The 115,343-nt window shown below is 53.2% G+C and carries 104 protein-coding genes, 1 other RNA gene and 4 pseudogenes (2 of these 109 only partly in view); 40 read left to right on the top strand and 69 right to left on the bottom strand.

Annotated elements, in window-relative coordinates:
* The 7 genes from sfsA to panC form a co-directional block, all read left to right on the top strand.
* Positions 1-629, top strand: partial view of a DNA/RNA nuclease SfsA gene (gene sfsA, locus P4S53_RS11575; protein WP_337112801.1) — the 3' portion only. 79 nt of this gene lie to the left of the window's left edge; 629 of the gene's 708 nt are visible here — the last part of the coding sequence; its start codon lies beyond the left edge, outside the window; the stop codon is at positions 627-629.
* A 137-nt stretch (positions 630-766) separates the two neighbouring features.
* Complete coding sequence (gene dksA, locus P4S53_RS11570; RefSeq protein ID WP_027253634.1) at positions 767-1,216, top strand: RNA polymerase-binding protein DksA; 450 nt, start codon at positions 767-769, stop codon at positions 1,214-1,216.
* Between the two features lie 82 nt (positions 1,217-1,298).
* Complete coding sequence (gluQRS, locus tag P4S53_RS11565; RefSeq protein ID WP_337112800.1) at positions 1,299-2,189, top strand: tRNA glutamyl-Q(34) synthetase GluQRS; 891 nt, start codon at positions 1,299-1,301, stop codon at positions 2,187-2,189.
* Between the two features lie 99 nt (positions 2,190-2,288).
* Positions 2,289-3,653, top strand: a complete 1,365-nt coding sequence (gene pcnB, locus P4S53_RS11560; RefSeq protein WP_337112799.1) for a polynucleotide adenylyltransferase PcnB — start codon at positions 2,289-2,291, stop codon at positions 3,651-3,653.
* Positions 3,650-4,135 (top strand): 2-amino-4-hydroxy-6-hydroxymethyldihydropteridine diphosphokinase, encoded by a 486-nt coding sequence (gene folK / locus P4S53_RS11555; RefSeq protein WP_337112798.1) that lies wholly within the window; start codon positions 3,650-3,652, stop codon positions 4,133-4,135. Before pcnB ends, folK begins: the two co-directional genes overlap by 4 nt.
* A 25-nt stretch (positions 4,136-4,160) precedes the next feature.
* The gene (gene panB / locus P4S53_RS11550; RefSeq protein ID WP_337112797.1) at positions 4,161-4,955 is read left to right on the top strand and encodes a 3-methyl-2-oxobutanoate hydroxymethyltransferase; all 795 of its coding nucleotides are present in this window, start codon (positions 4,161-4,163) and stop codon (positions 4,953-4,955) included.
* A 12-nt stretch (positions 4,956-4,967) separates the two neighbouring features.
* Entirely contained in the window at positions 4,968-5,843 is an 876-nt protein-coding gene (gene panC / locus P4S53_RS11545) for a pantoate--beta-alanine ligase (protein WP_337112796.1), read from the top strand.
* A gap of 102 nt (positions 5,844-5,945) precedes the next feature.
* On the opposite strand, the gene P4S53_RS11540 is transcribed toward panC, so the two are convergent.
* Together P4S53_RS11540 and P4S53_RS11535 are read right to left on the bottom strand one after the other, a co-directional pair.
* On the bottom strand, positions 5,946-6,716 hold the full coding sequence (locus tag P4S53_RS11540) for an ABC transporter permease (protein ID WP_337112795.1): 771 nt from the start codon (positions 6,714-6,716) through the stop codon (positions 5,946-5,948).
* Positions 6,713-7,636, bottom strand: a complete 924-nt coding sequence (locus tag P4S53_RS11535) for an ABC transporter ATP-binding protein (protein ID WP_337112794.1) — start codon at positions 7,634-7,636, stop codon at positions 6,713-6,715. The genes P4S53_RS11540 and P4S53_RS11535 overlap by 4 nt, the downstream gene beginning before the upstream one ends.
* 173 nt (positions 7,637-7,809) lie before the next feature.
* On the opposite strand from P4S53_RS11535, the gene can reads away from it, so the two are divergent.
* Positions 7,810-8,460 carry a carbonate dehydratase gene (gene can / locus P4S53_RS11530; RefSeq protein ID WP_337112793.1) on the top strand — a complete coding sequence of 217 codons (651 nt, stop codon included), beginning with the start codon at positions 7,810-7,812 and terminating at the stop codon, positions 8,458-8,460.
* A gap of 66 nt (positions 8,461-8,526) precedes the next feature.
* Here can and hpt read toward each other — a convergent pair whose 3' ends face one another.
* A complete protein-coding gene (gene hpt, locus P4S53_RS11525; RefSeq protein ID WP_027253643.1) occupies positions 8,527-9,060 on the bottom strand; it encodes a hypoxanthine phosphoribosyltransferase in 534 nt (177 codons plus the stop codon).
* 208 nt (positions 9,061-9,268) lie between these two features.
* Between hpt and P4S53_RS11520 the strand changes: the two genes are divergently transcribed.
* Complete coding sequence (locus tag P4S53_RS11520) at positions 9,269-9,877, top strand: TetR/AcrR family transcriptional regulator (protein WP_337112792.1); 609 nt, start codon at positions 9,269-9,271, stop codon at positions 9,875-9,877.
* Positions 9,878-9,886: 9 nt separating this feature from the next.
* On the opposite strand, the gene P4S53_RS11515 is transcribed toward P4S53_RS11520, so the two are convergent.
* From P4S53_RS11515 to P4S53_RS11480, 8 genes are all read right to left on the bottom strand, one after another.
* Positions 9,887-10,924, bottom strand: coding sequence for an ABC transporter ATP-binding protein (locus P4S53_RS11515; RefSeq protein WP_337112791.1), 1,038 nt, complete (start codon positions 10,922-10,924; stop codon positions 9,887-9,889).
* The gene (locus P4S53_RS11510) at positions 10,924-12,552 is read right to left on the bottom strand and encodes an ABC transporter permease (RefSeq protein ID WP_337114468.1); all 1,629 of its coding nucleotides are present in this window, start codon (positions 12,550-12,552) and stop codon (positions 10,924-10,926) included. The genes P4S53_RS11515 and P4S53_RS11510 overlap by 1 nt, the downstream gene beginning before the upstream one ends.
* 152 nt (positions 12,553-12,704) lie before the next feature.
* Complete coding sequence (locus tag P4S53_RS11505) at positions 12,705-13,718, bottom strand: Fe(3+) ABC transporter substrate-binding protein (protein WP_337112790.1); 1,014 nt, start codon at positions 13,716-13,718, stop codon at positions 12,705-12,707.
* 165 nt (positions 13,719-13,883) lie between these two features.
* Entirely contained in the window at positions 13,884-15,113 is a 1,230-nt protein-coding gene (locus P4S53_RS11500) for an ammonium transporter (protein ID WP_337112789.1), read from the bottom strand.
* A gap of 29 nt (positions 15,114-15,142) precedes the next feature.
* Positions 15,143-15,481, bottom strand: a complete 339-nt coding sequence (locus P4S53_RS11495; protein WP_120513354.1) for a P-II family nitrogen regulator — start codon at positions 15,479-15,481, stop codon at positions 15,143-15,145.
* 193 nt (positions 15,482-15,674) lie between these two features.
* The gene (locus P4S53_RS11490; protein WP_161443983.1) at positions 15,675-16,043 is read right to left on the bottom strand and encodes a YacL family protein; all 369 of its coding nucleotides are present in this window, start codon (positions 16,041-16,043) and stop codon (positions 15,675-15,677) included.
* Between the two features lie 344 nt (positions 16,044-16,387).
* Entirely contained in the window at positions 16,388-18,985 is a 2,598-nt protein-coding gene (gene acnB / locus P4S53_RS11485) for a bifunctional aconitate hydratase 2/2-methylisocitrate dehydratase (RefSeq protein WP_337114467.1), read from the bottom strand.
* Positions 18,986-19,200: 215 nt separating this feature from the next.
* A complete protein-coding gene (locus tag P4S53_RS11480; RefSeq protein WP_337112788.1) occupies positions 19,201-21,459 on the bottom strand; it encodes a patatin-like phospholipase family protein in 2,259 nt (752 codons plus the stop codon).
* A 115-nt stretch (positions 21,460-21,574) separates the two neighbouring features.
* Between P4S53_RS11480 and P4S53_RS11475 the strand changes: the two genes are divergently transcribed.
* Positions 21,575-23,488: a methyl-accepting chemotaxis protein gene (locus tag P4S53_RS11475; RefSeq protein ID WP_337112787.1), complete on the top strand. Its 1,914-nt coding sequence runs from the start codon at positions 21,575-21,577 to the stop codon at positions 23,486-23,488.
* 216 nt (positions 23,489-23,704) lie between these two features.
* Here P4S53_RS11475 and lpdA read toward each other — a convergent pair whose 3' ends face one another.
* From lpdA to ampD, 5 genes are all read right to left on the bottom strand, one after another.
* Complete coding sequence (gene lpdA, locus P4S53_RS11470; protein ID WP_337112786.1) at positions 23,705-25,129, bottom strand: dihydrolipoyl dehydrogenase; 1,425 nt, start codon at positions 25,127-25,129, stop codon at positions 23,705-23,707.
* Positions 25,130-25,316: 187 nt separating this feature from the next.
* Positions 25,317-27,212, bottom strand: coding sequence for a pyruvate dehydrogenase complex dihydrolipoyllysine-residue acetyltransferase (gene aceF / locus P4S53_RS11465; protein WP_337112785.1), 1,896 nt, complete (start codon positions 27,210-27,212; stop codon positions 25,317-25,319).
* 13 nt (positions 27,213-27,225) lie between these two features.
* Positions 27,226-29,889, bottom strand: coding sequence for a pyruvate dehydrogenase (acetyl-transferring), homodimeric type (aceE, locus tag P4S53_RS11460; RefSeq protein ID WP_337112784.1), 2,664 nt, complete (start codon positions 29,887-29,889; stop codon positions 27,226-27,228).
* A 101-nt stretch (positions 29,890-29,990) separates the two neighbouring features.
* The gene (pdhR, locus tag P4S53_RS11455; protein ID WP_027253657.1) at positions 29,991-30,764 is read right to left on the bottom strand and encodes a pyruvate dehydrogenase complex transcriptional repressor PdhR; all 774 of its coding nucleotides are present in this window, start codon (positions 30,762-30,764) and stop codon (positions 29,991-29,993) included.
* Between the two features lie 320 nt (positions 30,765-31,084).
* Positions 31,085-31,639 (bottom strand): 1,6-anhydro-N-acetylmuramyl-L-alanine amidase AmpD, encoded by a 555-nt coding sequence (ampD, locus tag P4S53_RS11450; protein ID WP_337112783.1) that lies wholly within the window; start codon positions 31,637-31,639, stop codon positions 31,085-31,087.
* Between the two features lie 148 nt (positions 31,640-31,787).
* Here ampD and nadC point away from each other — a divergent pair, with 148 nt between their 5' ends.
* On the top strand, positions 31,788-32,684 hold the full coding sequence (nadC, locus tag P4S53_RS11445) for a carboxylating nicotinate-nucleotide diphosphorylase (protein WP_337112782.1): 897 nt from the start codon (positions 31,788-31,790) through the stop codon (positions 32,682-32,684).
* 71 nt (positions 32,685-32,755) lie between these two features.
* Here the strand turns inward: nadC and glpQ are convergent, their stop codons facing one another.
* Both glpQ and glpT read right to left on the bottom strand, forming a co-directional pair.
* Positions 32,756-33,814, bottom strand: coding sequence for a glycerophosphodiester phosphodiesterase (gene glpQ / locus P4S53_RS11440; protein WP_337112781.1), 1,059 nt, complete (start codon positions 33,812-33,814; stop codon positions 32,756-32,758).
* Between the two features lie 94 nt (positions 33,815-33,908).
* Positions 33,909-35,269: pseudogene (gene glpT, locus P4S53_RS11435) on the bottom strand (glycerol-3-phosphate transporter).
* Between the two features lie 420 nt (positions 35,270-35,689).
* Here glpT and P4S53_RS11430 point away from each other — a divergent pair.
* The 7 genes from P4S53_RS11430 (at position 35,690) to yacG (ending at position 41,714) form a co-directional block, all read left to right on the top strand.
* Positions 35,690-36,181, top strand: coding sequence for a pilin (locus P4S53_RS11430; RefSeq protein ID WP_337112780.1), 492 nt, complete (start codon positions 35,690-35,692; stop codon positions 36,179-36,181).
* A gap of 1 nt (position 36,182) precedes the next feature.
* The gene (locus tag P4S53_RS11425) at positions 36,183-37,883 is read left to right on the top strand and encodes a GspE/PulE family protein (RefSeq protein ID WP_337112779.1); all 1,701 of its coding nucleotides are present in this window, start codon (positions 36,183-36,185) and stop codon (positions 37,881-37,883) included.
* 2 nt (positions 37,884-37,885) lie between these two features.
* Positions 37,886-39,118: a type II secretion system F family protein gene (locus tag P4S53_RS11420; protein WP_337112778.1), complete on the top strand. Its 1,233-nt coding sequence runs from the start codon at positions 37,886-37,888 to the stop codon at positions 39,116-39,118.
* An 86-nt stretch (positions 39,119-39,204) separates the two neighbouring features.
* Complete coding sequence (locus P4S53_RS11415; protein WP_337112777.1) at positions 39,205-40,092, top strand: prepilin peptidase; 888 nt, start codon at positions 39,205-39,207, stop codon at positions 40,090-40,092.
* Positions 40,089-40,700, top strand: coding sequence for a dephospho-CoA kinase (gene coaE / locus P4S53_RS11410; protein ID WP_337112776.1), 612 nt, complete (start codon positions 40,089-40,091; stop codon positions 40,698-40,700). The genes P4S53_RS11415 and coaE overlap by 4 nt, the downstream gene beginning before the upstream one ends.
* Positions 40,701-40,738: 38 nt before the next feature.
* Positions 40,739-41,503, top strand: a complete 765-nt coding sequence (gene zapD, locus P4S53_RS11405) for a cell division protein ZapD (protein ID WP_337112775.1) — start codon at positions 40,739-40,741, stop codon at positions 41,501-41,503.
* A 7-nt stretch (positions 41,504-41,510) separates the two neighbouring features.
* Positions 41,511-41,714: a DNA gyrase inhibitor YacG gene (gene yacG / locus P4S53_RS11400; RefSeq protein ID WP_081669330.1), complete on the top strand. Its 204-nt coding sequence runs from the start codon at positions 41,511-41,513 to the stop codon at positions 41,712-41,714.
* Between the two features lie 37 nt (positions 41,715-41,751).
* On the opposite strand, the gene mutT is transcribed toward yacG, so the two are convergent.
* Together mutT and secA are read right to left on the bottom strand one after the other, a co-directional pair.
* Positions 41,752-42,150 carry an 8-oxo-dGTP diphosphatase MutT gene (gene mutT / locus P4S53_RS11395; protein WP_337112774.1) on the bottom strand — a complete coding sequence of 133 codons (399 nt, stop codon included), beginning with the start codon at positions 42,148-42,150 and terminating at the stop codon, positions 41,752-41,754.
* Positions 42,151-42,268: 118 nt separating this feature from the next.
* Entirely contained in the window at positions 42,269-44,986 is a 2,718-nt protein-coding gene (gene secA / locus P4S53_RS11390) for a preprotein translocase subunit SecA (RefSeq protein ID WP_337112773.1), read from the bottom strand.
* Positions 44,987-45,388: 402 nt separating this feature from the next.
* On the opposite strand from secA, the gene P4S53_RS11385 reads away from it, so the two are divergent.
* Positions 45,389-45,847 carry a DUF721 domain-containing protein gene (locus P4S53_RS11385; RefSeq protein WP_337112772.1) on the top strand — a complete coding sequence of 153 codons (459 nt, stop codon included), beginning with the start codon at positions 45,389-45,391 and terminating at the stop codon, positions 45,845-45,847.
* A 70-nt stretch (positions 45,848-45,917) separates the two neighbouring features.
* On the opposite strand, the gene lpxC is transcribed toward P4S53_RS11385, so the two are convergent.
* The 16 genes from lpxC to rsmI all read right to left on the bottom strand — a co-directional run bounded on the left by lpxC (position 45,918) and on the right by rsmI (position 64,365).
* Positions 45,918-46,835, bottom strand: coding sequence for a UDP-3-O-acyl-N-acetylglucosamine deacetylase (gene lpxC, locus P4S53_RS11380; protein WP_046220559.1), 918 nt, complete (start codon positions 46,833-46,835; stop codon positions 45,918-45,920).
* 115 nt (positions 46,836-46,950) lie between these two features.
* The gene (gene ftsZ / locus P4S53_RS11375) at positions 46,951-48,135 is read right to left on the bottom strand and encodes a cell division protein FtsZ (RefSeq protein WP_337112771.1); all 1,185 of its coding nucleotides are present in this window, start codon (positions 48,133-48,135) and stop codon (positions 46,951-46,953) included.
* Positions 48,136-48,168: 33 nt separating this feature from the next.
* The gene (gene ftsA, locus P4S53_RS11370; RefSeq protein WP_027253673.1) at positions 48,169-49,425 is read right to left on the bottom strand and encodes a cell division protein FtsA; all 1,257 of its coding nucleotides are present in this window, start codon (positions 49,423-49,425) and stop codon (positions 48,169-48,171) included.
* A 26-nt stretch (positions 49,426-49,451) separates the two neighbouring features.
* Complete coding sequence (locus P4S53_RS11365) at positions 49,452-50,204, bottom strand: cell division protein FtsQ/DivIB (protein WP_337112770.1); 753 nt, start codon at positions 50,202-50,204, stop codon at positions 49,452-49,454.
* Positions 50,205-50,503: 299 nt separating this feature from the next.
* Positions 50,504-51,961, bottom strand: a complete 1,458-nt coding sequence (murC, locus tag P4S53_RS11360; protein ID WP_337112769.1) for a UDP-N-acetylmuramate--L-alanine ligase — start codon at positions 51,959-51,961, stop codon at positions 50,504-50,506.
* Between the two features lie 16 nt (positions 51,962-51,977).
* Positions 51,978-53,039 carry an undecaprenyldiphospho-muramoylpentapeptide beta-N-acetylglucosaminyltransferase gene (murG, locus tag P4S53_RS11355; protein WP_337112768.1) on the bottom strand — a complete coding sequence of 354 codons (1,062 nt, stop codon included), beginning with the start codon at positions 53,037-53,039 and terminating at the stop codon, positions 51,978-51,980.
* The gene (gene ftsW / locus P4S53_RS11350; protein WP_337112767.1) at positions 53,026-54,234 is read right to left on the bottom strand and encodes a cell division protein FtsW; all 1,209 of its coding nucleotides are present in this window, start codon (positions 54,232-54,234) and stop codon (positions 53,026-53,028) included. Before ftsW ends, murG begins: the two co-directional genes overlap by 14 nt.
* Positions 54,228-55,574: a UDP-N-acetylmuramoyl-L-alanine--D-glutamate ligase gene (murD, locus tag P4S53_RS11345; protein ID WP_337112766.1), complete on the bottom strand. Its 1,347-nt coding sequence runs from the start codon at positions 55,572-55,574 to the stop codon at positions 54,228-54,230. Before murD ends, ftsW begins: the two co-directional genes overlap by 7 nt.
* Complete coding sequence (gene mraY / locus P4S53_RS11340; protein ID WP_337112765.1) at positions 55,575-56,657, bottom strand: phospho-N-acetylmuramoyl-pentapeptide-transferase; 1,083 nt, start codon at positions 56,655-56,657, stop codon at positions 55,575-55,577.
* A gap of 2 nt (positions 56,658-56,659) precedes the next feature.
* Positions 56,660-58,090, bottom strand: a complete 1,431-nt coding sequence (gene murF, locus P4S53_RS11335) for a UDP-N-acetylmuramoyl-tripeptide--D-alanyl-D-alanine ligase (protein WP_337112764.1) — start codon at positions 58,088-58,090, stop codon at positions 56,660-56,662.
* Entirely contained in the window at positions 58,091-59,605 is a 1,515-nt protein-coding gene (murE, locus tag P4S53_RS11330; RefSeq protein WP_337112763.1) for a UDP-N-acetylmuramoyl-L-alanyl-D-glutamate--2,6-diaminopimelate ligase, read from the bottom strand. It abuts the gene before it with no gap.
* Positions 59,592-61,364, bottom strand: coding sequence for a penicillin-binding transpeptidase domain-containing protein (locus P4S53_RS11325; RefSeq protein WP_337112762.1), 1,773 nt, complete (start codon positions 61,362-61,364; stop codon positions 59,592-59,594). Before P4S53_RS11325 ends, murE begins: the two co-directional genes overlap by 14 nt.
* Complete coding sequence (gene ftsL / locus P4S53_RS11320; protein ID WP_337112761.1) at positions 61,364-61,684, bottom strand: cell division protein FtsL; 321 nt, start codon at positions 61,682-61,684, stop codon at positions 61,364-61,366. The genes P4S53_RS11325 and ftsL overlap by 1 nt, the downstream gene beginning before the upstream one ends.
* Positions 61,681-62,628 carry a 16S rRNA (cytosine(1402)-N(4))-methyltransferase RsmH gene (gene rsmH / locus P4S53_RS11315; RefSeq protein WP_337112760.1) on the bottom strand — a complete coding sequence of 316 codons (948 nt, stop codon included), beginning with the start codon at positions 62,626-62,628 and terminating at the stop codon, positions 61,681-61,683. The genes ftsL and rsmH overlap by 4 nt, the downstream gene beginning before the upstream one ends.
* Positions 62,629-63,023: 395 nt before the next feature.
* Positions 63,024-63,405: RNase P RNA component class A (gene rnpB, locus P4S53_RS11310), an RNA gene on the bottom strand.
* Positions 63,406-63,504: 99 nt separating this feature from the next.
* Entirely contained in the window at positions 63,505-64,365 is an 861-nt protein-coding gene (rsmI, locus tag P4S53_RS11305) for a 16S rRNA (cytidine(1402)-2'-O)-methyltransferase (RefSeq protein ID WP_337112759.1), read from the bottom strand.
* 61 nt (positions 64,366-64,426) lie between these two features.
* On the opposite strand from rsmI, the gene P4S53_RS11300 reads away from it, so the two are divergent.
* Genes P4S53_RS11300 through P4S53_RS11280 form a run of 5 tightly spaced genes read left to right on the top strand, consistent with a single transcriptional unit; the run spans position 64,427 to position 67,740 of the window.
* Positions 64,427-66,259 carry a penicillin-binding protein activator gene (locus P4S53_RS11300; RefSeq protein ID WP_337112758.1) on the top strand — a complete coding sequence of 611 codons (1,833 nt, stop codon included), beginning with the start codon at positions 64,427-64,429 and terminating at the stop codon, positions 66,257-66,259.
* Positions 66,237-66,374, top strand: a complete 138-nt coding sequence (locus tag P4S53_RS11295) for a hypothetical protein (protein WP_337112757.1) — start codon at positions 66,237-66,239, stop codon at positions 66,372-66,374. The genes P4S53_RS11300 and P4S53_RS11295 overlap by 23 nt, the downstream gene beginning before the upstream one ends.
* Positions 66,371-66,610 (top strand): YraN family protein, encoded by a 240-nt coding sequence (locus P4S53_RS11290; protein WP_337112755.1) that lies wholly within the window; start codon positions 66,371-66,373, stop codon positions 66,608-66,610. Before P4S53_RS11295 ends, P4S53_RS11290 begins: the two co-directional genes overlap by 4 nt.
* Positions 66,611-66,613: 3 nt before the next feature.
* Complete coding sequence (locus P4S53_RS11285; RefSeq protein ID WP_027253687.1) at positions 66,614-67,204, top strand: phosphoheptose isomerase; 591 nt, start codon at positions 66,614-66,616, stop codon at positions 67,202-67,204.
* 2 nt (positions 67,205-67,206) lie between these two features.
* Positions 67,207-67,740, top strand: coding sequence for a BON domain-containing protein (locus P4S53_RS11280; RefSeq protein ID WP_337112754.1), 534 nt, complete (start codon positions 67,207-67,209; stop codon positions 67,738-67,740).
* Positions 67,741-67,830: 90 nt separating this feature from the next.
* On the opposite strand, the gene sspB is transcribed toward P4S53_RS11280, so the two are convergent.
* The 8 genes and pseudogenes from sspB to zapE form a co-directional block, all read right to left on the bottom strand.
* Complete coding sequence (gene sspB, locus P4S53_RS11275; RefSeq protein WP_337114466.1) at positions 67,831-68,325, bottom strand: ClpXP protease specificity-enhancing factor; 495 nt, start codon at positions 68,323-68,325, stop codon at positions 67,831-67,833.
* A complete protein-coding gene (gene sspA / locus P4S53_RS11270) occupies positions 68,325-68,963 on the bottom strand; it encodes a stringent starvation protein SspA (RefSeq protein WP_027253690.1) in 639 nt (212 codons plus the stop codon). Before sspA ends, sspB begins: the two co-directional genes overlap by 1 nt.
* 86 nt (positions 68,964-69,049) lie before the next feature.
* Positions 69,050-69,787, bottom strand: a complete 738-nt coding sequence (locus P4S53_RS11265) for a cytochrome c1 (RefSeq protein WP_337112753.1) — start codon at positions 69,785-69,787, stop codon at positions 69,050-69,052.
* Positions 69,784-71,049 carry a cytochrome b gene (locus tag P4S53_RS11260; RefSeq protein WP_027253692.1) on the bottom strand — a complete coding sequence of 422 codons (1,266 nt, stop codon included), beginning with the start codon at positions 71,047-71,049 and terminating at the stop codon, positions 69,784-69,786. The genes P4S53_RS11265 and P4S53_RS11260 overlap by 4 nt, the downstream gene beginning before the upstream one ends.
* Positions 71,049-71,639: a ubiquinol-cytochrome c reductase iron-sulfur subunit gene (petA, locus tag P4S53_RS11255; RefSeq protein WP_120513397.1), complete on the bottom strand. Its 591-nt coding sequence runs from the start codon at positions 71,637-71,639 to the stop codon at positions 71,049-71,051. Before petA ends, P4S53_RS11260 begins: the two co-directional genes overlap by 1 nt.
* A 489-nt stretch (positions 71,640-72,128) precedes the next feature.
* Positions 72,129-72,521, bottom strand: coding sequence for a 30S ribosomal protein S9 (rpsI, locus tag P4S53_RS11250; protein ID WP_027253694.1), 393 nt, complete (start codon positions 72,519-72,521; stop codon positions 72,129-72,131).
* A gap of 15 nt (positions 72,522-72,536) precedes the next feature.
* A complete protein-coding gene (gene rplM, locus P4S53_RS11245; RefSeq protein WP_027253695.1) occupies positions 72,537-72,965 on the bottom strand; it encodes a 50S ribosomal protein L13 in 429 nt (142 codons plus the stop codon).
* A gap of 218 nt (positions 72,966-73,183) precedes the next feature.
* A pseudogene (zapE, locus tag P4S53_RS11240) lies at positions 73,184-74,286 on the bottom strand (cell division protein ZapE).
* Between the two features lie 209 nt (positions 74,287-74,495).
* On the opposite strand from zapE, the gene zapG reads away from it, so the two are divergent.
* The 3 genes from zapG (at position 74,496) to degS (ending at position 77,613) form a co-directional block, all read left to right on the top strand.
* Positions 74,496-74,933, top strand: a complete 438-nt coding sequence (gene zapG / locus P4S53_RS11235) for a Z-ring associated protein ZapG (protein ID WP_234203931.1) — start codon at positions 74,496-74,498, stop codon at positions 74,931-74,933.
* A gap of 83 nt (positions 74,934-75,016) precedes the next feature.
* A complete protein-coding gene (locus tag P4S53_RS11230; RefSeq protein WP_337112751.1) occupies positions 75,017-76,387 on the top strand; it encodes a Do family serine endopeptidase in 1,371 nt (456 codons plus the stop codon).
* Between the two features lie 161 nt (positions 76,388-76,548).
* A complete protein-coding gene (degS, locus tag P4S53_RS11225) occupies positions 76,549-77,613 on the top strand; it encodes an outer membrane-stress sensor serine endopeptidase DegS (RefSeq protein WP_337112750.1) in 1,065 nt (354 codons plus the stop codon).
* A 120-nt stretch (positions 77,614-77,733) separates the two neighbouring features.
* Here degS and murA read toward each other — a convergent pair whose 3' ends face one another.
* Genes murA through mlaF form a run of 7 tightly spaced genes read right to left on the bottom strand, consistent with a single transcriptional unit; the run spans position 77,734 to position 82,377 of the window.
* The gene (murA, locus tag P4S53_RS11220; protein WP_337112749.1) at positions 77,734-78,990 is read right to left on the bottom strand and encodes a UDP-N-acetylglucosamine 1-carboxyvinyltransferase; all 1,257 of its coding nucleotides are present in this window, start codon (positions 78,988-78,990) and stop codon (positions 77,734-77,736) included.
* Positions 78,991-79,000: 10 nt separating this feature from the next.
* Complete coding sequence (gene ibaG, locus P4S53_RS11215; protein WP_027253701.1) at positions 79,001-79,255, bottom strand: BolA family iron metabolism protein IbaG; 255 nt, start codon at positions 79,253-79,255, stop codon at positions 79,001-79,003.
* A gap of 26 nt (positions 79,256-79,281) precedes the next feature.
* A complete protein-coding gene (locus P4S53_RS11210; protein WP_337112748.1) occupies positions 79,282-79,593 on the bottom strand; it encodes an STAS domain-containing protein in 312 nt (103 codons plus the stop codon).
* Positions 79,594-79,595: 2 nt separating this feature from the next.
* Complete coding sequence (gene mlaC, locus P4S53_RS11205) at positions 79,596-80,231, bottom strand: phospholipid-binding protein MlaC (protein ID WP_337112746.1); 636 nt, start codon at positions 80,229-80,231, stop codon at positions 79,596-79,598.
* 11 nt (positions 80,232-80,242) lie between these two features.
* Positions 80,243-80,722 carry an outer membrane lipid asymmetry maintenance protein MlaD gene (mlaD, locus tag P4S53_RS11200; protein ID WP_337112745.1) on the bottom strand — a complete coding sequence of 160 codons (480 nt, stop codon included), beginning with the start codon at positions 80,720-80,722 and terminating at the stop codon, positions 80,243-80,245.
* Between the two features lie 2 nt (positions 80,723-80,724).
* Positions 80,725-81,507 (bottom strand): lipid asymmetry maintenance ABC transporter permease subunit MlaE, encoded by a 783-nt coding sequence (mlaE, locus tag P4S53_RS11195; RefSeq protein WP_161444786.1) that lies wholly within the window; start codon positions 81,505-81,507, stop codon positions 80,725-80,727.
* A gap of 57 nt (positions 81,508-81,564) precedes the next feature.
* Positions 81,565-82,377, bottom strand: coding sequence for a phospholipid ABC transporter ATP-binding protein MlaF (mlaF, locus tag P4S53_RS11190; RefSeq protein ID WP_337112744.1), 813 nt, complete (start codon positions 82,375-82,377; stop codon positions 81,565-81,567).
* A 419-nt stretch (positions 82,378-82,796) separates the two neighbouring features.
* Between mlaF and P4S53_RS11185 the strand changes: the two genes are divergently transcribed.
* The 12 genes and pseudogenes from P4S53_RS11185 to mgtE all read left to right on the top strand — a co-directional run bounded on the left by P4S53_RS11185 (position 82,797) and on the right by mgtE (position 92,269).
* Positions 82,797-83,765, top strand: coding sequence for a calcium/sodium antiporter (locus P4S53_RS11185; RefSeq protein ID WP_237794617.1), 969 nt, complete (start codon positions 82,797-82,799; stop codon positions 83,763-83,765).
* A 14-nt stretch (positions 83,766-83,779) separates the two neighbouring features.
* A complete protein-coding gene (gene kdsD, locus P4S53_RS11180; RefSeq protein WP_337112742.1) occupies positions 83,780-84,751 on the top strand; it encodes an arabinose-5-phosphate isomerase KdsD in 972 nt (323 codons plus the stop codon).
* On the top strand, positions 84,751-85,311 hold the full coding sequence (gene kdsC / locus P4S53_RS11175; protein ID WP_337112741.1) for a 3-deoxy-manno-octulosonate-8-phosphatase KdsC: 561 nt from the start codon (positions 84,751-84,753) through the stop codon (positions 85,309-85,311). The genes kdsD and kdsC overlap by 1 nt, the downstream gene beginning before the upstream one ends.
* On the top strand, positions 85,308-85,871 hold the full coding sequence (lptC, locus tag P4S53_RS11170) for an LPS export ABC transporter periplasmic protein LptC (protein ID WP_337112740.1): 564 nt from the start codon (positions 85,308-85,310) through the stop codon (positions 85,869-85,871). The genes kdsC and lptC overlap by 4 nt, the downstream gene beginning before the upstream one ends.
* On the top strand, positions 85,852-86,352 hold the full coding sequence (lptA, locus tag P4S53_RS11165) for a lipopolysaccharide transport periplasmic protein LptA (protein ID WP_027253711.1): 501 nt from the start codon (positions 85,852-85,854) through the stop codon (positions 86,350-86,352). The genes lptC and lptA overlap by 20 nt, the downstream gene beginning before the upstream one ends.
* 12 nt (positions 86,353-86,364) lie before the next feature.
* Positions 86,365-87,090 (top strand): LPS export ABC transporter ATP-binding protein, encoded by a 726-nt coding sequence (gene lptB, locus P4S53_RS11160; RefSeq protein ID WP_027253712.1) that lies wholly within the window; start codon positions 86,365-86,367, stop codon positions 87,088-87,090.
* Between the two features lie 121 nt (positions 87,091-87,211).
* Positions 87,212-88,696: an RNA polymerase factor sigma-54 gene (rpoN, locus tag P4S53_RS11155; protein ID WP_161444004.1), complete on the top strand. Its 1,485-nt coding sequence runs from the start codon at positions 87,212-87,214 to the stop codon at positions 88,694-88,696.
* Positions 88,697-88,724: 28 nt separating this feature from the next.
* Positions 88,725-89,012, top strand: a complete 288-nt coding sequence (gene hpf / locus P4S53_RS11150) for a ribosome hibernation promoting factor (protein WP_027253714.1) — start codon at positions 88,725-88,727, stop codon at positions 89,010-89,012.
* A gap of 1 nt (position 89,013) precedes the next feature.
* Positions 89,014-89,466, top strand: coding sequence for a PTS IIA-like nitrogen regulatory protein PtsN (gene ptsN / locus P4S53_RS11145; RefSeq protein ID WP_120513426.1), 453 nt, complete (start codon positions 89,014-89,016; stop codon positions 89,464-89,466).
* Between the two features lie 21 nt (positions 89,467-89,487).
* Positions 89,488-90,351 carry an RNase adapter RapZ gene (gene rapZ, locus P4S53_RS11140; protein WP_337112739.1) on the top strand — a complete coding sequence of 288 codons (864 nt, stop codon included), beginning with the start codon at positions 89,488-89,490 and terminating at the stop codon, positions 90,349-90,351.
* A gap of 2 nt (positions 90,352-90,353) precedes the next feature.
* A pseudogene (locus P4S53_RS11135) lies at positions 90,354-90,628 on the top strand (HPr family phosphocarrier protein).
* A gap of 282 nt (positions 90,629-90,910) precedes the next feature.
* Positions 90,911-92,269, top strand: coding sequence for a magnesium transporter (mgtE, locus tag P4S53_RS11130; RefSeq protein ID WP_337112738.1), 1,359 nt, complete (start codon positions 90,911-90,913; stop codon positions 92,267-92,269).
* Between the two features lie 63 nt (positions 92,270-92,332).
* Here mgtE and pmbA read toward each other — a convergent pair whose 3' ends face one another.
* Positions 92,333-93,676, bottom strand: a complete 1,344-nt coding sequence (pmbA, locus tag P4S53_RS11125) for a metalloprotease PmbA (RefSeq protein WP_337112736.1) — start codon at positions 93,674-93,676, stop codon at positions 92,333-92,335.
* A gap of 116 nt (positions 93,677-93,792) precedes the next feature.
* Here pmbA and yjgA point away from each other — a divergent pair, with 116 nt between their 5' ends.
* A complete protein-coding gene (gene yjgA, locus P4S53_RS11120; RefSeq protein ID WP_337112735.1) occupies positions 93,793-94,317 on the top strand; it encodes a ribosome biogenesis factor YjgA in 525 nt (174 codons plus the stop codon).
* 72 nt (positions 94,318-94,389) lie between these two features.
* On the opposite strand, the gene tldD is transcribed toward yjgA, so the two are convergent.
* The 17 genes and pseudogenes from tldD to P4S53_RS11035 all read right to left on the bottom strand — a co-directional run.
* The gene (gene tldD, locus P4S53_RS11115; RefSeq protein WP_337112734.1) at positions 94,390-95,835 is read right to left on the bottom strand and encodes a metalloprotease TldD; all 1,446 of its coding nucleotides are present in this window, start codon (positions 95,833-95,835) and stop codon (positions 94,390-94,392) included.
* Between the two features lie 4 nt (positions 95,836-95,839).
* The gene (locus P4S53_RS11110) at positions 95,840-96,670 is read right to left on the bottom strand and encodes a carbon-nitrogen hydrolase family protein (RefSeq protein WP_337112733.1); all 831 of its coding nucleotides are present in this window, start codon (positions 96,668-96,670) and stop codon (positions 95,840-95,842) included.
* An 82-nt stretch (positions 96,671-96,752) separates the two neighbouring features.
* Positions 96,753-100,661: a YhdP family protein gene (locus P4S53_RS11105; RefSeq protein ID WP_337112731.1), complete on the bottom strand. Its 3,909-nt coding sequence runs from the start codon at positions 100,659-100,661 to the stop codon at positions 96,753-96,755.
* A gap of 25 nt (positions 100,662-100,686) precedes the next feature.
* Entirely contained in the window at positions 100,687-102,156 is a 1,470-nt protein-coding gene (gene rng / locus P4S53_RS11100; protein ID WP_192015858.1) for a ribonuclease G, read from the bottom strand.
* A 16-nt stretch (positions 102,157-102,172) separates the two neighbouring features.
* On the bottom strand, positions 102,173-102,739 hold the full coding sequence (locus tag P4S53_RS11095; RefSeq protein WP_337112729.1) for a Maf family protein: 567 nt from the start codon (positions 102,737-102,739) through the stop codon (positions 102,173-102,175).
* An 86-nt stretch (positions 102,740-102,825) separates the two neighbouring features.
* Positions 102,826-103,314 carry a rod shape-determining protein MreD gene (gene mreD / locus P4S53_RS11090; protein ID WP_120513441.1) on the bottom strand — a complete coding sequence of 163 codons (489 nt, stop codon included), beginning with the start codon at positions 103,312-103,314 and terminating at the stop codon, positions 102,826-102,828.
* Positions 103,307-104,168: pseudogene (mreC, locus tag P4S53_RS11085) on the bottom strand (rod shape-determining protein MreC). Before mreC ends, mreD begins: the two are co-directional and overlap by 8 nt.
* A 40-nt stretch (positions 104,169-104,208) precedes the next feature.
* Entirely contained in the window at positions 104,209-105,252 is a 1,044-nt protein-coding gene (gene mreB / locus P4S53_RS11080) for a rod shape-determining protein MreB (RefSeq protein WP_027253728.1), read from the bottom strand.
* 488 nt (positions 105,253-105,740) lie between these two features.
* A complete protein-coding gene (locus P4S53_RS11075) occupies positions 105,741-109,685 on the bottom strand; it encodes a DUF6701 domain-containing protein (protein ID WP_337112728.1) in 3,945 nt (1,314 codons plus the stop codon).
* The gene (locus P4S53_RS11070) at positions 109,678-110,055 is read right to left on the bottom strand and encodes an MSHA biogenesis protein MshP (protein ID WP_337112727.1); all 378 of its coding nucleotides are present in this window, start codon (positions 110,053-110,055) and stop codon (positions 109,678-109,680) included. The genes P4S53_RS11075 and P4S53_RS11070 overlap by 8 nt, the downstream gene beginning before the upstream one ends.
* A 66-nt stretch (positions 110,056-110,121) precedes the next feature.
* Positions 110,122-110,880, bottom strand: coding sequence for a PilW family protein (locus P4S53_RS11065; protein ID WP_337112726.1), 759 nt, complete (start codon positions 110,878-110,880; stop codon positions 110,122-110,124).
* On the bottom strand, positions 110,880-111,521 hold the full coding sequence (locus tag P4S53_RS11060; protein WP_337112725.1) for a type IV pilus modification PilV family protein: 642 nt from the start codon (positions 111,519-111,521) through the stop codon (positions 110,880-110,882). Before P4S53_RS11060 ends, P4S53_RS11065 begins: the two co-directional genes overlap by 1 nt.
* Entirely contained in the window at positions 111,508-112,014 is a 507-nt protein-coding gene (locus P4S53_RS11055; protein WP_337112724.1) for a prepilin-type N-terminal cleavage/methylation domain-containing protein, read from the bottom strand. The genes P4S53_RS11060 and P4S53_RS11055 overlap by 14 nt, the downstream gene beginning before the upstream one ends.
* Before the next feature lie 101 nt (positions 112,015-112,115).
* Complete coding sequence (locus P4S53_RS11050; protein ID WP_337112722.1) at positions 112,116-112,595, bottom strand: type II secretion system protein; 480 nt, start codon at positions 112,593-112,595, stop codon at positions 112,116-112,118.
* 9 nt (positions 112,596-112,604) lie between these two features.
* Positions 112,605-113,207 carry a prepilin-type N-terminal cleavage/methylation domain-containing protein gene (locus tag P4S53_RS11045; protein ID WP_337112721.1) on the bottom strand — a complete coding sequence of 201 codons (603 nt, stop codon included), beginning with the start codon at positions 113,205-113,207 and terminating at the stop codon, positions 112,605-112,607.
* A gap of 211 nt (positions 113,208-113,418) precedes the next feature.
* Positions 113,419-114,636 carry a type II secretion system F family protein gene (locus tag P4S53_RS11040; protein WP_337112719.1) on the bottom strand — a complete coding sequence of 406 codons (1,218 nt, stop codon included), beginning with the start codon at positions 114,634-114,636 and terminating at the stop codon, positions 113,419-113,421.
* Positions 114,636-115,343, bottom strand: the 3' portion of a protein-coding gene (locus tag P4S53_RS11035) for a GspE/PulE family protein (protein WP_337112717.1). The gene runs 1,035 nt beyond the window's last position; 708 of the gene's 1,743 nt are visible here — the last part of the coding sequence; its start codon lies beyond the right edge, outside the window — the gene reads right to left on this strand; it ends in the stop codon at positions 114,636-114,638. Before P4S53_RS11035 ends, P4S53_RS11040 begins: the two co-directional genes overlap by 1 nt.

Here is a 115,343-nt window from a genome sequence, read left to right as displayed (position 1 = left end):
ACGGCACCGTCACGACCATTCATTGTGCCAACACGGGTGCCATGACAGGGTGCGCCGAACCCGGCGCCACGATCTGGTATTCCACCTCAGACAATCCGAAGCGGAAATATGCCCACAGCTGGGAATTAACACAAACGCAGGACGGACACTGGATTTGCATCAATACCGCCAGAGCGAATCAAATTGTGGTCGAAGCACTCAAAAATAACCACATTCCGGAATTATCCGGCTATGCTTCATTGCGCACCGAAGTGAAGTATGGTACTGAAAACAGCCGGGTAGATATTGTTCTGGATGATCCCTTACTGCCGTCCTGTTTCATTGAAGTCAAAAGTGTCACTTTGCTCGAAGAGAATGGCCGCGGGTATTTTCCGGATGCTGTGACCACCCGGGGGCAAAAGCATTTAAGGGAGCTGGCAGACGTTGCAGCCACGGGTCAGCGCGCTGTGTTATTTTTCGCCGTCCTGCATTCGGGGATTGAAAATGTCGCCGCGGCGCACCATATAGACCCGGTCTATGATGAGTTACTGGAACAGGCAGAAAAAGCAGGGGTGGAAGTCCTCTGTTATCGTGCAGAAATCAGCCCGACGGCTCTGACTTTGAGCCAGCGGATAGAATTTGCTCAGTAACGCGGAAAAATGATGCTTTCTTCACAATGGTATAAAATTGAAGAGATGCAGTAATTGCCACGTTATATCCTTTCTGCTATAGATACCCGCCAAAATTAACCAGTGACGGTTATTCGGTATATGTTAGGAGATGCTATATGCCAGAGAGCAAGGTTAAAAAATCGTTAGGCATCCTGGCTATTGCTGGGGTTGACCCGTATCAGGAAAAAGCCGGCGAAGAATATATGGGTGAAGCGCAGCTAGAGCACTTCCGCAAAATTCTCGGAGCCTGGCGCAACCAATTGCGTGAAGAAGTTGACCGTACCGTTAACCATATGCAGGACGAAGCGGCTAACTTTCCGGACCCGGTTGACCGTGCAGCACAGGAAGAAGAATTCAGCCTGGAACTGCGAAACCGAGATCGTGAGCGTAAACTGATCAAGAAAATCGAAAAAACGCTGCAACGTATCGAAGATGACGATTTTGGTTTCTGTGATTCATGTGGCGTGGAAATTGGTATTCGCCGCCTGGAAGCCCGTCCGACAGCCGACCTGTGTATCGACTGTAAGACACTGGCAGAGATCAAAGAAAAACAAATGGCTGGCTAAGCTGCCCTTTGTAACCGTAATCTGACAAAAGGGAGCCAAGGCTCCCTTTTTTATTGTGATTGACAGTCTGCTATCCAACACCATGACAAGATTATCTCCGTATACTGGACGATTCGCCCCCTCACCTTCCGGTCCGCTGCACTTCGGGTCTCTGGTGGCGGCATTGGGCAGCTATTTGCAGGCACGATCCCGGCAAGGTCAGTGGCTGGTCAGAATCGAAGATCTGGATCCCCCGCGCGAAATGCCCGGTGCCGCAGACGACATACTGCGCACTTTGGACGCCTTTGGCATGACCTGGGATGGCAGCGTCATTTATCAAAGTCAGCGCCACGCCCTTTATCAGGCACAGATCGAACACTGGCTGGCTCAGGGCGATGCCTATTATTGCCGTTGCAGCCGCAAAGCGATCAAGGAAGCCGGCGGCTTTTATCCCGGTACTTGCCGCAATGCCGGTCTGGATGGCGCTCACAGTGCGGTCAGATTAAAAGTCGACCAGGCCATCACAGGGTTTCATGACCAGTTGCACGGCTGGATCGCCATTCCGGAAGCGCTGGCCTGCGAAGATTTCATCATCCGCCGCCGCGACGGCCTGTATGCCTACAACCTGGCGGTCGTGCTGGATGATATCGCGCAAGGTGTCACTGAGGTGGTCAGGGGCGCCGATCTGATTGAACCGACAGGACGCCAGATAGGCCTCTATCACCGGCTTGGCCAACCCGAGGTGAGCTATTTACATCTGCCGCTTGCCGTCACGGAAAACGGCAATAAACTGTCTAAACAAAATCACGCGCCGGCTATCGACACCCGTCGGCCGGGGCCGCAACTGTGGCAGGCGATGCGGTTTCTGGGAATGAATCCGCCAGCTGAATTGCAGCGCGCCGATCGCGACGACATTCTCCGTTGGGGGATCGCGCATTGGGATGTCGCGAACCTGCCGCCAACAACAGCGATCACGCTGAACCTAGCATCTTGAGGTGACTTGGGTATATGATATGCGGCTGTTCAGTCCGGCCTTATCACAATTACGAGGTGTGTTATCTTTAGTCGAGTCGCCAGCTTTTGCCGTAAAGTATTGACCCGAGAGCAAAAAGCTCTGGGTAACAAGGAGCCAAGCTTGCAAGTTTATCAACGCCAGGAGCACGGTATCTCCCGCAAAGACATCAGTGAAAATGCACTGAAGGTACTCTACCGCCTTAATAAAGCCGGTTTTGATGCCTATTTGGTCGGCGGCGGTGTTCGGGATTTGCTGCTGGACAAAGAACCCAAAGATTTTGATATTGCGACCAATGCAACGCCGGAAGAAATTAAGGCGCTGTTTCGCAATTGCCGCCTGATCGGCCGCCGCTTCCGTCTCGCCCATATTCTCTTTGGCCGTGACGTGATTGAAGTGGCCACTTTCCGCGGCCACCATGATGCAGGCGCCGTTAAGCTGCCAGCCGGCAAGCAAGCCATTGCTTCGCGCAACCATGAAGGCATGCTGCTGCGTGACAATGTCTACGGCACCATTGATGAAGACGCAGAACGCCGTGACTTCTCGATAAATGCCCTGTATTACAGCATCAAAGATTTCACTGTCAGTGATTACGCGAACGGTGTTGTTGATCTGCAAAACCGCCTGGTCCGCCTGATCGGCGATCCTGAGACCCGCTACCGCGAAGATCCGGTGCGGATGCTCCGCGCCGTGCGTTTTGCCGTCAAGCTGGATATGCAGATTGAAGCAAACACAGCAGCCCCGATCCTGGAACTGTCGACTCTGCTGAAAGACATTCCTGCCGCACGTCTGTTTGAAGAAAGCCTCAAACTGCTGCAGGCTGGCAAAGGGCTGGAAACTTACAAAATGCTGCGCGAATACAATCTGTTCCAGCAGCTGTTCCCGATTCTGGCCGAGCATTTTACCGAAGATCACAGCAGCCAGACCGAACAGATGCTTGAGCACATTCTGGCCGCCACTGACGTCCGAATCGCAGAAGGGAAACGCGTCAATCCGGCCTTCATGTTTGCGGCCATGCTCTGGTATCCGATGAATGTCCGGGCGGAAGAAATTGCCAGCACCAGTGGTCTGAGTGACTACGATGCCTTCATGATAGCGGCCAATGACATTTTGGATGAGCAGGTGAAGAACATTGCCATCCCTCGCCGTCTGACCACCACTGTGCGTGATATCTGGCAGCAACAGCACCGCTTCAGCCGCCGTTTCGGTAAGCGTGCCTTTGCCATGCTGGAACACCCTAAATTCCGCGCAGCCTACGATTTTCTGGAAATGCGTGGCCAGTTTGAAGGTCAAGACGTGGCTGAGCTGGCAACCTGGTGGCACAAGTTCCAGTTTGCTGAGCGTGACGAGCGCAATAAAATGGTGCAGGAGCTGGGTGGCGGCAATCAGCGTCGTCGCCGTCGTCCGCAGCGCCGCAAGAAACCGCAGGCGAAATCGGCCTCATGATTCGTGCCTATATTGCCATCGGCAGTAATTTGAATGATCCGGTGAACCAGGCTTACCAGGCACTGACGGCCTTACGTCAGGCCAGTGACGTGAGCGTGGTCGCCGAGTCCTCGCTGTACTGCAGCACCCCGATGGGGCCGCAGGATCAGCCTGATTACATCAATGCTGTGGTTGCCGTTGATACTGAACTGACACCACTGGCGCTGCTCGATCTGACGCAGCAGATTGAACAGCAGCATGGAAGAGTCCGCAAAGCTGAACGCTGGGGGCCGCGCACCCTGGATTTGGATATCCTGCTTTACGGCGATTTACAGCACCACTGTGAACGTTTAACCATTCCGCACTATGGCATGAAAGCCCGTGAGTTTGTGCTTTATCCACTGGCTGAAATTGCCCCTGAACTCGTCCTGCCTGACGGTACAGCGCTGACAGATCTGCTACCCGAGGTGGACCGTAACGGCCTGCGTGTGTGGTCATCCTGACACACCCGGGAGAAGGGAGATAACAATGAAGAAAATCACGATTAACGACCTGATGAAGTGGAAGCAGGAAGGTCGTAAGTTTGCCTCACTCACCTCTTATGATGCGAGTTTTGCCCAGCTGTTTGAGCAACAGGAAGTGCCTGTCCTTCTGGTCGGCGATTCCCTGGGTATGGTCCTGCAAGGCCAAACCGATACCCTGCCTGTAACGATTGATGAAATGGCTTACCACACCCGTTGTGTGCGTGCCGGCAGCCCCAACGCCCTGCTGCTGGCAGACTTGCCGTTCATGACCTACGGCACCCCTGAACAGGCCTGTGACAATGCCGCCAAGCTGATGCGTGCCGGTGCCAATATGGTGAAACTGGAAGGAGGCAGCTGGCTGGCAGAGACCGTCAGAACCTTGACCGAACGTGCCATCCCTGTGTGCGCCCATCTGGGTCTGACCCCGCAATCGGTCAATATCTTTGGTGGCTACAAAGTTCAGGGACGCGATAAAGAACGCGCAGACCAGATGCTGGCCGACGCCATTGCGCTGCAAAAGGCAGGCGCACAGATTGTCGTGCTGGAGTGTGTCCCCGCCTCGCTGGCCAAACGTATCACCGAAGCCTTAGACATTCCTGTTATCGGCATCGGAGCCGGTAACGTAACTGACGGCCAGATTTTAGTCATGCACGACATGTTAGGCATTTCTGCCAACTATATGCCGCGCTTTTCTAAAAACTATCTTGCTCAGACTGGCGATATCCGCAAAGCGGTTTCACAGTATCTGAAAGAAGTGGAAGCGGGAACGTTCCCGGGTCCAGAGCATACCTTTGAGTAAGGAAAACCCACCATGCATACTTTTGCTGACATTTCCCCTGTTCGTGAACAGGTTCGGGCCTGGCGCCGTGAAGGCCGCCGTATCGCCTTTGTTCCGACCATGGGAAATCTGCATCAGGGGCACCTGACTCTGGTTCGCAAAGCACGCGAACAAGCCGATATCATTATTGTCAGTATTTTCGTGAACCCTATGCAGTTCGATAAAGCTGACGATCTGAACAACTATCCTCGTACGCTGGAAGAGGATCTGGCCAAATTAAATGGTGAAGGTGTTGAACTGGTATTCACCCCAACACCGGATATCATTTATCCCAATGGCATGGACCGGCAAACCTTTGTTGAAGTCCCGGGTCTGTCTCACATGCTGGAAGGGGCGTTGCGCCCCAGTCATTTTCGTGGCGTCGCCACTATAGTGACCAAGCTGTTTAATATTGTGCAGCCAGATGTGGCCTGCTTTGGTGAAAAAGACTATCAGCAACTGGCGTTGATCCGTCAAATGGTCAACGATCTTGCGATGCCGATTGAGATCATCGGTGTACCGACAGTGCGTGAAATGGATGGCCTGGCAATGAGCTCTCGTAATGGATACCTCACCGTAGATGAGCGTCAGCGCGCACCGGTACTGGCCAAAACCATGCGCTGGATCAGCAGCCAGATCCGCGGCGGACGCCGTGACTTTGATGAAGTGGTGCTGGATGCCAATGATCAGCTGCGTGCTGCCGGTCTGGAGCCGGATGAAATTTACATCCGTGATGCCCGTACGCTGCAGGTTGTCGGTGAAGAAACCACGCAGGCGGTGATCCTGATGTCTGCTTTCCTTGGGAAAGCACGTCTGATTGATAATCAGGTTATTGAGCTGGCCGCTGTCTCGGCAGACACCACACACTAACCAAGCCTGTCAGACATCTGCGATACCCACCTGACGAAAACGCCCAGTTACCGGCAAAGTAACTGGGCGTTTTTATTGCGCCTTAACACCCGCGCTATCGGCTCAGGAGCGCAAACCTATCCCTTTTGATATCAGATAGTGGGCCAGAGCATACAAAGCCACCACAAAGGCCAGAAGCACGCTGAAGGCGGTACCGATACCGACATCGGAGACCCCAAGGAAGCCATAACGAAAGGCATTGACCATGTAAACAATAGGATTGAGCTTGGACACCCACTGCCAGAACTCAGGCAACAGATTGAGGGAGTAAAACACCCCGCCCAAGTAGGTCAAAGGCGTCAGCACGAACGTGGGAATAATGCTGATGTCATCAAAGGTTTTGGCGAACACCGCGTTGATCAGTCCTCCCAGAGAAAAAACGATCGAGGTCATGATCACAGTGGCAATGATCACGCCCAGATGCGCTATCTGCAAATCGACAAACAGCAGCGACACAACCGTCACTATCACGCCGACACCCAGTCCGCGCAGCACCCCACCGCCAATATAACCGGCGATAATGACAAAGTTCGGCACGGGGGCAACCAGCAACTCTTCAATATTGTGCTGAAACTTGGCACTGAAGAAAGAGGACGCCACATTCGAGTATGAGTTCGTGATCACAGACATCATGATCAAACCGGGCACGATATATTCCATATAGGTAAAACCGCCCATCTCACCAATCCGGCTGCCGATCAGACTGCCGAAAATAATGAAATATAAGGTCATGGTGATGGCTGGCGGCACCAGCGTCTGTACCCAGATGCGGGCAAAACGGTTCACTTCTTTACTGATTAAACTTTGAAAAGCAATCCAATACTGGTATCTCATGCAGACGGCTCTCCTTGACTCTGAGCAACAAGCGTCACGAACAACTCCTCAAGACGGTTGGCTTTATTCCGCATCGACAGGACCTCGATTCCCTGAGCACTCAGCTGGCTGAAGACAGCGTTCAGGCCTGTTCCCTTGTGAATGTCGATTTCCAGCGTGTGATTATCCGGCATTTTCCATGCCACACCATCAAGTTCAGGTTTACTGCCATTGAGAACAACATCAAGAATGAAGGTTTCCACCTCCAGCTTGGCCAGCAGCGATTTCATGCTGGTGTGTTCAATCAGCTCACCATGATTAATGATGCCGATATTACGGCACAGCATTTCGGCTTCTTCCAGGTAATGCGTCGTCAGAATAATCGTGACGCCCTGGCGGTTAATTTCTCGCAGAAAAGTCCACATCGAACGGCGCAGTTCGATATCCACCCCTGCGGTCGGTTCATCGAGAATTAACAGCCTGGGTTCGTGCATCAGGGCACGGGCAATCATCAGGCGCCGCTTCATCCCGCCTGATAAACTACGGGCACGCTCATTGCGCTTATTCCACAAATCCAGCTGTGTCAGGTACTTTTTCGCCCGCTCTTTTGCCAGCGCTTTGGGAACCCCATAAAAACCGGCCTGATTGATCACGATCTGCTCGACAGTCTCGAACTGGTTGAAGTTAAACTCCTGCGGCACCAGACCGAGCTGATTTTTCGCTTCCACCAGTTGCTTGTCGATGTCATAGCCAAACACTTTCACCTGACCGGAGGTTTTATTGACCAGGGAGCTGATCACACCAATCGTGGTCGATTTACCGGCACCATTAGGCCCCAGCAGCGCGAAAAAGTCCCCTTCTTCGACGGTCAGGCTCATATCCTTCAGGGCCTGCACCCCTGGATAGACCTTGTTTAAATCAGTAATTTCTAATGCATTCATACAATACGCTTTTTTATTTGGTATAAAGAGTAAAAAAATCAACAAATCGGATTTGCAAGCCGCCTCGCAAGTGTATAGTAATGACCTGTTTATCTTTGGCTTTGCAAGCGCATCATAGCAGCCGAAGCCTGACCAAAGATAAACAACCCAATGTAGCAAACTAAGGTGTTGTCATGGCAGAAATTAAACAGCTATTTGCAAATAACTTTTCCTGGTCGGAAAAGATTAAAGCAGAAAACCCGGAATTCTTTTCACATCTCGCGAAAGCGCAGCACCCTGAATATCTCTGGATCGGCTGCTCAGACAGCCGGGTTCCGGCAGAACGCCTGACTGGCCTGGACTCTGGCGAGCTTTTCGTGCACCGAAACGTGGCGAATCAGGTCATTCATACGGATCTGAACTGCCTGTCTGTGGTGCAGTATGCTGTCGATGTACTCAAGGTCAAACACATCATTATCTGCGGCCACTATGGCTGCGGCGGTGTGGCAGCCTCCATTGATAATCCGCCCTTAGGGCTCATCAATAACTGGCTGCTTCATATTCGCGATCTGTACCTGAAGCACCGCAGCGATCTGGGCACCCTGCCCCGTGAGGACTGGGCCGATAAGCTCTGTGAAATCAACGTGGCTTCGCAAGTATACAACCTGGGCAACTCGACCATCATGCAACAAGCCTGGGAACGCGGCCAGAAAGTGAAAATTCATGGCTGGGTGTACGGTATTGGTGACGGCAAACTGACGGATCTGGGCGTGACCGCCACAAGCCGTGAGTCGCTGGAAGTGTCCTACCAAAGCGCGATGGCAACGATTTTACCCCAAGAGTAACCCATGAAGTAAAAGCGACCCTCTGGTCGCTTTTACTTTTATCACGCGGCGAAAAACTGAAAACGATCAGTCTTCCAGCGGGATCACTTTTCCGATAAACCGCAGATGACGGTATTTCTGCGCATAATCGATACCGACACCGACCACAAATTCATCAGGAATTTCGAAACCAATCCACTCGGCATCCACGGCGACTTCGCGGCGCTCAGGCTTGTCCAGCAAAGTACAGATGCGGATTGAGTTCGGATTACGCAGAGCCAGAATTTCCCTGACTTTATTCAGGGTGTTGCCGGTATCAATAATATCTTCCACCAGCAGCACGTCTTTGCCTTCGATTTCATCATCCAGATCTTTCAGAATACGGACATCACGGCTGCTTTCCATCGCGTTTCCGTAACTGGAAGCCGTCATAAAATCCACTTCGTGCGGCAGTTCAATCGCACGGGCCAGGTCAGCCATAAAGACAAAGGAACCTCGCAGCAATCCCACCATGACAAGGTTTTCTGAGCCCTGATAATAGGCGGTGATCTGCTCTCCAAGCTCTTTAATCCTTGCCTGAACATCCTGCTCAGAAATCATGACTTCAATGGTATGCTTCATTTATCTCTCCATATGCGCATTTGGCATGCACATGGGTCTCAGTGATTACTAAAAAGCTATTCTACCATCCTTGAACAAGAAAAGTTATTGCTTCAATTATTCGAGCCATATGACACAACGGGTATAAATCAGATTGAACCAAATCCATTGCTGAGGTAGAGTTATTAAGCAAAGTGCATATAAATCGATTGGCTAGGGAATTTGTAGCATGGACACCATAGTTAAAAAAACGAGGACGCGTCTCTCACCTGAGAAACGAAAACAACAACTTCTCAAGTGTGCGCTGGAAGTCTTTGCCCGCCGAGGTATCGGACGCGCAGGACACGCCGACATTGCTGATATGGCCAGTGTCTCAGTGGCAACGGTTTTCAATTATTTTCCGACCCGTGAGGCACTTGTTGAGCAAGTTCTGTCACAGGTGGAAAGAAACTTTAATGAACTGCTGAATCTGTGCCTGGGAGAAGAACACGATACCCTTCATAGTCACCTGAGCTGCATCACCGGCTATATGATTGATGCGGTTATCGAACAGCAGGACTGGTTAAAAGTATGGTTTGAATGGAGCACTTCTGTCAGGACTGAAACCTGGCCGCAGTTTCTTGATGCAAACCGTCCGAACCTGAAACAACTGACCAATATCTTTGAGCAGGGTAAACAGGATGGTCAGCTCAGTACGGAGATCACCTCTTATGATCTGACCTGGCTGCTTCATGGCTTATGTTATGTGCTGTATTTACGCGCCAACATTGAGCCTGACAAAAACAGCATGCAAACACAGGCCGACGCTTACATCAGCCTAATGTTCCCGCAGGCATAACTGCTGCCGTTAACTGGCAGCAGCAAGTATCCTGGGCTGGTATAAATCCAGCTCTACGGATACGCGTTGACCGGTTTGCAGGATCATGGGGGTATTCACGATCAAGTGGTGCCCCTCATAGTCTACCGTGTAGCGGCAACTGTCGCCCATGAACTGCTGTTCCAGAATCCTTCCTTCACCGTCTTCAATCGGTGTCAGCTTCAGGTTTTGCGGCCTGACAAGCCACTCAACATGCTTACCTTCACCAAATGTCACGGCTTTTGCCAGATCAATACGGCCAAAGGGCGTCAGTAATCCATCCTGACCGATAGTAGCCGGCAAATACGACCCCGCCCCCAGAAAATCGGCCACAAAACGACTGCAAGGTTGATAGTAAAGCTCCGCTGCGGTACCAAACTGTTCGATTACGCCATTGTGCATCACGGCCAGCTTGTCCGCGAATGCAAAGGCTTCCTCCCGGCTGTGCGTCACAAAGATAGCCGTGACCCCCTGCGCCTTGAAGATCCGCCGTATTTCCCGAATCAGGCCATGGCGAACCTGGGTGTCAATATTCGAAAACGGTTCATCCAGCAAGATCAGATCAGGCTCGCAAGCCAGAGCCCGCGCAATGGCAACACGCTGCTGCTGGCCACCCGATAACTGGTGCGGGTAACGCTGACCAAGGTTTTCCAGCCTGACCAGCGACAGCATTTCTTCTACTTTGGTCTGCGCACTGTTTTTTTCCCAGTCTCGCAGGCCAAAGGCTATATTTTCCGCCACAGTCAGGTGGGGAAACAGCGCATAATCCTGGAAAATCATCCCTATATTGCGATGCTCCGGCGGCACCCAAGTCACTTTATCCACCACGGTACGGCCATTAATCCGCAACTCTCCCTGCTCTTGCGGCAATAAACCGGCAATGGCTTTCAGCAGAGTCGTTTTTCCGCAGCCGCTGGCCCCTAACAAACAGATGATTTCATTGTCTTCCACCACCAGAGACAGATTTTCCAGTACGGCGTGACCGTTATAACGACAGGTCAGATTATGGACAGATAACGCATGACTCATCAGTGTGATTGCTCCAGTGAACGGTTTACGACAACCAAAGGTACCAAGCCGACCAACACCAGCAGAATGGCTGGCATCGCGGCCAGCTCCAGCTGCTCATCAGAGGCATAGTTAAAAACATAGGTTGCCAGAGTTTCAAAGTTAAATGGACGCAGTAACAGCGCGGCGTTCAGCTCCTTCATCGACTCGATAAAGACCAGCAGACCCGCTATCAGGCAGCCCCGCCGGATGAGCGGCAAATGTACACGCCTGAGCATAGACATGGGCGCACACCCCATCGTCTTGGCGGCCATGTCCAGCGACGGCGGAATTTTGGCCAGGCTGCTTTCAATACTGCCGACGGCAACCGCGCCAAAACGCACCACAAAGGCAAAAATCATGGCAAACACAGAGCCGGAGAAAAACAGCCCGGGCCGTCCCCACCCCATGAACTGAGTGAAGTCATTCAGCCAGTGATCGGCCGTGGTCAGTGGGATCATCACACCAATTGCCAACACAGTACCCGGCACGGCGTAACCCATCACACTTAAACGCATCGGCGCGATGCTGGACCGGCGGCCATCCAGACGATGATAAAAATTGACCAGCAGGGCGACAGCAACGGCCAGTAAAGCGGCACTCACCGCAACCATCAGGCTGTTGATACTGAACTGTCTGAACTCTGAGTTCCAGCTCTGGTCAAAATACTGCCAGGCATAATAGAGCAGCTGCAGCAGCGGCAGGATGAAAGCCAGACCAATCAGCCCCCAACACCAGCTTAGTGCCAGCACTTTTTTCCAGCCGGACAAACGGTAACGGACATCTTCATTCGGCTCACTGTGCTGCTGAAACAGTTTTTGCCGTCGACGACTGAATCGCTCTGCACTGATCAGCAGAAAAATGGCCAGCAGCATCATGGCGGAAATTTTTGCCGCCGCGTTGAGATTGGAATAACCCAGCCAGGTGTCGTATACCGCCGTTGTCAGTGAATGGACGGCAAAGTAACTGACGGTCCCGAAATCGCCTAAGGTTTCCATGGCAATCAAAGACAGGCCGACCGCAATGGAAGGCCGAGCCAGAGGCAAAGAAATGCGCCGGAAGCTTTCCAGCGGCGAACAGCGCAGTAAACGTGCAGATTGCAGTAAACTGGCGCTCTGTTCCATAAAAGCCGTACGGGCCAGCAGGTAGATATACGGATAAAGCACCAAAGCCAGGACCAGACACGCACCACCTAAGGTGCGGATATCGGGAAACCAGTAATCCTGATAACTCTGCCAGCCAAACCAGTCGCGCAGCAGAATTTGTACCGGTCCGGCATAGTCGAACCAGTCAGTGTAGATGTAGCCGATGATGTAGCCCGGCATCGCCAGCGGCAGTACTAAGGCCCATTGCAGCCACTTTTCACCGGGCAGCCGGCACATGGCCATAAACCAGGCGGCGGGCAAGCCAAACAAAGCAGCCAATAACGCGGTGCCGGTGACCAGCACCAGTGTATTGAGGGTATAGGTCCCCATCACTGTGCTCATCAGGTGCGCAAACACCTGATCCGATTCCCCCAGCGCCGTATAGAAAATGGCGAAAATGGGTAAAACCAGTAAAACACCAAACGTCCAGCCGCTGGTTTTCCAAATAGGGTATCTGTCTTTCATTGCCGACAACTTTGTATCCTTGAGCTGACACGAGAGAAGCCTTGCCCAACCAAGGGGCAATACATGCGTCCAAGCGGTTCGCGAAAAAAACGCCCCCAAAGATACCAGACAATAGATAAAAAGGGGCCTACCGACCCCTGTTTTTCTTCTACTTACAGATCAAACTGTACTTCATCCAGCAATTTGGTTGCTGCATTGTGATACTCAGCGATCTTCTCCAGAGGCAGAGTATCAGCCTTAAAATCCCCCCAGGACGCCACCAGCTCAGAACGCTCGACCCCCGCTTTCACCGGGTATTCAAAGTTCACTTCAGCGTACATGTGCTGAGCTTTGTCTGATGTCAGGAATTCCATCAGTTTCTGAGCATTGGCTTTATTCGGCGCATACTTAGCCATCGCCATCCCGCTGATATTGACATGGGTGCCATTGACCTGCTGACCCGGGAAATTGATGTAAACCGCTTCTGCCCACGCTTTCTGATTTTCATCGCTCAGCATATTCCCCAGGTAGTAGCTGTTACCAATGGCCAGATCACACAGGCCTTCTTTGACCGCTTTCACCTGACCACGGTCGTTGCCCTGAGGTTTACGAGCCAGATTCGCTTTCACCCCTTCAAGCCAGGTTTTGGTTTCTGCTTCCCCGTAATGGGCAATCATCGAAGAAACCAGAGAAATATTGTAAGGGTGCTTACCGGAACGGGTACAGATTTTGCCTTTCCACTCAGGTTTTGCCAGATCCAGGTAATCAAAACTGGCTGGCAGACGACCAACACGTTCCCGGGATGAGTACACACTGCGGGTACGTAACGTCAAAGCAAACCACTCATCATCAGAATCGCGGTACTGAGCCGGGACATTCTGGTCAATCACGTCACTGTCAACGGCCTGAACCAGGCCTTTATCGCTCAATTCTGCCAGGCGGCTGATGTCAACGGTCAGAATCACATCGGCCGGGCTGTATTCGCCTTCCTGAGCCAGTTTTTCAGCAATGCCATCTTTGGCAAACTTTACATTGACCTTAATGCCGGTTTCATCCGTAAATTCTTTCAGCATCGGCTCAATCAAAAACGGCTGGCGCAGAGAGTAGACGTTGACTTCTTCGGCTGCCTGAACCATTTGAGGTGCCGACAATCCCAGTAAGACAGCAGAAGCGAACAGTTTTTTCATTGAGCATTCCCTTAATACAAAAATGAATGATAACGTTTATCAGTATCGCTCAATTATACTGTAGCTGCTTCAGCCAACAATGTGTTGAAACAAATGAACACAAAAAAACGCTGCCGGATGGCAGCGTTTTTGATAATTATGTGAATTAGTTCAACTTTAAAGCAATTACTTCACGCTGACAAACTCAGGGTAAGCATCGATACCGCAGTCGTGTAAATCCATTCCTGCCATTTCTTCCTCTTCGCTGACACGGATCCCCATGGTCGCTTTCAGGATGGCCCAGACCGCCAGACTTGCACCAAAGACCCAGGCGAAAATCACAACCGCACCCAGTAACTGAGCACCAAAGCTGGCATCTGTGTTGCTGAACGGTACCACCATCAGGCCGAAGAAACCGCACACCCCGTGTACTGAAATCGCACCGACAGGATCATCGATTTTCAGCTTGTCCAAACCAATGATACTGAAGACAACCAGCGCACCGGCAATCACACCGATAATGACAGAGGACATCGGTGATGGAGACAGCGGATCTGCAGTGATAGCCACCAGGCCCGCCAGTGCACCATTGAGAATCATGGTCAGATCGGCTTTACCCCAGGTGGTTTTACACACAGCCAGTGCAGCGATGGCACCTGCAGCAGCAGCGGCATTGGTGTTGAGGAAAATTTTACCTACGGCCGTTGCGTTCTCGAAATCGGAAATCATCAGCTGCGAACCGCCGTTGAAGCCGAACCAGCCAAACCACAGGATAAAAGTACCCAGAGTTGCCAATGGCATGTTTGAACCAGGGATGGGCAGGATTTCGCCATTTTTACCGTATTTGCCTTTACGGGCGCCCAGAAGCAGTACCCCAGCCAGTGCCGCAGACGCCCCCGCCATATGCACAATCCCTGAGCCGGCAAAGTCGCTGAAACCTGCAGCCGACAGGAAGCCACCGCCCCAAGTCCAGTACCCTTCCACCGGATAAATCACCGCTGTCAGAACGACTGAGAATACCAGGAATGCCCACAACTTCATGCGTTCTGCCACAGCCCCTGAGACCACCGACATGGCTGTCGCGACAAAGACCACCTGGAAGAAGAAGTCAGATTCCAGCGAATGATCAGCCCCTTCCGCCTGAGTCCCGAATAAGGTACCAAATGAAGGCAGCCAGCCACCTTCGCCGTTATCGACATACATGATGTGATAACCCACAATCAGGTACATGGTGCAGGCAATGGCGTACAGACAAAAGTTTTTGGTTAAAATTTCTGTGGTATTTTTTGAGCGCACCAGGCCGGCTTCCAGCATGGCAAAGCCTGCTGCCATCCACATGACCAGGGCACCTGAGATCAGGAAAAAGAATGTGTCGAGCGCGTAGCGCAGCTCTGTCACCGTTGTTGATAATTCCATGGTTGTCGTCCTCTTATCACATCTCGTTGTTATAATGCTTCTGCGTCTGTCTCACCGGTACGGATACGTACCGCATGGTCCAGGTCGTAAACAAAAATCTTGCCGTCACCGATTTTGCCTGTGTGTGCTGCCTTGGTGATGGCTTCAAGAATGATTTCCAGGTTCTCCGCCTGGGTGGCGATTTCCAGCTTGACCTTAGGCAGGAAATCAACCTGGTATTCCGCACCGCGGTACAGTTCAGTGTGTCCTTTCTGACGACCAAATCCCTTGACCTCAGAAACGGTCATCCCCTCAACCCCAACGTCCGCCAGCGCTTCACGCACATCATCCAACTTAAAAGGTTTGATTATTGCATTGATGAGTTTCATTAACCTTGCTCCTTAAATCTGTGCATCCCTAACATACACAGATGATTAAACAAGCTTCGTGCCAACTTTAAAAAACCTTAATAAACATCAACTTAATCAAAAAACAGAAAAATTGCACAAAAAAACCGCACCATGGTGGTGCGGTTTATTCCCCGAAAAGAAGCAAAGCAGGAATTTACACTGAATCTGACGCCTATCGTCCGCGAATAAATGCACGCCAAGCATGCAAGACTTGCTCAAGATCCTCAAATCCACACAGGGAAACCGCTTCATCGTCATAATGGCTCATGTCTTCATCAAGCTGATCTTCATCTTGAAAAAACAAATAATTAGCCTGAACTATGGCTTCGTTATCTTCCAGGATCAGTGTCATTTCTTCCCCGCTTAACCGCCACTCGCTCGTGGTGCCCTTTAGTGCACCAAGTTGATTCAGGATCAAAGCTATCTTTGCCTCATCAGCCTGCACTTCTTCCACCAGCCAGCGGCCGAGGGCTTCATGACCCATAGAAAAAACCACATGATAGCTGCCGTCCAGCATGTTTTTCTTAAATTCGTAGTCCATACCTGCCCTTTATTATTGTGATCGGTGATACGTTCTTGGTGATAGGTGATTGGTGTCTGCCATCTGGCGCCGTCTTACTTAACTATTGTCCGCATACTGCATTCAGTGAAGGGAGCCGGAATCATTTCGCCGCGCACCTTGTCAGGAACCCGGTAAAAATGCAACCTGAAGCCGCTATGAGCTGTCTTTTAGGGGAGAGAGGGGGAGCCGAGCCAACGCAACAGGCCGGCTTAGAAAACAAACAGCGAAAGGTCGCGTAACACAAAACGACATCAAGACAAAAAAAGACAGGGAGCCACTGGCTCCCTGTCTGATTCACTCGCAGTTATCCTGGTCGGGTATAATTACACCGCAGCCTGGATAATCACTTCATCAGCACGCTTGGTGTACTGACCCATGCGGTGGAAGTTCAGATAGCGGTAAGTATCTGCTGCCGTGGCATTAATCTGCTTAGCGTACTCCATGTACTCTTCCACAGTCGGGATGCGACCCAGAATAGCACCCACCGCTGCCAGCTCAGCAGAAGACAGGTACACATTGGCACCGGTACCCAGACGGTTCGGGAAGTTACGGGTCGAGGTCGACATCACAGTTGCTTTGTCAGCCACACGTGCCTGGTTACCCATGCACAGCGAACATCCCGGGGTTTCAATACGCACACCGGCACGGCCGAAGATACCGTAGTAACCTTCCTCGGTCAGCTGATCACGGTCCATCTTGGTCGGTGGAGCAACCCACAAACGCGTGTTCAGCTGGCCACCAAATTTATCCAGCAGCTTACCAGCGGCACGGAAATGACCGATGTTCGTCATACAGGAACCGATGAAGACCTCGTCGATTTCAGTACCCTGAACCTCAGACAGCAGGCGGGCATCGTCCGGATCGTTCGGCGCACACAGGATTGGCTCTTTGATCTCAGCCAGATCGATTTCGATCACGTGCGCATATTCAGCGTCTTTGTCTGCTTCCATCAGTGACGGATTATCCAGCCATTCCTGCATCGCAGTAATCCGGCGCTCAATAGTACGACGATCGCCATAACCTTCCGCGATCATCCACTTCAGCATCACAATGTTGGATTCCAGATACTCAGCCACAGATTCCTGCGACAGTTTCACTGTACAACCCGCCGCACTGCGCTCTGCTGAGGCATCAGACAGCTCGAACGCCTGCTCAACCGTCAGGTGCTCAACCCCTTCAATTTCCAGCACGCGGCCGGAGAATTCGTTGATCTTACCGGCTTTCTCTACGGTCAGCAGACCTTGCTTGATACCGTAGTAAGGGATGGCATGCACCAGATCACGCAGCGTGATCCCTTCTTGCATCTCGCCCTTGAAGCGCACCAGAATCGATTCTGGCATATCCAGCGGCATGACACCGGTTGCTGCAGCGAACGCCACCAGACCAGAACCTGCCGGGAACGAAATCCCCAGCGGGAAACGGGTGTGCGAGTCACCGCCGGTACCGACAGTATCAGGCAGCAGCATGCGGTTCAGCCAGGAGTGGATCACGCCGTCGCCCGGACGCAGCGAAACACCGCCACGGTTCATGATGAAATCAGGCAACGTGTGGTGCGTGTTGACATCCACAGGCTTCGGATAGGCCGAAGTGTGACAGAATGACTGCATGGTCAGCTCGGCAGAGAAGCCCAGGCAGGCCAAGTCTTTCAGCTCATCACGGGTCATCGGACCTGTGGTGTCCTGAGAGCCCACTGTGGTCATCTTCGGCTCACAGTAAGTGCCCGGACGGATGCCTTCAACACCACAGGCTTTACCGACCATTTTCTGAGCCAGAGTAAAGCCTTTACCTGAATCGGCCACTGGCTGCGGGCGACGGAATACCGTCGATGCTTCCAGGCCCAGACACTCACGGGCACGGTCAGTCAGACCACGACCGATGATCAGTGGAATACGGCCACCGGCACGCACTTCATCAATCAGCACATCGGTTTTCAGCGAGAAGGTAGAAATCACTTCATCACTGTCGTGGTGGCGCACTTCGCCTTTGAATGGGTAAACGTCGATCACATCGCCCATGTTCAGCGCCGTCACATCCACTTCAATCGGCAGTGCACCGGCATCTTCCATAGTATTAAAGAAGATAGGCGCAATCTTACCGCCCAGCACATAGCCGCCAGCGCGCTTATTGGGCACATTCGGAATGTCATCGCCCATGAACCAGAGGACAGAGTTCGTCGCCGATTTACGCGATGAGCCCGTACCGACCACGTCGCCCACGTATACCAGCTGATGGCCTTTTTCTTTCAGGGCTTCAATTTGTTTCACCGGGCCAACTGAACCGGCTTGATCCGGTTCAATACCGTCACGTTCATTTTTCAGCATCGCCAGCGCGTGCAGAGGAATATCCGGACGGGACCAGGCATCCGGTGCCGGTGACAGGTCATCGGTATTGGTTTCACCGGTGACTTTAAAGACGGTCAGGGTAATTTTTTCAGCCAGTTCTGGCTTAGACAGGAACCACTCGGCATCCGCCCAGGATTGCAGCACTTGCTTGGCGAATTCGTTGCCGGCTTTTGCTTTTTCTTCGACATCATAGAATGCATCGAACATCAGCAGCGTATGAGACAGGGCTTTCACCGCAATCGGTGCCAGTTCGGCATTCTCTAACAGGCTGATCAGGGGTTCAATGTTATAACCACCCTGCATGGTACCCAGCAGCTCGGCCGCTTTTTCTTTGCTGACAATGGGAGACGTCGCTTCACCTGTGGTAATCGCGGCCAGAAAGCCCGCTTTGACGTATGCGGCTTCATCAACACCTGGCGGGATGCGGTTTTCCAGCAGGTCGACCAGGAAGGCTTCTTCGCCTGCAGGTGGATTTTTCAGAAGTTCAACCAGAGCAGCAGTTTGCTCGGCATCCAGAGGCTTAGGGACAATCCCTTCAGCAGCACGCTCTTCGACGTGTTTACGGTAGGCTTCAAGCACGACATATTCCTCATTTTTCGGTTTAGCCAACCGGCTAAACATCCTTGGAAGTGATTGCCCTCTCCGGTTATCTCGCACGCATTATGCTTGACTTGATTCAGACCTTTTTGGCGTGCAGGAGAGACCAAAACCGGTTACGGAGCATACCATTTTTAACTAAACATTAAAATCAGGCGGACTTTTACAACATTCACAAAACAGGAAAAATCCCGGTATTACAAGGCTCCTCCAAAAAACAGATAGAATGAACTTAAATCTTCTTCCGTCCTGCCATAAGCCAGAATGAATGGCCCAAATGGCGTAGTAATACCCGTAAATATGCTACCCGCATAGTATCCCGGTATTTCTGAGACCGAAAGATCGGGATTATTGAACACACCGCCCCATTCGACAGAGGCACCCAGATACACCGCGGAGTTAAACAGGCCAAAGTCGTTATCCAGCAGATGGTAACGGTACACCAGGGCAGAAAATACTTTATTGTTCCCCGACAGACTGTTTTTCGGGATGCCGGATAAATTCAGGAATCCCCCCAGCTCTTTGGGGTCAAGCCGTAAATCCTCGTCAGAATGGACGTTGCCGTATTCCGCCTTGCCCATCAGGGTATGGCGACCAAAAGTGTACGCCCCTTTCCAGCCCAAATCGAAATGCAAAGAAGTATCTGTCCTGTGCTCCCCCTGAAAACGCACACTGTCATCTGAAGAGGCAATTTCGGCCAGAAAAAAGTGACCGTTATTCGGCAGGGTGAAATCGTCCAGGGTATCAAGGTTGTACCTCAGATAAAGGCGCCGGCTGTTGCGATCCTGATCACCCAGATTCAGAATACCGGGAAATTGTGTTTCTCCGTTGCCAAACAGATAACCCAGCCTGAATTCCTGCCACAGGGCTGGCTGCCACCCCAGCGAGCTATCGATATTTACATCAATGAAGCGCGCTGCAATAAAATCATCAATGTTTTTCAGGTTAGGTTCTTCCCCCGAGACAGCAACATTGGTATTGGTCACATCATACTCAATCCCCATTACGGTGAACCATTCCTGGTCGCTGGTAAAGGGCACATACAGCTCGCTGGCAACCCGCTTATCTGAGCCATATTCGAGCTCGTTTCGCCACTCTGCCCCTTTTTCTGACAGTCCGGTCGCCGTTAACGCCAGGCCGATGGAGAAGTCGGTATTATTGGCAAAGTCATCTTCCAGGGCGAAACGCATGTCGATGAAGTTGGGCCCCCAGCTTTTGGCTTTGACTTCAAAGATCAAGATATTGCGGTTGCCTAAACGCTCAAATCGGTAATCGACCCGTTCAAACCTGTCCAGCGCATACAGATCGCGCACACTTTGCTCCAGCTGCTCAGTATTGACCTTCATACCGGGTTTCAGCTGCAGACGGTCTAACAGGACTTCATCGGCATAAGGGCTGTTGTTGAGCAATTCAATTTCGTCAATCCGGCCTTCTTCCAAAAATTCCAGCTCGCGCCGGGCTTCCTGTTTGTTATCAATATAGGCCTGATAAGTACTGGCATTACCAAGCTCTGCCAGCTGGAAGCGCACAGTCTGAACACTGTGATAACCGCTATCGAAGGCTTCCGGCATGCGGTGAAAGTCTGTGGTACTGATGCCCCGGACATCCGGGCGCAGCAACAGGTCGTTCTCGGACAGCTGCGATTCCTGACGGGCAGAATTATCCCGCACCATAAAATCAGTCAGCTGATCCATGACCACCAGGTAGTCGGTCAGCTCATCGGCGGTTTTGAAATCGTTACTGATATCCACCGCGATCACCAGATCGGCCCCCATCTCCTTCACGACAGAAATAGGCAGGTTGTTGGTGATACCGCCATCCACCAGCAATTTGCCGTCCAGCATCACTGGCGGCAGCAAACCGGGCACAGACATACTCGCCTGCATCGCCTCGGCCAGATCGCCACCGGACAAGACAACAGGCTTCAGATTTTCAATATCGGTGGCGACCGCACGATATGGCACAGGCAGGGCATCAAAGCTGGCCATCCAGGGTAAATTGCCGGATGTGGTACGCAGTATCTCGCCCATGGTTTGCCCCTGAACAAACCCTTTCGGCACTTTGATTTCCCAGAATTTAAACCCCAGATCCGTGACTATCTGGAACCTGTCCTCTTGCTGCTTTTCGCGGACCCGCCGCTCACTGCGCTGCACCCTGTCCTCATAACCCGATTCCCAGTCAACGGTATTGAGAATGGCTTCGATCTCATCGGCGCTCATGCCTGAGGCATACAACCCCCCGACATAAGCGCCCATGCTGGTCCCCACAATGTAATCCACCGGGATCTGCAGCTCTTCCAGCGCCTTCAGCACCCCGACATGGGCCGCCCCTTTGGCGCCGCCACCACCAAGCACAAGTCCGACCTTCAGGCGATCAGCACTTTTTTGCTCCGCTTTCACTAAAGCTGAAACAAATACGGCCGATATCACAATAAATAATGCAATAAAACGCAACATCCCTTTAGAAACACCACTTTGATCATTGGGCCGATGTGGATTACACCGGCTAAAAAAGACAATTAATTCGCACACTTATACCGCAGAAACCCCGGTAGCAACAGAGAATTGATGCATGAATCTCAAGCAGCTTTCCATCAGGCAAAAACTTACACTGGCAATGAGCATAGCCGTCATTGCCTCCAGCGCATTAGTCAGTTACCTCAGTCTCAGTACCTCGCAGGACATCATTCAGTCGCGCCTGCTCAGCAATGAACTGCCGACCCGGCTGGCTCATTTCAGCGGGCAAGTGGAATCAGAAGTCAGGCTGCTGCAAAACGCCACTGAACAACTGGCGAACAATACGGCCATACTGAATCTGCTGGCGCAGCCGGTCAGTGCCGCCGATGAACAGCAGCTGATTGACCAGCTCAACAGCCTCAAGCGCCAGTATGGCCTGAACGATGCGTCAATTGCCAACCGGGAAACCGGGGATTACTGGAACCAGAACGGCTTTTTGCGCCGCCTGAATCGCACTCAGGATAGCTGGTTCTACGGCTTCCGTGACAGCAACACGTCAAGAATGACCCAGGTGTTCAGGGAAGCGAACGGCGAGCTGAAGCTTTTCGTCAATTACCAGCAACTGAACGGCACAGGGATGTCCGGCTTTTCCCGCTCATTCAATGATATGGCGAATCTGCTCTCGCAATTCAAACTGGAGCAAACCGGCTTTGTGGTCCTGACGGATGCACGCGGCGTGGTGCAGCTTGATCCGAAAAACCGCAACCCGGAGAAAACGCCGTTTACCGATCGCTTTGGTTCCGACAGCCGGGTGTTACTGGAAAAGAGCCCTTTCAATCTGTTTACCGCCCATTATCAGGGCCAGAAGCTGTTGCTGGCTTCCAGCTATATTCCGGCGATGGACTGGTTCGTGATTGCTCAGGTGCCTGAACAGGAAGTGTTTGCCCAGTTAAATGAAACCCGCAATCATGTGATGCTTCTGGCTGTTCTGACCACGCTGGCATTCATTGCACTGGCAGTGTACCTGAGCCAGACCATCACCCGGCCGATCCGCCAGGCCGCCGATACCTTCCGCGAGCTGGGCGACGGTGATGGCGACCTGAGCCGACGAATTCCGGTGTCAGGCAAGGACGAAATTGCCGAACTGGCGAATGGTTTCAACGCCTTTGCCGGCAAGATCCATGCACTGGTTATCGACGTGGCTGCCACGGGCACAGAGCTCAGAGTGGCCGCCGAGCAAGTCTCTGCCCAGGCGCAAGCCACACTGGATCACAGCCAGAATCAACGCGATCGCACCCTGCAGGTGGTCACAGCCATTAACCAGATGGGGGCCACTGTCAATGAAATTGCCGGCAATGCGGCTTATGCGGCGGAATCTGCTTCACAGGCCACCTCGGCCACCAGCAATGGTCAGCAGGTGGTTCTGAGCGCGCAGGACAGCATTGAACAGCTGGCCGGCGATATGCACAACATGGCGAAAGTGGTCGCGACCCTGGCAGACAACACAGTCGCCATTGGCGGTATTCTGGAAGTGATTCGTGGCGTCTCCGAGCAAACCAACCTGCTGGCACTCAATGCGGCCATTGAAGCAGCGCGAGCAGGTGAGCAAGGACGGGGATTTGCCGTGGTCGCCGACGAGGTCCGTAATCTGGCCAGCCGCACCGCGGCCTCAACCGATGAAATCCAGACCATGATTAACCGCCTGCAGCAGGAAGCGCAAAACGCCGTGCAGGCCATGCAGAACAGCCAGCAATTAACCGAAGCTGGCACCCAGGCCGCGGATGATGCCACCAAGGCACTGCTGCTCATCAACGAGCAGATTCTGCAGATTTCCGATCTGAACACTCAGGTCGCCACGGCAACCGAGGAGCAATCCACGGTTGTGTCTGACATCAATATCAATATCGAAGATATCAACGAGAATACCCAGCGTACTTCAGACACGGCCAATGAGATGGTCGCGTCCAGTCAGAATCTGCACGCTTTATCGCTCCGTCTGGAGCGTATGGTCAGCAGCTTTAAGCAGTAATCAGACCCGGCAGCGCCTTCAGGTATGATGCGCTGCCCCCTCCTGACCTCCCCGCCTTGCGGGGGAGGAACAAAAGCACGAACCTGTCCTTGAAACTCAAACGCTTTCGTCCCTCCCCCTTTTTTTCAGGGAGCAACGAAGGCCTTTCCTCTGGCTCAGAACGTAAAAAAGCGCCTCAAGGGCGCTTTTTTCATGCAGTCCGAAAAAGTAAAAGGCTTACTTTTTCTTCTTCGCTTTCGCGTTTGGCAGGTCAGTGATCGAACCTTCATACACTTCCGCAGCCAGACCCACAGACTCGTGCAGCGTCGGGTGCGCGTGGATGGTCAGTGCGATGTCTTCTGCATCACAACCCATCTCGATCGCCAGACCGATTTCGCCCAGCAGTTCGCCACCGTTGGTCCCCACAATCGCACCACCGATCACGCGGTTGGTGTCTTTGTCGAAGATCATCTTGGTCATACCGTCGGCACAATCAGACGCGATCGCACGGCCAGAAGCGGCCCATGGGAAAGTCGCAACTTCGTAGTTGATGCCTTCTGCTTTCGCTTCTTTCTCAGTCTTACCAACCCAGGCAACTTCTGGCTCAGTGTACGCAATGGAAGGAATCACTTTCGGATCGAAGTAGTGCTTCTTACCGGCAATCACTTCTGCGGCCACGTGGCCTTCGTGCACACCTTTGTGTGCCAGCATTGGCTGACCCACAACGTCACCAATGGCGAAGATGTGTGGTACGTTGGTACGCATTTGCTTGTCAGTGTTGATGAAGCCACGCTCATCAACGGCAACGCCGGCTTTGTCAGCGTCGATCAGCTTACCGTTTGGTGTACGGCCGATCGCTACCAGTACCGCATCATAACGAACAGGCTCAGCTGGTGCTTTCTTGCCTTCCATTGAGACGTAGATACCGTCTTCCTTCGCTTCAACCGCAGTGACTTTGGTTTCCAGCATCAGGTTGAACTTCTTGCTGATACGCTTGGTGAAGACTTTGATGATGTCTTTGTCTGCTGCAGGGATCACCTGGTCAAACATTTCAACCACATCGATCTGAGAGCCCAGTGCGTCATACACAGTTCCCATTTCCAGACCAATGATACCGCCACCCATGACCAGCAGTTTTTCTGGGACTTCTTTCAGTTCCAGCGCGTCTGTGGAGTCCCAGATGCGTGGGTCTTCATGCGGGATGAAAGGCAGTTCAATCGGACGAGAACCAGCAGCGATAATCGCGTTGTCAAATTTCACTGTCGTGGCTTCTTCGCCTTCGACAACGATGGTGTTCGGATCGGTAAATTTACCGTAACCGTTCACAACAGTCACTTTACGCATTTTCGCCATACCCCCCAGACCACCGGTCAGTTGGTTGATGACTTTGTCTTTCCAGATGCGGATCTTGTTGATATCGGTTTGCGGCTCACCGAAGACCACGCCGTGCTCGGCCATGGCTTTGGCTTCTTCGATGACTTTCGCCACGTGCAGCAGTGCTTTCGATGGGATACAACCCACGTTCAGACACACACCACCCAGCGTGCTGTATTTTTCAATCAGAACCGTTTCCAGACCTAAGTCTGCGCAACGGAAAGCGGCAGAGTAACCGGCAGGACCTGAGCCTAGAACTACGACCTGGGCTTTAATTTCTTTACTCATTATTGACCTCGTTGTAAGTCATCTATCCCTAACTGGCTGTAAGGCAGAATGCGTTATTTTTTTATTTTCAGACCGCGCAACAGTTTACAGACCTGTTATCACCCTGAAAAGGAAAATGGCATTCCCTGTGAGCCAGGCAACAATTCCTTGCCCGTTCATACGGGCAAGGAATCTCGGGTCACACCTTTTACAGCACCAGGCGACGAATGTCGGACAGCATGCCGTTCAGGTAAGTAATGAAGCGTGCGCCTTCAGCACCGTCGATCACGCGGTGATCGTAAGACAGTGACAATGGCAGCATCAGGCGAGGTTCAAAGTCCTTGCCGTTCCATACTGGTTTCATCTCAGACTTAGACACACCCAGGATGCCCACTTCAGGCGCATTCACGATTGGGGTGAACGCCGTACCACCCAGGCCACCCAGGCTTGAGATAGTGAAGCAGCCGCCCTGCATGTCCGCCGCCGTCAGTTTACCGGCACGGGCTTTCTTAGAAACTACCATCAGCTCATCAGACAGCTCGTAGATGCCTTTCTTGTTCACGTCTTTGAACACAGGCACAACCAGACCGTTTGGTGTATCAACCGCGATACCGATGTTGACGTATTTCTTCAGGATCAGGCTCTCACCGTCATCAGACAGAGAAGAGTTGAACGCCGGGAAGGCTTCCAGAGACTTGGCAACAGCTTTCATGATGAACACCAGCGGGGTGATCTTCATGCCGGTGTCTTTCTTCGCTTCGATCGCGTTCTGCTCTTTACGGAAAGCTTCCAGCGCTGTGATGTCTGCGTCATCCCACTGAGTCACATGCGGGATCATCACCCAGTTACGGTGCAGGTTGGCGCCAGAGATCTTCTTGATGCGAGACAGCGGCTTCACTTCGGTTTCGCCGAACTTGCTGAAGTCCACTTTCGGCCAAGGCAGCAGACCCAGTGCCGCACCGTCACCTTTACCGGATGCAGACGCAGCCGCACCCGATTCCAGGCGTTTCAGCGCGTCTTTCACATAGCTCTGAACGTCTTCTTTCAGAACGCGGTTCTTCCGGCCGGTCCCTTTCACTTTCGCCAGGTTCACGCCGAATTCACGCGCCAGACGACGCACCACCGGAGACGCGTGTGCGTATTCGTTGTTTTCAACGAAATCACCGCCCGCTGCTGGTGCTTCTGCTTTCGCAGCCGGTGCTGCGGCAGGTGCTGCTGCAGGCGCTGGTGCTGCTGCCTGAGGCGCTGCCGCTGGGGCTGCACCGGCAACTTCGAACACCATGATCAGAGAGCCGGTCGACACTTTGTCGCCGCTCGCGATCTTGATTTCTTTCACTTTACCCGCGAATGGTGCAGGCACTTCCATTGAAGCCTTGTCGCCTTCCACAGTGATCAGCGATTGCTCTTCTTCCACCATGTCGCCAACGGCAACCATGATTTCAGTGACTTCAACTTCGTCGCCACCGATATCCGGTACGTTCACTTCTTTGTCAGCCGCCGCGGCTGGTGCTGCTGCCGGCGCAGGAGCCGCTTCAGCCGCTGGCGCCGGTGCTGCTGCACCAGAACCTGCCACTTCGAAGACCATGATCAGAGAACCGGTCGACACTTTGTCACCGGATGCGATCTTGATTTCTTTCACCGTACCGGCGAATGGCGCAGGTACTTCCATCGAAGCCTTATCGCCTTCAACCGTGATCAGAGACTGCTCTTCGTCAACGCTGTCGCCAACGGCCACCATGATTTCAGTGACTTCAACTTCGTCGCCACCGATATCCGGCACGTGAACTTCTTTCAGTTCAGCCGCCGCTGGTGCTGCAGGTGCTGCGGCAGGCGCAGCTTCTGCGGCCGGAGCTGGTGCAGCCGCTGCTGCACCCTCCGCTTCAAAGATCATGATCAAAGAGCCGGTAGACACTTTGTCGCCTTCCGCTACTTTGATTTCTTTGACGATACCCGCCTGAGAAGCCGGTACTTCCATGGAAGCCTTGTCGCCTTCAACCGTGATCAGAGATTGCTCTTCTTCCACCTTGTCGCCAACGCTGACCAGGATTTCAGTAACCTCAACCTCATCAGCACCGATGTCAGGTACATTAATTTCGATTGCCATTATTTATTGCCTCTTACGCGAATAGCGGGTTGATCTTGTCGGCATCGATGTTGAATTTCTTGATTGCTTCCGCAACAACAGATTTCTCAACATCACCACGCTTGGCCAGCTCGTTCAGAGCTGCAACAACCACGTAGCCAGCGTTCACTTCGAAGTGACGACGCAGGTTCTCACGGCTGTCAGAACGGCCAAAGCCATCAGTACCCAGCACTTTATAAGATTCAGCCGGGATGAAGGCACGCACCTGATCCGCATAGTTCTTCATGTAGTCAGTGGCTGCAATGGCAGGTTCAGTTCCCATCACTTCCGCGATGTAAGAGACTTTCTGCTCTGCTTCAGGATGCAGCATGTTGTAACGCTCTGCGTCCTGACCGTCGCGGGCCAGTTCGTTGAATGAGGTTACAGAGAATACGTCAGACGCGATGCCGTAATCGTCGCTCAGGATTTGAGCTGCTTTACGTACTTCGTTCATGATGGTGCCAGAGCTCATCAGCTGAACTTTCGCTTTATCGCCCGCGTAAGTTTCCAGCTTGTAGATACCCTTACGGATACCTTCTTCAGCGCCTTCCGGCATCGCTGGCATTGCGTAGTTTTCGTTCATCAGCGTCAGGTAGTAGAACACGTTTTCCTGATCGCCATACATGCGACGGATACCGTCTTGCATGATAACGGCCACTTCGTACGCAAACGTCGGATCGTAAGAGATACAGTTCGGGATGGTGTTCGCCAGAATGTGGCTGTGACCATCTTCGTGCTGCAGACCTTCACCGTTCAGGGTGGTACGACCGGCTGTTGCACCCAGCAGGAAGCCACGTGCTTGCTGGTCACCCGCCATCCACGCCATGTCGCCCACACGCTGGAAGCCGAACATAGAGTAGTAGATGTAGAACGGAATCATTGGCAGGTCGTTGGTGCTGTACGAGGTCGCCGCAGCTACCCACGAAGACATAGCGCCCAGCTCGTTAATCCCTTCCTGCAGTACCTGACCTGCGGTGTCTTCTTTGTAGTAAGACACAACGCCACGGTCTTCAGGGGTATAAGTCTGACCGCTTGGGTTGTAGATACCGATTTGACGGAACAGGCCTTCCATACCGAAAGTACGGGCTTCGTCAGCAATGATAGGAACGATGTTCTTACCAATGTTCTTGTTCTTCAGCAGCACGTTCAGTGCACGCACAAAGCCCATAGTGGTTGAGATATCACGCTTCTGCTCTTCCAGCAGTGGCTTGAACTCTTCCAGCTCAGGTGTGATGAACTCTTGGGTGAAGTTCGGCAGACGCTTAGGCGTGTAACCGTGCAGCGCTTTACGGCGTGCGTGCAGGTATTCGTGCTCTTTTGAACCTTCTTCCAGTTTCAGGTAAGGCAGGTTCTTCACGTCATCTTCAGACACCAGATCTTGCAGACCCAGGCGATCACGCAGGTGCAGAACATGAGTCATGTCCATTTTCTTCACCTGGTGCGCAATGTTCTTACCTTCGGCCGCTTCACCCATGCCGTAACCTTTCACGGTTTTGGCCAGGATAACCGTTGGCTTGCCTTTGGTGTCTTGCGCGTTTTTGAATGCCGCGTACAGTTTTGATGACTCGTGACCGCCACGCTTGAGCGCGAAGATTTCGTCGTCAGTCATGTCAGCAACCAGGGCTGCTGTCTCTGGGTATTTACCGAAGAAGTGCTCACGCACGTAAGCGCCGTCTTTGGATTTGAACGTCTGGTAGTCACCGTCGATGGTTTCGTTCATCAGCTGCAGCAGTTTACCTGTGGTGTCTTTTGCCAGCAGAGAATCCCAGTTGTTACCCCAGATCACTTTAACCACGTTCCAGCCTGCACCTTTGAACAGACCTTCCAGTTCCTGGATGATGCTGCCGTTACCCATGACCGGGCCGTCCAGACGCTGCAGGTTACAGTTCACCAGGAAGCACAGGTTGTCCAGTTTCTCACGGGCGGCGAAAGAAATCGCACCACGTGATTCTGGCTCATCCATCTCGCCATCGCCCAGGAAGGCGTAGACGCGCTGGGCAGAGGTATCTTTCATACCACGGCCGTGCAGGTACTTCAGGAAACGCGCCTGATAGATAGAGGCGATTGGACCCAGACCCATAGATACGGTCGGGAACTGCCAGAATTCAGGCATCAGTTTAGGGTGCGGGTATGAAGACAGACCTTTGCCGTCTACTTCCTGACGGAAGTTATCCAGCTGCTCTTCAGTCAGACGACCTTCAACGAAGGCACGCGCGTAGATACCCGGAGAGATGTGGCCCTGGTAGTACACCAGATCGCCGCCGTCTGTTTCGTTCGCTGCACGGAAGAAGTGGTTAAAGCACACTTCGTAGAAAGCCGCAGAAGACTGGAAAGAAGCCATGTGGCCACCCAGTTCCAGATCTTTCTTAGAGGCACGCAGTACGATCATTACCGCGTTCCAGCGGATAATGGCACGGATACGACGTTCCAGCGTGGTATCACCAGGATACGCAGGCTCTTGTGCTGCAGGAATGGTATTGATGTAGTTAGTGGTAATGCCCGTTGGCATGTCTACTCCACCCAGACGCGCTTTTTCCAGCACTTGCTCCAGCAGGTACTGTGCACGTTCTACACCTTCTTCACGAACGACGGACTCCAGGGCTGCTAGCCATTCTTGAGTCTCCAGTGCGTCCACGTCATGCTTCATGACTTCAGACATGCGATCTATCCTTTCGTTGATATTCTACAAAACCAGGGTTTTATCGCCCCTAACAATGTCGCGACTGTTTGATACCGACCTCGGCTTATATGAGGGAAGTATTAATCCAGCCCGTCCTTGCGTTGTTGAATCCTGCGAAGAGAGCGTTCACGTCTGCTATCTTCAAGCGTTAAATCCAACAATGTTTCCTCGATATAAGCCAAATGTGCATGCGATGCTTCACGCGCCATTTCCGGCTGCCCGGAAACGATCGCATGCACAATATCGGCTCGGTGTTTGCTCACCTTCTCCACCACCTCAGGGCGACGGTTCAGGAGTTCAAAGTTTTGTAATACGTTTTGTTCCAGCAAGGGGGCGAGACTGCGGATGATATGCAGCAGTACCAGATTATGCGCGGATTCGGTCACCGCAATCAGATACTGCATCACAGCGGCAGCTTCAGACTTGAGATCACCCTGTTGCTGGGCTTCCTGTATCCGGCTGTGACAGGCGCGGATACGGTCGAAATCGTCTTCATTGCCGCGCAGAGCGGCATAGTAAGCCGCCAGCCCTTCAAGGGCATGGCGGGATTCGAGTAAGTCGAGTTGTGTTTCAGGATGGGCTGCCAGTAAATCCAGCAGGGGATCAGAAAAACTCTGCCATAACTGATCCGACACGAAAGTGCCGCCGCCCTGACGACGGGTCAGCAGATGTTTGGCTTCTAAGCGTTGAATCGCTTCGCGAACCGAAGGTCGCGAAACGTCAAACTGCCGCGCTAACTCTCGTTCAGGCGGCAGTTGGTCTCCGGGGGACCATATCCCCTCCAGGATCAATCGCTCAAGTTCTTGCTCTATGACGTCTGAGAGCTTGGCTTGGCGGATACGCTTATAAGTCATTTATTAGAATCTGCTTCTTGTAATTTTTTATCTGACAGTTCGACCCTACGACCGGTTAATTGGTCATACCAATTTAACTATATACAGAAATTTTACAGAAATAATTGAGGATGTCTACCGACAACTTGATTCATGTCATGGTAGTTCGAGCAGTAAATCCCCGCAATTCAGGCCATGAAAGCCAAAAATTATCGCAACTTTAGACCAGAATCCCGCATGTTGCGAACAAGATTCACACAGAAAGTTAATGGTCAGACCAATTTATTAACATTTATGTCACATATAAAAATGTCACTTTTTGTAAAACAGCTCAAATTTTTTTAATCACTTAACCCGGTTTTATAATACCGCCAGTCAAAGGCCAGTCCGGGGTCGGTCTTGCGGCCGGGCGCGATAAATTCATGGCCGGTGATACGGGCGCGGGACAGTTGCGGATAACGGGCGAGTAAAGTGCTGCTGAGTTGGTGCAGCGCGTCATACTGCGCCGGGGTATAAGGCAGGGTATCTGTGCCTTCCAGTTCAATACCGACAGAATAATCATTGCATTTCTCTCGGCCGGCAAACTCAGAGACACCGGCATGCCAGGCTCTGGCATTGAAAGGCACAAACTGAATCACTTCGCCATCGCGGCGGATCAGGCAATGCGCAGAGACCCGCAACTGATGAATTTCCTGAAAATAAGGGTGGCCATTCGGGTCCAGCTGTCCGGTAAAAAGCTGCTCTATATAAGGACCACCAAACTGCCCTGGCGGCAGGCTGATATTATGGATCACCAGCAATGAGATATCGGTTTCATCCTGCCGGCTGTCACAAAACGGAGAAGGCACCCGTTTCACATTGTCCAGCCAGTGTTGGTCGTTAATTCTGAAATTCATGCCTGCTGCCTGTTTACTTGATTGACCTGACGCTAAGGATAAAACCTGTCGCCGCTCTCACTCAACCCGAGAATGCCTTCCCCTTGCCAGCATCTCACAGTATGATCGGCTTCATTTCGACAGCCTCAGCTAACACGGTATATAAGTTATGAGCCCTACGGAACAAAAACATGATACGCAGTCTCGCCTGGCCTACCTGCGCCAGCAGCTTCCCGAAGATATCCGCCGCAATGTGGCCGATGCACTGCGCGAAGATTTGGGCGGCGAGATTGATGCGGCCCGCGACATTACGGCCAGCCTGATCCCGGCGGACAGCCAGGGAACGGCCACCATCATTACCCGTGAATCCGGAGTGTTCTGTGGTCAGCTCTGGGCCGACGAGGTGTTCCGTCAGCTAGGCGATGAAGTGAGCATAGAGTGGCAGGTCAGCGACGGTGATCCGGTTGAGCCCAATCAGGTGCTGTGCGTCTTGCGAGGCCCGTCGCGCATTCTGCTGACCGGTGAGCGCAATGCCATGAACTTCATCCAGACCTTATCCGGCTGCGCCACCCGGGTGGCCCAATATGCCGATCTGCTGGCAGGCACCCCAACCCGTCTGCTCGATACCCGCAAGACCATACCCGGCCTGCGCAACGCACTGAAATACGCCGTGGCGTGCGGCGGCGGTTTTAACCACCGTATCGGCGTGTTTGATGCCTATCTTATCAAAGAAAACCACATCATTGCCTGTGGCGGGATCAAGCAAGCGGTTGAGACCGCCAGACAGCTCAATCCGGGCAAGCCAGTGGAAGTGGAAACCGAAAGCCTGGATGAACTGAAACAGGCCATTGATGCCGGTGCCGACATCGTGATGCTGGACAACTTCACCACCGACATGATGCGCCAAGCGGTTGCCTTGAATCAGGGACAGGTCGCGCTGGAAGTGTCTGGCAATGTCACCGATGAAACGCTGCGTGAGTTTGCCGAAACCGGGGTCGATTATATCTCGGTCGGCGCACTGACCAAGCATGTGCGTGCCATGGATCTGTCAATGCGCTTTCAATAAGCGCAGATCACTCAGAACAGAAAGGGAGCGCCAGTGCGCTCCCTTTTTTCATGTAGAGACAAGGGTTCCGATTAACCGCGATTGAGGAAAGACACCGCTTTATCCGGGAAGTCAGTGAATACACCATCCACTTTCACTTTGTGATAAAACACGTCCAGCATGTCATCAAAGTTCTCTGCGTATGGGGCAATACGGCCTTCATCGGCGCGGAAGGTATAGGGGTGAACCACAAGACCGGCAGACTTGGCTTCTTGCATCAGCGGCAGGATGATCAGGTTATCTTTGGTTGACTTGTCATCCACCAGCATTGGTTTCCACGGGCCGATGCCATCGGCATACTGAGCCACTTTTGCCATGCCGTCTTTTTCAAACATCCAGTCATAGTTGTACGGCGTTGCATCCTTGCCTTGATACACCATGGTCTCGTTCCAGTCGGTGTAGGCCATCAACTGGACCAGATTGAGATCCATTTTCATGGCTGGCATCAGTTCGTCGTTGATGCGTTTGAGTTCAATCGGATCGAAGCACTGTACAAAGACTTTGTCGTCTTTGCTGTCGTAGCCGTACGCTTTCAGCACTTTCAGCAAGGCCTTGGAGATATCCTTGCCTTCATGGCGATGGAACCAGGGGGCTTTGATCTCAGGATAAATACCGATATTGTAACCCAGCGTGCTGTTCAGGCCCTGGATCAGCTCAATTTCTTCTGCCAGTGTCGGCACAGTAAACGAAGATTTCCACAGCGGGAAACGGCCAGGAAAACCCGCCACCTTGTTGCCGTCTTCATCAATATTAAAGCCTTCGGTCAGACGCAGCCCCTGAATTTCAGCCAGGGTAAAATCGATCGCGTAATAACGGCCGTCGGCACGGGCACGGTCCGGATAACGCTCCGCCACATCCGTCACACGGTCAAGATAATGATCATGTAAAACAACCAGCTGGTCATCTTTGGTCATCACTACATCTTGCTCGATATAGTCAGGTTTCATGGCATAAGCCATGGCTTTGGCTTCCAGTGTGTGTTCCGGCAGATAACCTGATGCGCCACGGTGGGCAATCACCAGTGGATCCGCAAATGCTGCTGAAGAAAGAGTCAGTGCAGCCATTGATAAGCCAATTACGTTCAGTTTCATATTTTAATCCATATTTTGTTTGTCAGACGCCATAAAACAACGGGCCGTCACTTGTATGAAACGGCCCGTATATATTGAAAATTAAAGCAAAACCTTAAGCAATTGCTTGCTCACGTGCTTTTTGCTTATGATGTGCGCGTTCACCCACAAAGGCATACATCAGGAAAATGATCGACGCAATACAAGAGCCCACCAGCACGATGAAACCGCCATCCCAGCCAAAATGATCCACTGTGTAACCCAGCACCGCATTCGCCGCAACGGCACCGCCCAGGTAACCAAACAGACCGGTCAGACCCGCTGCCGTGCCCGCTGCTTTTTTCGGTGCCAGTTCAAGTGCATACAGGCCAATCAGCATCACAGGACCATAGATCAGGAAACCGATCGCGATCAGTGCCAGCATATCGATTGTTGGGTTGCCTGCCGGGTTGAACCAGTAAACCAGCACGGCCAGTGTCACCAGGACCATGAACAGAATACCGGCCGGTGCACGGCGCCCTTTGAACAGTTTGTCTGAAATCCAGCCGCACAGCAGGGTGCCCGGGATCCCGGCCCACTCATACAGGAAATAAGCCCAGGACGACTTATCCACGGTAAATTCCTTGGCTTCTTTCAGGTACACCGGCGCCCAGTCGAGTACGCCGTAGCGGATCAGGTACACAAAGGCGTTGGCTATCGCGATAGACCACAACAGCTTGTTGGAAAAGACGTACTTGAAGAAAATCTCTTTGGCCGACATTTCATTTTCATGAGACTTGTCGTAATCGTCCGGATAATCATTTTTGTATTCTTCAATCGCCGGCAGACCGCATGACTGCGGAGTATCGCGTACCGTCAGCCAGATGAAAACAGCGACCAGGGCGGCAAAAAAGGCAGGAACATAAAAAGCAGCGCGCCAGTCATCCTGGAAAGCCCACAATCCCAGTAAGAACAGCGGGCCAATCAGGCCGCCACCCACATTGTGAGCAACATTCCAGACCGAAACAATTTCACCCCGCTCTTTCCGGGACCACCAGTGCACCATCGTCCGGCCGCACGCTGGCCAGCCCATGCCCTGGAACCAGCCGTTCAGGAAAAGCAGGATAAACATGGCGGTAATGCTGCTCGTCGCCCAGGGCATAAAACCGAAGCAGAACATCACCAGCGACGACATCAGCAGGCCGGCACTTAAGAAATAGCGCGGATCGGAGCGGTCAGACACGCTGCCCATCAGAAACTTCGACAGGCCATAGGAGATAGAGACAGCTGCCAGCGCGACACCCAGATCACCACGGCTAAAGCCCTGCTCAATCAGGTATGGCATCGCCAGACTAAAATTCTTACGGACCAGGTAATAACCTGCATACCCGAAAAAATTCCAATAAAAAGCTGCCACCGCAGACGTTTGTAGGTGCTGTCAACCTTGTCTGCCGGTAGCAGCGGTTGATGCGCTTTGGGAGTAAAAATTCCAAACATTCAGAGGGAACCTCGTTGTTATGATTATTGCGATGGTTTTTATGAGCGAGTGAGCGTATTCATCAAACTGATGAAAGTAAATCTTTTCGTTTATGCTCATTTATTATCTGTGATCTGAGTATTGTCTTGGTAGATACCCAACAAAAATAGTGGTTTTTAAGTGATTTACTGCAATTACACAGCAGTTATGCCCATTACGAACCGTGAGCACATTCGAGCAAATGAGCCTGATTCAGGTCAATCCACCCCTGAGCCGCCTGCCCAACGTCGTTTTCTTCGAGCAGCCTCCAGCCACCCACTGTAAGCACAGGCTGTTACAGCCAGAGAGTTGAATCGCACCGAGGAACAAAAATCAACCGCTATCCATCTGAATAGTATGACTTATTTTTATTCGCATCGGTTCTTCAGGTGGATAGCATCATGACCAGGTACAGTGGATTTACATTGATTGAATTGATGATAGTGGTGGCTATCATCAGCATACTGGCGGCGTTTGCCATGCCGGCTTATCAGGGGTACACCCAGCGCGCCCATGCCACTGAGATGCTGCATGCTTCCTCGGCGATGAAAACTGCGGTCAGTTTGTGCCTGATGACAGGGCAAACATCAGGGACCGCACAGCTGATCGACTGTCAAAGCGGCAGTAACGGTGTGCCCGCGAAGCAACTCTTCAGCAAAAGCAATGGCGACAGCTTTGAGATTTACTCAACCGTAACGGCAAGCCTGTCCGGGACCACACCAACCATTACTGACGGCGCGGCCATCGTGGCGCATATTCCGGAAGGACAGCGCAAAGGCAGTCTGCCTGCGAATGCGCAAATCCGGCTACAGCCACAAAGCAACTCCCACGGCATTATCTGGCGGACCCTCTGCAGCGGTGACAACCCCTCGCAATTTTGTCCGGGGCAGTAAGATGAGCAGCGCCCTGGTGAACACATTACTGCAATCCAGCCTGATCAATCCGGCTGAAGCTGAACTTATTCTGGCGGAAATGCGCCATCATCACCAAAGCGATATCGCGGCAATCATCAGTGCTGGGGTGTTCAGCGACTGGGATCTGGCCAAGCAACTGGCCCATCTTGCTGCGCTGCCGATGGACGATGTGCACCATTACGATTACCAGTCGGTCTGTAAAAGACTGAGCCTCAGGCCGCTGATTGAAAGGCACTGCGTGCTTCCTCTCGCACTGGACAAGGATGTGCTCACCTTAGGGATCGCCAACCCCTTTGACACCCGCAGTCAGGACGAATGCCGCTTTGCCTCCGGCTATCAGATTTCACCGGTGATTTTACCGCTCAGGCAACTGGAAAACGCCATCCGGCGGATTTACGGTAACCCGATCACCAGCACGCTGCACACCGCCAGCCTCAACGACAATGAGATAGCGCAGCTCTCCGCCGCCCAGGTTCAGCCAGCCGAACAAGCCATCGACAACGACGACGCCCCGGTCAGCCGTTATCTCAATCACCTGCTGCTGGATGCAGTACGGCGGCAGGCATCTGATATTCACATTGAACCGTTAGAGAAACAGTGCCGGATCCGGTTTCGCTGCGATGGCCTGCTCCTGATCCATGCCACTCCCCCGTTGGATTTGGCTGCCCGGCTGGCCGCCAGGCTCAAAATACTGGCCCGACTCAACATCGCAGAGCGCCGCCTGCCTCAGGACGGCCGCTTCAGGCTGCCACTCAACCACGATCTGACCGTCGACATGCGAGTCTCGACACTGCCAGCGCAGTGGGGAGAAAAAGTCGTCTTACGCTTACTCGACAGCAACCATATACCGCTGGCGCTGCACAGGCTGGGGTATACCGACGGCCAGCGCTATGTCTTTGAGCAGGCGCTGACTAAACCGCAGGGCCTGATCCTGGTGACCGGCCCGACCGGCAGCGGCAAAACACTGTCGCTGTATGCCGCCCTGAGCTTACTGAACCAAGAACACCGCAACATCTGTACCGCGGAAGATCCGGTCGAAATTCAACTCCCGGGCATTAACCAGCTTCACATTCACCCAGCCATCGGGCTGGATTTTGCCACGGCACTGCGCACCTTTCTGCGACAGGATCCCGATGTAATCATGATCGGTGAGATCCGGGATCAGGAAACGGCGACCATGGCGGTCCGCGCTGCGCAGACAGGACACCTGGTGCTCTCCACCCTGCACACTAACTCCGCGGCCGATACCCTGAACCGCTTACAGCATCTGGGGATCGCGCCTTATGAGCTCGGCGCCTCCCTCAGTCTGATCATCGCCCAGCGACTGGTTCGCTGCCTGTGCCCGCATTGTAAGCAACCAGCCGACTTAGCGCCCGGCCAGCGCCAGAGACTGGCCATCGATACCTCAACGCCAGTGTTCGCCGCCAACCCTCGGGGTTGCGAACACTGTAATCAGGGCTACTTAGGCAGAACCGGGCTTTTTGAGCTGGTCTCTTGCGCGGCCGGCCAGACAAGCCCGTTAAGTGCAGCGGCACTCCCCGATTCAATGGTTGAGCGGGCTGACAACCTGTCACTGGAGCAAGCCGGGATCCGCTTGCTCAGTCAGGGGATCACCAGCCTGAGCGAACTGCAGCGGGTGCTGGCGTATGAGAACCTGCAGCCAGATGGCGGGAGTGTCTGAGCGTGCCAGCTGAACGATTAGGCTATTTCCGGTGGCGAGGACGCCAGAGCAATGGCCGCAGCGCCAGCGGCGTTCGTGTTGCTTTCCAGCCAGGTGAAGTCGAAGATTCGCTGCGTGCTCAATCAATTACACCTCAGTCTATCCGCCGCATCAGACCCGGCTGGCTCACCTATCGCCGTCATCGTTTCCGCCAGCAGGATCTGACCGACATGCTCCGGCAACTGGCCAGCTTGCTGAGTGCCTCTCTGCCGCTGAGCGCAGCACTGGCCCTTCTGAGCAAAGAGCAAAGCCGGATGGAAGCCGCCGCCATACTGAACCGTATCCAGCAGCAGGTCACATCCGGCACCCCGCTCTCTGAAGCCGTTGCCCGCCACACGCCCTGGTGCGATGCCATCGTCACCAGTCTGCTCAAAGCCGGTGAGTTCGCCGGGCAGTTGCCGCACATCCTCGAACAAATTGCCTCGTACCGCGAACAGTATCATCAGCTGCAGCGGACCCTGTTCCATACCCTGCTCTACCCGGCTGCGGTTTGTGTGGTGGCCATGGCGGTGACGGCACTGATGCTGGTGTGGATCATTCCGCAGTTTGCCGGATTGTTTGCCACCATGGGCCACCAGCTCCCCTGGCTGACCCGTACTGTGCTGATGCTGTCGGACTACGCCGGCCGGTACAGCCTGCCACTCATGGCCGGTATCGGCCTGATCACCGGGCTCGGCCGCTGGCAGTATCGCCGCAACCAGCGCTGGCAATACCGCTTTCACCGCGTAGTGCTGCTGTTGCCGCTGGCGGGCACCTGCTTGCATCTGGCAGCGCAAGCGCGCTTCACCCGCACCTTGGGCACCACCTTTCGGGCCGGCGTCCCTTTACTGGACGGGCTGAACCTCGCCGCGAGTACCTGCGGTAACCCAGTGCTGGAACACACCTACCACCAGGCTGCCCGGCTGGTTGCCGGTGGACAACCGCTTCATGCCGCGATCCGGCAAGGGATGGGCAAACAGCGGGGCCTCATTCCGGAGCGTCTGATCCAGCTCATCATGGTCGGTGAAGAAACCGGGAAAATAGACGCTCTGCTGTTCGAGCTGGCAGCTTATTATGACAACGCACTGGCACAGCAGCTGAAAACGCTGACAACCCTGCTTGAGCCGGTGCTGATACTTGTCATCGGCATCATTATCGGCACCTTGCTGCTGGCCATGTACTTGCCCGTATTTGATCTGATGAAAGCTGTCGGTTGAGTTATTTGCCTGCCGCTCGCTACTGACAGCAAAATCAGGCTAAAATAACGATTCTTCGGATATCTTGATGGAAAATGACTCATCTCATGGCGTTACTGATCTACTATCCCTGGCTTTACCCTCTGGCGGCCGCTGTGTTCGGCCTGATCGCCGGCAGCTTTCTGAATGTGGTCATCCTGCGCCTGCCGGTCATGATGGAAAGACAATGGCGCGCAGATTGCGCCGAGTGTTTTTCGGATCATGCAGAAATTGGCCCCCAACCCGTCTTTAATCTCAGTGTACCGGCCTCCAGCTGCCCGCACTGCCAGCATAAGATCCGCGCCTGGGAAAATATTCCTGTCATCAGCTGGGTCTTGCTCCGTGGCCGGTGCAGCCACTGCAAAACAAAAATCAGTGCCCGCTATCCGGCCATTGAGCTTCTGACGGCACTCACGGCGCTGGCCGTCGCACTGGTGTTACCATTCTCGGCCTGGAGCCTGGCAGTCATCGGCGCCGGCTGCGCCCTGATCGCTCTGACCTTCATTGATATCGATAAAATGCTGCTGCCGGATCAGCTCACGTTGCCCCTGATGTGGGCAGGCTTGCTGCTGGCCCTGCTGGATATCAGCCCGGTCAGTCTGGAATCTGCCGTGATTGGTGCGATGGTCGGCTACCTGTCGCTCTGGAGCCTGTACTGGGTATTCAAACTGCTCACAGGCAAGGAAGGCATGGGCTACGGCGATTTCAAACTCCTGGCTGCGCTGGGTGCCTGGGCCGGATGGCAGTTACTGCCTTTTATTGTCCTGCTCTCTTCCTTGCTCGGCGCGATTTGTGGCATCATTTTGCTGCGTATGCAACACAGCGACAGTCAAACGGGTATGCAAACACCGTTTTCATTCGGACCTTACCTGGCGCTGGCCGGGTGGATCGCCCTGCTTTGGGGTGCCCCCGTTCTAAACTGGTATGTAGGGACATATTTAGGATATCCATTATGACTTTGGTCATCGGCCTGACGGGCGGCATTGGCAGCGGTAAAACCACAGTAGCGAACCTGTTTGCCAACTATGGCATTGATATTATTGATGCTGATCTGATCGCAAGAGAGGTTGTGGCACCAGGCTCAGCAGGCCTGAAAGCCATTGCCGAACGGCTCGGGAATGACATCCTGCTGACAGATGGCCAGCTCAATCGCAGTAAACTCAGAGACGCTATCTTTAATGAGCCGGCATTAAAAGCCTGGCTGGATAGCCTGCTGCATCCCATGATTCGCCAGCAAATGAAACAGGATATCAGTAAAGCCACCTCGCCTTATTGCCTGTTAGTTGTACCTTTAATGGTGGAGAATCAGCTGCAAGCCATGACCGACAGACTGCTGGTGATTGATGTTCGGGAAGAGATACAAATCGCCCGTACCACAGTTCGGGATAAGGTCAACGACGATCAGGTCCGTAAAATTCTGGCGGCCCAGGCCACCCGGGAGCAACGGCTTGCGGCGGCTGACGATGTGATTGATAACAATGGTGACAGCCACCAGTTACGCGGTGAAGTTGCCCGGCTGCATCAGCAATATCTGCTCCTGAGTGAGCAGGCTGATCGCAATTGATACAGCGCTGATCAAACGATGAAGAACAGGCCCGCACTATGCAGACTCACCGGCACACAACCCGTTTTGAACACCCGTTAAACGAAAAAGTCCGTATTTACCTGCGACTGGAGTATTTATTGCTCCAGATGAATCACACCAGTGAATCGGAAGATCCCTGGCAATATCAGCTCTTTTTCCGTGCTTTGTTTGATGTGCTGGATATTCTTGATCAGATCCAGGTGAAAAGTGAGCTGGCCAAAGATCTGGATAAACTGCAATCCCAGCTCAAGCTCTGGCTGGATGTCGACGGGGTGGATCAAAGCGCTGTACTGTCGCTGTTAGATCAAATGGCGTCCATCCACCACAACCTGATCACAGCACCGCGTCTGGGCCAGATCTTACGTGAAGATCGCTTTCTGGCCGGCATCAAACAACGTTTCTCGCTGCCCGGCGGCAGTTGCTGTTTTGATCTGCCCAGCCTGCATCACTGGTTGCACCTGTCTCAGGACGGCAAACAGGCCGATATGGCGTACTGGTTAGATCAACTCAAGCCAATGGCGCAGGCGATTCAGCTTTGGCTGAGAGTCACCCGAGAATCCGGCCACTTTAAGCCCCAGATAGCCCGCAACGGTTTTTTCCAGCATGATGCGGAAAATGCCAGCCTGTTACGCTTACAAATTTGCCCCAGCTATGGGGTTTACCCTATGATATCCGGTCACCGTAGCCGGTTTGCCATCCGGTTCATGCCTTTTGATGAAGGGCAGAGCACGACGAATAATCCGGTGAGCGAAAGAATTGAATTCACACTAGCGATTTGCTGAGGTTCCCGTGTCGCAACAAAGAACACCCACGATAGTCCAATGCCCTACCTGCCAGGCCGACGTTGTATGGGGAGATGTCAGTCCGTACCGGCCTTTTTGCTCCAAACGTTGCCAGCTCATCGATTTAGGGGAATGGGCAGCAGAAGAAAAAGCCATACCCGGTGCCCCTGACATGTCAGACTCAGACGGCTGGTCAGAAGATAACGCGTAACACAGCGGGTCAGCAACCCGCTATCAAGCCTGCTGGTTTACCGGGCCAGCAGCTTATCAATGACCGGATAGTTGGCTTCGGGGAAAGTGAATTCCCGCAGCGCCTCTAAGGTCACCCATTGACCGGGTTGTCCCTCGCGGCCGTACGCTTCGCCATCAAAAGCCTTGATCAGGAAAAAATCGAACTTCAAAGCTTTTTCCGGATAGTCATGCTCCAACTCAATAAAGTGCTCCAGCTCGGTGGCTGTGATCCCCACTTCTTCATTCAGCTCACGAATAACCGCTTGCTCTGCCGTTTCTCCCCGCTCTACCTTACCACCGGCAAATTCCCAGAAACCGCCTTTATGGGCCGTTTCGGCACGACGGGTAATAAATACTTTATCCTGCTGGCGGTTCAGGATAATGCCCGCCGATATCCAGACTCGTTTTTTATTCACACTGCTTACCTGTTCAAATACTATTTCGCTCTGTCAGCAGAGCACCTGACTGATTTTAACCTTTGACAGAAAAAAACAAAGGCCGCATTCGCGGCCTTTGAATCATTGCCTGGCCAAATCAGCTAATTCGGCCATGACATTGTTTGTATTTCTTGCCGGAACCGCAAGGGCACGGCTCGTTGCGGCCAACCTTACGCTCACCGGTCGAGAAATCTTCCCCGCCCTGACTGGTTTCGGCCACAGCACTGGTTGCTTCCTGATGGTTGAATTGCTGGCGACGGGCCATTTCTTCCGCCATACGCTGGCGTTCAGCTTCGACACGTTCCACCTCATCCTGCTGCTGCACCCGAACTTTGCTGAGGATAGCCACGACGTCGGTTTTCAGGTTCTCAAGCATGCCCTGGAACAGTTCAAACGACTCGCGCTTATATTCCTGTTTCGGGTTCTTCTGAGCGTAACCGCGCAGGTGAATCCCCTGACGCAGATGATCCATCGCCGCCAGATGCTCCTTCCAGAGTGTATCCAGATTCTGCAGCATCACGGTTTTCTCAAAGTTACGCAGCACTGGGGCGCCAACAGCTTCTTCTTTGCTGTTATAGACGCTCACCGCTTCGGCAACAATGCGCTCGCGCAAGGCTTCCTCATACAACTTATCATCGCTGTCCAGCCACTGCTGAACCGGCAAATCCAGGTCAAAGTCGGCTTTCAGGCGTTCTTCCAGACCAGGGATATCCCACATTTCATCCAGTGACTGCGGCGGAATGTAGGTATCAATCACGCTGTTCAGCACATCTTCGCGATTATGCGAAATCATTTCACTGATATCATCGGCGTGCATCAGCTCATCACGTAGTTCATAGACCACCTTACGCTGGTCGTTCGCCACATCATCAAATTCCAGCAACTGCTTACGGATATCGAAGTTACGGCCTTCAACCTTGCGCTGCGCATTCTCGATAGCTTTGGTCACCCATGGGTGTTCGATCGCTTCACCTTCTTCCATGCCCAGCTTTTTCATCATCGCGGACACCCGGTCTGAGGCGAAAATACGCATCAGGCCATCTTCCATCGACAGGTAAAAACGTGAAGAACCGGCATCCCCCTGACGACCCGCACGGCCGCGCAGCTGGTTGTCGATCCGGCGCGATTCATGGCGTTCTGTGCCTATGATATGCAGACCACCCGAGTTCAGCACCGCGGCATGGCGCTCTTTCCACGCAGCTTTCACTGCAGCAATTTGCTCTTCAGTCGGCTCTTTCAGGGCTTCGACTTCGCTCTGCCAGCTGCCGCCCAATACGATATCTGTACCACGACCAGCCATATTGGTCGCAATCGTCACCGAGCCAGGTTTACCTGCCTGAGCCACGATATCCGCTTCTTTTTCGTGGAATTTAGCATTCAGAACCTGATGCGCAATCCCGGCTTTTTTCAGCTGGCTGGAAAGCAGCTCAGATTTTTCAATCGAAACCGTACCCACCAGCACTGGCTGACCGTTGGCCACACGGGCATGAATATCTTCGGTGATGGCGGCGAATTTTTCTCTTTCGGTCATGTAAACCAAATCACCCATATCATCACGGATCATCGGTTTATTGGTTGGCACCACCACAGTTTCCAGGCCGTAAATGCTCTGGAATTCGAAGGCTTCGGTATCTGCCGTTCCCGTCATACCCGACAGTTTTTCATACAGGCGGAAATAGTTCTGGAAGGTAATAGAGGCCAGCGTCTGGTTTTCATTCTGGATCTTCACGCCTTCTTTGGCTTCCACTGCCTGATGCAGGCCTTCAGACCAGCGACGGCCAGGCATGGTACGGCCCGTGTGTTCGTCAACTATGATGACTTCGTTATCTTTGACGATATAGTCGACATCACGCTCAAACAGCACATGCGCACGCAGTGCGGCATTCACGTGGTGCAGCAGAGAAATGTTCGTCGGCGAATACAAGGTGTCATCTTCTTGCATCAACTCGCGTTGCTTGAGCAATTCTTCGACAAACTCCTGACCATTTTCCGTCAGGTGAACCTGCTTTGATTTCTCATCAACTGTGTAGTGGCCTTCACCACGGTATTCTTCACTGTCTTCCTTGTCTTCTTTGACAAGTTCAGGGATCAGTGTGTTGATCTGGGTATAAAGCTCAGAGCTGTCTTCAGCCGGCCCGGAAATAATCAGAGGGGTACGGGCTTCATCGATGAGGATGGAGTCCACTTCATCCACAACCGCAAAAAAGCGTTCACGCTGCACTCGGTCTTCCGGTCGGAAAGCCATGTTGTCACGCAGGTAATCGAAGCCAAACTCGTTGTTGGTGCCGTACAGAATGTCGCATGCATAAGCTTCTTTTTTCACCTGTGGCGGCATCTGAGACAGGTTCACACCTACTGTCATTCCCAGGAACTCAAACAGTGCCCGGTTGGTTTCCGCATCGCGGCTGGCCAGGTAGTCGTTCACAGTCACAATGTGAACGCCTTTACCTGTCAGCGCGTTGAGATAAGCCGGCAGGGTGGCTGTCAGTGTTTTACCTTCACCGGTGCGCATTTCTGCAATTTGGCAGTCATTGAGCACCATGCCGCCAATCAGCTGCACGTCAAAATGACGCATGCCAAACACACGCTTAGAAGCTTCGCGTACGGTTGCGAACGCTTCAGGCAGCAACTGGTCCAGTGATTCTCCCTGCTCCAGACGCTGACGGAACTCTGCCGTCTTGGTCTTCAGCTCTTCATCCTGCAGGCTTTCAAATTGTGGTTCTAGCTTGTTGATCTCATCAACAATTTTACGCAAACGTCGAATGGTACGGTCGTTGCGGCTGCCGATAACTTTAGTCAGTAGTTTTGATAACATGGCGATGCCGTTTTACTCTTTGTGATGTCAGATCCCAGCACAAGCGCAGGCTGAGTACTCAATAAATTGCAATCAAAACGAAGCCTTTCCATGCTCCGTTCTTCCCAATACTATTCGCTAACTTCAAGCTGGGTTGAAAACAAATGTCTGTGATGGTGATATTGTGTTTCCCTTGCTAAATTTCAAGGGCAATCAAAGCACAATATCACGCTTTACGAATTGGAACCATGAAGCTCAACGCCAGAAAAAACGCAGGCCGCTTCCTTAATTTGTTATGATAAAAAATATTCTCTGGTCCGCCTATCATTTAGGCGATAACTTAGTGACCAGATAGTAAAACTTAGATCTCACTCCGTTCGGTGCGTTCTTTACATTCATCACATTCATTTTTACGGCGTCAAAATGAGAGATCACCGCCCGCAAACAACAGCCAGCCTGCTGGATGATGAAACGGCATTGGGCAATATCCAGCAAAGAGCCATGGCATTGCATAAGCTCAATGTGCAGGTACAGCAGCATCTCAACTGCGCGCAACTCTGCCGTGTCAGCAACTACCGGCAAGGAATATTAGTGATTGAAGTCGCATCGGCGGCCTGGTCAATGCGGCTGAATTATGAACGGAACCAGTTAATGCAACGGCTCCGTGAACAGTTGCTGCCTCAGCTTCAGGATATCAGGGTCAGTGTCAATCCGGCTCTGGCGGCAACGACAGTGAAAACCAACAGCACCTCTGTGCTGAAACGTAAACCTATCTCACAAAAAGCCGCGCAGTCTCTGCTGGAAACCGCTCAGGATGCGCCAGCCAAAATCAAAGCTCGTCTGGAGCGACTGGCCGCGCTCGCCAAACATAACAACCAGTAAACGAACCGGTACAACAGGCGAAAAAAAACGCCAGACAAAGTCTGACGTTTTTTTCTTTAACGATTTAGCTTCACGCCAACACCATGCCTGGCTGGGCAAAGGTAACCGGTACTTCAGCTTCGTCCTGGAATGTCGACCATTCAAAGGCTTCCTGATCCGCCAGCACTGCGCGCAGCAGCTTGTTGTTCAGGGCATGACCGGATTTATAGGCCACCATTTCACCAATAATGTTGTGGCCACACATATACAGATCGCCAATCGCGTCAAGTACTTTGTGCGTCACTAACTCATTGTCGAAACGCAGACCTTCATCGTTCAGAATGCGATAATCATCAAGCACAATCGCATTATCGAAGCTGCCACCCAGACACAGGTTCTGAGATTGCAGGTATTCAATATCACGCATGAAACCGAAAGTACGGGCACGGCTGATATCTTTTACAAACGACTGACTGGAGAAATCCAGTACCAGACGCTGCTGCTCAGAATCAATCGCCGGATGATTAAATTCAATCGCGAAATCCAGACGGAAACCGTTATACGGTCGCAGTTCCGCCCATTTATCGCCATCTTCAACGCGAACCGTTTTTTTCAAACGCAGAAAACGCTTCGGCGCATTCAGCGTTTCGATGCCGGCAGATTGCAACAGATAAATAAAGGGACTGGCACTACCATCCATAATCGGAATTTCCGGCGCGTCCACTTCCACAATCACGTTATCAATACCCATACCAGCAAGGGCAGCATTCAGGTGCTCGACAGTTGAGATGCGTACGCCCTGATCATTCACCAGCGCGGTGCACAACATCGTATCTCGCACAGAATCTGCATTAGCCGGGAAATCCACCGGCGGATTTAGATCCGTACGACGATAGATTACACCAGTATTTGCGGCTGCAGGCCGCAGAATAAGCGTCACTTTACGTCCGGAATGCAAACCCACTCCAATCGTTTTAACGATGCTTTTTAGTGTACGTTGTCTGATCATCTGCTTACTCGTCTCAACTGACTGATGACTATTTATCGGCCACCAATCTGCAAACTTGAGGGCGGCCAGGCGCTCATATTACCACCAAACGTGACCTAACCCAAATTTTTTAAACTTAGTCTGCCTGCTTGCGCAAAAATGCTGGGATATCCAGATAGTCATGATCCGCTTGCTGCTTAGGCTTGGCGGCCGTAGCGGCAGATCCTGACTGAACACTTTTCTCAGCGACAGCGGGTTGTGCCGGCGTTTTCGCTGCGATCGGTTCTTGCTTCTCCTGAATCACAGGCTTTTCCTGTGCTGCAGGCTTGGCTGAGCTCGTCACCAGCGTGATATCCGGACGAGATTCTTTACCAATACCGGTTGCCACAACTGTCACACGCAGCTCATCGGTCATATCCGGATCCAGAGACGTACCGATAACAACGGTTGCGTTATCAGAAGCAAAGGCCTTCACTGTATTACCGACAGTTTCAAACTCATCCAGGCGCATATCCAGGCCGGCAGTAATGTTCACCAGAACACCACGGGCACCCGCCAGGTCAATGTCTTCCAGCAGCGGGCTGGAAATCGCCATTTCTGCTGCTTCTTCCGCTCGGTCTTCACCTGTCGCAACACCGCTGCCCATCATGGCATGACCCATTTCGGACATCACAGTACGTACGTCTGCAAAGTCGACGTTGATCATACCCGGACGGGTAATCAGTTCAGCAATACCCTGAACGGCGTTTTTCAGTACGTCGTTGGCTTTTGCAAAAGCATCTAACAGCGTGATACCACGCCCCAGCACTTTGAGCAGCTTCTCGTTTGGAATCGTAATCAACGAATCAACGTGCTTGGACAGCTCTTCAATGCCCTGCTCGGCAAACGCCAAACGCTTTTTGCCCTCAAAGCTAAATGGCTTAGTGACAACAGCAACCGTTAGAATTCCCAGCTCTTTCGCTACTTCAGCAATGATAGGCGCCGCACCAGTACCGGTACCGCCCCCCATGCCTGCAGCGATGAAGACCATATCAGAACCTTCTAATGCTTCCCTGATCGCTTCGCGATCTTCCAGGGCTGAATCACGACCAACCTGAGGGTTAGCGCCCGCGCCCAAACCTTTGGTGATATCACCACCAATCTGGATCACTGTGCCGACGTTACTCTTGCGCAAAGCCTGCGCATCAGTGTTAACACTGATAAAGTGTACGCCTTCGATCGATTCACGAACCATGTGATCGACAGCGTTACCACCACCACCGCCAACGCCAATGACCTTAATTACCGCTTCATCAGACAATTCCATCATCGGTTCAAACATGTGTTCTCTCCGTTCTTCCTGTTCGCATCAGGTTTAAAATTCTTTTCTTAGCCAACCACTAATTTTAGTGAACAGACCAGCAACGGACCGTTTTGGTTCAAGTTCACCATCTTCAAATGTCTGACTGTCCTTTCCGTAATGCAGTAAGCCTACTGCTGTCGCGTAATGCGGGGCCTGGACATAGTCCGTTAAACCACTCAATGCCAGTGGTCGGCCCAAACGTACCTGGTTACGGAATACCCGTTCGGCACATTCGACCAGCCCTTCCATCTGTGAGGCTCCACCGGTTAACACTATCCCAGCGGCCAGCTGGTGTTTAACACCCGTATTACGCAATTGTTCTTGTATTTCCACCAACTTTTGGTTCACCAGACCCAGCAACTCGCTGTATCTCGGTTCAATGACTTCGGCCAATGTCTGGCTTTGCAGGCTGCGCGATGGCCGACCTCCCACACTCGGTACGTCGACTTTGGCATCTTTGCTGACCAGCTCGCTCAGTGCACAACCGTACTTCACTTTGATTTCCTCAGCATCACCTGGCGGTGTGCCGAAGGCATAAGCGATATCGCTGGTGACCACATTACCTGCATAAGGAATCACTTCCGCATGCCGCAATGCACCACCTGTCCAGACAGCCATGTCCATGGTGCCCCCACCAATGTCTATCACGCATACACCCAGTTCACGCTCATCTGCCGTCAGCACAGCATAACTGGCAGCCAGCCCGGAGAAGATCAGTTGATCCACTTTCAGGCCGCAACGCTCTACGGCTTTCACTATGTTACGTGCCATATCATTATGGCAAGTGATCATATGAACGCTGGCTTCCATCCGGACGCCTGACAACCCCACAGGGTTCTTGATACCTTCCTGGTAGTCAATGGCGAACTCTTGCGGAATCACATGCAGAGTGCGATGCTCATCGCTGATTTTCACCGACTTGGCAGTATGAATGACGTTATCCACGTCATCCTGAGTCACTTCTTTATCAGAAATCGGCACCATGCCTTTTTCAGTCTGGCAACGAATATGTTTACCAGACAGCGACAGATAAACAGAGGCAATTTGGCAGTCGGCCATTAATTCTGCCTGGTCAACCGCCCTTTGCACAGATTTGACGACAGATTCCAGATCATTGACGCCGCCTTTGTCCATGCCTTTAGACGGACTGCTGCCCACGCCAATGACATTCACCTGGCCGTCAGGTAATGCTTCGCCGACCAAAGCGCATACTTTGGAAGTACCGATATCAAGGCCAACGATGAGTTTTTTATCTGTAGCCTTCGTCATTAGCGCACGCTCTTATCCTGAACCACTTATTCATTATTCTGTTGCCATCCGACAGCAACACCAGTGTCGTAGCGGAGGTCAACATAATCAACAGCTTTACCCTGCTGTTCCAGCTCCGGGTATAACCATAAAAACCGTTTGATACGCTCAATTCTGGCTTCCCGACCCAATTCCAGCCGGATACCGTTGCTGAGCCAGATTCGCCATGACCGCCGCTCATTCAACGACAGCCTAACAATTTCTAAACCGCCGCGCTGCAACTCGGGTTGCATTTCACGCCACGTTTTGAGCATTTCCTCACTGCTGCCATCCGGCCCTTCCAGCGTTACCATAGGCTCGCCCGACACATCGGAAGACGGGGCCTGAAACACCTGCCCTTGCAGATTCACCAGATACTTGTCATTCCAGACCGCAGCCGGTTGATGCTCAACCAGATACACTTTTACGGTATCCGGCCATTGCTTTCGTACCGATGCCTGGGCAACCCAGGGCAAGGACTCCAGGGCATGCTGAAGCTCGTCCACATCCTGAAGCATAAAACTGCCCAGTGAACCCATTTCAAGAATGCCCTGTCTGACCTGATCTGTAGTCAGATGATGCAGCTCACCCTGAATAATCAATTGGGATAACGGCAACCGGTTTGCATCTGTCATCCAGTGCACGACCGCGACAAACAACCAGACCATAGCGGTGATGACCAGCACCAGAAAGCTTAGTCCCCGCCACTGGGACAAAGTACCGCCAATCAAGTTACTCTGTTTCAAGGCTGTTTCTGTCATGGTTTAACACTTTATTTCCTGAATCATGTCAGTCTGCCGTTATTTTATGGACCAAACAAGCCAAGTGATGACTTACCAGCCACAAAATTTCACCAGAATCAGGATATGACAACAAAGCTGGCCGATTATACCGACCAACTCGATGCTCTCCAACCATTGTTCGCAATTTCCTGTGCTTAGACACCAATGTGCATGCAAAAGCAGGATTATTCTGGCTTTCTCTTCAAGCTTAGCGAAGAAGTGCAAGAAAGTGACACAAAATAATCCAGATTTTAGCCTTTACCTACTGTACCGGCACATTATTTCTTCATTTCATTCACGTTGAGCGCCATCGCGGCCAACTGACGGGCAATTTTACCAACGTCACCAGCACCTTGCGTCAGAACAAGGTCATTCTCTTGAATCACATTGGCCAAAGCGGCCGGTAATGCCGCTGTGCTGGGCACAAAAATCGGATCGAGTTTACCCCGTCCGCGAATGGTACGGCACAACGCCCGACCATCCGCTCCGGGAATAGGCGCTTCGCCTGCGCTATACACATCCAGCATCAGCAGTACATCCACCTGTTCCAGCACATTGGCGAAATCATCGTACAAGTCGCGGGTACGGGTATAACGGTGGGGCTGAAAGATCATCACCAGGCGTTTGCCCGGCCAGCCTGCACGCGCGGCTTGAATGGTGACATCCACTTCACTCGGGTGATGGCCATAGTCATCCACCAGCATCACGTTGCCGTTGCCGCTGTCAAATTCACCCAGATGATCAAAACGGCGGCCGGTTCCCTCAAATTCAACCAGCGCGCGCAGAATCGCGTCATCCTCTACGCCTTCTTCCGTCGCCACAGCAACAGCCGCAGCGGCGTTCAGGGCATTGTGCTGACCCGGAATATTGAGTGTGACTGTCAGCTCAGGCTTGCCTTTGCGCAGAATCGAGAAATGCCCTTGCTGGCCTTGCTGACGATAATTCACCAGCCGGACATCGGCATCCTCGGCAAACCCGTAGGTAATGACCTGACGCCCCACTCGTGGCAGCAACTCCCGTACCACAGGATCATCAATACACATCACGGCCAGCCCGTAAAACGGCAGGTTATGCAGGAAATCAATAAAGGTTTGCTTCAGGTTTTCAAAGTTACCGCCATAGGTTTCCATATGGTCAGCTTCGATGTTAGTGACCACACACACCATAGGCTGCAAGTGGATAAAAGAGGCATCACTCTCATCGGCTTCCGCAATCAGATAGCGGCTGGAACCCAGACGGGCATTGGTACCGGCGCTCTTTACCAGGCCGCCATTGACAAAGGTCGGATCCAGTCCGGCTTCGGAGTAGATCTGAGTGGTCAGCGCGGTCGTGGTTGTCTTGCCGTGGGTGCCGGCAATCGCAATGCCATGACGATAGCGCATCAGCTCGGCCAGCATTTCCGCCCGGCGAACCACAGGAATACGCAGCTCACGGGCCGCTTTCAGCTCAGGGTTTTCCGCCGATATCGCGGTCGAGGCCACCACCACGCTGGCCCCTTCGACATTGGTACTTGCGTGACCAAAAAACAGCTCCGCACCACGTTCGCCCAGACGCTCAGTCACTGAGTTCGGGGTAATGTCCGAACCACTGATACGGTAGCCTTCATTCAGTAAGACTTCGGCGATGCCACTCATCCCGGCCCCGCCGATACCAACAAAGTGAATACGCTCAACGCGGCGCATCTCTGGCACCATGGTTCTGATTTTGGCTATTTGCTGGTTATCCAGTTTACTCATCACTCTGTTCTCTTCTTTACTTAGCCTGCGCCTTAATCACATCCGCCACTCGGGCATCCGCATCAAGGATCGCAGCCTGTCTTGCCGCCTCGGCCATGCTCAGCAAAGCCGGGCGATCTAAGGTTGTCATTAGCTGTGCCAGACGATCGGCGGTCAGATCCGGCTGCTCTATCATGTGGGCGGCACCGCACGCCACCAGATGATCCGCATTCAGGGCCTGCTGGCGGTCTTTATGCATGAAAGGCACGAATATCGCGCCGACGCCAGCTGCCGACAATTCAGAGACGGTCAGCGCCCCAGAGCGGCAAACCACCAGATCAGCCCAGTCATAAGCTGCCGCAACATCATCAATAAATTCAGTGACTTTAAATCGCTGCACGCCACACTGGCTGTATATCTGCTCAGTGCTGGCCTGATTTCCCTTACCAGCCTGATGCCAGATGTCGACATCCCCGGCCAGTTGCGCGGCGGCGGCCGGCACCGTCTGGTTCAGAATCCGTGCCCCCTGGCTGCCCCCCATGACCAGGATCCTTACCGGCCCCTCTCGCTCAGCCAGTCGCTGCGCTGGCGCTGCCAGCTCAGTCACATCGCGGCGAACCGGATTGCCCACCACAGGTTTGCCTGGAAAGGCGCCCGGAAAAGCCTGCAGGACGCTGGCCGCAATGCGCGATAACCAGCGGTTTGTCAGGCCCGCGACCGCGTTTTGCTCGTGCAGGATCACAGGAATACCGCTGATCCAGGCAGCCACGCCACCCGGACCGCTGACATAACCGCCCATGCCGAGCACCGCATCCGGTTGCCAGGCCTGGATATAACGGCGGGCCTGCAATATTGCACCCACAATCTGAAAAGGCGCCGCCAGCAGCTTTTTGATCCCCTGGCCGCGTAATCCTTTCACTTTAATAAAATCAATTTCAATTCCGTGTTTGGGCACCAGGTCAGCTTCCATACGATCTGCCGTGCCCAGCCAGCGAATTTCCCAGCCTTGCTGCTGCAGCTGACGTGCCACAGCTAACGCAGGAAACACATGGCCACCCGTGCCGCCGGCCATCACCAGCAAACGCTTATTTTTCTTCATTGTCATTTTCATCACTTGATTGCGCTGATCCGAAACGGGCCTGATGCCGCTGCTCATGATCGATGCGCAGCAAAATGGCCACGGCCGTCGACATAATGAACAAGCTCGAACCGCCGTAACTGATCAAAGGCAGAGTTAACCCTTTGGTCGGTACTATACCGGCCGCAGCACCGACATTGACCAAGGTCTGGAAAGCAAACCAGAACCCGATGCCGAATGCCAGAAAGCCCCCAAACAACTGGCCGGACTCCAGACTTTTCTTTCCGATGAACAACGCCTTGAATACCAAAGCAAAGATAAGCAAAAGCACCAGGGTCACCCCCAGCAGTCCCAGCTCTTCGGCCAGCACAGCGAACACGAAATCGGTATGGGCTTCGGGTAAATATTCCAGCTTCTGAATAGAATTGCCCAGGCCTTGCCCCATCCAGTCACCCCGGCCGAATGCCATCAAAGACTGTGTCAGCTGATAACCACTGCCAAAGGGATCTTCCCAGGGATCCATAAAGGCGGTGATCCGGCGCATACGGTAAGGCTCGAACACAATCAGCATCACGATGCCCAGTAATGCCATCGAGAGCATGGCCAGGAACTGCCACAACTTGGCGCCGGCAATAAACAGCATGCCGACCGTAGTGACAAACATCACTACAAAGGAGCCCAGATCCGGTTGTTGCAGCAGCAAAATAGCCATCAGCGCCAGCACGGCCAGCGGCTTGATAAAACCGTAAAAACTTTGTCTGACCTGATGATACTGGCGCACCAGATATCCGGACAGAAACACAAAGAGCGAAAGTTTAGCCACTTCCGCCGGCTGCAGGTTAAAGATCCCCAGCGGGATCCAACGCACCGCCCCGTTCACCGAACGACCGACAACCAGCACGATCACCAGCAAGGCCAGCGATACCAGCAGCATAGGGACGCTCAGCTGACGCCAGCGCTCCAGCGGCACCTGGACCATGAAAGCAGCAATAATCAGGGCACAGAACAGAAAAAAGGCATGGCGCAGCGCAAAATAAAACGGCATGTCTGTCAGGCGTGTGGCCACAGGTACAGAGGCAGAGCTAACCACAACCAGCCCGGTCACCATCAGGGACAGACTGATCCACACCAGTTGTCTGTCATACTGACAAGGCGGGGCCGGCCGGCTGAACCACTGGCTGATTTCAAACAGGGTCTCTTTCACCCCTTTCAGCATGCCTGCACTCCCTGCACCTGATCTTTCAGGCTGTGGGCCAGCTCAGCAAAGGCGTCGCCACGTGCCATAAAGTTCGGATACTGATCCAGACTGGCACAGGCCGGCGACAGTAATATCATGTCGCCGGATGTCGCGTCCGACGCTGCCAGTGCCATCGCCTGATCTAAGGTTTCCACCACCACAGGGGCGTTTGATAAACCCAGGAACCGGTGACCGTCACGGCCAAAGCAGTACAGCTGAACATTGAGGGTCTCCAGCACGGGTTTCAGTGGCGAAAAGTCCGCCCCCTTGCTGTCGCCACCCACCAGCAGATGCAGTTTGCCCGGAATGGAAAGCCCATTCAGCGCAGCTAATGTGCTGGCGAGATTGGTGGCTTTCGAGTCATTAACCCAGTCAACACCGTGCGCCTGTACCACACGCTGGCAGCGGTGCGGCAAGCCGGTATAACGGCGCAGTGTCCGGCAGGCGGCGTCACGGTCAATGCCCGCCGCATCTGCCAGCGCCAGCGCCGCCAGACTGTTGGCCACATTATGGCGGCCGACCAGAGCAATGTCCCGGCTTGGCATTACAGGCATGCCATGCACCGCCAGGTACTCTTCCCCCTGATGCTCAATCAGCCCGTAATCTTGCTCATCAAAGCCAAAACTGGTTTGCTTGCCGGCCCAGGCAGCATCCGGTAGCGTCGCCGCATCGTCCCGATTGCTAATGGCCAGCCGGGCGTGACGGTAAATACGCTGCTTGGCCTGGCCATAGTCGGCAAGGCTGTCGTACCTGTCCATATGATCTTCGGACAGATTGAGATAGGCCGCCGCCGCCAGCTCAAGTGATGAGGTCGTTTCGAGCTGAAAACTCGACAGCTCCAGCACATACAGCTCATTGCCCTGCTCTAACATATCCAGAGCCGCCAGGCCGATGTTACCGCCGACACCCGCTTTGATGCCCGCTTCAGCGGCCATGGCACCGACCAGACTGGTGACGGTACTTTTGCCGTTCGAACCGGTAATCGCCAGCACCGGCTTATCCGCCGCCTGAGCAAACAATTCTATGTCGCCAATCACAGGAATGCCGGCAGCGATGGCGGTCTGCAGCTGAGGCGTACTCAGAGCGACACCCGGATTGGCGACGATCAGATCCGCCGCCAGCAGCCAGTCCATCTGCCACTGACCGGCACTCAGGCCGACACCGTCTGGCAGTTGATCTTCTCCCGGAGGATGGGCACGGGTATCAATTACCTGAATGGCCGGCGGTGAGCTTTGTCTGAACAGATAGTTCACCACCGACAGTCCGGTGACCCCCAGACCCACAACGACAACTTTATCTGCCTGTGCCAAGTGATTCATTTAGCGCACCTTCAGGGTGGCCAGCGCAAACAGCACCAGCATCAGCGTGATGATCCAAAAGCGCACGATCACACGTGGCTCTGGCCAGCCTTTCAGCTCATAGTGATGGTGAATCGGCGCCATGCGGAAGATCCGCTGACCTCGCAACTTGTACGAGCCCACCTGCAGGATCACAGACACAGTCTCCATGACAAAGACACCGCCCATGATCACCAGCAACAGTTCCTGACGAACCAGTACCGCAATCGTCCCCAGAGCACCACCCAGCGCCAGCGAGCCGACATCGCCCATAAAGACCTGCGCCGGATAGGTGTTAAACCATAAAAAGCCCAGACCGGCACCGACGATGGCCGCGCACACCACCACCAGTTCACTGGCGTTACTGATATAAGGAATATTGAGGTAGCTGGCAAAATTCACATTGCCGGTCGCCCAGGCAATAAAGGCCATCCCGGCCGCCACCATCACGGTTGGCATAATAGCCAGACCGTCAAGGCCGTCAGTCAGGTTCACCGCGTTACTGGTGCCGACAATGACAAAATAAGTGAGCACTATGTACAGCACACCAAGCTGAGGCATGACATCTTTAAAGAATGGCACCACCAGTTGGGTCGCTGCCGTGTCTTTGCCGTAGGCATACAGGGCAAAGGCGACCACCAGAGCAATCACCGACTGCCAGAAATATTTCCAGCGCGCGATCAAGCCATCGGTGTTCTTGCGGACCACTTTGCGGTAATCATCAATAAAGCCGACGATACCGTAGCCCAACATGACCGTCAGTACCGCCCAGACATAGGGGTTGCTGATGTCAGACCACAGCAGCACTGTGATGGTGATCGCTGCCAGAATCATCACCCCGCCCATGGTCGGCGTGCCGCGTTTGCTGAAATGAGATTCCGGGCCGTCATGGCGCACCACCTGGCCTATCTGCATCATCTGCAAACGGGCAATCAGGCGAGGCCCCATCCACAATGAAATAAACAAAGCTGTCAACACGCTGATGATGGCGCGAAACGTCAGGTATTCAAACAGACGGAAAAAAGGAAAAGTCGACTCGAGTAAGTCCGCTAACCAAAAAATCATTGTTATAAGTCCTGCAGAGCGGCAATAATGTCTTCCATACGGGCGCTGCGTGCCCCTTTTGCCAACACTGTTATTTCTTGTTGTTGTTGAGAATCCAGTCCGGATTCATGATGAAATTGCTGTACCTGAGCGATCAACGCGGCGATCAATGCCGGGTTATCCCTGAAATGCTGTCCCTGGTTCACTTCACTTACAATCGCGCTGGCTGTGCCTACGGTCAGAATACGATCCAGCTGTTTTTGCCGGGCGTAATCGGCAATCTCGCGATGCATCCGCTCACTTTCCTGCCCCATTTCGGCCATATCGCCAAATACCAGCCAACGTTGTCCTTTAAAATCCGCCAGCAAATCAATCGCCGCTTTCACTGAGGCCACACTGGCATTGTAGGTATCGTCGATCAGACGCAATCCTGGTCTGGGTTCCAGCACCAATGCACGTCCTTTGACGGCGGCCATCTGCGCTAATCCCGACGCCACTTGCGCCAGCGTGGCTCCCATCGCCATTGCCAGCGCCGCCGCGGCCAGCGCATTGGCCACATTATGACGGCCAGCAAGTGGTAAAGTGAGTGAAATATCACCAGCAGGCGTGTGCATTGTAAAACAAGGGCAGCCGTGGCCGTTAACGCTAATCTTGCTGGCTGAGAACCCTGCGACAGAATTGCTGTCAGAATCATCAGCAGCGAACGGCACTGAGTCCGCCACAGTAAAACCCACCAGCTGCTTGTCGGCCAGTACCGGCAGCCAACGCTCCAGAGCATGAGAATCGAGATTAAAAACAGCTGTGCCACCGGGAGTCAGCCCTTCGAAAATTTCGCCTTTGGCTCTTGCAACGCCCTCCAGCGAGCCGAAACCTTCTAAATGCGCCGCCGCCAGATTATTGACCAGTGCCGCATCGGGCTGCACCAGCGCTGAGGTGTAGGCGATTTCTTTTTCGTGATTGGCGCCGAGCTCAATCACGGCAAACTCATGGGCCGGTGTCAGTCGCAACAGCGTCAGGGGAACACCGATATCATTGTTAAAATTGCCGGCGGTGGCCAGCACGCGACCGCACTGAGAGAGAATCGCGGCCACCATCTCCTTGACTGTGGTTTTGCCACAGCTTCCGGTCAGGGCCACCGTCTTGAGGCCATGTTCACGCGTCATCTTCGCTTTCAGCCAGCTTCCCAGCTGACCCAGCGCCTGACGGGTATCGCTCACCAGCAGTTGCGGTAACGCCACATCCAGCGCACGACTCACCAGCAAGGCGGATGCACCCTTGGTCTTTGCATCTGCGGCAAAGTCATGGGCATCAAAGCGCTCACCTTTGAGCGCAATAAATAAGGTACCCGGCACTATGGTCCGGGTATCCGTTGAAACTGCATCGATACTGACATCCTGGCCAATCAAGCGGGCGTTCAGCGCCGCGGCCAGTTCGCTCAGTGTCACCTCAATCATTTAATGTGTCTCCAGCAAGGCCTGTACGGTTTCACGATCTGAATAGTGAATAGTTTTCCCCGCCAGTACCTGATAATCCTCATGGCCTTTACCGGCCACCAGTACAATGTCTTGTGCCTTCGCCAGGCTGAATGCGCGCCGGCAGGCTTCTGCCCGGTCATGAATCACCTGGGCACGTTCTGGCTGCGCCAGTCCGGCCAGCATATCATTCACGATTGACTGGGGTGATTCACTGCGCGGATTATCGTCCGTCAGGATCACATAATCGGCCAACTGCTCAGCCACCGCAGCCATCATCGGCCGCTTCCCGCGATCACGCTCACCACCACAGCCGACCAGACACCAGAGCTTCCCTTCACAGTGCAGGCGTAACGCTGCCAGTGCTTTCTCCAGCGCATCCGGGGTGTGAGCATAATCAACCACCATCATAGGTTTGTCAGCGGCCTGAAAAACTTCCATCCGACCGATCACCGCCTGCAGGCGGGGCGCTGTGGCCAGCAAGGCACTCAGGGGATATCCCATTGCCAGTAACGTCGCCAGCGACAACAACAAATTAGAGACATTGAAAGCGCCCACCAGCGGCGCGGTAAAGTCGCCTTGCCCCCAGCTGGAATCAAAAGACACAGTCACCCCCAGGGTGGAATAGCTGACGGCCGTCAGCCACAACGCCTGACCATGGTGCCCGGACAGATGTGACGATTCGCTCGCGACCGCAACCGCGTCAGGCAGCTCGTTCAGCCAGCGACGGCCAACCTCATCATCAGCATTAATGACAGCGATACCTGCGCTATGTTCCGTGAACAAACTTTGCTTGGCTGCCGCATAGCTTGCCATATCACCATGGTAATCAAGATGATCCCGGCTAAGATTGGTGAAAATACTCGCCGCAAAATGCAGGGCTTTTACCCGTCCCTGTACCAGACCGTGCGAGGACACTTCCATCGCTGCAAAATCTGCGCCCTGCCTGACCAGCTCAGCCAGGGTTTTCTGAATATCGATGGCGCTGCCTGTGGTGTTCACGGCCGGCTTGAGCCCGGACAACAGGCCATTGCCTGTGGTGCCCATCACCCCGGCAGTACGGCCGAGCAAACCCGCCCACTGTGCCAGTAACTGGCTGACTGTCGTTTTGCCGTTGGTGCCTGTCACAGCGACCAGCTGCAACTGCTGATCGGGCTGGCCGTAAGCCGCACCGGCCAGGGCAGACAGCCTTGCCGGCAAATCGCGCACCGAAATCACCGGCACACCGCTCTGATAACGTATCTCGCCATCCTGCTGGTTCTCTTCAGCCTGGGCCAGCACAGCCGAGGCACCGGCCTGAATCGCGGCATCAATATACTGGCGACCATCAACCGCATGGCCCTTAATGGCGACAAAAGTACTGCCCGGCACCACAGCGCGGCTGTCGAGGGTCAGTTCTCTGACCGGCAGGGCAGAGACGGAAGCCGCGAATACCTCAGGCGCAAACCAGGAAGCGAACAGCTCCCCCAAAGAAATTGAAACATCAGGTTCCGGCATCAGATTGGCCTCTGTTATGGACGATATTGAGCTGATCGCCTTTTCCGGCATCAGGTTTGACGTTGAGAATTTGCAGGGCACTGCCCATCACTTCTGCAAAAATCGGCGCGGCGACCTGACCGCCGTAATATGCGTCGCCCTGGGGCTCATTGATCACCACCACCATCGCCAGGCGGGGATCACTGATAGGGGCCAGGCCTGCGGTCATTGCGACATATTCATCACCATAGCCACCGGCCGCCGCTTTCTTGGCGGTACCGGTTTTAGCGCCCACCCGGTAACCGGGCACGGCCGCGTGCTTGGCACTGCCGTCAGCATGGGTGACGCCTTCAAGCATATTGAGCACTTTGCGGGTATTTTCTGCCGACACCACCTGACGCCCCGGCACCACAGCTTCGGTTTTTAAGATCGACAGCGGCCGGTTAATCCCTAAGCCGCCCAAGGTGGCGTAAGCACGGACTAACTGAATCGGGGTGACGGAAATCCCGTAACCAAAGGCCAGGGTCGCCCGCTCAAAATCCGACCAGCGGCGGCGATCCGGGAACAATCCCTGCGCTTCGCCAATCAGGTTAATGCCCGAGGCTTCCCCCAGTCCGACACCGCTGTACATGCCCAGCACCGCATCCACAGGCATGGACAAAGACAATTTACTGACACCTATATTACTGGACTTTTTCAGGATTCTCGCCAAATCGGCCTTGCCGACCTGTGACACATCCCGCACCCGGCTGCCGCCTACCTGCATAATCCCGTTGCCGGTATCGATGATGGTATTCTCATCGGCAACGCCATTTTCCAGCGCAGCCAGGACTACAAAAGGTTTGATGGTGGAACCCGGTTCCATCGCATCTGTAATCGCGCGGTTACGCATGCGGAAACTTTGCAGCTGATCGCGGTTATTGGGGTTATAAGAGGGCGCGTTGACCATGGCCAGTATCTCGCCGGTCCGCACATCGACCATCACAATGGTGGCCGAGGTCGCGTTGTAATCCACCACGGCCTGCTTCACGGCCCGGTAAGCCACCGCCTGCAAGCGCTGGTCAATACTCAGCGCCAGCGGTTTGCCCGGCTCGCGCTGCTTGAGTGAAATGTTTTCCACCACCCGGCCGTACCTGTCTTTCCGTACCGTGCGTCTGCCCGGCTCACCGGTCAGCCAGCCGTCATAGGTCCGCTCGACGCCTTCCAGTCCGCGGCCATCAATACCCGTGACCCCTATCAGGTGAGCACTCACTTCACCCGCCGGGTAAAAGCGACGCGATTCATCTTTCAGGCCAATACCGGGTAATTTCAGCTTACCGACATAGGCCGCCATGGCCGGACTGACCTGACGCTGCAGATAAATGAAGCGACGGGATTTATTCTCTTCCAGCCGGGCAAGCATGTCCTGACGATCCAACCCCAAGACATCCGCCAGCGCATGCCAGCGCGCCGGCTCTGAGAGGCCGCCATGCTTATAAATATCCACAGGATCAGCCCAGACCGCCTGAACCGGCACACTGACGGCCAGTTGCTCGTCATTGCGATCGGAAATAATCCCCCGCGCAGACGGCATGGCTTTGACACGCAGCGAGCGCAGATCCCCTTCCTGGATCAGCTTACCGGGTTCCAATACCTGGATATAAGCGGCTCTGGCTATCAGGCCCACCAGTGCCAGACCAACAAAGCTACAGATCAGGGCGAAACGCCAGGGAATAAACGCAGGTGTGGAGGCCGAAGGGCGCGGCGTCTGCGGTTCAGGTGAAGAGGCGGCTTTTTTCATTACTGGACAACAATTTCATTCGCTGCATTAGGTCGCTTCATATCAAGCGCCTTCTCAGCCTGGGTTTCAATTTGACTATGCTCAGCCAGCGAGTTTTCTTCCAGCAGCTGATTACGCCATTCGATATCCAGATCATCCCGCTCAATGAGCAGTTGCTCCTGTTGCGCGACCAGTTGGCGGGATTGGTGGGTGATATAGACCACCCCCAAGGCAGAAATAAGCACCAGCGCCAGCAGCACCAAAGGCACACGGCCGACGGATAACAGATCACGGCCGATCTGACGAATCAGGCTGTCTGCGGCTGCTGGCTGGGTACTCATAGGCGTTCAGCCAGACGCAACACAGAACTGCGCGCTCTCGGGTTATGCTGCGTCTCCGCGGCCGTCGGCTTAATGGCTTTACCCACGGCTTTCAACTCAGCACTGCCCAGCGCTTTGATCTGATCTTCGGTCAGCGGCAAGCCGGCAGGGACATCAGGCCCTTTGCTCTGCTTACGAATAAAACGCTTCACCATGCGATCTTCAAGCGAGTGGAAACTGATCACTGACAGACGGCCACCAGGCGCCAGCACTTCCAGCGCACCGTGTAAGGCGGTATCGATCTCTTCGAGCTCGCTGTTGATATAAATGCGGATCGCCTGAAAGCTGCGGGTCGCCGGATGTTTATGCTTGTCTCTGAACGGTGAAACGTCAGCAATCAGCTTGGCCAGCTGCGTGGTTCGCTCCAGCGGCACATTGTCCGGATTGCTGCGGTATTCCACGATGCCACGGGCGATACGCTTGGCAAAACGTTCTTCACCAAACTCTTTCAGGACCCAGGCAATATCGTCCGCCTCAGCGCTGGCCAGCCACTCAGAAGCAGAAATACCGGATGTCGGATCCATGCGCATATCCAGCGGGCCGTCTCGCATAAAGCTAAACCCCCGCTCGGCATCATCCAGCTGAGGAGAAGAGACCCCCAGATCCAGCAGCACGCCGTCGATCTTACCGGTCAGGCCCAGCTCTGCCATATAGCCGGCCATGCCGGAAAACGGGCCATGAATAATAGAAAAACGCGGGTCGTTGATCTTGGCAGCTTCTGCAATCGCCTGGGGATCGCGGTCAATGCCGTACAAACGGCCATGTTCGCCAAGGTGGGAAAGGATCAGACGGCTGTGGCCACCACGGCCAAAGGTACCGTCGATGTAAATACCGTCTGGTTTGATGGCTAAGCCATCGACAGACTCATGGAGCAGCACGGAAACGTGAGCAAATTGTTCGGACATAATAATTGATTCAGCTGAATAATAAGCGAACTGAAGACACCGGCCGGATGCCTCCACCAGAGATTACTGGGTCGTTGGTTTTCCGCTGCTCTGCCTGTTGCGCTACAGACAGCAGTGGCAACACACCGAAATCGTCGGATTTCGATGCATGTGCACCTCTTTCATTTATACCTGCCCTTGTCGGGCAAGCAACAGGAAAATTGCAATTTTTGCCACAAAATCGTCATTTTTTCCCACAAAAAACCAACACGAAGTGTACGAAGGCAGCAAAAATGTTGTCAAGACAGATACTGCGATTCTGACAAACAATTGATGCAGCCATATTTTCTGATTCCCAGGCCCTGAAACGATAAAAGGTGATGCCCGCATATGTTGCGAACACCACCTTTCCAAAATAAGTGAGTTAACCGATAAGCCGGGTTCTGTCCCGCTTGCGCGGTGGTAACCATTCCTCTAGGCCTGAAATCGCTCGCAGGCTCAAGCAACCTACCCGTCCCCAGCGCGGACCACGCCAATAGGGACCTATTTGGTCTTGCTCCGGGTGGAGTTTACCGTGCCACGAACTGTTGCCAGTCGCGCGGTGCGCTCTTACCGCACCCTTTCACCCTTACCTGTTCTCGCAAGCGAGTCATCGGCGGTTTGCTCTCTGCTGCACTGGTCGTAGGCTCACGCCCCCCAGACGTTATCTGGCACCCTGTCCTGTGGAGCCCGGACTTTCCTCCCCCTCGTCAGTCTCCCAAAGGACATCAACGAAGCAGCGGTTACCTGGTCAACTCAGGCGGCGGATTGTATAAAACTCCCGCCCGAGTTACCAGAGAAAGTTAGACTTCTTCCTTTCTCTGGCGAGAAAACGGCCAGCGCTTACCGGTTCTGCACTTATTCCAGATTCTCCAGGCCCCATTTATAGAGCGCATTTTTCTTCACACCGTGAATCTCTGCCGCCATGGCCGCGGCCTTTTTCAACGGCAGTTCAGCAACCAGAATCTTTAATGTTCGCAGCGCTTCTGCAGGCAAGGCTTCTTTATCAACCCGGTGGCCAGCGACCAGCAGCACCATTTCCCCCCGGATACGGTTGCTGTCTTCGCCCAGCCAGGGGATCAGCTCACCTAACGGCGCACCATGAATGGTTTCAAAGGTTTTGGTCAGCTCACGAGCCAGCACCACGTGGCGCTCCGGACCCAGCACGGCCTGCATGTCCACCAGCGAATCAAGAATACGGTGCGGAGATTCATAAAAAATCAGAGTGCGCGGATCTTCAATCAGTTCCCGAAACGTATCCTGGCGCCCTTTGCTTTTGGCCGGCAGAAAGCCTTCAAAACTGAAGCGATCCGACGGCAGGCCCGAGGCACTCAGCGCGGTGATCACCGCACACGCCCCCGGCAGAGGCACAACTTTAACACCCGCCTGACGACAGCGAGTCACCAGATGGTATCCTGGATCGCTGATGAGAGGTGTACCGGCATCAGAGACCAGTGCGATACTGCTGCCCTGACGCAATTTTTCAATCAGCACATCCGCTTTCTGCTGTTCATTATGATCATGCAGTGCAAAGGTGCGGGTAGAGATGGCAAAGTGGGACAGCAGGCGTGAGGTATGGCGTGTGTCCTCAGCAGCAATTAAATCCACCTTGGCCAGAACATCCAGCGCGCGGTGGGTAATATCTGCTAAATTGCCGATCGGGGTCGGAACGATGTACAAAGTTGCGACATCCACCGAGCACGAATTGGTCTCACTCATTTGTCTATGATCTCATCTGCAATTAATATAGAGAGTAATTTGTCACAGTTGAATGAATTCAATGCTTAATTTTACCCATAAGCGCAAAAGTGTAACACGTATTCTGGCCCCTGTAGCCCTTGCCGTGATTCTGGCAGGCTGTTCAGCGCCAGGCACTCAGCCAACGTCTTACTCTGCGGATATTACGGTGCCTGCCTCTGACTCCGCTGCCAGCTACCTGCTCAAGGCAGAGTCGTCTGAAGGTGCAGCGAGCATTGACTGGCACATACTGGCTCTTAAAGCACTGATCAAAGAAGGCCGCTGGCCGCAGGCGGATCAGCAAGCCAATAAACTGGCCGGCATGAACCTGTCTCCGGTGCAAATGGCTGAATGGCAGTTAGCGCGAGCATCCCTGCGCTACCAGCAAGGCCAGCCCAAAACTGCGCTGGAGACGCTGAACTTCCTGCCCTGGTGGACCCTGGCCGACAGCCAGTACCGCCGCTACCACCTACTGCGTGCCGAGCTGTTAACGCAGACGGAGCAACACTTCGCCGCCGCCAGGGAGCGCACAGCGCTGTCACAGTATCTCAACAGCAGCGAAAAAGAGGTCAACTGGCAGAATCTGTGGCAGGACTTGTCTCAGTATAATAACCACCAGCTGAAAGCCGCCAGCATCAGTGCGGATGAAACCGTCCTGCAAGGCTGGGTGGCACTCAGCATGATCAAAAATGCTTCTGCTCAGCGCCCGGTCAAGCTGAAATCCGAGGTCGAACAATGGCTGCAAAGCCACCCTGAGCACCCGGCCAACAGTTACCTGCCCAAAGAACTGCAGGCCATCATGAGCCTGGAAGTGGTCGCGCTGGAGAAAGTCGCACTCCTGCTGCCTTTGTCTGGCAAATTCGAAAGCCAGGGCAAAGCCGTTCGCGATGGCTTCCTCAATGCCATGCTGGAAGATACCGAGCGTAACCCCAATACCGAGCTGTCGATTTACGATACAGAATCCGAACCTATGTTCAGTATTGTCAACAAGCTTCAGCAAGACGACATTCAACTGGTAATTGGCCCGCTTCAAAAAGAAAAAATCACCGAATTCCAGTCTACCGAAGGCGGTAATGTCACAGAGCTGGCGCTCAATGAGCCGCAGAATCTGGATCTGAGCCAGCCCAACACCTGCTATTTCTCCTTATCCCCCGAGCAGGAAGCCGAGCAAGCCGCACAGCATTTATATGCCAAAGGCCACCGCAGCCCCATGGTCATGGCACCGGCCAATGACTTTGGCCGACGGGTCAGCCAGGCGTTCATGACGAAATGGGAAACACTGACCGGCACCCAAGCAGAACGCCAGACCTTTGGCTCCAGCCGTGAAATTCAGAACCAGATGGCGGCCGTATTTGGCTTAACCGACAGCCGGACCCGCAGCCAGCAAATGGAGCAGGTGCTGGGTATGTCGCTGGAAACCCAGGCCCGCAGTCGCCGCGATACCGATGCGGTGTACCTGATTGCCAACCGGAATGAAGTGACCTTGCTCAAGCCCTTTATCGAAGTGGCGATCAATCCGGATGTCACGCCGCCAAAACTGTATGCCAGCTCACGGACTAACCCGGACAACAACGCCAACGTCAGTGAACTGTCCGGCATTGAATTTAGTGATATCCCGCTGCTCGCTGCGCCGGATCAGCCCTTCATGGAACAGTTTGAACAGCTGTGGCCGGGGCAGAAAAACAGCGCCATCCGGCTCCATGCTTTTGGGATGGATGCCTACCGGATGATCACTGAACTGCCGCAGATGAAAGTGGTGGAGCATTACAGCACCCAAGGTAAAACCGGCCAGCTGAGCATAGACGATCATTGTGTTGTTCAGCGTCAGTTAGACTGGGCGGTATTCACACCCAATGGCATTGCACCTGTTCAATAAGCGCCGTCAGGGGTACCATTACGAGTCACTGGCCGAGCAGTATCTGCAACGCCAGGGACTTTCTGCCATTGCCCGCAACGTTCACTGCCGGGGGGTGAGCTTGATCTCATCATGAAAGACGGTGATTGCTGGGTATTTGTCGAGGTAAAGTACCGTGCCCATAACCGTTTCGGTTCTGCGGCCGAGGCCGTCAATTGGCGCAAGCTGCTGCGCATGAAGCGAGCCGCACTGTACTGGCTGCATTCAAAAGGCATGGCTGCCGAACACTGCCAGCTGCGTTTCGATGTTGTCACCATAGAAGGGACTGACCACGCAATCTCGTGGCTGACCAACACTTTAGTTGAAGAGTAAAACATGCTAGAGAGCATTAAAGAAAACTTTACCGAAAGCATCCAGACACAAATTGCAGCGGCTGAAGCATTGCCCGACGCCATTTCCCGCTCTGCCCAGGTGATGGTGCAAAGCCTGCTGAACGGCAACAAGATCCTGTGCTGCGGTAACGGGGGGTCCGCCTCGAATGCCCAGCATTTCGCATCCTGTCTGATTAACCGCTTTGAAACCGAACGTCCCAGTCTGCCGGCACTCGCGCTCACCGCAGACACCACCACGCTGACGGCGGTGGCGAACGATTATCATCAGGATGAAATTTTCTCCAAGCAGATCCGCGCCCTGGGTCAGCCGGGCGACATCCTGCTGGTGTTCTCTACCAGCGGAAACAGCAAAAACATCATCAAAGCCATGGAAGCTGCCCTGACCCGTGACATGAACATCATCGCGATGACGGGTAAAGACGGCGGCGTGATGGCCGGACTGCTGGGTGTGCAGGATGTCGAGATCAGAATTCCGTCGCAGCGTACCGCCCGTATCCAGGAAGGCCACCTGCTGACGGTGCACTGTCTGTGTGATCTGATTGACCAGATTCTTTTCCCGCAACACGAAGGGTGATCATGCAACGCTTGCTTCTTATTTTGATGCTGTCCTTACTGATTCAAGGTTGCGGGGCCATACTGCAAACCGATCCCCGCAGCGGGCAACAGCAATGGCAGGATCAGCACATTACGATGCAAATTGGTGGCTTAGTCAATAAGCCGCCTTATCAGGGCAAAGTCAGGGTCAATGCAATCTCGACTGAAGGCCGGGTACTGCTGGTTGGCCAGGCGGTGGATCAAGCCACTGCCGGGCAATTAGCGGATGCCGTTCAAGAGCTGGCTAGCGTGAAAGATGTCTATAACCAGCTTCAGATCGGCCCGCTCCCTACACTGTCTGATGTCGGTCTTGACAGCTGGTTAACCACCAAAGTGAAAGCACAGCTGATCGCCAGTAAAAAATTGCGTGATTCAGCGGTACAGGTGGCAACGGAAAACCAGCGGGTTTACCTGCTCGGCTTTGTAACCAGAGAGCAAGGCAATATTGCCGCGGATGTCGCACGCAATGTGAAAGGGGTTAAACACGTGATCAAAGCGTTTGAATACACAGACTGAGCCACGTCAGCGGTATTCAGAAAGCATCAGATAAAGAAAAACGCAGTGCTCCGGAAGAAACACTGCGTTTTTTATGTCCGTCAAAGTGGATTACTTAACCACTGTGAGGCTTGGACGACCGCGTGGACGAGGTGGTTCTTCCTCTGAGGCAAGCTCTTCGACTGCATCAGTCAGACTGACCGGTGACAAATGCTCTTCATCACCGACAGCATCTGCTGCGCCAAACATGCCCTCTTGCTCGCTGTTTGCCATTTCATAACCGGGTTCTGGTTCAAACATAGTGCCTGCGCCATTTTCCCGTGCATAAAGAGCCAATACAGCCGCAAGAGGCACTGCTACAGCATGCGGACGACCACCAAAACGGGCATTGAAGCGCACTGCATCATTGCCCAGTTCAAGGTTACCGACAGCACGTGGCGCAAGGTTCAGCACAATTTGTCCATTACTGACAAATTCCTGCGGAACCTGCACATCAGGCAGTGTTGCATCAACGACCAGATGCGGAGTCAGATCATTATCCACAAGCCAGTCATAGAAAGCCCGCACCAGATAAGGTCGGCGCGGGGTCATCTCGGCCATCTCCATCACTGACCAGCCAGACGCATTTCGCGCTCAGCTTCTGTCAGCGATGCAAGGAATGAATCACGTTCGAAAACGCGCGTCATGTATGCCTTCACTTCTTTCGAACCCGCACCGTTCAGCTCAATACCCATGGAAGGTAAACGCCACAGTAACGGCGCCAGATAGCAGTCGACCAGGCTGAATTCTTCGCTCATGAAGTACGGAAACTCAGCGAATACCGGTGACAGCGCCAGCAGCTCTTCACGCAGTTGTTTACGCGCTTTATCCGCTTCATCAGCTGTGCCTTTCTGCACTTTTTCCGCCAATGAATACCAGTTACGCTCAATGCGATACATCATCAGGCGGCTGTTACCACGAGCAACCGGATACACAGGCATCAGAGGCGGGTGAGGAAAGCGCTCATCCAGGTATTCCATAATAATGCCGGCCTGATACAGAGCCAGTTCACGATCCACCAGAGTTGGAACAGAATTATATGGATTCAGGTCAAGCAGATCCTCAGGTAGGTTGTCTGGTTCAACCAGCTCAATCTCAACACTTACACCTTTTTCTGCAAGTACAATACGCACCTGATGGCTATACATATCCGAAGCATCAGAATACAGCGTCATCACAGAGCGTTTATTGGCAGCTACAGCCATCAACCCCTCCAGTATACTCATATACACAAAAAGCAACGGGGGCTCTTGCCCCCATTGCGAGTTTCTTAACGCACTAGATTACCCGATCAATGGACATCGCGCCAATATTCTTTCTTCAGCAGCAAGGCCAGAACAAAGAAGATAACGATAAAGCCCATCACCCACAGGCCCAGACGCTGACGTTCCAGCTTCATCGGTTCTGCCGAGTATTCAAGGAAGTTAACCAAATCACGAACCACTGCGTCATATTCTTCAGGGCTCAGTTCACCATTCCCTTCAGTTTCCAGGCCAACAAACTCCTGTACTTCCTGACCATCAATGGTGCGTGTCTCAAACACTTTACGTGGCGTGCCCTGCAGTTCCTCCAGCACGTGTGGCATACCCACACTTGGGAAGATCAGGTTGTTGACACCAAACGGACGGCTTGGATCGGCGTAGAAAGAACGCAGATAGGTATACAGCCAGTCAGCTCCACGCACACGGGCGACCAGAGTCAGATCCGGCGCCGGGGCACCAAATGACGCCGCGGCGTAATCTTCTGAGATTGCATTGGTCATCAGATCGCCGATCTTGGCATTTTCATCAAAGATCAGGTTTTCCATCATCAGGTCAGCCGGGATATCCAGATCTTCCGCAACACGCTGGTAACGCTGATACTGAGTGGCATGACAACCAAAACAATAGTTAACAAAAGTACGTGCACCGCGCTGCAGTGAAGCTTCGTCCGACAAATCATTGTTTGCCGCATCAAGGTGAACATTACCACCGGCAGCCATTGCCAGAGACGGCAACAGAGCCAGCAGCATAACCATCAGCTTTTTCATTTGAATGTGACCCTCTCTGGTAGCGGTTTCGTCGCCTCATTCTTGCTGTAAAAATACAGCAGCACGAAGAACATGAAGTAACCGAGACTGAAGATCTGCGCCATCAAGGTGTATACCGCAGTGGCAGGAAGCGCCCCCAGAATACCCAATGCAATGAAGCAGACAGTGAACTGAGCGATGTTTGCCAGGTGCAGCTTACTGCGGTAACGGTAAGAACGCACTTTGCAGCGATCCAACCAAGGCAGCAAAAACAGCATAACAATGGACAGGCCCATCGCAATTACACCCAGCAGTTTGTCAGGAACCGCACGCAAAATCGCATAGAAAGGCGTGAAGTACCATACAGGTGCAATGTGTTCCGGTGTCTTCAGCGGGTTAGCCGCTTCAAAGTTAGGTGGCTCAAGGAAATAGCCGCCCATCTCAGGGTTAAAGAAAATCACATAGCTGAACAAGAAAGCAAAGATAGCCACACCAACGAGATCTTTCACCGTACCGTAAGGATGGAACGGCACTGAATCAATGATGTCGTACTTATTGGTGTAGTACTCGTGGAACTTGAATCGAGACTGGTAGTTGTCACCTTTCGCGCCTTTTGGCAGCTTGGTTTCAATACCATCCGGGTTGTTCGAACCCACTTCGTGCAGCGCCAGAATGTGCAGCACAATCAGCAGCAGCAGAACAATCGGCAATGCAATCACATGCAGTGCAAAGAAACGGTTCAGTGTGGCACCGGAGATCACGTAGTCACCGCGAATCCACAGAGTCAGATCATCACCGATGACAGGAATAGCACCAAACAGAGAAATGATAACCTGGGCACCCCAGTAAGACATCTGACCCCAAGGCAGCAGATAGCCCATAAAGGCTTCAGCCATCAGTACCAGGAAAATCAGCATGCCGAACAGCCACAGCAATTCACGCGGCTTTTTGTAGGAACCGTAAATCAGGCCACGGAACATATGCAGGTATACCACAACAAAGAACGCCGAAGCGCCCGTGGAGTGCATATAACGCAGCAGCCAGCCGTAATCTACATCACGCATGATGTATTCCACAGAGGCAAAGGCACCATCACCTGATGGAACATAGTTCATGGTCAGCCAGATCCCGGTCAGGATTTGGTTAACCAGAACCAGCATGGCCAGTGAGCCAAACAGATACCAGAAGTTAAAGTTCTTCGGCATCGGATATTCAGACATATGCTTTTTATAAGCATTCATCACTGGCAGACGTTTTTCAATCCAACCCAGCAAGCCTTCCATTATGCCGTCTCCTCATCTTGACCCACTAAAATCGTGTTGTCGTTCAGGAACATATGAGGCGGTATCACCAGGTTAAGCGGTGCTGGCACCCCTTGGAAAACCCGACCAGCCATATCAAATTTAGAACCGTGGCAAGGACAGAAAAAGCCAGCTGGTACGCCACTGACCTGCTCATTGAAACTGTCCGGCAGGTAAGTTGGAGAACAGCCAAGGTGGGTACAGATCCCGACGGCAAGAAAGATTTCAGGTTTTACTGAACGGTATTGGTTTTGTGCGTAAGCAGGCTGCTGAGGTTCAGTGGCCTGCGGATCACGCAGTCGATCATCGTGTGTCGGCAGCTCATCCAAAATAGCCTGGCTACGGCGTACGACCCATACAGGTTTGCCTCGCCATTCTACGCGGATCATCTGGCCTTCTTCTAATTTACTGATATCAACTTCAACTGGTGCGCCCGCAGCCTTGGCTTTGGCGCTAGGATTCCAGGATTTGATAAAGGGTACGGCGACAGCGACTGCACCTAAGCCTCCAACAACCGAGGTCGTCGCAGTCAGGAAGCGGCGTCGGCCGTTACTTACTGGCGCTTTGCTCATCCAACATTCTCCCATGTGCTCCCGCTCAGGATTATTCTTTCCATCTGCGTCCCTGGAGCTTACGGCTAACTTTCTACGGAAAGACTCAACAGCTTATTGATTAAGAATTTTCATGCTGCTATTTATCGCGGCAAATGATAAAGAAAACCCCACTTTAAGACAAGGTAAACACCACAAATGTGAGAGATTTGTGGGGATAATTTCCCGGGTCGTCAAGATGAAAAAATGCAAACTATGGTGCCAATTATTCAACTCTTTTTGATAAAGCCCCTGATTGTACCGACAAAACAGCATGAAGGTCCTGACAAGGGCTACGGTTCAGAATAAATCACGCCATACCGTGACTTGTGCCGGCCGCAGTACTGAACCTTGCAAGCGCTCCGACGGCCAGCCATCTGACAACCCGCTGAGCGAATAAACGCAAAAAGCCCAGCACAATGGCTGGGCTTTGATGTACACAGTAACCAGAGAAATCTCTGGTGCGTTGAATTAACGCTTAGAGAACTGTGGACGACGACGTGCTTTACGCAGACCAACTTTCTTACGTTCAACGCGACGTGCGTCACGAGTAACGTAGCCAGCGGCACGCAGAGCAGGACGTAAAGTCTCATCGTACTCCATAAGAGCGCGAGTGATACCGTGACGGATCGCACCAGACTGACCAGTGATACCACCACCTTTAACAGTGATGTACAGATCCAGTTTCTCAGTCATATCAACCAGCTCAAGCGGTTGACGAACAACCATGCGAGCTGTTTCGCGGCCGAAATACTCTTCGATGCTGCGCTTGTTGATTACGATGTTGCCAGTACCCGGTTTTACGAAAACGCGAGCAGCTGAGCTTTTGCGGCGGCCAGTGCCGTAGTATTGATTCTCTGCCATTGTCATGTTCCCCAATTAGATGTCTAGAACTTGTGGCTGCTGTGCAGCGTGGTTGTGCTCGCTACCTGCGTAAACTTTCAGTTTACGGTACATAGCACGGCCTAGAGGACCTTTAGGAAGCATGCCTTTAACAGCAATTTCGATGATCGCTTCTGGCTTTTTCTCCAGCAGCTTGTCGAAGCTGATAGTTTTCAGACCGCCGATGTAGCCAGTGTGACGGTGATACATCTTATCAGTACGCTTAGCGCCAGTCACTGCGACTTTCTCAGCGTTGATAACAACGATGTAGTCACCGGTGTCAACGTGAGGAGTGTACTCAGGCTTGTGCTTACCACGCAGACGAGATGCGATTTCAGTTGCCAGACGACCCAGTGTTTTACCTTCAGCGTCAACAACATACCAGTCACGTTTTACAGTTTCTGGTTTAGCAACGAAAGTTTTCATGCTAATTCTTACCCAATTTTAAATAGTTTCACTTTCCAAGAACGCAAAGCGCTCTCTCTGTATATAGAGCCCAGTCATCACCCCTTCGAGTGGTTGGCACTCCCGGCATAACGCCGTCACAGGTACGGTGGGTCGCGAGAGTATACGGAAGCATGGGGAAAAAATCACCTTTTTTTCCAAAAAGTTCAGCAATTTTTCCTGGGAAAATTGCCCTTCCATTAAGCCAGATGCGGCCTGGCCAGATATTCATGGCTCTGCATTTCAATCAGACGAGAGCAACAGCGCTTAAATTCAAAGCTCAGGCGCCCGGATTGATACAGTCTATCCATTTCAACTTCCGCCGAAATGATCAGCTTGACATGACGCTCGTAAAACTCATCGACCATGGCAATAAAGCGGCGGGCGGCGTCATCGTCTTTTTCAGTCAGCACAGGTACGTCAGACAAAAGGACACTGTGATAGGTATGCGCGATATCCATATAGTCTGACTGACTGCGCGCCCCGCGGCACAGCGCATCAAAGGTAAAATGCACCACCCCTTCCGCTTCATGGCGGGTAGCAATCGGCCTGTCATTGATCAGTATGTCCTGGCCCTCATGCCGGGGAGCTGCGGATAACTGCATGAAATAGCGGTGCATATTCTCTTCTGCGCTGGCATCGAGCGGCCAGTGGTAAATTTCAGCCTGCTCCAGTGTCCGCAGGCGGTAGTCGACACCCGAATCGACATTCACCACTTCACAGTGTTCTTGAATTAACGCAATGGCAGGCAGGAAACGCGCGCGCTGCAGGCCATTCCGGTACAGTTGATCCGGCGGAATGTTCGAGGTAGCCACCAGGGTAATTCCGCGGCGGAACAGGGCCTCAAACAAGGTGCCCAGTATCATGGCATCGGTGATATCTGAGACAAAAAACTCATCAAAACAAATGATGTCCGTTTCCTGCTTAAACCTGTCAGCAACCTTTTCCAGCGGATCGCTCTGGCTGCCAAGCGACTGCATTTCTTTATGAACGCGGTGCATGAAACGGTGGAAATGCATCCGCATTTTCCGCTCCGTCGGCAGGCAGTCGAAGAAGGTGTCGACCAGGTAGGTTTTGCCACGTCCGACGCCCCCCAGAAGTACAAACCTCTGACCGGTTTGACCGGTTCAGCGCTCTGACGTTTGAACAGCCGGCTCACCAGAGAAGATTTTCTGGGCTCTGGTTGCGGGGCCTGCATGCGATGATAAAGATCATTGAGGTGAGAAACCGCCATTGCCTGGGCGGCATCAGGCAAAAAGCCCGGTTTTTTCAGATCTTCTTGATAGCGTTGTTCTGGTGTCATCCTCATCCTGCTCAGTCACCGTTAGCCGTGCGCCCGGTGACAAATGTGCCGGACTCACAGCGTCTAATATGTCCATCTTTGGTCGTAGATAGTACCACGACACTTCATGTGCATGTATAGTAACTAGATAACCACCCAATAAGCACATAACGCTTTTGAGATAACAAAACAGGTCAACCTGTTGTACTCACAGTCACAAGGAGTTTTTCATGGCTTGGATCTACGCGATTTTGATTTTCGCAGCCGGCGCTCTGGTCGGTGCCTTTGCCGCCCGTTTGGGGAACAAAAACCTGAAACAACAGAAAGAATTGCAAAAAGAACTCGATAAAACCAAATACCAACTGGAGCAATACCGCCAGGAACTGGTTGATCATTTCGCCCGCAGCTCTGACCTGCTGGATAATCTGGCAAAAGATTACAGCAAACTATACGAACATATGGCAAAAACCTCTGCAGAACTGATGCCCAATTTACCGGAACAGGATAACCCCTTCTCTCAGCGCATCAGCACACTCACGCCAATCGCTGATGAGCCAGAAGCCGAAGCCGTCGAGCTGGACCCGCATCAGCCTCGCGATTATGCCAACGGCGCGTCCGGCCTGTTGCGTGCTGAGCGGAAACAAGCAGAAGCAGCAAAAGCCAGTTAAGAATTGTTACAAATTTGACATTTGTAGGAACTTTTCTCCGGTTTACAAGTCACAATTAGCACTTGTTAAACCGGAGTTGAGTAATGATGAAAAAACCTTTACTTGTAATGACTGCGCTGGCGTTAAGTATTAGCGCAGTGATGTCCCCAATCACAGCTTCCGCCGCGCTTCCTTTGGCTGTCAATGATCAACAACTTCCCAGCCTCGCTCCCATGCTGGAGCAAGTGACCCCTGCTGTGGTCAGCATCGCAGTAGAAGGCAAACATGTTGCCAAACAAAGAATTCCCGACTCATTCCGCTATTTCTTCGGCCCGGACTTCCCGAGTGAACAAGTGCAAGAACAACCATTCCGCGGACTGGGATCCGGGGTCATTATTGATGCAGATAAAGGCTATGTGGTGACCAACCACCACGTCATTGACGGCGCCGATAAAATTCTGGTTCAGTTGCATGACGGCCGGGAGGTCAAAGCTGAGCTGATAGGCAGTGACAAAATGTCAGACATTGCCTTGTTGCGTCTGGACAACACCAAAAACCTGAAAGCCATCAAAGTTGCCGACTCGGATCAATTACGCGTCGGAGATTTCACCGTTGCCATTGGTAACCCGTTCGGACTCGGTCAGACAGTCACATCCGGTATTGTCTCAGCACTCGGGCGCAGCGGGCTGAATATCGAAAATTTTGAAAACTTTATTCAGACCGATGCCGCCATCAACAGCGGAAACTCAGGCGGTGCGTTGGTCAACCTCAATGGTGAACTCATTGGTATCAATACCGCGATTCTGGGTCCCAACGGCGGTAACGTCGGCATTGGTTTTGCCATTCCGGCCAATATGGTGAAAAACCTGACCAGCCAGATTCTGGAATTTGGCAAAGTGAAACGTGGCGTGCTGGGCGTTCAGGGCGGTGAGCTGACCTCAGAACTGGCGGAAGCCTTTGGGTACGAAACCAATCACGGTGCATTCGTCAATCAGGTCATGCCCGGTTCCGCGGCTGAAAAAGCCGGCCTGAAGGCGGGTGACATCATCGTGTCCGTCAACGATAAAGAAATTCGCACCTTCAACGAGTTACGTGCCAAAATTGCCACACTCGGCGCAGGAAAGAACGTCAACTTAGGCGTACTGCGTGACGGAAAAGCAAAAGATTTCAGCGTCACCTTGCAAGAAGCCGAGATGAGTAACCTCAAAGCCGATCACCTGCATGAAAGTCTGGCCGGTGCCGAGTTCAGCAATACTACGGCTGACGACCAAATCAAAGGGGTGAAAGTCACCAAGATTGACCCTCAGTCACTGGCAGCCCGCTATGGCCTGAAAGAAGGTGACATCATTATTGGTCTCAACCGCCAGCCGATTGCTAATCTGGGGCAACTGCGCAAAGCCCTTGATAGCAAGCCATCCGTGCTGGCGCTGGAAATCAGACGAGGTAATAACGAGCTTTACCTCATTATCCGCTGACGCAAACGAGTCCGGGCAACTGCCCGGACTGTTTTTCCTGCGGCATTTCTGCCATCTCCTTCCCGCTTCGACTTGTTGATAACTGGATGTAAATGCTATTCTCAATCGGTTTTTAACCTTTTGCTTTAATGGTAAAGCTTGAGTCAATCAGGGGAGCATCAATGCTGGCATTTTTAGGTCGATCCGCCTTCATGGGCGTGCTGACGGCTGGAGTCTTGCTACTTGCTTTCCCCAGCCTGCGCAGCCAGATGTTTTCTCCGGATGCCGCGCTCAATGGCCAGCCCGATGTGCCGCAGCAAATTTCCTTCAGTTATGCCGTCCGCCGTGCCTCCCCTGCCGTCGTGAATATTTATAACCGTCGCTACAATGCTGAAGACCGCCTGCAATTAAGCACTCAGGGCCTGGGTTCAGGCGTCATCATGAGTGATAAGGGCTACATAGTGACCAACTATCACGTGGTTGCCGAAGCGGATCAGGTGATCGTGGCCCTGCAGGATAGCCGCATCTTTACCGCCCAGCTGATAGGCAAAGACAGGCGCACCGATATCGCGGTACTGAAAATCCAGGCCGAGAACCTGCCTGTCATTCCACTGAACCCGGATTATCCCCCTGCGGTGGGTGACGTAGTTCTGGCCATTGGTAACCCCTATAATCTGGGACAGACCACCACCTACGGGATCATCTCTGCCACCGGGCGCTCCGGCATGAGCTTCTATGGCCGGCAGGATTTTCTTCAGACCGATGCGGCAATCAACGAAGGTAACTCAGGTGGTGCGCTGGTCAACACCCGTGGTGAGCTGGTCGGTATCAACACCGCTTCTTTTCAGCAGGCGACCGACATTGAAACCTACGGGATTTCCTTTGCCATTCCCTACCAGCTCACACAAAAGATCATGAATAAACTCATCGCAGATGGTCGGGTGATCCGCGGTTATATCGGTATTGACGGCCGTGAAATCAATCCGGTGATGGCGCGTCTGTATGATGCGGAGCAAGTCAGAGGGATCATCGTGATGGGCATGGATCCTGAGGGTCCGGCATCCAAAGCTGGCTTTAAGGTTCAGGATATTCTGGTTGAGATTGACGGCAAGCCGGTGACAGATATGCGTAATGTGCTGGATATAGTCACTGAGCTGCGCCCTGGCACCTATGTCGATATGACGGTGCTGCGCAACGGTAAACCGAAGAAGTTAACTGTCCTGATTGGCGATGAGCCGGACAGATAAGCAGAAAGCAGAAAGCAGAAAGCAGAAAGCAGAAAGCAGAAAAAGAATAGCGAGACAGGATCAGCAGACAATGTCCAGGCACTGAAAGCAGTGACTGGACATTCAGATTACTTTGGCAGCTTACTCGCTGAAGCGCTCAATCTTCATTCCCAGACCACGCAGCTTCTCTTCGATATGCTCGTAGCCACGGTCAATGTGATAAATACGATCAACAATCGTCTCACCTTTGGCGATGTTGCCGGCGATCACCAGACTGGCTGAGGCACGCAGATCGGTTGCCATCACCTGAGCGCCGCTCAATCCGTCAGTATCACCACAAATCACAGTGTTACCTTCGATTTCAGCATGCGCCCCCATACGGATGAGCTCAGGAATGTGCATGAAGCGGTTTTCAAAGATCGTTTCGGTAATGATGCCGGTCCCTTTGGCAACCAGATTCAGCAAAGAGAACTGAGCCTGCATATCGGTCGGGAAACCAGGGTGTGGCGCAGTGCGGATATTGACTGCGGTCAGCTCGCGACCTGTCATGTCCAGGCTGATCCAATCGTCACCGGTCTCAATCAAGGCACCGGATTCTTCCAGTTTTGCCAATGCTGCTTCAAGTAGCGAAGGACGGGTGTTACGACACACCACTTTTCCGCCAGAAATCGCTGCAGCGACCAGGAAGGTACCGGTTTCAATGCGATCCGGCAGCACTTCATGATAACCACCGCCCAGACGCTCAACACCTTCGATCACAATCGTATCTGTGCCGGCACCCGAGATTTTCGCCCCCAGGGTATTGAGGAAATCGGCCGTATCGACAATTTCCGGCTCACGGGCGGCATTTTCAATCACGGTTTTGCCTTGTGCCAGCGTCGCCGCCGACATGATGGTCACAGTCGCGCCAACGCTGACCTTATCCATCACGATGTGAGCGCCTTTCAGACGGCCCGCCACTTCGGCTTTCACATAGCCTTCTTCCAGGGTAATCGTCGCCCCCAGTTGTTCCAGGCCATGAATGTGCAAATCAACCGGACGGGCACCAATCGCACAGCCCCCTGGCAGCGACACCTGGCCCTTGCCGAAGCGGGCCACCAGAGGCCCCAGCGCCCAAATAGAAGCGCGCATGGTTTTCACCAGGTCGTAAGGGGCGCAATATTCATTGATATGGCTGGCATCGACATAGACAGAGCCATTACGCTCCACTTTTGCGCCTAAACGGCTCAGCAGTTCCATCGTGGTATCAATATCACGCAACTTAGGAACATTGCCGACTTCAACCGGCTCTTCGGCCAGCAATGAAGCAAACAAAATTGGCAGGGCAGCATTTTTTGCGCCCGAAATCGCGACTTCGCCGCGGAGTGGGCCATTGCCCTGAATTCGAAACTTCTGCATTGGTTATCTCTTACAAAGACATCAGCTTCTTGTCACGCGCCCACTCTTCGGGAGTGTAGGCTTTGATTGACAAGGCATGAATGGCATTACTGGCAATATGCGACATCAAAGGTGCATAGACGGCCTGCTGTTTTTTCACACGGCTCATGCCGTCAAACATTGCACCGACAGCAATCACCTGATAGTGGCTGCCTTCGCCATTCACTATGACTTCATCCAGCTCCAACGCATTTTCAAGAATTTGTTTAATTTCAGATATTTCCACAAGCTATCCTCTACTTGAGCTGTTGATCATTCCAGGCAGGCAGCCAGCACAGTGTCGACATGACTAAGACGGAGCAGGGTTAACAATTGTTGCGGCACGCCTTGCAGCACCAGATGACGTCCTGCCTGAGTGAGTTCCCGGTGCAAATGCAGCAGCATCACCATACCCGCAGAGTCTACCCGAGTCAGGTCAGACAGTTCGATCGTGACCTTAGCATCTTGTGGCATCCATTCACGTCTTTGCTGCCAAAAGGCTGGCACTGTGTCACGTTCCAGCACTCCTGACAAGCGGTAATGGCCATTTTCCTGCACCTGCCAATGGACGGCGGGATTCCCCATGGTCATTTTTCCTCAGGTTTGATTGGCTTAGCCGCCAGAGCACGTAAATCCTGCGTGACCTTGTCGACACCCTGCGTGCGCAGTTGCCCGCTCCATTCACTCTGTTTGGTTGAAATCATACTGACCCCTTCGGCCACCATGTCGTAACCTTGCCACTCATTGGTCTGCTTATTCTTACGCAGTTTGAAATCCAGACGGATCGGCGGACGTTGCGCATCCAGAATATCGACACGGATAGACACGATAGAACTGCTGGCCGGCACCGACTTAACCGGCTCCATCCGAATCTCCTGATCCGTGTACTGAGTCAGTACCTGAGCATAAGAGGCGACCAGATAATCAGTAAATGCATTCACAAAGTTATTACGCTGCTCTTTGGTCGTCTGCTTCAACTGCGGCCCCAGCACTTTATAAGCGGCATAACGGGTGTTGATATAAGGCAGCAGTTCCTGACGAACCACAGTGCGTAAATAGTCAGGGTTACGCTGAATCTGGGCCTGCTCAGATTTAAGACGGGCAAATGTCTGTTGCGACACGGCCTGCATCAATTTATAAGGGTCGGTTTTATCTACAGTCGCAGCGCTGGCAAAGAGCGGTATACACGCTATCGTCAGGCATAAAATTTTCAAAAATTTCATTGTACTCTTCCTTATTTCTCGCCGTCGTTACCGATGCTGTACAGCACCTGGCCAATCATGTCTTCCAGCACCAGTGCCGATTTGGTGTCTTCAATGAAGTCACCGTCATCCAGCATCACAATACCTTCGTCAACAAAGCCCGGAGACAGCCCGAGGTACTGCTCGCCCAGTAAGCCTGAAGTAAGAATGGCAGCGGAACTGGTTTCTGGAAAGTAACCGTATTTTTTCTCAATCGCGAGTGTCACTACGGGGACATAAGACTCTGTATCCAGGGTAATATTGCTCACCGTGCCTATGGTCACACCGCCTACTTTAACCGGTGAACGAACCTTCAAGCCGCCAATATTATCAAACCGCGCCTTCAGGTCGTAAGATTCAGAACTCCCGAAGCTTTTCACATCCGCCACTTTGAATACCAGCACCAGCAACGCCACAATCCCTGCTAAAACGAAGCTGCCGACCCAAAGTTCTAATTGTCTGTTCTGTTGCATGATTAATTCCCAAACATGAGTGCTGTCAGCACAAAATCTAAACCTAATACCGCCAATGAAGAATTCACGACTGTCCGGGTGGTTGCCCGGCTGATACCTTCGGATGTCGGTACGGCATCAAACCCATTAAAAATGGCAATCCAGGTGACCGTAACGGCAAAACACAGCGACTTGATCAGGCTGTTGCCGATGTCATAGCCCAGCTCTACCGATGACTGCATCACAGACCAGAAACTGCCGTAATCAATGCCTTTCCAGTTCACACCCACCAGTTGGCCGCCCCAGATGCCAACCGCAATAAAGAGCATTGTCAGCAGCGGCATGGAAATAACGCCCGCCCAGAAACGTGGCGCGACCACACGGCGCAGCGGGTCAACAGCCATCATTTCCATGCTTGAAATCTGCTCAGTGGCTCTCATCAAGCCAATTTCCGCGGTCAGGGCCGAACCGGCCCGGCCGGCAAACAGCAAGGCTGTCACCACAGGTCCCAGCTCCCGCAACAGCGACAGTGCCACCATCTGGCCAAGACTGGTTTCTGCACCAAAATCCACCAGCACAATAAATCCCTGAAGGCTCAGTACCATACCGATAAATAAGCCTGACACCATAATGATGGCGACGGAGAGCACCCCAACCGAATAAAGCTGCTTTAACAACAATGGAAACATTTTGGCGGGTTGCGGCTTGCTCACCAGGGCGCCGGATAACAGCAAGGTCGCCCGCCCCATGGTGCGGCAACTGGACAGCGTACTGTGTCCCATCCGCACGATAAAATCCGTTAACATAATATGGAATTACCTTTCTATTTCGCGATAGCCCGCAAACTCGTATTGAGTTAGCGGTTACGACGAGAGCTGGCTGAAAAGATCCTGCTCCAGTGCTGGTGCAGGGTATTTGAACGGCACAGGACCGTCAGCGTTTCCATCGAGAAACTGGCGAACTTTCTCATCGGGATTCGCATTGAGCTCATCTGGGGTACCGCTGCCAATGATTTTACCACCGGACAGTAAATACACATGATCAGCAATACTCATGACTTCCGGGACATCGTGTGACACGATCACTGAGGTAATGCTCAGGGCCTCGTTCAGGCTATGGATCAGCTTGACCAGCACCCCCATGGTAATGGGATCCTGTCCGACAAAAGGTTCGTCATACATGATAAGGTCGGGATCCAGTGCGATCGCCCGAGCCAGCGCTGCGCGACGTGCCATACCACCGGACAGTTCACTGGGCATCAAGTTCGCCGCTCCCCGTAGCCCGACGGCTTCGAGTTTGAGCAGTACTAAAGTACGCAGCAAATCTTCAGGCAGATCGGTGTGCTCGCGCAAAGGAAACGCCACATTGTCAAACACTGTCATGTCGGTGAACAGCGCACCGGACTGAAAAAGCATACTCATCCGTTTGCGCGCCCGGTACAAGTCGTTGCGCGATAAAGCCGGAATATTTTTATCGTCAAACCAGATCTCCCCCTGATCCGGCATAATTTGCCCGCCAATCAGACGAAGCAGGGTCGTTTTACCGATGCCGGACGGCCCCATGATGGCAGTGATCTTGCCTTTCGGGACCTCCAGTGACACATCATCGAAGATTTTGCGTTCACCCCGGGAAAATGTCAGGTTGTTAATTCGAATTAGCGCTTCGGTTGCTGTCATAACCTTCCTAAATACCCTTACATCAGTGATTCATCCGGAATGCACGTCGATACAAGCATAATTGAATGTAATTAATTAGTTATATTGCATGCGATTGATCATAGGTAGATTCCCTGACCAACTCAAGGTAATACCTGTCAGCTCGTTGTGATTTTTCGTTTTTTGCCGTTGCCCGGTAACACAGACCCGGCTCAGGTTATGAACCTTGTTTTTTATAACATAAAAGTCCTGAATGAAACCAATCCCGCTGTGTATTCAGTGCCACAAACACACGCACTTTGCATCAGCGGCCCATTTCCCATATAAAGATCACAGCACCCAAAGCAAATACTCTCGGCTTTTCCTTCCATTTTCGTCAGTGAAACGTCAAAATTACCCCCTTAAAAACCAGCTCATTGAAAAATCTATAAGGGTTAATAATGCTTGAAGCCATCTTGTTACTCGGTATCGGACTTGCGTTACTGGTATGGAGTGCGGATCGACTTGTCTTTGGAGCAGCAGCCTTAGCAAGGAATTTAGGGGTTGCCCCGCTCATTATTGGTATGACCATATTGGCGATGGGCTCTTCCGCCCCCGAAATGATGGTCTCTGCCACTGCCGCGCTGGCGGGAAAAACGGACACTGCCGTCGGTAACGTGCTGGGCTCCAACATTGCAAATATTGCGTTAATCCTGGGTTTAACCGCCCTTATCAAGCCTTTATCCATCAGTTCCGGCATCATTCGCCGTGAACTCCCGCTGATGATGGTGGTCACACTGATTGCCGGTGTATTGCTGTGGGACAGTTATTTAGGCTTTTTTGAAGGCGTCTTACTGGTCGTGCTGTTTGTTATTTTTATTCTGGCGATGCTGAAAATCAGCCGCAGCGGAAATAATGGCGCTCAAGACATACTGCTGGAAGAGCAGGAATCTGAAATTCCTCAGGGCGTCAGCAATATGGCGGCGTCAGTATGGATTGTGATTGGCTTGCTCTTGCTGCCTTATGCGGCCAACATGCTGGTTGATTCTGCCGTGACGATTGCCAAATACTTCGGCATGAGCGATCTGGTGATCGGCCTGACGATTATTGCCGTCGGGACCAGCCTGCCGGAACTGGCAGCCTCGATTGCCAGCATCCACAAAGGCGAAGACGATATGGCCGTGGGTAACATCATCGGTTCCAATGTCTTCAATATTCTGGCGGTGATGGGACTGCCTGGCCTGCTTAACCCTTCGGTGATCAGTCCGCTGGCGATGGGCCGTGACTTTTACGTGATGCTGGGCATCTCTGTCCTGCTGGTGCTGATGGCACTGGGTAGACGCCGTCGTATCAACCGCCTGGAAGGCTTGATTCTGATTTTATGCTTTGTCGCCTATCAGAGCTATCTGCTTTATAATATGGCGGCTTAACCGAGAGCAAAACTATGCCTGATTCCTTTGACTACGGCCAGATTGGCCGGCGTGTGATTGACATTGAAGCGGAAGCCCTCAGAGGCCTGTCGCAATATATCAATGGCAGTTTCAGTGAAGCCTGTCAGCTCATCAGCCGCTGTCAGGGAAAAGTGATCGTCATGGGGATGGGCAAATCCGGCCATATCGGCTGTAAGATTGCCGCCACCCTTGCCAGCACCGGCACGCCGGCATTTTTTGTCCATCCCGGCGAAGCCAGTCACGGCGATCTGGGCATGCTGGATCAACGTGATATTGTGCTGGCCATTTCCAATTCCGGGGAAGCCGGTGAAATTCTGACCCTGTTGCCTGTGATGAAACGCCAGGGCATTGCTTTAATCAGCATGACAGGCAAGCCCGAATCCACCATGGCACGGCTGGCTCAGGTACATTTGCAAATCACAGTCAATCAGGAAGCCTGCCCGCTCAACCTGGCTCCCACCTCCAGTACCACGGCCACCCTGGCCATGGGGGATGCGCTGGCCATTGCGCTGATGGAAGCGCGCGGGTTTACTGCAGACGATTTTGCTCTCTCCCACCCCGGCGGCGCGCTGGGTCGTAAATTGCTGCTACGCATTGCCGATGTGATGCACAGCGGCGAGCGCCTGCCTGTGATCCATCAAGATGCCAGCATCAAAGATGCCCTGCTCGAAGTTTCCCGCCAAGGGCTGGGGATGACGGCCATCGTTGATGATAATCAAAGGTTAAGCGGCATCTTTACCGATGGTGACCTTCGCCGCTTGCTCGATAAACGCATTGATATCCATCAGACACGGATTGGGGAAGTCATGTCTCCGAATCCGGCGACCATTGCCTCTCAGGTACTGGCCGCCGAAGGACTGAAACTGATGGAAGAAAGAAAAATTAACGGCCTGCTGGTTGTCGATGATAACCAGCTGGTCGGTGCTCTGAATATGCATGACCTGCTCAGAGCCGGAGTAATGTAATGACAACAGAAATGCAATCCACCCTGTACGGTCCGGTTCCGCAGCACCTCTTTCAGCAGGCAAAAAACATCAGTCTGCTGATCTGCGATGTTGATGGCGTGTTTTCCGATGGCCGCATTTACATGGGTAACCATGGCGAAGAGCTGAAAACTTTTCATACCCGGGACGGCTATGGCATCAAATCTCTGATGGCCGCCGGCGTCGAAGTCGCCATCATCACAGGTCGCCGCTCGCAGATTGTTGAAAACCGGATGTCGGCACTGGGTATCCAGCATATCTATCAGGGCCAGGACAACAAACTGGCAGCCTACCAGGATATCGTGGATAAACTGGGGATTGCGGCGGAGCATACGGCCTATATCGGTGATGATCTCATTGACTGGCCCGTGATGGCTGAAGTGGGGCTGTCCGTCTGCGTCGCCGACGGCCACCCGCTGCTGTCACAGCGTGCCGACCTGACCACACGTACCAAAGGCGGTTATGGCGCGGTACGGGAAGTCTGCGATCTGATTCTTGAAGCGCGCGGCGAATTGGATCAGCATAAGGGTCTGAGCATATGACGTTAAACCGGCTATTCTGTGGGGTGCTGGTCATACTGTGTGCATGGACCGGTTACTACCTGCTGCAAAAGCACTGGCAGCAGGAAACCCTGACCGCACCCGATAACGAAAAGCCGATCTTTACCGGGACCGGGGTGAAAAATACCTCATACAACGAGGCGGGCATTCGCAGCTACCGCATCGAATCAGACACCCTGGAGTATTACAACCTCAGCGGGAATACCGAATTCCAGCAACCGGTGATCTGGGTATACAAAGAGGGAACAGAAAGTGAATGGCGCATCAGTGCAAATCACGCCACACTAGATAAAGAACACATATTGCAGATGTCTGGTAATGTGCGGATCTTCAATCTGTTACCTGACTCCGCCATTAATGCGATAAAAACAGATACACTGCGATTAGATTTAATCAGCAAAGATTTCGACACCCCCGATCCGGTCACGATTACCGGCAGTGCCTTTCAGAATGAAGGCATTGGGATGAAAGGGAACATGGAACGCAGTGTGGCGACCCTGATGAATAATGTGAAAGGTAGATATGAAGCTTTGCAAAATTAGCGCCCTGCTGTGCCTGGTAGTCAGCACCTCTGGCTGGGCATTAAGCAACGATACCGAGCAGCCGATATATATCAACTCGGACAGCCAGGAGCTGGACATCCAGAAAAACGTGGTGACCTTTACCGGCAACGTCTCGCTGCGTCAGGGCAGTATTGATATCCGTGCCGACAAAATCATTGTCACTCGCCAGACTCAAAATGGCGATCAGCAGACGATCGATGCCTATGGATCGCCAGCCACGTTTTATCAGAAGATGGATGACGGCAAACCGATCAACGGCTCTGCCATGCAAATGCGCTATGAAACGGCAAGCGAATTTCTCAAGATGACAGACAAAGCCGTGCTGGTTCAGGAAGGCAGCGAAATTAAGGGCAAAACCATCAGTTACAAGATTGATGAGCAGAAGCTGGTTGCGACCAGTGGTGATCAACAGCGCGTGACCACCATATTGCAGCCGAACCAGATCAAACAAAAACAATAAATAAGAGAACGAATGTCAAAGTTAACCGCAACCCATCTGGCGAAAAGCTACAACGGCCGAAAAGTCGTTTCCGATGTCAGCCTGGAAGTGGAATCTGGCAAGATTGTCGGTCTGCTTGGCCCGAACGGTGCCGGCAAAACCACGTCGTTTTATATGATTGTTGGTCTGGTCGCCCGTGATGAAGGCCAGATTACCATTGACGGCCACGACATCAGCCTGCAACCCATGCATAACCGCGCCCGGATGGGAATTGGTTATCTGCCGCAGGAAGCGTCTATCTTCCGCAAGCTGAGTGTGCATGACAACCTGATGGCAGTGCTGCAAACCCGCTCCGATCTGAGCAAAGCCGAGCGTCAGGACAAACTTGAGGAACTGCTGGATGAATTCCACATTCAGCATATTCGCAACAGTCAGGGCATGGCATTGTCAGGCGGTGAGCGCCGCCGGGTAGAGATAGCCCGCGCACTGGCGGCAAACCCTAAGTTTATTTTGCTGGATGAACCCTTTGCCGGGGTCGACCCCATCTCGGTGATCGACATCAAGAAGATCATCGAACACCTCAGAGACCGCGGCCTGGGCGTGTTGATCACAGACCACAACGTACGCGAAACGCTGGACGTTTGTGAGCACGCTTATATCGTCAGCCAGGGACAGCTGATTGCGCACGGTACACCGTCTGATGTCCTCAATGACGAACACGTGAAACGCGTCTATCTGGGAGACCAGTTCCGTCTATAGTTATAGATAAAAGGACACAACCGAGGTAAGCTGCCAAGGCTGGTCGAAGGTTTTGATTCGACTGGCCTAAAGACCCCAAAACAAGCGATTCATACAATAATCACAAGGTGTCTGTACACGCATGAAAACTTCGCTCCAGCTCAAGCTTGGCCAACAATTGGCAATGACGCCGCAACTGCAACAGGCCATTCGTCTGCTGCAACTTTCTACCCTGGATCTGCAACAGGAAATCCAGGAGGCCTTAGATGCCAACCCCCTGCTGGAGCTTGACGAAAGCCACCCGGATGGCGACACCCCGTCGTCTGATGCTGATGACATCCACGCCGACGGCAAAAACGATGCCGCAGAGCAATACGAGGACATCAGCAGCGATTCCTTTGATACCTCCGATGTCATCGAACAGCGCGAAATGCCTGCTGAACTGCCCGTCGATACCACCTGGGACGATGTCTACAGCGCCGGGACCGGCAGTGCAGGGATTGCGCCGGATGACGACATGCCGGTTTATCAGGGGGAGACCACAGAAACCCTGCAAGATTACCTGATGTGGCAGCTGGAACTGACGCCGTTCAGCGACACCGACCGCGCCATTGCTTTTGCCATCATTGATGCCGTGGATGAGAAAGGCTATCTCACCTGCACCTGCGACGATATTCTGGAAAGCATGGGCGATGAAAACGTCGAGCTGGATGAAGTCGAAGCCGTGCTCAAACGCGTCCAGCAATTTGATCCGCTGGGCGTGGCATCACGGGATCTGCGCGAGTGCCTGCTGCTGCAGCTGGCCACCTATCCGGAAGATACGCCCTGGCTGAACGAAGCGAAAATGGTACTGATTGAACACCTGGATTTGCTGGGTAACCGCGACTATCGTCAGCTGATGCGTGACACTAAGCTCAAAGAAGATGAGCTGAAAAACGTCATGGCGCTGATCCACACGCTGGAGCCCCGTCCGGGCAACCGGGTGGTCGCCTCGGAAACCGAGTACGTTATTCCTGATGTGTCTGTGTTCAAGGATAAAGGCAAATGGGTGGTGACGATTAACCCGGACAGTGTGCCGCGTCTTCGCGTCAACGAACAATACGCAGCGATGAGCAAACAAACGCGCAACAGTGCCGACAGCCAGTTTATCCGTAGCCACCTTCAGGATGCCAAATGGCTGATCAAGAGCCTGGAGAGCCGCAACGATACCCTGCTGAAAGTGGCACGCTGCATTGTTGAACATCAGCAAGATTTTTTTGAATACGGTGAGGAAGCCATGAAACCTATGGTCCTCAACGATATTGCCCTGGCCGTTGAAATGCACGAATCAACGATCTCCCGGGTGACCACCCAGAAATTTATGCATACCCCACGCGGTATTTTTGAGTTGAAGTACTTCTTCTCAAGCCATGTCAGTACGGATAACGGCGGAGAATGCTCCTCCACGGCTATTCGCGCGCTGGTGAAGAAATTGGTTGCGGCCGAAAATCAGGCCAAACCCTTGAGTGATAGCAAAATTGCGACATTACTGGCGGATCAAGGCATCATGGTGGCTAGACGCACAATAGCCAAATACCGTGAATCGCTGGGTATCCCGCCGTCAAGCCAAAGAAAGCGCCTGCTCTGATTGCCGGCGATTAAGGAGGAAGATGTCTATGCAAATTAATCTCACTGGTCACCACATTGAAATTACCCCAGCCCTGCGTGAGTATGTGACAACAAAGTTCGATAAGCTGGAACGCTTTTTCGACAAAATTAATAACGTGCATGTGGTACTGAATGTAGAAAAAATGCAGCAGATTGCCGAGGCAACACTGCACATTAATGCGGGAGAAATCCACGCGAAAGCAGATTCTGAAAATATGTATGCGGCAATTGATCAATTAACTGATAAACTGGTCCGTCAACTGAACAAACATAAAGACAAACTCAATAGTCATTAACATGCAACTGAGTCGAGTATTAAGCCTGGACTGCACCAAGAGTGCAGTCCACTGCTCCAGTAAAAAACGTGCGCTGGAAATCATCAGCGAAATTGCTGGCCAACATTTAAACCAGAACCCTCAACCCCTGTTCGAGTGTATGCTCAACCGTGAAAAAATGGGGAGTACAGGTATTGGTAATGGTATTGCCATTCCCCATGGTCGTGTCACCGACAGCGAACAAGCGATTGCGGTGCTGATCCAGTGTCAGCAGCCTATCCAGTTCGATGCGATTGACAATCAGCCCGTCGATCTGCTTTTTGCGCTTCTGGTGCCGGATGCCCAGTGCAAAGAACACCTGAAGACGCTGTCCAGCATGGCAGAAAAGCTCAGCGATAAAGCGGTTCTCAAGCAGCTCAGAGCTGCAAAAAGCGATGAAGAGCTTTACCAGATCATGACCTCAGAGCCGTCATAACAGCCATCAGGAAGGTTTGTCATGAAATTGATGATAGTCAGCGGCCGCTCAGGCTCAGGTAAATCAGTGGCGCTCAGGGTACTGGAAGATCTCGGCTATTACTGTGTCGATAATCTGCCGGTACACCTGCTTTCTGATCTGATCCAGACCCTGGATCCCCATACCCAGAAAGTAGCGGTCAGCGTTGATGTCCGTAACATGCCGGCCGATCATGATATTACCAGCTCAGTACTGGAAGCTGTCCGCCAGCAAGCTGATGTCAACCTGCTGTTTCTTGATGCCGATGACAATACTCTGGTCAAACGCTACAGCGAAACCCGCCGGTTACATCCGCTCTCGCGGCAGAACATGAGTCTGGAAGAAGCAATTCAGGCGGAAAGCGCCTGGCTGGCAAATCTGAAAGAAGCCGCCGATCTGGTGCTGGACACCACGCAACTGTCGATTCATGATCTCAGTGAAACCGTGCGTGCGCGTGTGCTGGGACGTCAGGCCCGCGAACTGGTGATGGTGTTCGAGTCTTTTGGCTTCAAACATGGCTTACCAACGGATGCCGATTACGTGTTTGATGTCCGCTTTTTGCCCAATCCTCACTGGGTGCCTGAACTCAAGCCGCAAACCGGCCTCGACACTGAGGTGCAGGACTATCTGGCGAGCCATCATGAAGTCAGTCAGCTGATTTACCAGATCCGGCATTTTCTCGAAAGCTGGCTCCCCTTGCTTGAGAAAAACAACCGCAGTTACGTCACGGTCGCCATTGGCTGTACCGGCGGCCAGCACCGTTCTGTATACGTTGCCCAGCAACTGGCCGATTATTTCCGCCAGCGGGGACAACAGGTTCAGGTGCGTCATCGCACCCTGGAAAAACAAGGTCACCTGAAGCATTGAGCATGAATACTGTCAGCCGGGAACTCTTCATTAAAAACCGCCTTGGTTTGCATGCCAGAGCGGCCATTAAGCTGGTCGAACTGGCGCAGAGTTTTGATGCCATTATCACGGTCACCAACGAAGACAAATCCGCCACCGCCGACAGTGTGATGGGGTTATTGATGCTGGAGTCGGCACAAGGCCAGAAGATCATCGTCAGCGCCGAAGGGGGGACGCCAGCGTCGCACTGGAAGCGGTCGCCTCGTTGATCGAAAACGGTTTTGATGAAGAGAACTGATCCCTGAACCGGGTGCTCAATCGCCTGTCTCCTGAAAGGATTTGCCCCTATCTTGCCTGCATCCGTCCCGAATAACGACAAAACACCCGGCAACCGACGATAAATCACCATTTTGGAACCTCCCCCTCTCTTTCTTACAGCCAGGTGAAATCTTAGCAAGATCTCAGATCCAGTGAGACAAAGACGGCGCTATTACGTTAATATTCAGCTTATTGCGCCATTTCCCGGCTGCCGCTGTCGCAACAGAGCTGGGTGTATTCACGAAGCAAGGTAGTTCTCTCTATGGCGGACGTTTTCGAGCAAGATCAAACCCACCAGACACTGCAGCAGGTGAACCAGGCCCTGGATCGAGGGATGTTCGTTCACGTCCGGCGAATGTTGCAGGATATGGAGCCTGAGGATATCGCTCACCTGCTTGAAGCCTGTCCGCCCAAAGAACGTCAGGTCCTGTGGCAACTGACCGATCCTGAAGAGCAGGGTGAGATCCTTGACGAGCTGTCTGAAGACGTCAAAGACGGTATCGTGGCCATGATGGCGCCGGAAAAACTGGCGGCCGTCACAGAAGGCATGGAAAGTGATGACGTCGCTTACGTGCTGCGCAGTTTGCCTGACAACCGTTTCCGTGAAGTCCTGGCGCAAATGGATGCCGCGGATCGCCATCGCGTCGAGTTAGCGATGGCTTATCCGGAAGAAAGCGCTGGCGGTATCATGAGTACCGACTTCGTGACCATCCGCGGCGATGTCACCGCCGATGTGGTCCTGCGCTATCTGCGCATGCGGGGCGAGCTCCCTGAAGCCACAGATACCCTCTATGTGGTTGACGAACACAATGTGCTGATTGGCCACCTCTCGCTGGCCACCCTGATCACCACTCAGCCTGACGTACAGATTCATGAGGTGATGGACGATCCGGATGAAGCCATCAATGTCGAGATGGACGACAGTGAAGTGGCCAATCTGTTTGAGCGTCGTAACTGGCTCTCGGCCCCTGTGGTCGATGCCAGCAACCAGCTGGTCGGCCGGATCACCATTGATGATGTGGTCGATATCATCCGGGAAGATGCCGAACACTCCATGATGAGTATGGCCGGTATGGACGACGATGAAGATACCTTTGCGCCTGTGATGAAATCCGCCCGCCGGCGCAGCATCTGGCTGGGTGTGAATGTTTTAGCAGCATTGGCCGCCGCTTCTGTCTCCAACATGTTTGAAGACACCCTGGATAAAATGGCCGCTATCGCCGTTCTGATGACAATCGTGCCCTCGATGGGCGGAGTTGCCGGCAACCAGACTGTCGCCCTGGTGATCCGCGGTCTGGCCGTCGGCCATATCGGCGATTCCAACACCCGCTGGCTGCTCAGTAAAGAAGCCCGGGTCGGTTTAATCAACGGTCTGTTGTGGGCCGGGATTATCGGTGGTGTGGTGGTCTTGTGGAAAGGCAACCTGATGCTTGGCGCCATTATTGCCGGCGCGATGCTGACCAATTTGCTAATCGCCGGTATCGCCGGGGTCGGAGTACCGATAATTCTGAAGAAACTCAATGTCGACCCGGCACTCGCGGGTGGCATGGCATTAACCACGATTACCGATATTATCGGCCTGTCGGTGTTTCTCGGCCTGGCGACTGTGTTTCTCACCTGATGGTTCAGAAACAAAAAAGGTCCGGCACCGGGCCAGACCTTTTTTATCACTCAGAGCCTGTGATTACTCACCGGCAATTTTCATCGATTCCAGCAAGATAGAACCGGTCTGAATCTGGCTGCGGGTTTCAATGTCTGTCCCGATAGCCACAATATTTGCCATCATATCTTTCAGATTTCCGGCAATGGTCACTTCACTGACCGGGTATTGGATCACGCCATTTTCAACCCAGAAACCGGCAGCCCCGCGCGAATAATCACCGGTCACGATATTCACGCCCTGCCCCATCAGCTCGGTCACCAGAAACCCGGTACCCAGCTTGCGCAGCATGGCATTGAAATCTTCACCGGTACTGGACACCTGCCAGTTGTGGATACCTCCGGCATGCCCGGTCGGCTGACGCCCCAGCTTGCGGGCGGCATAACTGGTCATCAGATAGGTTTTCAGCACCCCATCCTGAATGATTTCCCTGTCATGGGTGGCCAGGCCTTCGCTGTCAAACGGTGTACTGGCCAGGCCGCGCAGCAGGTGCGGGCGCTCACTGATGTTGAGCCAGGACGGGAAAATCTGCTCATCGAGCATATCCAGCAGGAAAGTCGACTTGCGGTATAAATTCGACCCGCTGATCCCCATCACCAAATGGCCGAACAAGCCGGTGGCAACATCGGAGGCAAACATCACTGGGGCCTGACGAGTCGACAACTTCTGCGGATCAATCCGGCTGACCGTGCGTTCTGCCGCCAGCTGGCCGACCTTTTCAGGCGTCCATAAATCGCTGGTACGGCGCGCCAGGGTATAGCTGTAGTCGCGCTCCATGTCGCCATTCTTGCCCTCGGCAATCACACAGCAACTGATACTGTGGCGGCTGCTCGGGTAGCTGGCCAGCATACCGTGCGTATTGCCATACACCCGGATACCATAGTGGCTGTCATAACTGGCACCATCACTCTGTTTAATGCGGCTGTCAGCATCCAGTGCAGCCTGCTCGGCAGCAATCGCGATCGAAGCGGCATGATCGGGCTCAGGTTCATCCGGGTAGAAAAGATCCAGCTCCGGGATGTTTTTGGCCATCAGCTCTGCCGGCCCCGGGCCACCGAAGGGATCTTCCGAGGTATGACGCGCGATTTCAAGCGCTGCTGCCACGGTTTGTGCAATCGCCGCTTCACTCAAGTCTGAGGTAGACGCACTGCCTTTGCGCTGGCCGCGGTAGACAGTAATCCCCATCGCGCCATCGCTGTTAAACTCGACATTCTCAACCTCACACAAGTGAGTAGAGACACTGATCCCTGTGGATTTGTTAATCGCCACTTCAGCTGCATCAGCCTGCTGACCAGCAAGCTCAAGTGCACGGGCGACTGCCTGTTCCAGCTCGCTACGCTGCTGGGCGACTTGTTGTTTCACATCCATAGTCATACTTTATTTACACGGTTTCCCTAAGGATAACACTCAAGGCAATTAAAATGCGCCCAAATTCAACTTGAAGCTGATAAAATAGAGACATTGAAGTCTGTCATGAGCCTGATATGAGCCGTAAAAATAAAAAAGCCCCATGGGAAGAGGAAGAAGAAATCATCTGGGTCAGTAAATCCGAGATGAAACGTGACATGGAAGCCCTGCAAAAACTGGGCGAAGAGCTGGTCAAGCTCAAGCCCGGCGCATTAGCGAAAATCCCGCTGAGCGACGAGCTTCGTATGGCAATCAAAGACGCCCAGCGATTTAAGCAGGAGGCCTATCGCCGCCAGCTGCAGTTTATCGGTAAACAGATGCGTAATATTGACATCGAACCGATTCAGGCCGCGCTGGACAAGCTGAATAACAAGCATGCTCAGGTCACCGCTCAGCTGCACAAGCTGGAAGCTTTGCGTGATCGCATGATTGATGACGGCGATACCGTGATCAATGAAGTGATGGAAGCCCATCCGGATGCTGACCGCCAGCAACTGCGTCAGCTGGTTCGCATGGCCGCGAAAGAAAAAGCCGCCAACAAGCCAGCCAAAGCCTACCGCGAAATCTTTCAGGTACTGAAAGCGCTCTACATCCAAGACTGATTCAGTGCACAAGAGACAAAAATGCCAGCAAATGCTGGCATTTTTTATTGATATCCATCCGTTCGGATGTGCTTACTGCGTGCCGCCGACTGTCATCGAAGCCAGCTTCAGGGTTGGCTGCCCGACACCGACAGGGATGCTTTGTCCGGCTTTGCCGCAGACGCCCACGCCCCGATCAAGTTCCAGATCGTTCCCCACCATTGAGACTTTCTGCATCGCTTCAATGCCGCTGCCGATTAAGGTTGCCCCTTTAATCGGACGGGTAATTTTACCCTTTTCAATCAGGTAAGCTTCTGAAGCTGAGAAGACAAATTTACCGGACGTAATGTCGACCTGACCACCGCCGAAATTCGGGGCATAAATCCCGTTCTCAACACTGGCAATGATCTCTTCCGGCGTATGTTCGCCCGGCAGCATGTAGGTATTGGTCATGCGCGGCATCGGCAGGTGCGCATAAGACTCACGACGGCCGTTGCCGGTTGGCGCCACGCCCATCAGACGGGCATTGAGCTTATCTTGCATATAGCCTTTGAGCTTGCCCCCTTCCACCAGCACATTGTACTGGCCCTGGGTACCTTCATCATCAATACTCAGCGAGCCGCGCCGATCGGCCAGCGTGCCGTCATCGACGATAGTACACAGGCTAGAAGTCACCTGTTGCCCCATCTGGCCCGAGAACATGGATGAGCCCTTGCGGTTGAAATCACCTTCCAGACCGTGCCCGACGGCTTCATGCAGCAAGACACCCGGCCAGCCCGCCCCGAGCACCACCGGCATTGTCCCGGCAGGAGCCGGATCGGCATCAATGTTCACCAGCGCCTGGCGCAGGGCTTCGTCGGCATATTGCAAGGCAACGGACTTGCCGTCATTTTCAGTCATAAAATACTGATAACCAAACCGGCCGCCACCGCCCGCACTGCCGCTTTCGCGTTTGCCGTTCTTCTCGATCAGCACGCTGACAGAAAAGCGCACCAGCGGACGAATATCCGCCGCATAGGTGCCGTCTATCGCGGCGACCAGCACCTGCTCATAGACACCGTTAATACTGACGGAGACTTCTTTCACCAAGGGTTCTTTGGCACGGATATAGGCATCCACTTGCTGCAGCAGGGCAATTTTTTCCTGACGCTCCAGGCTCTCCAGCGGATTGATCCCGGCATAGACAGGCGTTACCGGCGATGAGGCAAAGGCCTGAACCTTGCCAGATCCGCCACTGCGGGCAATACCGCGTGCCGCTTTGGCACTCTGAGTCAGTGACAGCTTGCTGATCTGATCTGAGTAGGCAAAACCGGTTTTTTCACCGGAGACCGCACGAACACCCACACCGCGATCGATATTAAAAGAGCCGTCTTTGATGATACTGTCTTCCAGCACCAGAGATTCGTGCCAGCTGGACTGAAAATAAATATCGCCATAATCCACGTTCCGGGCGGCCATCAGCCCCAGAATCTGGCTGAGATCATCACGCTCAAGCCCGGATTGGGCCAGCATGGTCTGTTCTACGGTTTCCAGCATCATTGCCTTACTCTTCTGTGTTGCACTGCTGCACCTGAAAACGGCTATGTTGCAGCAATGGCATATTCATTCGTATCTGTGCGCTCAGACCCAGATCAATCTCTGCGGTGATCACACCTGTACCCTGCTCCTGGCAGGCGACAACTTGTCCCCACGGATCGATAATCATCGAGTGACCCCAGGTTTCCCGCCCCTGGTTATGCTCACCCCATTGCGCGGCAGCGACAATCCAGCACTGCGTTTCAATGGCGCGTGCGCGCAGCAGGATGTCCCAATGCGCTTTGCCGGTAACTTTGGTAAACGCGGCCGGCACGACTATGATATCGGCCCCCTGTGCCCGCAATGCGCTGTACAGTTGGGGGAAGCGGACATCATAACAGATCGACAGTCCAATGTTGCCGAAAGGTGTTTCCACCACCTGAACCGCCTCTCCCGGCCGGAAGGTGTCCGACTCGCGATAGCTGTGGTGACGATCGGCAACCTCCACATCAAACATGTGCAATTTATCGTAATGGGCCTGCAGCTGGCCCTGATCGTCGAACAGCAAGGCGGTGGTCGACATGCTGCCATCTTCACGCCGGATAGGCATCGATCCTATCAGTAACCAAATACCCAGCTGGCGGGACAGTGCGGCGAGCTGACGTTGCAGCACACCTTCACCCAGAGGTTCAGCATATTGTTCGTAGTCAGCCCGGGTACCGAAAATCAGGCAGTTTTCGGGCGTGACGATCAGTTTCGCTTCCTGCAGCTGCAGCCCCTTCAACTTCTTTTTCAGCTGCTGCAGATTCAGTTCAGGATCAGGCCCGGAATTCATCTGTACTACACCCACTCTAGCCATCACGCACTCCATTACAAATTGATTTTCTTGTTATGATTACCTCAGCTTCACCACTCAGGCCAAGCCGGAAACACCTTGTTTATTATTGCTCAACCTGCTGCTTCAGGGCAGCAGGCACCTTAAACTCACCAGTAAAGCGCGATTGCTCTGTGACTGTGGGTGACTCTATCGGGCCGCTGACGACATAGTTAATCTGGGTAAAGACATCCACCACAGGCGACAGGGCGGTCGAAATCGCAAACACCACGATGGCTGTCTGCGGTGCGACGGCAAACGCTGTCAGCACCGGGATACCGGATGTCAGATCAGGAATAAACTTCACTCGGGCATTCACTGTCTCATTAACCAGATTAGCACTTCCCTGAATGTACATATCGCCCGCCAATGCTTTCATTTCCACATCGTCCGTTTCAAAACGGCCATTTTCAATCCGTCCTGAGCCTTTGATGTAGTCAAAAGCCAGCCCGTCATCGAACACCCCGGTAAAGTCGAGCTGCATCTTGCGCATGATAGAATCCAGGCTGAATAACCCCAGAATCCGGCCTGCACCGCCCACATCCCGGATCACCCCTTTGCCGGTTTCAGTCTTGAGCTCACCGGTCAGGGTTTCACGGTGCATCGACCAGGGCGCCCCTTGCCACTGAATCGAGGCATAACTGGTAAATCTGGCATCCTGGATCCCACCTGAGATCCCCAGCCGCCCCATCAGCTCCGAGCTGTCCTCACCGGCGATATCAAAGGCGACTTGAGTTTCATTCTGATACTGATTCATGGCCCAGTGACCATCCAGGCTCAGTGATGTCGTTCCGGAATCCAGTTGCAGCTCTTCCAGAATCAGCGTCTGGGCATCGCGCCGCAATCGGCCGCTTAATTCGCCCAGTCGGTATCCCTGCAGCCACAAGTCTTTGACCTTGACGTTCATCTGCGGCAGGTAGGCCATCATGTTACGATCGAAATCCGTCACCGGCGGAATCGCTCGCTGCGGCACATACCTATGCTCAGCAGACAAAGTTTCCAGCGGTTTTTTATCTTCCGGTAAATTGAGATGAAGCTGCTCCAGGTTCACCGTCAGCGGTTTATAGTCAGGCCAGAAAAGCTCGCCGCTGACTTCGCGGCTGCCGAGCACCGCATGCCACTGCGTTGGCTGCTTGCGTACCGCCAGATCCAGATTGTGCCAATTGAGCCCTGCCAGCTTAAGCTGCTCGATGCTGGCATTGATCCGTGTGGGCAAGGGCAGCGCAATACCGCTTTGGGCTGCCGGTCTGCTCTGCTGCTTGTCAATGATCTCTTGTGCCAGGCTGTCCCAGGCATCAGCATCAATACTGTTGGCCTGAATACGAATCCCGTGGCCTTTGGCCGGCAGTTTACGGCGCTCGGCGAGGCCGACTGTCAGTTCGCTGCGAACAATCCGCGGTTGTGATTGCAAGGCGATCTCTGCCCGGTACTGGGCATCCGGCACAGTGAGGCTGGCTTCAAGCCGGGAAGTGTTGCCGGAAGCCGTCAGCACCGCACTGGTGGGACTTTGTGGTGTAAAGGCCAGCGGATAAGGCAACTCACTGCGGACAGCGGCTAACGGCGCCTGAATAAAGACCTGATATTTCAGTCCGGTATCATGCAGCACCACCCCAACATTACCGTGCCACCTGGCACTGCCGTGCAACCTGGCCAGCAGCGGATCCTGCAAGCGGTGCTGCAGCGAGGCAAGCTGCCAGAACCCGGCCAGATCCACATTGACCCGGTAACCGGCTTCAGCGTTCTCGCCGTCAAAGCTGACGGTCAGGGGCTGGCCAAGCCAGTAGCCGGTTATGCCGTCCGCCGTGATCTGGTCATTATCAAAATGAATGGTACCTTTCACCTGAGTCAGAGGCAGCGACAGACTTTCGATGGTCACCCGGTTACTGTCAAGACTCGCCTCTCCCTGCGCTTTGACTTCGCCGCCGCTAAACGGAATATCCAGTTGCAGCTTGGCGGCCACAGGCCCGTCAACATTCACCGCCGACAGCGCCGCCCCGACCGAGTCCACCAGTGGCGTTGCCATCATATAATCACGAACCTGCTCGCCTTCTGCGCTGACATCAATGGCCAGTTTCAGGTGGCCATCCGGGTGCAGCCAGGCATCGCCGACGACCCGATCAGCCACAGCGTCTTTGGTCTTGGCGTGGCTGGCATTGATCAGCATGCGATCATTGCGGAAATTCAGGTGCAAATCGATGTCGGTCAGCTCAGGCCAGGCGGTATCGAAACTGAATCGCCCATTCTTCAGCGGCACGCTGATTTCAAAATTACCGTCATGACTGGCATAAGGGAAAGCAGGCAGATCGCCAAACCACAGTAGCTGAGCATGATCTGACTGACCGCCACGAATGGCGGCGGAAAGATAATCCGTCAGTTCCTGCCCCAGCGCCGGGCGGGGTAAATAACGCCAGGCCGCGCCGGCATCTTTGACTTTGGTTTCGCCGTAAAAAGACAGCCAGGAAGGGGCCGATTTCGGGAAATCAAGCCGGAACTGCCCGTTTGCACTCAGATGCGGTGTGGTGAGCGACAGCGCATCGCTCCACACACGCCATCCCTGCCCATCCATTTGCCAGTAAGCCCGGACATCGGCCTGCTCAATCGCCATCGGTGCCTGGAAGACTTTGTCGTAGTTCAGAGTCTGCTTGCCAACATTGAGCCTTATTTCGCCCTGCTGCCCGTCACCGGCAATCTCAGCGTCCAAAGATGCAAAGGCTGGCAGATACATCCACTGCCTGTTCGAGACGTCATCCAGTTCAAAAGAAAAACGCGGGAGCGCCAGCCCCTGTCCGGCCAAGCGGAGATCGCGTACCAAACCGGCAGGCTGCAGTGACTCAATGGCTTGCCGGCCTGTGTTGTTTTCCGGCAGCAAACTGGCTAACGGTGCCAGTCTGGCCAGATCAACAAGGCTGACAGCCAACTGCCAATGGCCCCGGGACACAGCGTCTTGTGGTGATAACGGCTCTGGTACCGCCTGAGCATTTTGCTGCGACACCAGCCAGTTCGCGGAAAAATCAAGCCGCGGCCAGGCTTTCTGATCGGTCGCCAGGACCAGTTTATGGCTGTCCAGTCGCCATCCGCTACCGGCTTCTTGCCGCTCAGGGCTCAGAGACAGCATGCCGCGCAGTAATGCCAGCTCGTGTTTGCGCCCGTTTTCCTGCCAGCGCACATAGGAGTCCAGAAAACGGACTTTACTGTGGCTGAGCTGACCATTGTCGAGTGTCAGCCAGGCTTCCGCATTCAGCTGACTGTCGGTGATTTTTTCCCCGCCCAGCACAGACTGATTGAGCCAGGGAGTCATTGACAGATTTTTCGCCCGCGCATAAATCGTGCCGGATAAATGCGGTAATCCGCGAGTGGCTGACAGGTTAGCGATCACATTGAGCTGATTGAGATCCGTGCCGGGAATACTGACAATACCTTCAGCCAGATGCATGTCGCCCTGACGATCCCACTTCAGCTCCTTCACCGCCACCGGTTGGCGATGACCCGCAGGGGAGCTCACCACAAGGGTGGCATCATGCAGGGAGAATGTCCCCAACTGAACAAACAGCAGTTGTTCCAGCCGGTTGACATCTAAGGGTTTATCCGACTCGGCAGGACGGTCGCTGGCCGGAAACTGGGTGAGATCCAGTGTGAGTCCGGTCAGTTTGATATCACGAAAAACCGGCTTGAGGTTCAGCGCAGAACGCCATAGATCGACGTCAAAGTCGACCTCGCCGACCTGCACCATATCCTTACTGCTCTGGCCGATACTGACACCGTGCAGCGCCATGACCGGGCCAAGATTATGCCAGCGTCCCTCAACCCGCTCGACGCTGATCTGCATATTGGCTTGCACCGAGAGCCACTGCGTAATCGAAGCGCGGTAATCGTTCAATTGCGGCAGCAACAAGCGCAATGAGGTGATTAACACTGCGCCGATGACCAGCAGAGTGAGCAACGTCCATTTCAGAACGCGGGTCAGATTTATCAGCACAGATAACACGCCATTGCCTCAGGGTTTACATCATTACGACGTCAAACTGTTCTTGGTTATATAAAGGTTCGATTTTGACTTCAACCTGCTTGCCAATGAAGACTTCCAGTTCAGCCAGCGCGTGGTATTCCTCGCCAGCCAGTGTCTCTGCCACAGCTGGGGAGACATAGGCGACAAAGCGATCGGCATCATAAGCCCGGTTGACCCGGGTGATCTCACGCAGAATTTCATAGCAGACGCTGTCGACCGTTTTCACCGTGCCGCGCCCTTCACAGGTGGGACAAGTCCCGCACAGCACATGCTCAATACTTTCACGCGTCCGTTTCCGGGTCATTTCCACCAGCCCAAGCTGGGTAAAACCGTTGATATTGGTTTTCACTCTGTCATACGACAGCGCCTGTTCCAGTGCCGTCAGCACCCGGCGCCTGTGCTCTTCAGAGGCCATATCGATAAAATCAATAATGATAATCCCGCCAAGGTTGCGCAGGCGTAACTGACGGGCAATCGCTTTGGTGGCTTCAATATTGGTATTGAAGATGGTCTCTTCCAGGTTACGGCGGCCGACAAACGCACCGGTATTGATATCGACCGTGGTCATGGCTTCGGTCTGATCGATAATCAGATAACCGCCGGATTTCAGCTCCACTTTGCGATCCAGCGAACGCTGAATTTCATTTTCCGTGTCATACAGATCGAAAATCGGCTGATCACCTGTGTAACGCACCAGCTTATTGCTCAGTTCTGGCACGAACTCGTCGGTAAATTCTTTCAAATTCTCGAAAGCCAGGCGGGAGTCGACATAAATCGAATCCAGCTCAGTGCCGACAAAATCGCGCAGGATACGCTGCGCCAGGCCAAGCTCACCGTACAGCATCGACTTACTTTTGTATTTTCCACGACGTTCCAGCACTTTTCGCCACAGATGCTTCAGAAATGCTGCATCCTGTGCCACTTCGGCCGATGACGCCCCTTCCGCAGCGGTGCGGATAATAAAGCCGCCCAGCTCATCACAGTGCTTGGTCACCAGATTTTTCAGACGTTCGCGCTCGCGTTCGCTTTCAATCCGCTGCGATACACCAACATGACTGGCTCCTGGCATGAAAACCAGGTAACGGGATGGCAGGGTGACATCCGTCGTCAGGCGGGCGCCTTTGGTTCCCAGCGGATCTTTCACCACCTGCACCACCAGATCCTGGCCCTGGCGCACCAGTTCAGAAATATCTCTGACCTGAAACTGCTGCTTCTCATTTTCAGCCACGCATTCGGTATGGGGCACAATATCGGACGCATGCAGGAAGGCCGCTTTATCCAGCCCGATATCCACAAACGCAGCCTGCATGCCAGGCAGGACTCGGCTCACTTTCCCTTTATAAATATTGCCAACAATGCCACGCTTGGATTCACGCTCAATATGGATTTCCTGGAGGTTGCCCCCTTCAATCATCGCCACACGGGTTTCACTGGGTGTCACATTGATAAGCAGCTCGGTACTCATGGATGCCTCTGTTCATTTAATTGGCTATAAATTCTCGGATCAGCGCATCGGTTTCCAGCAGCGGCAAGCCGACAACTGCATGGTAACTCCCTTCGATACGGGCAATGAATTTCCCGCCAATCCCCTGAATGGCATAACTGCCGGCTTTGTCTTTGGGTTCACCGCTTTGCCAGTAGTCCTGAATATCCTGGCTGGTCAGCGACCGGAACCAGACATCCGTCACAACCAGCTCTGTCCGCTGACGCGCTTGCGTGGCGACAGTGACAGCCGTCATCACCTGATGGCTACGTCCGGATAATAGCATGAGCATCTCACGGCTGTGCGCGAAATCCCTCGGCTTTTCAAGAATCTGCCCGTCGACGACCACGATAGTGTCTGAACCGAGTACCGGTGTCTTCCCGTCAGTTACCTTCACCCCGGCCAGGGCTTTGTCCAGCGACAGACGCTGAACATAAGCCGCCGGGGTTTCGCCTGCCTGATGCTGTTCTTCGACGTCGAGCGACAGGATATCGAAAGTGTAACCGAGTTGAGAGAGCAGTTCTTTGCGACGGGGTGAACCGGATGCCAGATACAGTGTTGTCATCTTGATCTTACCTAGAAAGACGATAGCACCGGGGCTTGTCATGCGAGCCGTATCACACAGTGCTATCCGGAGGGGACTGACGCCCCCTAACGTATTGAGAACTTACGACGAATGCGCCGTAAAAACAGGAACAACCACGGCCAGAGGAGAAAGTTGAGTAACACGGCCCACAACCGGGTGGGATCAAATTCAATTTCAACCACCAGGTATTCTGCCCAGAACTCCACCAGCTTGCCGGCCAGCGACAGCAAGGCAACGATCATGGCCTGCTGCCATAGCGATAAGTTACGCATCACCTGAAAATTCAGCGCCACGATGTAGCACAGCACCGACATGGTCAGGCCGCGGATGCCCAGTGTGGATCCCAGCAACAGATCCCAGATCAGACCCAGTACCAATGCCGTGCCGACATTCACCCGGTGCGGCAAGGCCAGCACCCAGTAAAATGCCACCAGCATGACCCAGGACGGGCGAAACGCTTCCAGCTGCCCGGGCCAGGGAGCGGCCTGCAGGATCAGCGCGACCACAAACGACAACCAGATCAGCAGAATGCCATTGGCGCGACTATCAACCATTGACCGGTTCTCCTGTAGTGACGGTTTGCCTTTCTCTGTCTGTCGGCCAGACCAGCAGTAAATAGCGCAGACGGTCAAACTGTACCGTTGGCAAGGCTTTGATTTGCGCAAACGGACGCTTATTATCAAACGAGAATTCAGTCACTCTGCCGACCGGGTATCCTTCCGGATATCTCCCCCAGACCGGAGGTCACCAATAAGTCGCCGACTTTGATATCGGTGCTGCTTGGCACATGTTCAAGCTGGATCTGATCCTGCTCGCCACTGCCTGAGGCAATCACCCGGATATCGTTGCGTACCACCTGTACCGGCAGGGCATGGGTGGGATCAATCAGCAGCAGCACGCGACTGTTATGGGCACCGACATAGGAAATCTGACCAACGATACCTTTATCATTGATCACCGGCTGGCCTTCATAGACACCATCGACGCGGCCTTTATCTATCATGACCTGATGGCTGTAAGGGTCGGAGTCGACCGCCATCACCTCTGCCACCATCTTGCGTTCGTCACGCACAAAAGGTGAACCCAGCAGCTCACGGAGACGCTGGTTTTCCTGCTGCAGCTGGTCAAGCAGCAGTACATCGCTTTGCAGTACCAGAAGATCGCGCTTCAGCGCTTTGTTTTCTGCCAGTAATCGCTGATGGGAACTCAGCTGACTGAAAAGACCATCCAGAATTTCACGCGGAAGGTTCGCTGCGTATTGCAAAGGCGCAACCGCAGAGTTCAGGACATAACGGACCTGAGCGAAAGCATCAAGACGGCTGTCGGCCAGCATAAGGCCGGCCGACAGTAACATGGCAAGAAACAGGCGCAGTTGCAGAGAAGGGCCTCTGCCAAAGATAGGTTTCATGTAACACTATGACCTGTTTGGATGTTTGCCGGGGTAGACATTACTCTTCGCTGAATAAATCGCCACCGTGCATGTCGATCATTTCCAGCGCTTTACCGCCCCCGCGAGCCACACAAGTCAGCGGATCTTCAGCAACCACTACAGGGATACCGGTTTCTTCGGTCAGTAAACGGTCCAGATCACGCAGCAGCGCACCACCGCCTGTCAGGACCATACCGCGCTCTGAAATATCCGAAGCCAGTTCCGGCGGACACTGTTCCAGTGCAACCATCACGGCAGACACAATGCCGGTCAGCGGTTCTTGCAGGGCTTCCAGAATTTCATTGGAATTCAGGGTAAAGCTGCGTGGCACACCCTCAGCCAGGTTACGGCCGCGCACTTCGATTTCGCGCACTTCATCACCCGGATAGGCAGAGCCAATCTCGTGCTTGATGCGCTCAGCGGTTGCTTCACCAATCAGGCTGCCGTAATTCCGGCGCACATAATTGATAATCGCTTCATCGAAACGGTCACCACCGATACGTACGGAAGAGGAATACACCACACCATTGAGAGAAATCACGGCAACTTCAGTGGTACCACCACCGATATCGATCACCATAGAGCCTGTCGCTTCAGAAACCGGCAGACCGGCACCAATAGCCGCTGCCATCGGTTCATCAATCAGGTACACCTCACGGGCACCGGCACCTTGTGCCGATTCACGAATCGCACGACGCTCAACCTGAGTCGAACCACAAGGCACAGCCACCAGCACGCGCGGGCTTGGGCGCAGTACGCTGTTGTCGTGAACTTGCTTGATAAAATGCTGCAGCATTTTCTCTGTGACATAAAAATCTGCAATCACACCGTCTTTCATCGGGCGGATCGCAGCAATATTACCAGGCGTACGCCCCAGCATTTGTTTTGCTTCGTGGCCAACGGCCGCGACACTTTTAGTGGCACCCGCACGATCCTGGCGAATGGCGACCACTGAAGGTTCATCAAGTACGATACCCTGCCCTTTGACGTAAATCAGGGTATTGGCAGTACCCAGGTCAATGGACAGGTCATTGGAAAACATGCCACGAAGTTTTTTAAACATAGTTTTCGGCTAATCCTGCAAGCTCAAATTTCGTAAAAATTGCGCCTAAATGTATCAAGTGGCAGGTAGCGAGACAAGATAAGCTTTGTCAAACCTGCCACAGATCCTCATTTTTAGGGATTGTTACGCTTTCGTGTGTGCTTTTGCTTCGAATTGTGGTTTACCCGCTCATGAACATCCCTCTGCCATATGCAAAGAAAATATGAAGCGCACTGAATATCAGCCGCCTCGCAATCATGCAAACTGGCCCAGCGTGACAAGTCTGTGTCTCACCGCATGGTACATGACAGACGGGCAGACCTTTCGTTTCACAAATCCAGCGAGACGGTCAAATCTTGATGAGGCGCTCTATCTGGCAAAAACAAACAACGCGCCCATTCCCAGGCCGTGCAATCGTACAGTAGCCAGCACTGAGATTCAGCCCTGTATCGCAAGCAGCCACTGAATCTTTGATTGCATTTTCGTTATCAGAATTATTGCCAACGCAGTTATCGGTGTATTGTTGCCGGGATATTTTTTTCACCGCGGTAAATCACCCTGTCATTACCACGGTAAACCCCAAAAGTTACCAGGGCTGACGGGTTTTCATCACCCTGTCCCCGCCAGTTGTACAGCAGCCAGGGCTGGGATTCGCTGCCGGCATGAGTGCCTGCTGCGGAGTCAGTCACCGGGTTTTCACCGGCAATCGCCGCAGGCGTGTCAGTGACCAGTTTTTGCCAGAAGCGTACCTGTTCGCTGGACACGCCATCTGTAGCATAAAGATCGCCCGACCTTGAGCGACCACTGATAACCTTGATATCACCGGCTGACGTGGTAATCGCATTCGTGGTCGGGTTCGTGATGCCCTGTTTGAAGTACGGCTGGCCATTGAAGACCGAATCATGATCGTCACTATTCGTGACGAACTGGCCTGCATTCCAGTACTCCAGCAGCACAGGTAGATTGATTTTTTCACCTACCCGGCCCACCGCATCTTCCAGCCGCATCCGGCCGTAACGGGCATGAATGTCCCCGGCCAGCGCGGCGGCGGTTTCCGGCGTGGCGCCGTCCAGTTCATAGACATTCAGCGGTTGATTCGAAAAGTCGCTACAACCCCGGGTCGCGCAATCATTCCGAGATTCGACAACCAGACCAAAATCCACCGGGTACGGACCGTCCGGTTCGGTCACGTTGGCGTTCGTGCTGCTCACCACCCGTAACAATGCCAGCGTATCGGTCGTGATCGTTTGAAGCGCTTTGTCCCAGTGCTGATAGCTCAGTCGCTCGGACAACCGGCTGGTCAGGTTGTTCGCTTCGCTTCCTGCCGCACCCGCATTCACGGCGCGTAACTGCAACGATTCTTGATAATCGTCGGCAAAATAGCCGTAGTTTTGGGTTGGCTGATTCTGCTTATTTTGCGCCTCGACAGTCGCTGACAAGGAGAACGGCTGATTCATATAAGTGAAACTGCCGTAAGCGTCGTTGACCGCACTCTCCTTGATGACGAAATGTGCCGGGTAGAAGCGCCCCAGCTGACCAACCCCCTGATCCACTGTCATGCCGAGATAATCAGCATCGGCCTGCAGCCAAAGGCTACCGACTTCGCTCCAGCTCAGATCGCCAATCATCCAGCCCGCAGTTGCTTCAGAGCGTGTAAATTCGTGATACAAGGTGCCACCCAAACTCCCAGCAACCACACCATCGCCTTCTGGCGAAGCCGGTTTATCGGGAATGGACAACTGAATCGGCGCCGCCAGCCCTGATACAGAATAGTAATTCGGCGTGGTGAGCTGATTGCACCAGGCTGATGTGGTGGTTTGGATATCATTGATATCGTCACCGCTTTGATCCGGCATCACTGCATCTTCCGTCCAGATCACAGGTTGAAAGGTGACTGAAAACGACTCACCCGCTGCCGCAAAGCCCGGTCCGCCGCTGGCGGTGCCGGAGAAATCTGTCTTTCCACTGTCAGCGGTCACATCGCAGAGCGCGAACGTATAAGGTCGAGACAACAAGACCGCTTTGCCGTTTAAGCCGGACCAATCCCCCTGATGATCGTCGCAGTCCGGCGCGCCGGCCGGACAGTCTTCCGGCTGCCACGCGTCATCAACCAGCGTCACGCTGATTTCACCGGCGTCGTTATACTGCACAGGAACTGTGGCCCGGCCCTGAGTAAAGTTCAGCGTGGTCGTCACATTGCCGGCCTCAGTCACTGATTTCCCATCGAGCAACAATGGGCGCGTGCCCGAGTTCGGCCTGACATAATCCAGACCACTAAAGCGCAAGGATTTCGCTTCACCGCCGGCCTTGCCATAATCTTCGATGACCTGACATTGGGCCCCATTTGAAGCAACGGCTTCAATCAATAATGAATCCGGTTTACCGGCAATCAGCTCTTTCGCAGCACCACTATTGATGCGAAAACCGTACGGTGCAAAACGGTAAGGGCCGGCATTCGCTGTCAGTAATTGATTTCCCGGTGTCAGCACCGAGGCCGAAACCTGAATATCACCGACCAAATGGCTTTGCAGATACAAAGTCACCGCCCCGCCTTGAATCGGTATTGAAGATGAACTGACTTCACAACTGCCGTCTTCTGATGCCGCCCAGCACACCCCACTCTCCGACGTTGAGGCCGGTGACACATTCAGATTGCCCACAAAAGAAGTGTCGAGGGTCCCGTTTTTCAGCACAGTGAAATCAACCGGGATACGCTCGCAGGTCAGGCCATAAGCGGTACTCGGAGAAATCACCAGTTCGTAGTTGTCGTTAGGGGTACTGCAGCCGCTGAGATTGGCTATTATTTTCGGGCTACCGCTCATGTTTAATTCTTTGGCAGTTACAGCCCCACGAATCACCGTATTTCCTGTCATAGTGACTTTGTTTTCACTCAGCACATAAGCATGAAATTCACCACTGCCAGACAGATTAATTTCCGCGTTATCACTATGTGCAACAATCAACAGATTACCTGGCTTATCCGTATGGTTTAATTCGCCTGCGCCAGAGATATTAAAGCGAATGACATTGATCACGCTTTCTCCATTCACATTCACATGACCACTGGCTGTAATATTTAGCTCACCAATCCAGTATTCACCGCCATTTAAATCAACAGTGGCACTCCCTCCAATAGTCACCGACTGATAATAACCGGGCGGTAAAGTTGTCACCGTATTACTGCCAATAGAGATACGCTCCCCGCTTGGAATAAAATCAACGAATGCCGGCTTCTCTACCATCATTGATGGATCAGCAATACAAAAACCTTGGTTTCCTGTACTGGTTACACATGCCTTCAGCTCATTCGGACTACGAATTGTCGGAAAACCAATATGAAAATCATTTGGAGTTCCAATCACCTGACTGCTCCAATTAAGATTTGCGACACTTGCTGGATCCCAGCTCTGTACCGGACCGGTGAAATAATCACACTGTTCCACTTCAAAGGTTTTTTCAAACAAAATAAAACCCACTCGCTCGGCAAGATGCCCTCGCTCCCGGTCACTGTCCATATCTTCATCGACCATGAAACTGGCTTTATCCGGCTCAATCCGACAGCGCCTGACCCAGCCACCATTGTTCCCGTTGCGGGAGTTTTTATTGGCGATCAGGATGGGAATTGCATTAAACGGCCCATACTCAGCATAGGTTTCACAGCCTGCCGCTACTGGATCAGGCTGATTGAGCGTATTTCTTGTCTGCTGACTATCCATCTGAAAATTCACACCGTCTATGGTGCCTTGACCATATGCTGCCACAATCCCGATGGTTTCTGCTTGTATCGGATACTCACGCTGATTTTTACTTTTGTGTCCGTCAATTTCTGAGCGTTCCAGTGCGACACGAAACCGATTCTTCGTCACATCATCGACCGTTGAGGTCAGCCAGAAATCAGAACCATTATTGATTGTCTGTACCTGATGCAATAACCCGGGCAGTTCAGGAAAGTCATGGGATGCCCCAATGTCTGTATACTCCAGTGTTTCCCAACCGATGCGGCTGTTGCCACTGGAGCTCAGACTCAGGTTCGTCTGGAATTTCGATGTATTGACTTTCGCTGCCAGCAGCATGCTCGTCTCATTGAGCTGATAGACTCCTTCTTCTACCACCAGATAATCAATCAGCATCATCGGCACATTTCTCATATTACCGGGGGCTTCATGAGCGGGTGCGATTTTCTGGGTAAAACGAACGTACTCTTGAGTCACTTCAAGAATACGTAAACTGGATGGCGCATCCTGCTCATCTTTAAACTTCACTGTGTCCATTAAGAAAACCAATGGCACTGTCGAATAAGACTGTTGGAAGTTAATTTGACAAACTTGGTTAATGCAGCTCGTCTGGCCGGATTGCTGCGCTACATCATAGCGTCCAAATTCAATCGCTTGTGCTGGCAGACAGAGTAAACAAAAAGAGAAAAACAAGGCGGTTTGCCAAAAGGCTTTACTCATGATCCAATTCCTTCGCCCAAAGTTCCTGAGTTCGAGTCACAGCATGAGGACCGCTGCCGCAGCTGGCGGTACTCACCAGCATGTAAGTGTTTACTGACCCGGCATGTGAGGGTTGGCAGGTGGTCGTTGCGCGGCAGCCCGTGACCCCGGCAGGTGCGAAGAGATAAGCCGTGCCGTTGTCAGGGTGATGGTTGTTACAGATATCGACCGCCGGATCACTGACTGTGCCGGCCAACGGAAACAATTGGCTCATCATGTCCTCATTGGCGGAATGGGCGATGAACCAGGCGCGGGTCGACAGCACTTCGCGGGTGGTGATGTCCTGGCCGGAACCCGCGACCCGCAACATGGCGGCTGCCATAGCAGCCATCACAACAATCACGAAAATGGCGACGATCAGCGCGCTGCCCTGCTGCTGCTTTTTGCATGACGCCCGTTATAAGACATTGATCACCTGCACGCTCTGGCTGTAGTCCGACGATTCTTGACTGACAGGATCGGTAAACGTCATTTCCAAATGAATCAGGCCATTGCTGTTCAGGCCCGCCCCTGACACAGCGACATTGAAATGGCTGAGCGTATCGGTCAACACAGACGCAGTGCCATCATTGACCCGCCGCACCAGGGTATTCCCGACCTGACAAAAAGCCACCTGGTCAGCAAACAGATACAACCGCTGTCCCGGTGAGCGATCGCCCAGCCACTGGGACAATTGCAGACTGGCCGTAGGATCTGCCGTGGTCGGCGCCTTCGTCAGCGCATCCACCACCATGCTTGCGCTGGCATCGGCCTGATAATCACTGGCACTGACAAATCCCACCGCCACGCGGTTGCCGTTCACGCCACTGTTCCATAATGCAATGTGCTGTGAGTCAGGCGGCACCAGCACCTCCAGCACAGGCGCTCCTGCGTGATCTGGATCCGGCTCGTTGAGGTAAGTCGCGGTGAATCGCACAGGATAAAATGACAGACACCCGCTGCTGAAACTAACGCTGTTTGGCGCGGCATGGCGAATTTCCCGGGTCAGACGTTCAATCACAAAACGCGCCTCAGATTGTAAACGCTCGCGATCTATGGTGTCGACGTAACCCCGGGCCCCCAGCTGCAGGTAGGCACCGATGCCCAGCGAAATAAACGCCAGAATCACCAGCGCCATGATCATTTCTATCAGGGTGAATCCTCGCAACGACCGCATCAGTAATTGCTCCTGAATGCGGTGAACAGGTATTCACCGTAACGGCTGGTTCGAACCAGCACATCAATCCGCTTCTGGGTGCTGACCGTAGTTGCGGCACCATTGAAAGCGTTGTTTTCATAACGCACACGGATTTCTAAATAAATATTGCGGTAATCGCTCTGCTCGGCAGCAGAAACGGTGACGAGATCCTGCAATGCGCCGCGGCGGGTCAGCGTGCTGCCGTTGCATTGCGTCTCGCTGCCCCAGCAGCCGATGAAATCATCCACATCATCGGCCGCGCCGACATTCAGTAAACCACTGTTCACTTCACCGGCATCCGCGCCCAGATTGCCCGGCGCGCTGCAAATATAACCCTCTTCTCCGCAGCGGATCACGCTGTCGTTAAAGGGATCCGAGGCTTCATCGAATTTGCGCGAGAGCACCTCATTCAGTACGCCCTGACCGATGGCCGCGGCTCTGGCCTGATAATGCGGTACCGCGGACTGTTCGGCCTGAGGAAATAAAAAACTGGTCAGCGTGACCATGGCAATCGCCATCATCACAATCGCAATAATGCCTTCAATCAGGGTAAAGCCCTGTTGCTGGCGGTAAGATTGATGACGGCCAATTTTCGAAAGGCAGGGTTTACGGGCAGGCATGGATATAGCCCTCCCGGTTGATACAAACTGAAGCGCTCTGGGCGTTACGTGAAACAAAGGTGATCTGGCATTCCGTAGTGCAAAGCGGTGTCTTGTTCCCGCTGCCATCCTGCTGATAGGGGCGCCCCAGTAAATCGAACCGCACCTCGCCCGGCAGATCGCCGGTCACCGTAATATCGTCGTCGGTTTCAGTGATTGCACGGCCAGAGAAAGTGGTGTCGGCGCAGGCAGGCGGGCCAAAATGATCTGATGTCACCTGTAATGACAGGCAACTGTCCAGATCGCCCTCGGCATCAATATTGCTCATCGCCCGCAGCTGAATCTGACGAGCCAGAGTCATAGCCTGATCACGGGCCAGGTAAGCATCAAAACTGCTGCGGCCAATCAAACGTGACGCAGCCGTCATACTGAGGATCCCCAGCAGTATGATCACCAGAATCAGTTCAATTAAAGTAAAGCCGCGTTGTCGGCCAGCGCTCAAACGGCGAGCCATGCATTCACCCAAGACGCCCAGTCAAAGAAAGAAAAGGGGCAGGAGTCCGCCCCAATTTATATGCAATCGACAGGTAATGAATCCGCTTACTCACTCAGTGTTTACGGTGTACAGCCTTCACCTAGCACCACTTCAGCCGTCGCTGGAGTATTGGCGTCAGTCGCTTCGGTATACAGAACATAACAGCCTTGTGTTTCACGGCCTTCGAACGTATAGATAATCTGAGTATCCGTCAAAGCCGCTTCTGGTACATCACTGGTATCTGCCGAAGTAATTGCTAGCCAATCACCATTTTCAAACGCGGCACCAATGCCATTGGCCGCTGCTGTCGGATAACCGAAAATCGCCTGCACGCCATCAACATCCACAGCTGTCGAACTAGTTTCATCACCACGCACAGCAGCCTTACCGTAAACAATGCCTGAAGCACCCACAATGGCGCCTCGCAGCCCCTGCAGCGCAGAATTACGCGCATCATCCTGCAGGTTCAAAAAACGCGGCGCAGCAGTCACGGCCAGAATGCCGAGAATCACGATGACGACCACCAACTCAATCAGGGTAAAACCACCTTGACGTTTCATAACTGACTCCTAAATATTGCGATCAATGTTAATATCAACCCGACCCAAAGCCGGTGTGTAAGTAAAATAATGGCCGGCTGTTATGGCTTTCTTACCGGTCCAAAAGTCACTGGCCGAAACCAGTTGGTAATAACGACAAAGTCGGTGACCATTGATTGCACCGACTTCGACGAAATATTGATACTGCCCGGCGTTCGCCTCACTCGCATCAGTAGTTGACGGCGGTGGGTTTTGTAACAGGTTGTCCATTAACGCCAGGCAATCCTGCGCTGATAATTGTTCCAGTTGCGAACTTCCCTGCCCCTGAAGCGCGAAAGGATATCCCTCTCTGCCGCCTGCTTTTGCTGCGGTCAGGTTAAACCGGGTACCGTCGTAATTAACCCAGTGTCGGCTCTGATTGCCAGGTTTACCGTCCGCTTCCCATTGCGCGCGTGCCGACAATACCGCGGTCGAAAAGCTTCCTGCCATGCCCTGCAGTGCGGCCACTTTAGCCTCATCGGCAATATCGATATACCGGGGCACCACCACGATGGACAATATGCTGACCACCACCACCACAATGACCAGTTCAATCAGCGATAAGCCGGTTTGCCTGTTCGGATACTGAGTCATAAGCTGCCAAAAACATGACGAACGGGCGTCAAAATGATGTAAGAGGCCATTCTCGCATGCTCATAAAAAATACCAGTGAAAATAATCGGGTTATTGCACATTTTCCTAATATTTACTGCAGCTTAGGATTGGATGACAAAGTATTTCAATGACAAAAATATCACTAACAAAACTTTATTCTCGTACTGAGTGCTCATCTCATCAGCTTGCGTTAAGCCCCGCGCGCGACATCAAGTAAATTCCACATCGGCAGGAAGATCCCCAGCGCCAGAATCAACACCATGCCGGCGACAACGGCCAATAAAAACGGTTCGATTCTGGCGGTCAGTGTTTTCAGATCGTAATCCACTTCACGGTCATAAAAGTCCGAGACTTCATGCAACAGTTCATCAACCTGACCGGTTTCTTCACCCACCGCGATCATCTGCAGTACCAGCGGGGTAAAAATGCCGCTTTGCCGGGCTGTTTGCGTAATACTGCTGCCGCCTTCAATGCCGTTTTTCATGTCAATCAGACGATTTTCCAGAAAGCGGTTTTCCAGTGCTTCCGCCGATAGCTGGATCGCCTGATTCAGGGGCACACCTGCACGGATCATCAGCGCAAAGGTGCGGGCAAAACGTGACAGCTGAGCCCGGTTGATGATATCGCCCACGACCGGGACTTTCAGCCGCCAGCGGTCCCACTTTTCCAGACCTTCCGGGGTACGCTGCCAGGCTTTCAGACCAATCCAGCTCACCACTGAACCGCCAAGCAGCAAGGGCCAGTAACCCAGCATAAAATCTGAGGTGCCGATTAAAATACGGGTAGGCAGAGGCAGTTCGACACCAAACCGGCTGAACATGGAAGCAAATTGCGGGATCACTTTGATATTCAGCACGATCATTGCCAGTAAAATCGCACTGAGCACAAACATCGGGTAACGCATGGCCGATTTGATCCGGCGCCGGGTTTCCAGTTCCTGCTCGTAATACTGCGCCAGTTGCAGCAGGGCATCTTCCAGACGACCGGTATTTTCCCCGACATGGATCATCGACACGAACAGCTCAGAAAATACCCTGGGATGCATTTTCATCGCCTGCGACAGCGAACGGCCGTTGGTCAGCTCTACGGTCACGGCATCAATGGTCGATTGCAGCAATGGGTGGCTGGTACTTTGCTCCAGCCCTTTCATGGCCCGCAGCAGCGGCACGCCGGCTTTGGTCAGGCTGTACAGCTGACGACACAGAATCACCATAGATTCCAGCGGCACATTGCGCTGCAACAAGCTGCTGAGGCTCCGCGAACTGTCGCTCCGACCAAGGCGGATATCCACTGGAATGATCCCCTGACGCATCAGCTGATCGGCGGCCGCCTCTGCGGTTGGCGCGTCGAGCTTGCCTTTCTTCAGCTGTCCCTGACTGCCCCGCCCCCGGTAATCAAACGTCGGCATCAGCGAGACTCCGCTGACGCCGGTAAGGCATCAAATTGCGGCATCAGGTAATCCCCTTCACTCAGATGCAGCACTTCTTCCAGACTGGTGCGCCCGGCCAGCGCAAGCGCCATCGCAGATTCAATCAGCGGCTGATAACCTTCAGAAGCACGCGCCAGCTGCGCAAACCCCATTGCATCATTGGCGCGCAGTGCATCCATCATGGCCGGCGTCATTTCCAGCAATTCAAACACCCCAATCCGGCCTTTATAGCCGGTCAGATTACAGCTCTGACAGCCTTTACCCTGTCTGAATGTCTGGTCGGCCGACGCGGGAAAACACGCCTTCAGCCACTGCTGCTCCGCAGCATCCGGTGACACCTCATGGCTGCAGTCCTGACAGATACGGCGGACCAAACGCTGAGCCAGTACGGCCCGGACCGCACTGGCCACCAGATAGCCGGGCGCTGCCATGTCCATCATCCTCAGAGCACTGTCTACCGCATCATTGGTATGCAGTGTCGACAGCACCAGGTGGCCGGTGAGCGCAGAACGCAGACCGATTTCCACGGTTTCCTGATCCCGCATTTCCCCGACCAGAATAATATCCGGGTCCTGACGCAGAAAAGTCCGCAGGATGCCGGAAAACGTCAGACCGATTTTAGTATTCACCTGCACCTGATTCACCCGCGGCAGCCGGTATTCCACCGGATCTTCGGCGGTGATCAG

The organism is Photobacterium sp. Hal280 (assembly GCF_037162255.1).
In the GTDB taxonomy this organism is placed as follows: Bacteria; Pseudomonadota; Gammaproteobacteria; order Enterobacterales; family Vibrionaceae; genus Photobacterium.
This window is presented reverse-complemented; position numbering and strand designations above follow the sequence as displayed.

What these genes read in the sequence shown, in the direction of transcription:
- dksA (WP_027253634.1), top strand. Translation starts at nt 767, where the DNA reads ATGCCAGAGAGCAAGGTTAAAAAATCGTTAGGCATCCTGGCTATTGCT.
- gluQRS (WP_337112800.1), top strand. Translation starts at nt 1,299, where the DNA reads ATGACAAGATTATCTCCGTATACTGGACGATTCGCCCCCTCACCTTCC.
- folK (WP_337112798.1), top strand. Translation starts at nt 3,650, where the DNA reads ATGATTCGTGCCTATATTGCCATCGGCAGTAATTTGAATGATCCGGTG.
- panB (WP_337112797.1), top strand. Translation starts at nt 4,161, where the DNA reads ATGAAGAAAATCACGATTAACGACCTGATGAAGTGGAAGCAGGAAGGT.
- panC (WP_337112796.1), top strand. Translation starts at nt 4,968, where the DNA reads ATGCATACTTTTGCTGACATTTCCCCTGTTCGTGAACAGGTTCGGGCC.
- P4S53_RS11540 (WP_337112795.1), bottom strand. Translation starts at nt 6,716, where the DNA reads ATGAGATACCAGTATTGGATTGCTTTTCAAAGTTTAATCAGTAAAGAA.
- P4S53_RS11535 (WP_337112794.1), bottom strand. Translation starts at nt 7,636, where the DNA reads ATGAATGCATTAGAAATTACTGATTTAAACAAGGTCTATCCAGGGGTG.
- can (WP_337112793.1), top strand. Translation starts at nt 7,810, where the DNA reads ATGGCAGAAATTAAACAGCTATTTGCAAATAACTTTTCCTGGTCGGAA.
- hpt (WP_027253643.1), bottom strand. Translation starts at nt 9,060, where the DNA reads ATGAAGCATACCATTGAAGTCATGATTTCTGAGCAGGATGTTCAGGCA.
- P4S53_RS11520 (WP_337112792.1), top strand. Translation starts at nt 9,269, where the DNA reads ATGGACACCATAGTTAAAAAAACGAGGACGCGTCTCTCACCTGAGAAA.
- P4S53_RS11515 (WP_337112791.1), bottom strand. Translation starts at nt 10,924, where the DNA reads ATGAGTCATGCGTTATCTGTCCATAATCTGACCTGTCGTTATAACGGT.
- P4S53_RS11510 (WP_337114468.1), bottom strand. Translation starts at nt 12,552, where the DNA reads ATGAAAGACAGATACCCTATTTGGAAAACCAGCGGCTGGACGTTTGGT.
- P4S53_RS11505 (WP_337112790.1), bottom strand. Translation starts at nt 13,718, where the DNA reads ATGAAAAAACTGTTCGCTTCTGCTGTCTTACTGGGATTGTCGGCACCT.
- P4S53_RS11500 (WP_337112789.1), bottom strand. Translation starts at nt 15,113, where the DNA reads ATGGAATTATCAACAACGGTGACAGAGCTGCGCTACGCGCTCGACACA.
- P4S53_RS11495 (WP_120513354.1), bottom strand. Translation starts at nt 15,481, where the DNA reads ATGAAACTCATCAATGCAATAATCAAACCTTTTAAGTTGGATGATGTG.
- P4S53_RS11490 (WP_161443983.1), bottom strand. Translation starts at nt 16,043, where the DNA reads ATGGACTACGAATTTAAGAAAAACATGCTGGACGGCAGCTATCATGTG.
- P4S53_RS11480 (WP_337112788.1), bottom strand. Translation starts at nt 21,459, where the DNA reads ATGTTGCGTTTTATTGCATTATTTATTGTGATATCGGCCGTATTTGTT.
- P4S53_RS11475 (WP_337112787.1), top strand. Translation starts at nt 21,575, where the DNA reads ATGAATCTCAAGCAGCTTTCCATCAGGCAAAAACTTACACTGGCAATG.
- lpdA (WP_337112786.1), bottom strand. Translation starts at nt 25,129, where the DNA reads ATGAGTAAAGAAATTAAAGCCCAGGTCGTAGTTCTAGGCTCAGGTCCT.
- aceF (WP_337112785.1), bottom strand. Translation starts at nt 27,212, where the DNA reads ATGGCAATCGAAATTAATGTACCTGACATCGGTGCTGATGAGGTTGAG.
- aceE (WP_337112784.1), bottom strand. Translation starts at nt 29,889, where the DNA reads ATGTCTGAAGTCATGAAGCATGACGTGGACGCACTGGAGACTCAAGAA.
- pdhR (WP_027253657.1), bottom strand. Translation starts at nt 30,764, where the DNA reads ATGACTTATAAGCGTATCCGCCAAGCCAAGCTCTCAGACGTCATAGAG.
- ampD (WP_337112783.1), bottom strand. Translation starts at nt 31,639, where the DNA reads ATGAATTTCAGAATTAACGACCAACACTGGCTGGACAATGTGAAACGG.
- nadC (WP_337112782.1), top strand. Translation starts at nt 31,788, where the DNA reads ATGAGCCCTACGGAACAAAAACATGATACGCAGTCTCGCCTGGCCTAC.
- glpQ (WP_337112781.1), bottom strand. Translation starts at nt 33,814, where the DNA reads ATGAAACTGAACGTAATTGGCTTATCAATGGCTGCACTGACTCTTTCT.
- P4S53_RS11430 (WP_337112780.1), top strand. Translation starts at nt 35,690, where the DNA reads ATGACCAGGTACAGTGGATTTACATTGATTGAATTGATGATAGTGGTG.
- P4S53_RS11425 (WP_337112779.1), top strand. Translation starts at nt 36,183, where the DNA reads ATGAGCAGCGCCCTGGTGAACACATTACTGCAATCCAGCCTGATCAAT.
- P4S53_RS11415 (WP_337112777.1), top strand. Translation starts at nt 39,205, where the DNA reads ATGGCGTTACTGATCTACTATCCCTGGCTTTACCCTCTGGCGGCCGCT.
- coaE (WP_337112776.1), top strand. Translation starts at nt 40,089, where the DNA reads ATGACTTTGGTCATCGGCCTGACGGGCGGCATTGGCAGCGGTAAAACC.
- zapD (WP_337112775.1), top strand. Translation starts at nt 40,739, where the DNA reads ATGCAGACTCACCGGCACACAACCCGTTTTGAACACCCGTTAAACGAA.
- secA (WP_337112773.1), bottom strand. Translation starts at nt 44,986, where the DNA reads ATGTTATCAAAACTACTGACTAAAGTTATCGGCAGCCGCAACGACCGT.
- P4S53_RS11385 (WP_337112772.1), top strand. Translation starts at nt 45,389, where the DNA reads ATGAGAGATCACCGCCCGCAAACAACAGCCAGCCTGCTGGATGATGAA.
- lpxC (WP_046220559.1), bottom strand. Translation starts at nt 46,835, where the DNA reads ATGATCAGACAACGTACACTAAAAAGCATCGTTAAAACGATTGGAGTG.
- ftsZ (WP_337112771.1), bottom strand. Translation starts at nt 48,135, where the DNA reads ATGTTTGAACCGATGATGGAATTGTCTGATGAAGCGGTAATTAAGGTC.
- ftsA (WP_027253673.1), bottom strand. Translation starts at nt 49,425, where the DNA reads ATGACGAAGGCTACAGATAAAAAACTCATCGTTGGCCTTGATATCGGT.
- P4S53_RS11365 (WP_337112770.1), bottom strand. Translation starts at nt 50,204, where the DNA reads ATGACAGAAACAGCCTTGAAACAGAGTAACTTGATTGGCGGTACTTTG.
- murC (WP_337112769.1), bottom strand. Translation starts at nt 51,961, where the DNA reads ATGAGTAAACTGGATAACCAGCAAATAGCCAAAATCAGAACCATGGTG.
- murG (WP_337112768.1), bottom strand. Translation starts at nt 53,039, where the DNA reads ATGAAGAAAAATAAGCGTTTGCTGGTGATGGCCGGCGGCACGGGTGGC.
- ftsW (WP_337112767.1), bottom strand. Translation starts at nt 54,234, where the DNA reads ATGCTGAAAGGGGTGAAAGAGACCCTGTTTGAAATCAGCCAGTGGTTC.
- murD (WP_337112766.1), bottom strand. Translation starts at nt 55,574, where the DNA reads ATGAATCACTTGGCACAGGCAGATAAAGTTGTCGTTGTGGGTCTGGGG.
- mraY (WP_337112765.1), bottom strand. Translation starts at nt 56,657, where the DNA reads ATGATTTTTTGGTTAGCGGACTTACTCGAGTCGACTTTTCCTTTTTTC.
- murF (WP_337112764.1), bottom strand. Translation starts at nt 58,090, where the DNA reads ATGATTGAGGTGACACTGAGCGAACTGGCCGCGGCGCTGAACGCCCGC.
- murE (WP_337112763.1), bottom strand. Translation starts at nt 59,605, where the DNA reads ATGCCGGAACCTGATGTTTCAATTTCTTTGGGGGAGCTGTTCGCTTCC.
- P4S53_RS11325 (WP_337112762.1), bottom strand. Translation starts at nt 61,364, where the DNA reads ATGAAAAAAGCCGCCTCTTCACCTGAACCGCAGACGCCGCGCCCTTCG.
- ftsL (WP_337112761.1), bottom strand. Translation starts at nt 61,684, where the DNA reads ATGAGTACCCAGCCAGCAGCCGCAGACAGCCTGATTCGTCAGATCGGC.
- rsmH (WP_337112760.1), bottom strand. Translation starts at nt 62,628, where the DNA reads ATGTCCGAACAATTTGCTCACGTTTCCGTGCTGCTCCATGAGTCTGTC.
- rsmI (WP_337112759.1), bottom strand. Translation starts at nt 64,365, where the DNA reads ATGAGTGAGACCAATTCGTGCTCGGTGGATGTCGCAACTTTGTACATC.
- P4S53_RS11300 (WP_337112758.1), top strand. Translation starts at nt 64,427, where the DNA reads ATGCTTAATTTTACCCATAAGCGCAAAAGTGTAACACGTATTCTGGCC.
- P4S53_RS11295 (WP_337112757.1), top strand. Translation starts at nt 66,237, where the DNA reads ATGGCATTGCACCTGTTCAATAAGCGCCGTCAGGGGTACCATTACGAG.
- P4S53_RS11290 (WP_337112755.1), top strand. Translation starts at nt 66,371, where the DNA reads ATGAAAGACGGTGATTGCTGGGTATTTGTCGAGGTAAAGTACCGTGCC.
- P4S53_RS11285 (WP_027253687.1), top strand. Translation starts at nt 66,614, where the DNA reads ATGCTAGAGAGCATTAAAGAAAACTTTACCGAAAGCATCCAGACACAA.
- P4S53_RS11280 (WP_337112754.1), top strand. Translation starts at nt 67,207, where the DNA reads ATGCAACGCTTGCTTCTTATTTTGATGCTGTCCTTACTGATTCAAGGT.
- sspB (WP_337114466.1), bottom strand. Translation starts at nt 68,325, where the DNA reads ATGGAGATGGCCGAGATGACCCCGCGCCGACCTTATCTGGTGCGGGCT.
- sspA (WP_027253690.1), bottom strand. Translation starts at nt 68,963, where the DNA reads ATGGCTGTAGCTGCCAATAAACGCTCTGTGATGACGCTGTATTCTGAT.
- P4S53_RS11265 (WP_337112753.1), bottom strand. Translation starts at nt 69,787, where the DNA reads ATGAAAAAGCTGATGGTTATGCTGCTGGCTCTGTTGCCGTCTCTGGCA.
- P4S53_RS11260 (WP_027253692.1), bottom strand. Translation starts at nt 71,049, where the DNA reads ATGGAAGGCTTGCTGGGTTGGATTGAAAAACGTCTGCCAGTGATGAAT.
- petA (WP_120513397.1), bottom strand. Translation starts at nt 71,639, where the DNA reads ATGAGCAAAGCGCCAGTAAGTAACGGCCGACGCCGCTTCCTGACTGCG.
- rpsI (WP_027253694.1), bottom strand. Translation starts at nt 72,521, where the DNA reads ATGGCAGAGAATCAATACTACGGCACTGGCCGCCGCAAAAGCTCAGCT.
- rplM (WP_027253695.1), bottom strand. Translation starts at nt 72,965, where the DNA reads ATGAAAACTTTCGTTGCTAAACCAGAAACTGTAAAACGTGACTGGTAT.
- zapG (WP_234203931.1), top strand. Translation starts at nt 74,496, where the DNA reads ATGGCTTGGATCTACGCGATTTTGATTTTCGCAGCCGGCGCTCTGGTC.
- P4S53_RS11230 (WP_337112751.1), top strand. Translation starts at nt 75,017, where the DNA reads ATGATGAAAAAACCTTTACTTGTAATGACTGCGCTGGCGTTAAGTATT.
- degS (WP_337112750.1), top strand. Translation starts at nt 76,549, where the DNA reads ATGCTGGCATTTTTAGGTCGATCCGCCTTCATGGGCGTGCTGACGGCT.
- murA (WP_337112749.1), bottom strand. Translation starts at nt 78,990, where the DNA reads ATGCAGAAGTTTCGAATTCAGGGCAATGGCCCACTCCGCGGCGAAGTC.
- P4S53_RS11210 (WP_337112748.1), bottom strand. Translation starts at nt 79,593, where the DNA reads ATGGGGAATCCCGCCGTCCATTGGCAGGTGCAGGAAAATGGCCATTAC.
- mlaC (WP_337112746.1), bottom strand. Translation starts at nt 80,231, where the DNA reads ATGAAATTTTTGAAAATTTTATGCCTGACGATAGCGTGTATACCGCTC.
- mlaD (WP_337112745.1), bottom strand. Translation starts at nt 80,722, where the DNA reads ATGCAACAGAACAGACAATTAGAACTTTGGGTCGGCAGCTTCGTTTTA.
- mlaE (WP_161444786.1), bottom strand. Translation starts at nt 81,507, where the DNA reads ATGTTAACGGATTTTATCGTGCGGATGGGACACAGTACGCTGTCCAGT.
- mlaF (WP_337112744.1), bottom strand. Translation starts at nt 82,377, where the DNA reads ATGACAGCAACCGAAGCGCTAATTCGAATTAACAACCTGACATTTTCC.
- P4S53_RS11185 (WP_237794617.1), top strand. Translation starts at nt 82,797, where the DNA reads ATGCTTGAAGCCATCTTGTTACTCGGTATCGGACTTGCGTTACTGGTA.
- kdsD (WP_337112742.1), top strand. Translation starts at nt 83,780, where the DNA reads ATGCCTGATTCCTTTGACTACGGCCAGATTGGCCGGCGTGTGATTGAC.
- kdsC (WP_337112741.1), top strand. Translation starts at nt 84,751, where the DNA reads ATGACAACAGAAATGCAATCCACCCTGTACGGTCCGGTTCCGCAGCAC.
- lptC (WP_337112740.1), top strand. Translation starts at nt 85,308, where the DNA reads ATGACGTTAAACCGGCTATTCTGTGGGGTGCTGGTCATACTGTGTGCA.
- lptA (WP_027253711.1), top strand. Translation starts at nt 85,852, where the DNA reads ATGAAGCTTTGCAAAATTAGCGCCCTGCTGTGCCTGGTAGTCAGCACC.
- lptB (WP_027253712.1), top strand. Translation starts at nt 86,365, where the DNA reads ATGTCAAAGTTAACCGCAACCCATCTGGCGAAAAGCTACAACGGCCGA.
- rpoN (WP_161444004.1), top strand. Translation starts at nt 87,212, where the DNA reads ATGAAAACTTCGCTCCAGCTCAAGCTTGGCCAACAATTGGCAATGACG.
- hpf (WP_027253714.1), top strand. Translation starts at nt 88,725, where the DNA reads ATGCAAATTAATCTCACTGGTCACCACATTGAAATTACCCCAGCCCTG.
- ptsN (WP_120513426.1), top strand. Translation starts at nt 89,014, where the DNA reads ATGCAACTGAGTCGAGTATTAAGCCTGGACTGCACCAAGAGTGCAGTC.
- rapZ (WP_337112739.1), top strand. Translation starts at nt 89,488, where the DNA reads ATGAAATTGATGATAGTCAGCGGCCGCTCAGGCTCAGGTAAATCAGTG.
- mgtE (WP_337112738.1), top strand. Translation starts at nt 90,911, where the DNA reads ATGGCGGACGTTTTCGAGCAAGATCAAACCCACCAGACACTGCAGCAG.
- pmbA (WP_337112736.1), bottom strand. Translation starts at nt 93,676, where the DNA reads ATGGATGTGAAACAACAAGTCGCCCAGCAGCGTAGCGAGCTGGAACAG.
- yjgA (WP_337112735.1), top strand. Translation starts at nt 93,793, where the DNA reads ATGAGCCGTAAAAATAAAAAAGCCCCATGGGAAGAGGAAGAAGAAATC.
- tldD (WP_337112734.1), bottom strand. Translation starts at nt 95,835, where the DNA reads ATGATGCTGGAAACCGTAGAACAGACCATGCTGGCCCAATCCGGGCTT.
- P4S53_RS11110 (WP_337112733.1), bottom strand. Translation starts at nt 96,670, where the DNA reads ATGGCTAGAGTGGGTGTAGTACAGATGAATTCCGGGCCTGATCCTGAA.
- rng (WP_192015858.1), bottom strand. Translation starts at nt 102,156, where the DNA reads ATGAGTACCGAGCTGCTTATCAATGTGACACCCAGTGAAACCCGTGTG.
- P4S53_RS11095 (WP_337112729.1), bottom strand. Translation starts at nt 102,739, where the DNA reads ATGACAACACTGTATCTGGCATCCGGTTCACCCCGTCGCAAAGAACTG.
- mreD (WP_120513441.1), bottom strand. Translation starts at nt 103,314, where the DNA reads ATGGTTGATAGTCGCGCCAATGGCATTCTGCTGATCTGGTTGTCGTTT.
- mreB (WP_027253728.1), bottom strand. Translation starts at nt 105,252, where the DNA reads ATGTTTAAAAAACTTCGTGGCATGTTTTCCAATGACCTGTCCATTGAC.
- P4S53_RS11075 (WP_337112728.1), bottom strand. Translation starts at nt 109,685, where the DNA reads ATGAGTAAAGCCTTTTGGCAAACCGCCTTGTTTTTCTCTTTTTGTTTA.
- P4S53_RS11070 (WP_337112727.1), bottom strand. Translation starts at nt 110,055, where the DNA reads ATGGCTGCTATGGCAGCCGCCATGTTGCGGGTCGCGGGTTCCGGCCAG.
- P4S53_RS11065 (WP_337112726.1), bottom strand. Translation starts at nt 110,880, where the DNA reads ATGCGGTCGTTGCGAGGATTCACCCTGATAGAAATGATCATGGCGCTG.
- P4S53_RS11060 (WP_337112725.1), bottom strand. Translation starts at nt 111,521, where the DNA reads ATGCCTGCCCGTAAACCCTGCCTTTCGAAAATTGGCCGTCATCAATCT.
- P4S53_RS11055 (WP_337112724.1), bottom strand. Translation starts at nt 112,014, where the DNA reads ATGGCTCGCCGTTTGAGCGCTGGCCGACAACGCGGCTTTACTTTAATT.
- P4S53_RS11050 (WP_337112722.1), bottom strand. Translation starts at nt 112,595, where the DNA reads ATGAAACGTCAAGGTGGTTTTACCCTGATTGAGTTGGTGGTCGTCATC.
- P4S53_RS11045 (WP_337112721.1), bottom strand. Translation starts at nt 113,207, where the DNA reads ATGACTCAGTATCCGAACAGGCAAACCGGCTTATCGCTGATTGAACTG.
- P4S53_RS11040 (WP_337112719.1), bottom strand. Translation starts at nt 114,636, where the DNA reads ATGCCGACGTTTGATTACCGGGGGCGGGGCAGTCAGGGACAGCTGAAG.